This is a genomic window from Pseudomonas spirodelae, from assembly GCF_034653255.1.
Lineage (GTDB): Bacteria > Pseudomonadota > Gammaproteobacteria > Pseudomonadales > Pseudomonadaceae > Aquipseudomonas > Aquipseudomonas spirodelae.
Map to the genome: position 1 here is coordinate 1 of NZ_JAYEET010000048.1, position 115,343 is coordinate 115,343.

Here is a 115,343-nt window from a genome sequence, read left to right on the forward strand (position 1 = left end):
CMGCCAGAGCAAGCGTCCACTGGAAGAGCTGGATGGCTGGGTCAGGCACAAACGTCGCTGTGTCATCTGGCGGCAATGGAAGCAGCCCTCTACGAGGGCGCGCAACCTGATGCGCCTGGGATTGAGCGAGGAGCGTGCCTGCAAGTCGGCCTTCAATGGCCGAGGCCCGTGGTGGAACTCAGGAGCGCCGCATATGAATCAGGCGCTGCCGAAGAAGCTATGGGACAGACTTGGACTGGTCTCGATACTGGATACGATCAATCGGCTTAACCGCATGGCCTGAACCGCCGTGTACGGAACCGTACGCACGGTGGTGTGGGAGGACGGCGGCCGTGAGGCCGCCTCCTACCCGATCCTGCCCGCCGGGTGCACCGCGATGGTGCGCCGCAGCCCGGCGGAGCGCAATCCAGCCCCGGCGCGCGCCGTCGTCCCCCCACCTCGCCTGCGGGCTAAATGGGTCGAATAGTCTGCACGCCTGCAGGTGGCTCAGTACGGCCAAGGCTGGGGGCTGTGTGCGGTTTTATTGGGCGCTGAATACCTGCGAAACCCTGCGGCGTGGCGTTGTTTCTGAGTGGCTCCCAGGGGCTTGTGCTGGCTTTGGTTTCAGTTGCGCTATTGATTGGAGGTAATTTTGGTTAGTCGTGGTGATTTTGAATCTACACGCCCCGGATTTGCTGGCGTTGACTGATTACCTTTGCGGGTAAGTAAAGGTAAGGGTAAAGGTAATTTTTTTGTAAGTCCTTGATTTTAAAGGGCTGTAGCTTTTCACCGCCTAGCCTGCGTTTTAGGTAATTAGATAACCTAAGAATTACCATTTTATTACCTTTATGAATGGCTCCTAAGTTATTGATGTGCATGGATTTTGTCCGTTTACAAACAGCACCTAACCAAAATTACCCCAAAAAAGGGGGGCAACATAAAAACGGTTGACCCGCCTAGGAGAAGCTCTTAGAGTGCCGCGCCCCTTCATTCAGTGGGAATGACTTGGGAACAAATTTAGGTTCGTGCATAGCGCGCAAACCAGTAGCTATCAGCCGTCCAGACTGCTGGGGTTATCGTTGGTGAGTTCGAGTCTCTCCGTCCGCACCATCTTTTAGAGCTCCCTCCCGTTTGCCGCCTGCTTCTTAGGGTGACTTCTGCATATTGACCCTCTAGAATGCATGCCCTTGATTTGGGGCCGGTAAACGGCCGGCTTATGTCTGTGCAACGAGGAATATCAATGCAAGTTTCTGTTGAAAGTACTTCTGCTCTCGAGCGCCGCATGACTGTAGGCGTTTCCGTTGAGCGCATCGAGACTGAAGTCAACAAGCGTCTGCAGCAGACTGCCCGTCGCGCCAAAGTCCCTGGCTTCCGTCCTGGCAAAGTGCCGATGAGCGTGATTCGCCAGCGTTATGAAGACGCTGCGCGCCAAGAAGCGCTGGGTGACTTGATCCAATCGACTTTCTATGAGGCCGTTGTTGAGCAAAAGCTCAATCCAGCTGGCGCTCCGGCCGTTGAGCCGAAGTCGTTCGAGAAAGGCAAGGATCTGGAGTACGTGGCGACCTTCGAGGTGTTCCCGGAGTTCACCGTTGCTGGTTTCGAGTCTATCGCCATCGAACGCCTACAGGCTGACGTGACTGACGCTGACGTCGACAACATGCTGGAAATCCTGCGCAAGCAAAACACTCGCTTTGAAACTGTCGAGCGTGCTGCCGAGAATGGCGATCAGCTCAATATCGACTTCGTTGGCAAAATCGACGGCGAAGCCTTTGCCGGTGGTTCGGCGAAAGGTACGCAGTTGGTTCTTGGTTCTGGCCGCATGATCCCTGGCTTTGAAGATGCGCTGGTGGGCGCCAAAGCGGGCGAAGAGCGCGTAATCAACCCGACTTTCCCGGCTGATTACCAGAATCTGGATCTGGCGGGCAAAACCGCTGAGTTCACTGTGACCGTCAACAGCATTGCAGCGCCTCAGTTGCCTGAGCTGAATGATGAGTTCTTCGCCTTGTTCGGTGTGAAAGAAGGCGGTCTGGAAGGCTTCCGCGCTGAAGTTCGCAAGAACATGGAGCGCGAGCTGCGCCAGGCCATCAAGTCCAAGGTCAAAAATCAAGTCATGGACGGCCTGCTGGCTGCCAATGCAATCGAAGTGCCGAAGGCGTTGATTAGCAATGAAGTTGATCGTCTGCGCGTTCAGGCCGTACAGCAGTTTGGCGGCAACCTGAAGCCGGACCAGCTGCCAGCTGAGCTGTTCGAAGAACAAGCCAAACGCCGCGTTGCATTGGGCCTGGTTGTGGCTGAAGTGGTTAAGCAGTGTGAGCTGAAACCCGATGACGCTCGCGTTCGCGAAATGATTCAGGAAATGGCTTCGGCTTATCAAGAGCCTGAGCAGGTTGTGGCTTGGTACTACAAAAACGACCAGCAGATGAACGAAGTACGTTCGGTTGTACTGGAAGAGCAAGTTGTAGATACTGTTTTGCAGAAGGCCAACGTGACCGATAAAGCGGTCTCGTACGAAGAAGCTGTCAAGCCGGTAGAAGCACCACAAGCCGCCTGATTTCTTTACCTCGTTCGAATGCGTCATAAGCCAGCCATCGTGCTGGCTTATGCGTATTTGTGACATGACTATTTAGGGAGCGAGTGCACACATGTCCCGCAATCCTTTTATGCAGCAAATGCCTGATGTCCAAGCCGCTGGCGGCCTGGTTCCCATGGTTGTCGAGCAGTCGGCTCGCGGTGAGCGCGCCTACGACATTTATTCGCGCCTGCTCAAGGAGCGAGTGATCTTTCTAGTCGGCCCTGTAGAGGACTACATGGCTAACCTGATCTGTGCGCAACTGCTGTTCCTTGAAGCGGAAAATCCGGACAAGGACATCCATCTTTACATCAACTCCCCAGGCGGTTCGGTGACGGCGGGTATGTCGATCTACGACACCATGCAGTTCATCAAGCCCAATGTGTCGACCACATGTATTGGTCAGGCATGCAGCATGGGCGCATTCCTGCTGACGGCTGGCGCCGAGGGTAAGCGCTACTGCCTGCCGAACTCGCGCGTGATGATTCACCAGCCACTGGGCGGCTTCCAGGGTCAGGCGTCGGATATCGAAATTCACGCCAAGGAAATCCTCTTTATCCGTGAGCGCCTCAACACGCTGATGGCCAAACACAGCGGGCACACCTTGGAAGAGATTGAGCGCGATACCAATCGTGACAATTTCATGAGCGCTGAAGCTGCGCGTGAATACGGGTTGATCGACGCCGTGATCGAAAAGCGCCCCGCTTAATTAAGCAGCTCAAAAATAGGGCAGGTCGGCGTCTCCGGCCACCAGCGGGCTTGAAAAAGCCCGCATAAGCCTTCATCTTGTGTTGCAAGCCTATCGAATTTGGATCGAACGAATGACTGACACCCGCAACGGCGAGGACAACGGCAAGTTGCTTTATTGCTCCTTCTGCGGCAAAAGCCAGCATGAAGTGCGCAAATTAATTGCCGGCCCCTCGGTCTTCATCTGCGACGAGTGCGTCGACCTGTGCAATGACATCATCCGCGAGGAGGTGCAGGAAGCCCAGGCCGAGAGCAGCGCGCATAAATTGCCTGCACCCAAGGAAATCAGCGGCATTCTTGACCAGTATGTGATTGGTCAGGAGCGCGCGAAGAAAATCTTGGCTGTAGCGGTTTATAACCACTATAAGCGCCTCAACCAGCGCGACAAGAAAGACGACATTGAGCTAGGTAAGAGCAATATCCTGCTTATCGGTCCGACGGGCTCGGGTAAAACCCTGCTCGCTGAAACCCTGGCGCGCTTGCTCAATGTACCGTTTACCATCGCTGACGCCACCACCCTGACCGAAGCCGGTTATGTGGGTGAGGATGTCGAGAACATCATTCAGAAGCTGTTGCAGAAGTGCGACTACGATGTAGAAAAAGCCCAGATGGGTATCGTCTACATCGACGAAATCGACAAGATTTCGCGTAAGTCTGACAACCCATCGATCACCCGTGATGTATCGGGTGAGGGTGTGCAGCAAGCTCTGCTGAAACTGATTGAAGGGACTGTGGCATCTGTTCCGCCTCAAGGTGGCCGCAAGCATCCACAGCAAGAGTTCCTGCAGGTTGATACGCGCAACATCCTGTTTATATGTGGTGGTGCGTTCTCGGGCCTGGAAAAAGTTATTCAGGGTCGTTCGACCAAAGGCGGTATTGGTTTCAGTGCTGAGGTTCGCAGCAAGGAAGAAGGCAAGAAAGTGGGCGAGTCATTGCGCGCTGTTGAGCCCGATGACTTGGTCAAGTTTGGCCTGATTCCTGAGTTCGTTGGCCGCTTGCCGGTTATCGCAACCTTGGATGAGCTTGATGAAGCCGCTTTGGTGCAAATTCTGACCGAGCCGAAAAACGCTTTGACCAAGCAATATGGCAAGCTGTTTGAGATGGAAGGCGTTGAGCTGGAGTTCCGTCCCGATGCACTGAAGTCGGTTGCCCACAAGGCGCTTGAGCGTAAAACCGGTGCCCGTGGTCTGCGTTCGATTCTCGAAGGTATCCTGCTCGATACCATGTACGAGATTCCATCGCAGTCTGACGTCAGCAAGGTGGTGATCGATGAGAGTGTCATCGAAGGCACCTCCAAGCCGTTGCTCATCTATGAGAACAGCGAACTGCCAGCAAAGGCTGCGCCTGACGCGTAACAGCTTTGTAACATGTTGAAAGCAAGGGGCCTGCGGGCCCCTTTGCTTTTGCTGCTGCAATGCTTGTTTTTTGTTTGGGCTGCCCCCATCTTAGCTCCAAGGGTCATCCCATCTGTTTACGGCCGTATGGCCGCCGTAGAGCTGAAATCATGAAGACAACCATCGAATTGCCTCTCCTGCCGTTGCGCGATGTTGTGGTCTATCCGCACATGGTCATTCCGTTATTCGTCGGGCGTGAGAAATCCATTGAGGCCCTTGAGGCTGCAATGACGGGCGAGAAGCAAATTCTGCTCCTCGCACAAAAGAATCCTGCGGACGACGACCCTGATGAGGCCGGTCTTTATCGGGTCGGCACCGTAGCCACAGTCCTGCAGTTGCTGAAACTACCGGACGGCACGGTCAAGGTGCTGGTCGAGGGCGAGCAGCGCGGTGAAATTGAGCGCTTTATCGAGGTTGACGGCCATTGCCGTGCTGAAGTGCAACTAATTGACGAGGTGGATGCTGCCGAGCGTGAGTCTGAAGTTTTCACTCGCAGCCTGCTTAGCCAGTTCGAACAATACGTTCAGCTGGGCAAAAAGGTGCCAGCTGAGGTGCTAGCTTCGCTTAACGGTATTGATGACCCCGCTCGCTTGGTCGACACCATGGCTGCGCATATGGTCTTGAAGATCGAGCAGAAGCAGGAAATTCTGGAAATTACCGATCTAACTGCGCGCGTTGAGCATGTGCTTGCGTTGCTTGATGCCGAGATCGACCTGTTGCAGGTCGAGAAGCGCATCCGCGGCCGGGTCAAGAAGCAGATGGAGCGCAGTCAGCGTGAGTACTACCTGAATGAGCAGATGAAGGCCATTCAGAAGGAGCTTGGCGACAGCGAGGACGGCCATAATGAGCTCGATGAGCTGAGAAAGCGCATCGATAACGCTGGCCTGACGGCTGAAGCACTCACCAAAGCCAATGCCGAGTTGAATAAGCTCAAGCAGATGTCGCCTATGTCGGCTGAGGCCACAGTGGTGCGCTCCTACATTGATTGGCTGGTCAATGTGCCATGGAAAGCGCAGAGCAAGGTGCGCCTCGACCTGGCGCGTGCCGAGAGCATCCTTGACGCCGACCACTACGGTTTAGATGAGGTCAAGGAACGTATCCTTGAATACCTCGCCGTACAAAAGCGTGTGAAAAAAATCAAAGGCCCAGTGCTCTGTCTGGTTGGTCCGCCTGGCGTGGGCAAAACCTCGCTGGCCGAGTCGATTGCCACGGCCACTAACCGCAAGTTCGTGCGCATGGCTCTTGGTGGCGTGCGTGATGAAGCTGAAATTCGTGGTCATCGACGCACTTATATTGGCTCCATGCCGGGTCGCCTGATCCAGAAGATGACCAAGGTGGGGGTGCGCAATCCGCTGTTCCTGCTCGATGAAATCGACAAGATGGGCCAGGACATGCGCGGCGATCCGGCCTCTGCACTGCTTGAAGTGCTCGACCCTGAGCAGAACCACAATTTCAACGATCACTATCTGGAGGTCGATTACGACCTGTCCGATGTGATGTTCCTGTGTACCGCTAACTCGATGAACATCCCGGGTCCGTTGCTTGATCGTATGGAGGTGATTCGTCTACCGGGTTATACCGAAGCCGAGAAGATCAACATCGCGGTCAAGTACCTGGCGCCTAAGCAGGTGCAGGCCAATGGCCTGAAGAAGACTGAGCTGGTGTTTGAAGAAGCGGCGATCCGCGACATCATTCGCTATTACACCCGCGAAGCCGGTGTGCGTGGGTTGGAACGGCAGCTTGCCAAGGTGTGCCGCAAGGTGGTGAAGGAGCATTCCACCGAGAAGCGCTTCCAGGTTACCGCTACGGCTGATTCGTTAGAGCATTACCTTGGTGTGCGTAAGCATCGCTACGGTCTGGCTGAGCAACAGGATCAAATTGGTCAGGTGACGGGCCTTGCCTGGACTCAGGTCGGCGGTGAGTTATTGACCATTGAAGCGGTCGTGGTGCCTGGCAAAGGTCAGTTGATCAAAACCGGTTCGCTGGGTGATGTAATGCTTGAGTCGATCACCGCCGCACAAACCGTTGTGCGCAGCCGGGCCAAGAGCCTGGGCGTGCCTGAGGACTTCTACGAGAAGCAGGACATCCATATCCATATGCCTGAGGGGGCAACGCCCAAAGACGGCCCTAGCGCCGGCGTTGGCATGTGTACGGCGCTGGTCTCGGCGCTGACGCAGATCCCCGTACGGGCGGATGTGGCAATGACCGGTGAAATTACCTTGCGTGGCCAGGTATTGGCGATTGGTGGTTTGAAAGAAAAACTCCTGGCCGCTCATCGTGGTGGAATCAAAACCGTGATCATTCCGGAAGAGAATGTGCGCGATTTGAAAGAGATTCCGGAGAACATTAAGCAAGATCTGCAGATTAAACCGGTTAAATGGATTGACGAGGTCCTGCAAATTGCGCTGCAATACGCCCCGGAGCCCTTGCCTGATGCGGCTCCCATGGTTGCAAAGGATGAAAAACGCGAGACTGATTCCAAGGAGCGAATTAGCACGCATTAGCCGGAGGGGTTTCTTGACACATTTTTAGAGCCCTTGTTATAAAGCGGCTCTTATCGTGTCAGCAGGCGCTTCTGCACCAGCTTCGCTTACATTTAAAAGCAAGAAATAAACTCAACAGAAATTAAGGGGACTTAAGAGTGAACAAGTCGGAACTGATCGATGCCATTGCTGCATCTGCTGATATCCCAAAAGCTGTTGCTGGCCGCGCGCTGGACGCAGTAATTGAATCCGTTACTGGCGCTCTGAAGGCTGGTGATTCTGTAGTACTGGTTGGTTTCGGTACTTTTGCTGTTAAAGAGCGTGCTGCTCGCACTGGCCGCAACCCACAAACTGGTAACCCGATCAGCATCGCTGCTGCCAAGATTCCAGGCTTCAAAGCCGGTAAAGCACTGAAAGACGCTGTCAACTAAGTCTCTTTCGGGTTTTGCCCAGCAGACCAGTTGAATGGCTGGTCTGGCGCGGGGCGGGATGTTCATTCAGTCTTATCGGTCTGAGCACAACGAATCTGTTACTTGAGTTCGATCCGCTTCGCCAGTTACGAGAAGGCGCATCCACTGATGCGCCTTTCTTCTATCCGGATTTTACCCACACTGCACGGCTGCTTTTCTTACAGTCGTTCTGGGGGACGCATGCTGCAAAATATCAGGGACAATTCACAGGGTTGGATTGCCAAGACCATCATCGGCATCATTGTCGCGCTGCTTGCGCTGACGGGTGTTGACGCTATTTTTACCAGCACCAGTAATAGCCAGAATGCTGCTGAGGTGAATGGTGAGAAAATCACTTCAGCTGAGTTAAGCCAGGCTGTGGAGATGCAGCGGCGGCAATTGCTGCAGCAGTTGGGGCGCGATTTCGATGCCTCCCTGCTGGATGAAAAGCTGCTGCGTGAGGCTGCCCTGAATGGCCTGATCGAGCGAACTTTGCTGCTCGACAGCGCCAAAGACGCCAAATTTGCCTTTTCGCAACAAGCGCTGGATCAGTTAATCCTGAAAACCCCTGAGTTTCTGGTCGACGGCCAATTCAATGCTGAGCGTTTTGATCAGGTTATCCGTCAGCTCGGTTACAGCCGTTTGCAGTTCCGCCAGATGCTGGAGCAGGAAATGCTCATTGGCCAGTTGCGTGCCGGCGTGGCCAATAGTGGTTTTGTGACGGATGCTCAAGTGCAAGCGTTTGCCGCACTGGAAAAGCAGACCCGTGACTTCGCTACCCTGACCCTTCACGCTGACCTGGATGCGGTCATTCTTAGCGATGATGACATCAAGGCCTACTACAACGCTCAAGCCAGCCAGTTCATGACCCCTGAGCAGGTGGTGCTGGAGTATGTGGAGCTGAAGAAGGATGCCTTCTTTGACCAGGTCGAGGTCAGCGATGAAGCGCTGCAAAGCGCTTATCAGAGTGAAATTGCCAACCTCGCCGAACAGCGCCGCGCCGCGCACATTCTGGTTGAGGTAAACGACACGCTGAATGACGAGCAAGCCCAGGCCAAGCTCTCTGAGGTGCAGAAGCGCCTCGAGCAAGGTGAGGATTTCGCCGTATTGGCTAAAGAGTTCTCCGATGATTCGGGTTCGGCAAGCGAAGGCGGTGACCTGGGCTTTGCTGGCCCAGGCGTGTATGACCCAGCCTTTGAAGAGGCACTGTATGCGCTGAGCGAGAATGGCGTGTCGGCTCCCGTGCGCAGTGAATTCGGCTGGCACTTGATTAAGCTCTTGGGCGTTCAGTCACCTGAACTACCGAGCTTTGCCAGCCTGGAAGAAAAACTGCAGCGTGACCTTAAGGCGCGTCAGGTTGAACAGCGTTTTGTTGAGGTTTCCAAAGACCTTGAAGATGCCGCGTTTGAAGCCTCTGATCTGGCTCAGCCGGCTCAGGAGCTGGGCCTTGAGGTCAAGACCTCTGAAGCATTCGGTCGCCAGGGTGGCGTTGAGGGGCTAACGGCTAACCCTAAAGTGATTCAGGCTGCCTTTAGCGCTGAGGTGCTGGAAGACGGCAGCAACAGCAGCGTGATCGAACTCGACCCGAACACAGTGGTGGTGGTGCGCGTTAAACAGCACAACACGCCTGAACAGTTGCCGCTTGAGCAGGTGGCCGAGAGCATTCGTGCTCAGTTGACCAAGGTTCGTGCAAGCGAAGCGGTCAAGGCTAAAGCCGAAGAGCAGCTGGCCGCTTTGCGTACAGGTCAGACGCCGGTTGCCCAGGCAGATGCCAAGCAAGGCTGGAATGTTGTTGAGGCGGCCACACGCAGCCAGGAAGGCGTTGAGCCGGTCGTGCTGCAGGCGTTGTTCCGCATGCCCAAACCTGAAGCGGCGGATAAGCCGACTTTTGCCGGTGTCAGCTTGAGCAATGGTGATTTTGTGATCATCCGCCTCAATGGCGTGAGCCAGCCGGAGCAAGCACTGTCTGATGAGGATAAGGCCATGTACAGCCGCTTCCTCGCCTCGCGCGTCGGTCAGCAGGACTTCGCCGCGTTCCGTAAGCAGTTGGAAGATAAAGCGGATATCGAGCGCTTCTGATCGATACAGCTGAGTGCAAATGGCTGGGAGCCATTTGCACGTCCAGCGACGGCCCTCAGGGTAACTGCCATGGATGGCAACGCATAAAAAAGGCCGCTTAATTAAGCGGCCTTTTTTATTGCTGCGGTTTTAACCGCTTACTCTTCCATGGCGCCCATGGCGGTGGTGTTGAAGCCGCCATCGACGTACATGATCTCGCCACTGACGCCAGAGGCCAGGTCCGAGCAGAGGAAGGCGCCAGCGTTGCCGACTTCATCGATGGTCACGTTGCGGCGCAGCGGGGTCTGCTTCTCGTTGGCAGCGAGCATCTTGCGGAAGCTCTTGATGCCGGAAGCCGCCAGGGTGCGGATCGGGCCAGCGGAGATAGCGTTAACGCGCGTGCCTTCTGGACCGAGGCTGCCAGCCAGGTAACGTACACCGGCTTCCAGGCTGGCCTTGGCCATGCCCATGACGTTGTAGTTAGGCATGGTGCGCTCAGCACCCAGGTAGGAGAGGGTGAGCAGGCTGCCGTTGCGGCCTTTCATCATCTCGCGGCCGGCTTTGGCCAAAGCGACGAAGCTGTAGGCGCTGATGTCGTGAGCGATACGGAAGCCTTCGCGGGTGGTTACGTCGGTGAAGTCGCCGTCCAGTTGGTCGCCCGGGGCGAAACCAACAGAGTGAACGATGCAATCCAGGCCATCCCACTTTTTGCTCAGGGCTTCGAATACCGAGGCGATTTCTTCATCGTTGGCCACATCGCACGGGAAGCACAGGTCAGCGTTTGAGCCCCAATCAGCAGCAAAGCCTTCAACGCGGCCTTTGAGCTTTTCGTTCTGGTAGGTGAAGGCCAGTTCGGCGCCTTCACGGTGCATGGCTGCCGCGATGCCAGAGGCGATGGACAGTTTGCTGGCGACGCCAACGATCAGTACGCGCTTGCCGCTTAGAAAACCCATGGGTGTTGTTCCTCTTCCTGTCTACAAGGATTGGCAGGTAGTTGAACACTACCTGCTTGCCATCACTGCGTTAAAAACAGACGAAAAGTGCACACGTACAGCGCGCAAACTTAACTTCTCACCTGTTTTTGCCTTGCGCTGACTGCCTCGCCAACGCGTTTAATAGTCGGTTAATCAGCTGGGGCCATAAAGGCCGCTTCCAGCAACTGCTGTGTATAGATGTTCTGTGGCGCGGCAAAGACACGTGCCGCTGGGCCTTGTTCCACCACTTTTCCCTGTTTGACCACCATCACTTGGTGACTCAGAGCCCTGACCACCGCGAGATCGTGACTAATAAACAGATAAGTCAGGTTGTATTTGGCCTGCAGTGAACGCAGTAGTTCGACTACTTGGCGCTGTACGGTGCGGTCGAGGGCCGAGGTCGGTTCATCGAGCAGAATCAGCGCAGGTTTCAGCACCAAGGCGCGGGCAATGGCAATGCGCTGGCGTTGCCCGCCGGAAAACTCATGCGGGTAGCGATGGCGGGTTTCCGGGTCGAGGCCGACCTCAAGCAACGCATCAATGATTGCCTGTTCCTGCTCGGCTGCGTTGCCCATGCCATGGATCTGTAACCCCTCGCCGACAATCTGGCTGACCGACATGCGCGGACTGAGGCTGCCGAAAGGGTCTTGGAACACCACCTGCATCTGTCGGCGTAATGGCCGTACTTCTTCTTGTGACAGGTTATCGATCGCCTGGCCCTGGAAGTGGATAGCCCCCTCACTACCAAGCAGGCGCAGAATCGCCAGGCCCAGGGTGGACTTGCCCGAGCCGCTTTCACCGACGATGCCCAGGGTGTGCCCCTGCGGCACACTGAAATTGATGCCATCCACCGCTTTGACGTGGTCAACGGTACGGCGTAGCAGGCCCTTTTTGATTGGAAACCAGACGCGCAGGTTGTCGACTTCCAGCATGGGCTTGCCGGGCGGTTGATCGACCGGCCCACCGCTGGGTTCGGCGCCCAGCAGTTCACGGGTGTAGGGGTGCTGCGGGGCGTTAAACAAGGTTTCGCAGGCGGCCTGCTCGACAATATGCCCGTGCTGCATCACGCAGACGCGGTGTGCAATGCGCCGCACCAGGTTGAGGTCGTGGCTGATCAATAGAATTGCCATACCCAGGCGGGCCTGCAGGTCCTTGAGCAATTCAAGGATCTTCAGCTGCACGGTGACGTCCAGAGCGGTGGTCGGTTCGTCGGCGATCAGCAGTTCCGGCTCGTTGGCCAGGGCCATGGCGATCACTACGCGCTGGCGTTGGCCGCCTGACAGCTCGTGCGGATAAGCTTTCAGGCGTTTATGCGGTTCCGGGATGCCGACCAGGTCGAGCAGCTCCAGGGTGCGCGCAGTGGCGGCTTTGCCGGTTAGGCCCTTATGCAGGGCAAGTACTTCGTTGATCTGCTTTTCGATACTGTGCAGCGGGTTGAGCGAGGTCATGGGCTCCTGGAAGACCATGGCGATGCGGTTGCCACGAATGCCGCGCAGTTTGTTCTCGTTCAGTTTGAGCAGGTCTTGCCCGGCGTAGTGAATGCTGCCGCTGGGGTGCTGAGCCAGCGGGTAGGGCAGTAGGCGCAGAATCGAATGCGCGGTGACCGATTTACCCGAGCCGCTTTCGCCAACCAAGGCTAGGGTTTCACCACGTTTTATGTCGAAGCTAAGGCCTTCCAGCACGCGTTGTTTACGGCTGCCAGTGACGAATTCGACGGCCAGGTCACGGACTTCGATGAGGCTAGTTGAGTCGGTCATGTTATTTCCTCGGATCGAAGGCATCGCGTGCGGCTTCACCGATAAACACCAGCAAACTGAGCATCAGGGCGAGTACTGCAAAGGCGCTGATACCTAGCCACGGCGCTTGCAGGTTGGACTTGCCTTGCGCGACCAGTTCGCCCAGCGACGGCGCGCCAGGCGGCAGGCCGAAGCCGAGGAAATCCAGCGCAGTCAGGGTGCCGATCGCACCGGTGAGGATGAACGGCATAAAGGTCATGGTGGAAATCATCGCGTTGGGCAGGATATGGCGGAACATGATCGAGCCGTTCTGCATACCCAGGGCACGGGCCGCGCGCACATATTCCAGGTTGCGCCCACGCAGGAACTCGGCGCGCACCACATCGACCAGGCTCATCCAGGAGAACAGCAGCATGATGCCCAGCAGCCACCAGAAGTTCGGCTGCACGAAACTGGCCAGGATGATCAGCAAGTAGAGCACCGGCAGACCCGACCAGATTTCCAGAAAGCGCTGCCCGACCAAGTCGACCCAGCCGCCGTAGAAGCCTTGCAATGCGCCGGCAAATACGCCGATCACCGAGCTGGCCAGGGTCAGGATCAGGGCGAACAGCACCGAAATACGGAAGCCGTAGATCACCCGCGCCAATACATCGCGGCCCTGGTCATCGGTGCCGAGCAGGTTCTCCGTTGAGGGCGGCGCGGGGGCGGGCACCTGCAGGTCGTAGTTGATGCTGGAGTAGCTGTAACGAATCGGCGGCCAGATCATCCAGCCATCCTTTGCCTTGATCAGCTCTTGGATGTATGGGCTCTTGTAGTTGGCCTGCAGCGGAAACTCGCCGCCGAAGGTGGTTTCCGGGTAGCGCTTGAATACCGGGAAATACAATTCGCTGTCGTAGCTCACCACCAAGGGTTTGTCGTTGGCGATCAGCTCGGCGCCCAGGGTGACGAAGAACAGCACGAGGAATATCCACAGTGACCACCAGCCGCGTTTGTGCGCCTTGAACAGCTGGAAGCGGCGTTGATTGATTGGCGACAGTTTCATCTCAACCCTCCCTGCTTTCAAAGTCGATGCGTGGGTCGACGAGGGTGTAGGTAATGTCGCCGATCAATTTCACCACCAAACCGAGCAATGTGAAGATAAACAGGGTGCCGAATACCACCGGGTAATCGCGATTGATCGCGGCCTCGAAGCTCATCAAGCCGAGGCCGTCGAGGGAGAAAATCACCTCGATCAGCAAGGAGCCGGTAAAGAAAATGCCGATAAAGGCCGCTGGGAAGCCCGCGATGATGATCAGCATGGCGTTGCGGAATACATGGCCGTAGAGCACGCGGTTATTGCTCAGGCCCTTGGCGCGAGCAGTGACCACATATTGTTTGTTGATCTCATCGAGGAAGCTGTTTTTGGTCAGCAGCGTCAGGGTGGCGAAGTTACCGATTACCAGCGCGGTGACAGGCAGCGCCAGGTGCCAGAAGTAGTCGAGCAGTTTGCCGGTAAAGCTCAGCTCGTCGAAGTTGTTCGAGGTCAGCCCGCGTAGCGGGAACCAGTCCCAGTAGCTACCGCCGGCAAACAATACGATTAGCAGGATGGCGAAGAGGAAGGCGGGGATGGCGTAGCCGACGATGATTGCCGAGCTTGTCCAGACGTCGAAGGCGCTTCCGTGGCGGGTGGCTTTGGCGATACCCAGGGGGATCGACACCAGGTACATGATCAGCGTGCTCCACAGCCCCAGCGAGATCGATACCGGCATTTTCTCGATGATCAGGTCGATGACCTCGGCATCGCGAAAGAAGCTAGAGCCGAAGTCCAGTTGCGCGTAACTCTTGAGCATCAGCCAGAAGCGCTCAGGGGCGGATTTGTCGAAGCCATACATACGCTCAATTTCCGCCACCAAGTCGGGGTCAAGGCCCTGGGCACCGCGGTAGTTGGAGCCGGCTACCGCGACTTCAGCACCGCCGCCGGCAATTCGGCTGGTGGCGCCGTCAAAGCCTTCCAGCTTGGCGATCATCTGCTCGACGGGGCCACCGGGCGCGGCCTGAATGATGATGAAGTTGATCAGCAAAATGCCGAACAGCGTGGGAATGATCAGCAGCAGCCGACGAAAGATATACGCCAGCATCTTATTGCTCCACGTCTGCAGTGGCCTTGGCCTCCGCCGCTTCGGGTGATTGCGCGCGGGCCCACCAGGTATGTAAGCCAATGTCGTATTGCGGAGTGACTTTGGGGTGCTCGAAACGGTTCCAGTAAGCCACGCGCCAGGTCTTGATGTGCCAATTGGGCACCACGTAATGGCCCCACAACAGCACGCGGTCGAGGGCGCGCGTGTAGCTGATCAGGCTCTGCCGTGAGTCAGCATTGATCAGGCCTTCAACCAGGCTGTCCACGGCCGGGTCTTTGAGGCCGATAAAATTACGGCTGCCGGGGTTGTCGGCGCTGCTGGAGTGCCAGTATTCACGTTGCTCATTGCCGGGCGAGTTGGACTGGCCAAAGCCGCCCACGATCAAGTCGTAATCACGCGAGCGCAGGCGATTGATGTACTGGGATACATCAACGCGACGGATCACTAGCTCGATGCCGAGGTCGGCCAGGTTGCGTTTGAATGGCAGCAATACGCGTTCGAACTCGGTTTGCGCCAGCAGGAATTCGATGCTCACCGGTTTGCCCGTGCTGTCGAGCATCTGGTCGCCATCGACACGCCAGCCGGCTTCTTGCAAGAGCTGGTAGGCACGGCGCTGCTGCTCGCGAATGATGCCGCTGCCATCGGTAACCGAAGGCTGGTATTCGTCGGTAAACACCTGTGGCGGTACCTGTTCGCGCAAAGGTTCAAGCAGCTTCAGCTCGTCGGCCGAAGGCAGGCCGATTGACGCCAGTTCGGAGTTGTCGAAGTAGCTGCGGGTGCGGGTATAGGCGCCGTTAAACAGCTGGCGGTTGGTCCACTCATAATCAAACAGCAGGCCGAGTGCTTCGCGTACCCGACGGTCGCTGAAAAGCGGGCGGCGCGTGTTGAAGATAAACCCCTGCATGCCGGTGGGGTTGTGGTTGGCGATCTCTTCCTTGATCAGCTGGCCGTTGGCCACGGCTTCGGTGTTATAGGCGGTGGCCCAGTTTTTTGCGCTCATTTCCAGCCAGTAGTCGAATTGACCGGCTTTGAGCGCTTCCAGGGCGACGGTGTTATCGCGGTAGTAGTCGATTTGCAGGGTGTCGAAGTTGTAGAAACCGCGGTTGACCGGCAAGTCTTTCCCCCACCAGTCCTCGACCCGCTCATAGCGGATTGAGCGTCCGGCTTGTACATCCGCCACTTTGTAGGGGCCGCTGCCAAGTGGAATGTCCAGATTGCCTTTGCTGAAATCGCGCTCTGCCCACCAGTGTTTCGGTAATACCGGTAGCTGGCCGACGATCAGCGGCAGCTCACGATTGCCGGCATGCTTGAACACGAAGCGAACCCGCAGAGGGCTTTCGACCACGACCTTGTCGACATCCGCGTAATAGCCGCGGTACATCGGTGCGCCCTGGCTCATCAGGGTGTCGAAGGTGAATTTAACGTCTTCGGCGGTGACCGGCTGGCCGTCATGGAAGCGTGCTTCGGGGCGTAGGTAAAAGCGCACCCAGGCGTTGTCTGGGGCTTTCTCGATTTTTTCTGCGATCAGGCCATATTCGGTAAAAGGCTCATCCAGACTATGGCGGGTCAGGGTGTCGTAAATCAGGCCGATGTCATCGGCGGCCACGCCCTTGTTGATAAACGGATTGAGGCTGTCGAAGCCGCCAAACCCGGCCTGGCGCAAGGTGCCGCCTTTGGGCGCATCGGGGTTGACGTAGTCGAAGTGCTTGAAGTTGGCCGGGTATTTGGGCGGCTCGTCATACAGGGTTTGCGCGTGTTTGGGGCTGGCCAACGCCAGACCAGCAACGCCAAGCAGGGCAATGCCGCTGAAACGGATCAATAGGGTGCGCAATGCATGGGTCATTTAGCGTTCTCCATGGATTTCAGCCACCAAGTGCGCAGGCCCAAGGTGTAGGGCGGCGTGGTGACGAAGGCAAATCGGTTGCGGTAAGCCAGGCGGTGGTAGTCGATATACCAATTCGGAATGGTGTAGTGCTGCCATAACAGCACGCGGTCGAGGGCGCGAGTGGCCGCCACTTGCTCGGTTCGCGTTTGCGCCGTCAGCAACTTTTCAATCATGGCGTCGACCACTGGGTGATTAACCCCCGCGTAGTTGCGACCGCCTTTCGTGTTGGCCTGGGATGAATGGAAGTATTGGGATTGCTCAAGACCGGGGCTGAGGGTTTGCGGCAGGGTGAGCAGAATCATGTCGAAGTCGTATTGATCAAGGCGTTGCTTGTACTGGGCGCGGTCGACAGTACGCAGGTTGGCTTGGATGCCAATACTGGCGAGGTTCTCGGTAAAAGACTGGAGAATCCGCTCAAGGTTCGGGTTAACCAGCAGTATCTCAAGGCTCAGTGGCTGGCCTTGGCTATTGAGTAGGCGCTGGCCTGAAAGCTTCCAGCCGGCATCGGCCAGTAGACCGAGGGCGCGGCGCAAGGTTTCCCGTGGGATGCCCCGGCCATCGGTCTGCGGCATGCTAAATGGCTCGGTAAACAGGCGGGCCGGCAGCTGCTTGCGATAAGGCGACAGCAGCAGCCATTCGGCGCCTTCCGGTTTGCCGGTGGCTGAGAACTCACTGTTCGGGTAATAGCTTTTGGCGCGGGTGTAGGAGCTGTTGAATAGCGCGCGGTTGGCCCATTCAAAGTCAAACATCAGGCCCAGGGCTTCACGGACTTTGCGGTCGCTGAACATCGCGCGGCGGGTGTTCATAAACAGCGCCTGGGTCTGCGTCGGAATCTGGTGGGCAATTTCGGCACGAATGACTTCACCACGGCTTAGCGCCGGGAAGCGGTAGCCATTGGCCCAGTTCTTCGCTTGCTGCTCGATATAAATATCGAATTCGCCGGCCTTGAACGCTTCGAATGCGACATGGCTGTCGCGGTAGAACTCCACGTCGACCCGGTCGAAGTTGTACTTGCCGCGGTTAACTGGCAGATTCGCGCCCCACCAATCCTTGACCCGTTCAAAACGCAGGCTGCGCCCAGGGCTGACCTGGGTGATGCGATAAGGCCCGCTGCCCAGGGGCGGCTCATAGGTGGTGGCCTTGAAGTCGCGGCCTTTCCAGTAATGTTGCGGCAACACCGGCAACTCGCCCAGGCGCAGAATCAACAACGAACTGCCGGCGCGCTTAAGGACAAAACGGATGCTGTGGCGGTTGAGAATGTCGACCCGTTTCACTGTCTGCAGGTTGCTGCGGTACTGCGGGTGGCCTTCCTTGAGCAGCAAACGGTAGGAGAACGCTACGTCATAGGCGGTAATCGGCTTACCGTCATGAAAACGCGCTTCGGGGCGCAGGTTGAACACCACCCAGCTGCGGTCATCGCTGTATTCGACTGATTCGGCAATCAGGCCATAGCTGGATGCGGGTTCGTCACCCGAAGGGTCATAGGCACCGGTGCCGACCATCAGCGGCGCATTGAGCTCATTGACGCCGTATTGCAGAAAGTTGGCCGTGCTGATCGGGCTGCTGCCCTTGAGCGTGTAAGGGTTGAGCGTGTCGAAGGTGCCGTTGGCCATCATCCGCAGCGTGCCGCCCTTGGGCGCTTCCGGGTTGACCCAGGCAAAGTGGGTAAAGCTGGCGGGATACTTCAGCTCGCCAAACTGAGCGTAGCCATGGCTTGTATACAGGGTGGCCCAGGCAGGCGAATGAATGGCCAGGCAGAGGAACAGCGAGAGGAGGGGACGTATCAAGTGAAATATCCGATCCGTGGCGTCTTGGGGGCTGCTGGTCAGGCACATTAACAGCTTGTATCCGCTGGAAAAAGGGTAGGCTCGCAGGTAAGCAATAGTGGCAATTTAACTACACTGAAACGACTCATTACGAGGACACTGATTTGGCTACAAAATGCCATGGTTTGCAGTCATGGATTGATCGCTTTAATCAAGCCGAATTACCCGCCCTGGCCTCGGTGGTGCATGACCTGCATCGCCTGACGCTGGGCGATAAATCATCGGTTCAGCAATTAGCCGATGTGCTGTTGCGTGATGCCGCGCTGACCGCCAAGGTCCTGCGTATCGGCAACAGCGTCTATTACAACCCGTCCCAGGAAACCATTCGCACCATCTCTCGGGCCATTGTGCTGATCGGCTTCGATAACGTGCGGCAGATCGGCCTGTCCGTCAGCCTGATTGATGGGCTGTTGGCCCGCAGTTCGCGGGATCAGCTGGCCGAATTGCTGGCGCGTTCGTTCCATGCCGCCGTGCAGGCGCGCAATATTGCCGGCTACGTGCTAGCTAAAAACGATGAAGAGGTGTTTATCGCCGCGTTGCTGCATAACGTCGGTGAATTAGCATTCTGGGGCTGCGCGGCTGATGTTGCCGATGAGTTGGCCAGTGCCCTGGCGCAACCAGGGGCGGAAGAAGATGAGGTGGTGATGCAGGTGCTGGGCACCAGCTTTCGTCAGTTGAGCCAGGCCTTGGTGAAAAGCTGGAACCTGGGCGACACCGTCAGCCTGGCGCATCAGTCGACCAGCCAGCACGACCCTGCAGTCAAAGCGGTGACCTTGGGGGTGAAGATCAGCCAGGCGGCGCTGGACGGCTGGGATACGCCGGCGATGGACGCCTTGGTCGTGCAATTGGCTGGCTTTATTGGCGTGACCTCGGAGGAAGCCATGCAGCAAGTGCTGGCCAGTGCCGAGGAAACGGTGAAGATGGCTGCCACCTTCGGCGCTAGCCAACTGTGCAAGCTGATTCCTAATACCGACCCGGAACAAATTCTGCTGCAGCGCGAACAGCGCAAAGCACGGTTGCTACAGCCCAATTTGCTGGTTTTGCAGCAAGCGCTGCAGGACCTTGGGTTGATGGTGACGCGGCGTTCTGATCTGGGGCTGGTGCTCGATACCCTGTTTAAGGGGCTGCATCAGGGCGCGGGGCTGGAGCGCATCATGCTGGTGGTGCTGGCCGACGGGCAGAGCTGTTTTCGCGCCAAACGGGTGATCGGTGAGGGTACCGAGAGTTGGGCGCATGATTTCATCTTGCCCGTTTCCCAGCAGGAGCAGCCGCATATATTCAGTTATGCCCTGCGCAATAAAGAGGCGCTATGGATGGGGGTGCCGGCCAGCTACAACCTCAATGAGTTAGTCACCCAGCCGATTCGTCAGCGCCTGGGGCAGGGCATGTTCTTTGTTGCGCCGCTGTTGGCCGGTGCGCGGGAGATTGGCCTGCTGTACGCCGACGGCCGGGTGTCCGGGCGGGCGTTGAAGCATGAGCAATTTGTCGCCTTCCAACGCTTTACCCAGTTAACCGGGCGTTGCCTGGAGGCGATGAGCAAGAAGGCTTGATCAGTCGGCGCTATACAGCGTCAGGGTCTGGCCGGGCTTGATGGCTTTACCCGCCTTGGGGTTCCAGTTCTGCAGTGTCTTCATCGGCACCTTGAGGCGCTTGGCGATCAGGTAAAGCGAATCGCCCTGGCGGACCTTGTAATAGGTTGCGCTTTGCCTAGGGCTATTGGTTTTGCCCGCTTGTAGGGTCAGTACCTGGCCAACCTGCAGGCTATTGCCTGATAGCTTATTCCAGCGCCGCACATCTTTAACTGCGACCTGATGATGCTTGGCGATCTGCCAGAGGCTATCGCCACGTTTCACCCGGTAGGTGCGGTGTTGTGTGCGCTGTACTGTGGTCAGTGGGTGCAGCGTTTCGCGGGCGACTACCCTAGGCTGGCCAGGAATGCTGAGCATCTGGCCGATGCGTAAGTGACTGCCGGAGAGCTTATTGATGTCCTTCAGGGTGCTCACGGTGACTTGGTGGCGATTAGCAATGCTGTGCAGGCTGTCGCCCGAGCGCACGCGGTACTGCTGCCATTGCACCATCTCCTGGGGCTTCATTTGCGACAGGTTGGCAGTCAGTTGTTCGGCCTTATCGGTCGGCACCAGTAGATGCTGTGGGCCATCCAGGGTAATACCTTTTTTAAAGGCGGGGTTGAGCAGGTACAGCTCGTCTTCATCCAGGCCGGCTATGGCGGCTACACGGGCCAAGTCCATGTGCTGCTTGAACTCAACCTGTTCGAAGTAAGGTTCGTTTGCCACTGGGGCGAGGCTCACGCCATAGGCCTGCGGCGTCATCACGACCTGCGACAGGGCTAACAGCTTGGGCACGTAATTCTGCGTTTCAGTTGGCAGCGAAAGGTTCCAGTAATCGGTCGGCAGGCCGAGTTTCTGGTTGCGCTCAATCGCCCGGCTGACCCTGCCTTCACCAGCGTTATAGGCCGCCAGTGCGAGTAGCCAGTCACCGTTGAACATTTCTTTAAGGCGCGACAGGTAACTGATGGCGGCATCAGTCGAGGCCATCACATCGCGGCGGCCGTCGTACCAGTTGGTTTGGCGAAGGTTGAAGTAGCGCCCGGTGGACGGAATGAACTGCCAGAGCCCGGCGGCATGAGCATGGGAGTAGGCCTGGGGGTTGTAGGCACTTTCGATCATCGGCAGCAGTGCCAACTCCATCGGCATATTGCGCTCTTCCAGGCGCTCAACGATGAAGTGGATGTAGGGGTTGCTGCGTTCGCCGGCTTTTTCGATAAACGATGGATTGCTGACGAACCACAGCCGCTGTTGTTCGATGCGCGGGTTGAGGGTGATGGTCTCTTGCAACTGATAGCCGTTGCGTACCCGCTCCCAAATGTCTGTAGGCGCTTCGGGAACATCCTTGGCGCTGTCTTTCAGCCACTCCGGTTCCTGCTCAAGGCCGACTGTGCGGTCGGGGGCGAGGTGCTGCTGGTTGGTGCTCTGACAGCCCGCCACAGTTATGCATATGATCACCAGAAGCGCCTCGGCGCCGCGTGCTAATGCCTTTAAATTCAAGGTCTTGCGTGGTGATAAAGGCATTGGCGGCGATGTACTTCCCGGCGAAAAGGTCGGGCGATTCTAGAAACGAGCATCCCATTGGTCAAGTTTTAACCAGATTTTTTGTGGGGTTGTCGAGGTTTAGAAGTGATCTTTCCAGGCGCGCAGCGCGGCAAAAACCTCGACTGGCGAGCGGCTTGCGGGCCCTTCGCGCCCAGCGATGCAGGCGATGACTGAAGGTTCTGCGCTGCGTAGAAACGGATTGGTCGCACGCTCCAAACCTATGGATGACGGCAGACTGATCTGCCCGATTTCGCGCCACTGACTGACTTGTTCCACGCGCTGGCTGATTTCGGGGTTTTCAGGCTCAACAGCGGCGGCGAAGCGTAAGTTGCTCAGGGTGTACTCGTGGGTACAGAACACTTGCGTCTGCTCGGGCAGGGCGGCTAGGCGGCTGAGTGAGGCGTGCATTTGCTCGGGCGTGCCTTCGAATAACCGGCCACAACCACCGGCAAAGAGGGTGTCACCGCAAAACAGCCAATGCTGTTCAGGCTGGATATAAGCGATGTGCCCGAGGGTATGCCCTGGCACTTCGACGACGTCAAAACTGTACCCGAGGATCTCTACCAGGTCGCCGTCGCGCAGTGGTAGATCACGTGCGGGTATCTTCTCGTTGGCCGGGCCGAGCACCCGTGCGCCCGTCACGGCCTTGAGCCGTTCCACCCCACCTACATGGTCAAAGTGATGGTGAGTGATCAGGATATCGCTTAACTGCCAGCCAGGATTAGCCGCCAGCCAGGCCTCTACAGGTGCTGCGTCACCCGGGTCGACAACCGCGCAGCGGCGCTGTTCGGCGTCTTGTAGCAGCCAGATATAGTTGTCGGTGAATGCAGGCAGGGCGTCGATTTTTATCATCAGTAGGTCGCTAAGCAGGGCATAAAGGTTCATCTTAGGGCGCAACAGCGGTGCTGGCTACGTAGGTATTTGTTATGACCGATCATCCGTTTGTTCAGGCCGATAGCGAGTGGCTCGATCTCATAGGCGCGGCGCGCGGTTGGCTGGCCGGTCCGCTCGGGCAGTTATTGCTCGAGCAGGAACGGCCGTTATTAGAAGAAGAGCTGGCGCGTTTTTTTGGCGGTTATATGGTGCATTACGGCCCGGCTGCCGATACCCCGCCGGATGCCCAGCAGATTCAGCGCAGTGTGCGCGTGGGCGCGCCGTTCAAAGGCGTCGAGATTGTCTGCGAGGAACACGCCTGGCCGTTGACCGAACATGCCGCCGATGTGGTGGTATTGCAGCACGGTCTGGATTTCAGCCTGTCGCCTCACGGCCTGCTGCGTGAAGCCGCGCGCAGCGTGCGGCCCGGCGGTCATTTGCTGATTGTCGGTATTAACCCGATGAGCAGCTGGGGGATGCGCCATGTATTCACCCGCGATGCGCTGCGTCAGGCACGCTGCATTGCGCCCGGCCGGGTCAGTGACTGGTTGCACCTGCTGGGTTTCGCGCTGGAGAAACGCCGCTTCGGGTGCTATCGTCCGCCGCTTTCTTCGCTGGCCTGGCAGGCACGACTGGCACCGCTGGAGCGCGTGGGCGCCGCCTGGCAGTTGCCGGGTGGTGGTGTTTACGTGCTGGTCGCGCGCAAACTAGTGATTGGCCTGCGCCCACTGCGCCAGCCCAATCGTCAGCAGGTAGGGACGTTGCTGCCGATGCCTGTAGCCAAAGTCAGCCGTCGAGAAACACCGCAGAAATAGAGCCGGCCGATAAATTGAGCGAGAGATTGCAGATACATGAGTGAACAGGTCGAGATCTACACCGACGGCGCCTGCAAGGGTAATCCTGGCGTGGGTGGCTGGGGCGCATTGATGATTTTCAAAGGTGTGGAAAAAGAGTTGTGGGGCGGCGAGGCGGATACCACTAATAACCGCATGGAATTAACCGCCGCCATCCGCGCCCTGGCCGAGTTGAAGCGCTCGTGCGACGTACGCCTGGTGACCGATTCGCAGTATGTGATGCAGGGCATTCAAGACTGGATGCCGAACTGGAAGAAGCGTGGCTGGAAAACCGCCGCCAAGCAGCCGGTGAAAAATGCTGACCTTTGGCAGCAACTCGATGAGCAGGTCAACCGCCATACCGTGACCTGGCAGTGGGTGCGCGGCCATACAGGGCATCCCGGTAACGAGCGCGCCGACCAGTTGGCCAATCGTGGTGTTGATGACGTACGAGGTTTGAAGCATGCGTAGCGTGATTTTGGATACTGAAACCACCGGTATGCCGGTGGCTGACGGCCACCGGATCATCGAAATTGGTTGTGTTGAACTGATTGGCCGCCGGCTGACGGGGCGGCACTTCCACGTTTACCTGCAACCGGATCGTGAGAGCGATGAGGGTGCAATCGCGGTTCACGGTATTACCGATGAGTTCCTCAAGGACAAGCCGCGCTTTAAGGATGTCGCCGATGAGTTCTTTGAATTCATCAAGGGCGCGCAGCTGATCATTCATAACGCCGCGTTCGATATCGGCTTTATTGCCAACGAATTCAACCTGCTGGGGCAGACAGATCGCGCCGAGATCGGCGATTACTGCTCGGTCCTCGACACCCTGCTGATGGCCCGTGAGCGGCATCCGGGGCAACGTAACAACCTCGATGCGCTGTGTAAGCGTTACGGTGTCGATAACTCCGGCCGCGATCTGCACGGCGCCTTGCTTGACGCCGAGATTCTGGCCGACGTCTACCTGACCATGACTGGCGGGCAGACCAATCTGTCCCTGGCCGGTGATGGTTCTGAAGGTGACGGCAATGGCCGTCAGCAACCCACCGCGATTCGTCGTTTGCCTGCCGAGCGTGCCCGCACGCGGGTGATTCAGGCCACTGAAGCTGAGCTTGCTGAGCACAGGGCGCGCCTGGCGATTATCGAGAAGTCTGCCGGCGCCTTGCCGCTGTGGCTGCAAATGGAGCAGCCGCAAGCCGAGGCCTGAGCGGCGAGGGTGGTTGTCGCTTGAGTGAGTTGCAACGGCAGCCACTTCTCGCGAGTTATTCACTCGCGACCTTTTCGTACAGTGTCACGTAGAGGGGGGTTACGCCAGTCAGTGCGAGCCTCTAACCTGAAGCGATCGGCAGGCCCCGCACCTGCCATTCTTCAGGGACGCCACAATGTATAAAGACCTAAAGTTCCCCGTCCTGATTGTGCACCGTGACATCAAGGCCGATACCGTGGCCGGTGACCGGGTACGCGCCATCGCCCAAGAGCTGGAGCAGGACGGCTTCAGTATTCTTTCTACCGCCAGTTCCGCCGAAGGGCGGATTGTTGCTTCCACCCACCACGGCCTGGCCTGCATTCTGGTGGCTGCCGAGGGGGCGGGGGAGAACAACAACCTTTTGCAGGACATGCTTGAGCTGATCCGCATTGCCCGCCGCCGTGCGCCGCAACTGCCGATCTTTGCCATTGGCGAGCAAGTCACCATCGAAAACGCCCCGGCCGAGGCGATGATTGACCTCAATCAGTTGCGCGGCATTCTTTATTTGTTTGAAGACACCGTGCCATTCCTTGCGCGGCAGGTGGCACGCGCGGCGCGTAATTATCTGGATGGTCTGCTGCCGCCGTTCTTCAAGGCGCTGGTACAGCACACCGCGCAATCCAACTACTCCTGGCACACGCCCGGCCATGGTGGCGGAGTGGCGTATCGCAAGAGCCCGGTCGGGCAGGCCTTCCACCAGTTTTTTGGCGAGAATACCTTGCGTTCCGATTTATCTGTCTCGGTGCCGGAGTTGGGTTCGCTGCTTGACCACACCGGCCCGCTGGCCGAGGCGGAAGCCCGCGCGGCGCGTAACTTCGGCGCTGACCACACGTATTTCGTGATTAACGGCACCTCGACTGCGAACAAGATCGTCTGGCACAGCATGGTCGGCCGCGATGATTTGGTACTGGTGGATCGCAATTGCCATAAGTCGATCTTGCATTCGATCATCATGACCGGCGCGATCCCGCTGTACCTGTGCCCGGAGCGCAATGAGCTGGGCATTATCGGGCCGATCCCGCTGTCCGAATTCAGCCGCGAGTCGATTCAGGCGAAGATCGATGCCAGCCCGCTGGCGCGCGGTCGTGTGCCGAGCAGCAGTGGGGCGATGGTCAAGCTGGTGGTGGTGACCAACTCCACTTATGACGGCCTCTGTTACAACGCCGAACTGATCAAACAAACCCTGGGTAACAGCGTCGAGGTGCTGCACTTCGATGAGGCTTGGTACGCCTATGCGGCGTTTCACGAGTTCTATGCCGGGCGCTACGGCATGGGTACGGCGCGCACCGAAGCCGCGCCACTGGTGTTTACCACCCACTCGACGCACAAGCTGCTGGCGGCATTCAGCCAGGCCTCGATGATTCATGTGCAGGATGGCGGTGCGCGCCAACTGGATCGGGATCGCTTCAACGAAGCCTTTATGATGCACATCTCCACCTCGCCGCAGTACGGCATCATCGCCTCACTCGATGTAGCCTCGGCGATGATGGAAGGGCCGGCTGGGCGCTCGCTGATTCAGGAAACCTTCGATGAAGCCCTGAGTTTCCGCCGCGCGCTGGCCAATTTGCGGCAGAACCTCAGCGCTGATGACTGGTGGTTCAGCATCTGGCAGCCGGCCAAGGCCGAAGGCACAGATGATGTGGTGACTGCGGACTGGCTGTTGCAGCCGCAAGCCGATTGGCATGGCTTTGGTGATGTCGCCGAAGATTACGTGCTGCTCGATCCAATCAAAGTCACCTTAGTCACACCCGGGCTGACGGCCGATGGCACGTTGGATGGGCGAGGTATTCCTGCTGCGGTGGTCAGTAAATTCCTCTGGGAGCGTGGCCTGGTGGTGGAGAAAACCGGCCTGTATTCCTTCCTGGTGCTGTTCTCCATGGGCATTACCAAGGGTAAATGGAGCACGCTGCTGACCGAGCTGCTGGAGTTCAAACGCAGCTACGACGCCAACCTGCCGTTAAGCGATGTGCTGCCGTCGATTGCCCAGGCCGGTAAAACCTTCTATCAGGGCATGGGCTTGCGCGATCTGTGCGATGCCTTGCATGCCTGCTATCGAGAAAACGCCACGGCCAAGGCGCTCAAGCGTATGTACACGGTGCTGCCGGAAGTGGCGATCAAACCTGCCGATGCCTACAACCAGCTGGTGCGCGGCGAGGTTGAGGCTGTGCCGATCGAGCAACTGCAAGGGCGGATTGCTGCGGTGATGCTGGTGCCTTATCCGCCGGGTATTCCGCTGATCATGCCGGGCGAGCGCTTTACCGAGCAAACGCGCTCGATCATTGATTACCTGGCCTTTGCCCGCACCTTCGATCGCAGTTTCCCCGGCTTTGATGCCGATGTGCATGGCCTACAGCGTGAGGAGGGGATCTATACGGTCGATTGCATCAAGGCCTGAGGCGCGTCGGGTCGGGGCTTACCGCCCGGCCCGTCACAAGCAACCCCGCTCCGTTCAGGTTGCCTCGGTAGATCAAGCGCTTATCGCCGATAGGTGAATATTGAGCTTAAGGTTGATGGCGTGTTCTGCGTCACACTGGCCGGCATCGACATTTGTCGGTTGGTTGTTATAGTTGCTCGATTTTTAGCATAAGAAAAATCCATATCGTGCGCTTGCGCCCCAGCTGAGGATGACTGCCGTGTCCGACTACAAAGCCTTTAATGTCGTGTTGGCAGATAAGGTCGCCCACGTGGTGATCAATCGCCCAGAGAAAGTGAATGCGATGAACGCGGACTTCTGGCGCGAAATCATCGATATTTTCCGCTGGGTCGACGACACCGATGAGGTGCGCGCCGTGGTGATCTCGGGCGCGGGCAAGCATTTCTCCTCAGGCATCGACCTGATGATGCTGGCCTCTGTCGGCAGCCAGTTGGGCCCTGATGTCGGGCGCAACGCAGAAAAACTGCGGCGCAAAATTCTCGAACTGCAAGCCTCATTTAATGCCGTGGACAATTGCCGTAAGCCCGTACTGGCGGCCATTCAGGGCTATTGCCTGGGTGGCGCGATTGACCTGGTCTCGGCCTGCGACATGCGTTATTCGACGGTCGATGCGCAGTTCTCGATCAAGGAAATCGATATCGGCATGGCCGCGGACGTCGGCACCCTGCAGCGTCTGCCACGCATTATTGGCGACGGCATGATGCGCGAGCTGGCCTTTACCGGGCGCACCATCGACGGTGAAGAGGCCCGCAGCATTGGCTTGGTCAACCGTACTTATGCCGATGCCGATGCGTTGCTGGATAGCGTGATGGGCATTGCCCGCGAGATCGCCAGTAAGTCCCCAGTGGCGATTCGTGGCACTAAAGAGATGATTCGCTACATGCGCGATCACCGCGTTGATGACGGCCTGGAGTACATCGCCACCTGGAACGCCGCCATGCTGCAGTCGGTGGACCTGCGCGTGGCGATGACGGCGCACATGAGTAAGCAGAAGCCTGAGTTTGCTGACTGATGCAGTCCTTGCACTTGTACTTATCACTGACGCGGGAGGCGCAATAGCACATGGTTTCTGGAGCCACGTCGCTTAATCTGGTGCGCGATGAATTGTTCGCCACCATGGAAGAGGCCGAGTCGAGCCTTGAGCACTTTATTGCCGACCGCCACAACGGCAGCCTGCTGCAACAAGCCGTGGAAAACCTGCATCAGGTGCGCGGCACGCTGAACCTGATCGAGCTGACCGGCGCCGAATTGCTGGCGCAGGAAGTGCTGGATCAAGCGACCGATATCCCCGCAGGTGCCGGTGAAGAGCGCGATGTGCAGCTTTCAGCCTTGAGTAACGCCTTGCACGTACTGCGTCGTTACCTAGAGAACGTCGAAGCCAATCGCCAGGAAATGCCTGAACTATTGTTGCCAGCGATCAATGACCTGCGTCAGGCCGGCGGTCAGCCTGCCTTACCGGAAAGCTTCTTTTTTAGCGTGCGTCTTGACCACGCTCGCCCGCATACCGCGCCGCCTGCCATTGATGGCGCGGCGCGCGAAAGTGAAGGCCGACGCTTGCGGCACATGTACCAAGTGGGCTTGCTGGGCTTTATTCGTGAGCAGAACCCACAGGCCAGTCTCAAATTGATGGGGCGTGCACTGAGCCGTGTCGACGGCCTATTTGCCAATGAACCACGCGGGCGGCTGTGCTGGGTCGGTGCTGCGGCTGTCGAGGCGCAGGTTGACGGCCAGTTGCTGGCGCGTAAATCGCGCAAGCAGTTGTTCTCGCGCATTGATCGTGAACTTAAACAGACACTCGCTAATCCTCAGTACGAAGCGCCCCGTGGCCTGCTTAAAGAGCTGCTCTATCTGGTGGCTCTGGCCGGAACGCGCGGGCCACAAGTGACGGCCCTGAGTGAAGTGTTCGGTTTGGCGCCACTGCCGTTTACCGATCACTTGCTTGAAGAGGAATACCAGCGCCTGGCCGGTCCTGGTCAGGCGGTAATGCGTTCGCTGAGCTCGGCGATCCGTGAAGAACTCAATAGCCTGAAAGACATGCTCGATCTGATCGAGCGCGGCACATTGCAGAGCGACAGCCTCAATACCCTGCATGCCTTACTTGGCAAGTTGAGCAAGACCCTCGGCATGGTCGGGCTCAGCTCTGCCGGCAACTCGTTGAGTGCCCAGTTGCCCATTGTTGCCAGTTGGGGGGAGGCGAGTGCGCCGCAACTGCAGGCGCTGAACAAGCTGGCGGATGCAGTGCTCTACGTCGAAGGCATGGTCGCCAGCCTGGAGAGTGGTGAGCGCCGTGAAGTACGGTCTGCCCCGGCGCAATCTGGCAATGAGGCCGAATCGTTTGCCATGCATCAGCTCAATGAAGCACGCATTGTTGTGGTCGATGAAGCGCAGGCGGGTTTGGCGTTGGCCAAGCGCGCGATTACGGCGTACCTCGAGTCGGGCGGTGAGCGTATGCACCTGTCCAACGTACCGTTCAGCCTGCAGGCCGTGCGCGGTGGTTTGTGGTTTCTCGAGCAAAAGCGCGCCGCCGCGTTGGTCGGTGCCTGCGCCGATTACATCCAAAAGCAGATGTTTGATGCGCCGCAGATGCCTTCCGAACAGATGCTGGAAACGCTCGCTGATGCACTCAGTAGCCTTGAGTATTACCTGGAAGCCGGCGCAGTGATGCGTCCGGAAACTCAGCCAAGTGTGCTCGACCTCGCCGCTGAAAGCGTGCGGGCGTTGGGTATGCCGTTGGAGGCCTGAGTATGCAGCGCTGGCAAGCCACCTTTATCGACAGTCAGCAGCCTGGCGGCTGGGTTGTCGTGCATTTTAAGCAGCACTTTCTGGCCGATAGCAACGGCGTACTGTTCCCCCGTGAATGGTTAAAGAAGCAAGATTTACCGGTGCTCGCCGAGCATGGCTTGGGCCATTTTGATGGCGATGCGGTTTACCTGCTGGAGCTGGACCAGCCCTTCGAGATGCCAGGGTTTGTTTGGCAGAGCCTGCGCCAATTCATGCTGCAAGGCGATGCGGACACCTTCAAGTTGCTCAGCTACGCCACGCAGATCGGCACATGGGCCAGCCAGCATCGCTTCTGTGGCAGCTGTGGCGGGGCAATGCAGCATGTCCCTGGGCAGCGGGCCATGCATTGCCCGCGTTGTGAGTTGCAGCATTATCCGCGGCTTTCACCCAGCATGATTGTGCTGGTTACGCGCGGCGATGAGATCCTCCTGGCGCGTTCTCCACGCTTCGTTTCCGGTATTTACAGCACCCTGGCCGGCTTTGTCGAAGCCGGTGAGTCGGTGGAGCAGTGCGTAGCCCGTGAAGTGCGCGAAGAAGTGGGGGTCGAAATCAATAATGTGCAGTACCTGGGCAGCCAGGGCTGGCCTTTCCCGCACTCCCTGATGCTGGGCTTTCATGCCGAATACGCCTCGGGCGAGATCGTCATGCAGGTCGATGAGATTGAGGATGCGCAATGGTTCAGCGTGCACGATCTGCCGCCGTTACCGGCGGCACGCTCGATTGCGCGTTACCTGATTGATGCCTATGTCGCGCGCCGTTTAGGCCAGCCCGAACCAGTGCTGCCAGGCTAGACGCACGGTCAAGCCCAGCACCACGAGGATGAACACTGGGCGGATAAACTTTGAGCCGCCCTTGATCGCGGTGCGTGCGCCGAGAAACGCACCGACCATCAGCGCCAGACCCATGCACAGGCCGAGCAGCCAGGCCACTTGCCCGCTGAAGATAAACACGCTGAGTGCACAAATATTGCTGACAAAATTCATGCTGCGGGCTACGCCGCTGGCCTTAACCAGGTCAAGCGGGTAGAGCAGCAGGCTGCTGACCGTCCAGAACGCTCCCGTTCCCGGCCCGGCCACGCCGTCATAAAAACCCAGGCTCAGGCTCTGTGGCCACTGCCGGCCCTGGGCGATCGGTGCGTCGGCGAGCAGCGGCGCTGCTGGGGTTTTACCAAACAGCAGATACAAGCCGCAGGCAAATACCACCACAGGCAGCATCTGGTTCAACCACGCCGACGGTAACCATTGCGCCATCGCCGCGCCAAGCAGTGCACCCGCCGCTGTGCCGATCAACGCATTGCGCCATTGGCTGGGGTCAAACAATTTGCGCCGGTAGAAGGTGTAACTGGCAGCCGCCGCGCCAAAGGTCGAACTAAGCTTGTTGGTCCCCAGCGCCAGATGCGGCGGGAGGCCGGCAGTCAAAAGCGCGGGAATGGTCAGCAGGCCACCGCCGCCAGCAATGGCATCGATAAAGCCGGCAATAAACGCGACCAGAGCAAGGATGGCCAGCGTCGACAGGTCAACGCTGAGTTCAAATGGGAAGACCATGGAGATTTACCGGGAGTTTTTTAAAGGTCATGTAGCGATGGGCAGACGATAGCCACGAAAAACAACAGGCTATAAAACACGCCCTGTGTCTAATTGTGTTGCTCGCTTGCTGTTCGCCAGCCTGGCAGCTGCGCATAATGCCCGCAACTTCAACCATAAGGAATGCACAGCGATGCAATACGATGGACTCGCATGGGCAACGGCGCTGCTGGCGTTGCTGGCTGCTTTTGTAGCGGTTCGCATTCTGCTTAATCGGCAGTGGTTTCTCGGCTGGTTACGTGGCACTTGCGGCCTGGCATTTCTCGCGTTGGCAGTACTGATCGGCATATTGGCTGTCGATTTGCGCAGCTATGCACCGATTGCCGAAGACAAGCCGCTGGCGACCCTGAGCTTCAAAGCGGATGGCCCGTTGTATCGGGTCACGCTGCTGGAGGGTGGGCGTGAACGTACGCTGACGATGGAAGGTGATCTGTGGCAGTTGGATGCCCGCTTTCTACAGTGGAAGGGCCTGGCGGCATTGATCGGCTTGCAGCCGGGTTATCGTCTGGAAAAGCTCTCGGGGCGTTTTCTTTCGATCGAACAACAAAGCCAGGCCCTGCATACCCGCGTCGAACTGGCACACAGCCCATACGGCATCGACCTGTGGCGCTGGTTGCGGTTGGGTCAGCATGATTTGTTGGTCTTTGATCCTCAGGCGCGCCGAGTGACGTACCTGCCGCTTGCCGATGAAGCGGTTTACAGCATCAATCTGACGCCTGCCGGCTTGCTGGCCGAGCCGATGAACCCCGCAGCTAAACAGGCGCTCAAGGACTGGCAGTAAGGTTCAGCCAGTCAATAGGTTTAAGCACGCCAGCCATCACCTAGCGCCTCGCTAGGTCGATCAAGTGTGGTCGATCGAAAAGCAGCATACAGCCAGGTAACTCTCAGTCCCGTCTCTTTGCGTGCATGCATGTCAGGCTATTTGTCCCAGCTGCAGCGCAGTATTTGGCACAAAAGCCGCTAGCGTTTAAGCAAATTAGCTGAGCTTTCCCGCTCATGGCTGAATTGCATAAAGCGCCTCTGACTTTAGGGTCAAATATTTGTTGACCATAAAGTCAGAAAACTCTAGATTTGCCTCATGCCAAGCCGTGTGGAAACGCTGTGCTGCCCTGTGCAGTCGTTTCAGCAGTGCCTGATAAGAGAACAATAAAAGTGCCTGGAGGTCGTCCTTGATCCAGTTTTTACTCAACCGGGAGCTGCGTACTGAGCATGCCCTCGACCCAAACGTCACCGTGCTCAATTACCTGCGTGAGCATGTCGGCAAATCCGGAACCAAAGAAGGCTGCGCTTCTGGCGACTGTGGTGCCTGCACCGTTGTAGTCGGTGAGCTGGAGGGCGAGCGCGTGCGTTATCGCACCCTCAACTCCTGCCTGACCTTCGTTTCCTCGTTGCACGGCAAGCAACTGATCACGGTTGAAGACCTCAAGTACCAAGGCCAACTGCACAGCGTGCAGCAGGCCATGGTCGACTGCCACGGCTCGCAGTGCGGCTTCTGCACCCCAGGTTTTGTCATGTCGCTGTTCGCCCTGCAGAAAAATAGCAGCGGCTTCGACAAGGCCGACACCCTGGAAGCTCTGGCTGGCAACCTCTGCCGCTGCACCGGCTACCGCCCGATTATTGACGCCGCCGAACAAGCCTGCTGCCAGAAGCAGCCGGACCAGTTCGACGCTTTTGAGCCTCAGACCGTCGCCCAGCTGAAATCTATCGCGCCGCGTGAAACGGCCGAGCTCAACAGCGGCGATAAACGCTGCCTGTTGCCGCTGACCGTGGCCGACCTGGCTGACATCTACGCGGCCAACCCGGAAGCGCGTCTGCTCGCCGGTGGTACCGACCTGGCCCTGGAAGTCACCCAGTTCCACCGCGAACTGCCGGTGATGATTTACGTCGGCCATATCGAAGCGATGAAGCGCGTCGAAGTGACCGCTGACAGCATCGAAATAGGCGCCGCCACCGCGTTGTCCGATTGTTACGCCGCGCTGGCCCAGGACTACCCGGACTTTGGCGAATTGCTGCACCGCTTCGCTTCTTTGCAAATTCGCAACCAGGGCACCCTGGGCGGCAATATCGGTAACGCCTCGCCGATTGGCGACGCGCCGCCGCTGCTGATCGCGCTTGGTGCACAAATCGTCCTGCGTAGAGGCAGCGAAAGCCGCACCTTGCCGATCGAAGATTATTTCCTCGATTACAAAGTGACGGCGCGCCAGGAAGCCGAGTTTATCGAGAAGATCATCGTGCCGCGCTATCAGGGCAAACAGGCATTCCGTGCCTTCAAGGTGTCCAAGCGCCTGGACGATGACATCTCTGCCGTCTGTGCGGCCTTTAATCTGGTGGTCGAAGAGGGCGTGGTGCAAAGCGTGCGTATCGCCTTTGGCGGTATGGCGGCTATCCCGAAGCGTGCCGCTGCCTGTGAAGCGGCTTTGCTTGGCTCTGCCTGGGCCCAAGAAACTATCGAGCGGGCGTGTAATGCGCTGGCCGAGGATTTCACCCCGCTCAGCGACTTCCGCGCCAGCAAGGAATACCGCCTGCTTATTGCGCAGAACCTGCTGCGTAAATGCTTCCTTGAGCTACAAACTCCCGAAGTCGAAACACGGGTGACCGATTATGTCTAACCATCACGTAGCCAAAAGCCAGGCCGAATTGGCTGAACTGTTCCGCGCTGACATCACCACCGGCGTTGGCCGCAGCGTTAAACACGAAAGTGCTGATAAGCATGTATCCGGCGAAGCCATCTACGTCGATGACCGCCTGGAGTTCCCTAACCAGCTGCACGTCTATGCCCGTATGAGCGATCGCGCCCACGCGCGCATCATCAGCATCGACACCGCGCCCTGCTACGCGATTCCCGGTGTCGCCATTGCGATTACCAGCAAGGACGTACCCGGCCAGCTGGATATCGGCCCGGTGGTTGCGGGTGACCCGCTGCTAGCAGACGGAAAAGTTGAATACGTCGGCCAGGTGGTGATCGCCGTCGGCGCCGACAGTCTGGAAACCGCACGCAAGGCGGCTATGGCCGCAATTATCGAATACGAAGACCTTGAGCCGGTACTGGACGTGGTCGATGCGCTGCGCAAGAAACACTTCGTCCTCGATAGCCATCAGCACAAGATCGGCAACTCCGCCGCCGAATTGGCCACTGCACCGCGCCGCCTACAAGGCAGCCTGCATATCGGCGGCCAGGAACACTTCTACCTGGAAACCCAGATTTCCTCAGTAATGCCATCCGAAGACGGCGGCATGATCGTCTACACCTCGACGCAGAACGCCACCGAAGTGCAGAAGTTGGTAGCCGAAGTGCTCGGCGTACCGATGCACAAGATCGTCATTGACATGCGTCGCATGGGCGGCGGTTTCGGCGGCAAGGAAACCCAGGCCGCCGGCCCGGCGTGCCTGTGCGCAGTCATTGCGCACCTCACCGGTCGCCCGACCAAAATGCGCCTGCCGCGCGTCGAAGACATGCAGATCACCGGCAAGCGTCACCCGTTCTACGTCGAATACGACGTCGGCTTTGACGACAACGGCCTGCTGCACGGCATCGAAATCGAACTGGCCGGCAACTGCGGCTACTCGCCGGACCTGTCCGGCTCGATCGTCGACCGCGCGATGTTCCACTCGGACAACGCCTACTTCCTCGGCAACGCCACCATCAATGGTCACCGCTGCAAGACCAACACCGCCTCGAACACCGCCTACCGCGGCTTCGGCGGCCCGCAAGGCATGGTCGCCATCGAGGAGATCATGGATGCGGTCGCCCGCAGCCTGGGCAAAGACCCGCTGGAAGTGCGCAAGCTCAACTACTACGGCAAGACCGAGCGCAACGTCACCCACTATCACCAGACCGTCGAACACAACGTTATCCATGAGATGACCGCCGAACTGGAAGACAGCAGTGACTACGCCAAGCGCCGCGAAGAAATCCGCGCGTTCAACGCCAAAAGTCCGGTACTCAAGAAAGGCCTGGCGCTGACCCCGGTTAAGTTCGGCATCAGTTTTACCGCCACCTTCCTCAACCAGGCTGGCGCGCTAATCCACATCTACACAGACGGTTCAATTCACCTGAACCACGGTGGCACCGAGATGGGCCAGGGCCTCAACACCAAGGTCGCGCAGATCGTCGCTGAAGTGTTGCAGGTGGATATTTCGCGTATCCAGATCACCGCGACCAACACCGACAAGGTGCCAAATACCTCGCCGACTGCCGCCTCCAGCGGTGCTGACCTCAACGGCAAGGCTGCACAGAACGCCGCTGAAACCCTCAAGCAGCGTTTGGTTGATTTTCTGGTGCGCGAATACAAGGTCACTCCGGAAGACGTCGAGTTCCGCAACAGCCAGGTGCGCGTACGTGACCTGTTCCTGAGCTTCGAGGAAGTGATCCAGAAGGCTTATTTCGGCCAGGTATCGCTCTCCAGTACCGGTTTCTACCGCACGCCGAAGATCTTCTATGACCGTGACAAGGCCGCTGGCCGTCCTTTCTACTACTTCGCCTACGGCGCAGCCTGTTCGGAAGTGATCGTCGACACCCTGACCGGTGAGTACAAGATGCTGCGCACCGACATCCTGCATGACGTCGGCGCCTCGCTAAACCCGGCCATCGACATCGGTCAGGTCGAAGGCGCATTCGTGCAGGGCATGGGTTGGCTGACCATGGAAGAGCTGGTGTGGAACGGCAAAGGCAAGCTGATGACCAACGGCCCGGCCAGCTACAAGATCCCGGCCATCGCCGATATGCCGCTGGACCTGCGCGTCAACCTGGTGGAAAACCGCAAGAACCCGGAAGACACCGTATTCCACTCCAAGGCCGTCGGCGAGCCGCCGTTTATGCTCGGCATCGCCGTGTGGTGTGCAATCAAGGACGCCGTGGCAAGTCTGGCGGACTACCGCGTGCAGCCGAACATTGACGCCCCAGCCACGCCGGAACGCGTGCTCTGGGGGGTGGAGCAAATGAAGAAACTGCAGCAGAACGCCAAGGCAATAACCGCCGCAGCGGTTGAGCCGGCCTGAACCTTACGCCAGCATAAGACTGCTGTGGGAGGGGCTTTAGCCGCGACAATCGCCGCTGAAGCGCCTCCTACAGACAGAAGAATCACTACCGACGCCACAGGTGTCCAACAATGACAAAACACACCGAAGCGAAACCGCAAACACCGCCGCCGACGCAGGTACCGATACTGGACCCGTCGCCAAGCAACTGGCGCCTACCGCGCCCAGGACAATTGCCACCTACCTGGAGGCTGAGCAAATGAGCTGGATCAGCGCCCTCGCCGAACTGCAGCAGCAAGGTCAGCCTTGCGTGCTGGTGACCATCATCGAAGAACGCGGCTCAACCCCGCGCAATGCCGGCTCGAAAATGGTGGTCACCGCTGACCGCATCTTCGAGACCGTCGGTGGCGGTCATCTGGAATTCAAGGCGATGGAGCTGGCCCGCGAGATGCTGCAAAGCCGCAGCCAGGACACTCGCCTGGAGCGTTTCAGCCTGGGGGCCAGCCTCGGCCAATGCTGCGGCGGAGCCACTGTGCTGCTGTTCGAGCCGATGGGCCAGCCGCAGGCGCAGATCGCCGTATTCGGTGCCGGCCATGTCGGTCGCGCCCTGGTACCGCTGCTCGCCAGCCTGCCATGCAAGGTGCGCTGGATCGACTCGCGGGAAAACGAGTTTCCCGAGCAGATCCCGACCGGAGTCGACAAGGTGGTCAATGAGGAAGTGATCGACGAAATCGAACGCATGCCTGCCGGCAGCTACTTTATCGTCATGACCCACAACCACCAGCTCGACCTCGAGCTAACTGCAGAAATCCTCAAACGTAACGATTTTGCCTACTACGGCCTGATCGGCTCGCAGACCAAACGCGCCAAATTTGAACACCGCCTGCGTGATCGCGGCTTCAGTTCAGATGTGATGCAACGCATGCGCTGCCCCATGGGCCTGTCCGAAGTCAAAGGCAAGCTGCCGGTTGAGATCGCCGTGTCCATCGCCGGCGAAGTGATTGCCACCTACAACGCGACCTTTGGCCAGGACGTAAAAAAAGGTGAAACCAGCGTCGCCAAATTACTGCCGACCTCGCGCCGAAACCAGGCCTGAATATCCGCCCAGGCGCCCGCGCGTCTGAGTGATCAAATCCATAGATTGAGATAAGCGTTACATGACTAGCCCAGTGAAAGCCTACCGCGCCGCCATCCTGCACAGCATTGACGACCCGGCCGTGGTGGGCGTTGAGCAATCCTATGAGTACTTTGAAGACGGCCTGCTGGTCATCAACAACGGCCTGGTGGCCAAAGTCGGCCATGCCGCTGATCTGTTACCCACGCTCAAGGGCGTTGAGATCACCGAATACCGCGATGCGCTAATTACTCCTGGCTTTATCGACACCCACATCCACTACCCGCAAACCGGGATGATCGCCTCCTACGGCGAGCAACTGTTGGATTGGCTGAACACCTACACCTTCCCCACTGAACAGCAGTTCGCCGATAAGGCCCATGCGGCGGAGGTGGCGGGCATCTTCCTCAAGGAACTGCTGCGCAACGGCACCACCACCGCCCTGGTATTCGGGAGCGTGCACAAGCAATCGGTAGACGCCTTCTTCGAAGCTGCCGAAGCGCTGAACCTGCGCATGATCGCCGGCAAGGTGCTGATGGATCGCAACGCCCCGGACTACCTGACCGACACCCCGGAATCCGGCTACGCCGACAGCAAGGAGCTGATCGAGCGCTGGCACGGCAAGGGCCGCCTACATTACGCGGTAACCCCACGCTTCGCCCCAACCAGCACTCCAGAGCAACTGACCCTGGCCGGCAAACTGCTGGGCGAATACCCACACCTGTATATGCACACCCACCTGTCCGAGAACCGCAAGGAAATCGAATGGGTAAAAGCGCTGTTCCCCGAGCGCAAGAGCTACCTGGATGTGTACGACCATTACAAGCTGATCGGCGCCCGCTCGGTATTCGCCCACGGCGTGCACCTGTGCGACGGCGAGTGTAAGCGCCTGGCCGAAACCGGCTCGGCCGTGGCCTTTTGCCCAACCTCGAATCTGTTTCTCGGCAGCGGCTTGTTCGATCTGAATAAACTCGAAGAACACGGCGTACGCGTCGGCCTGGGCACCGACGTCGGCGCGGGCACCAGCTTCAGCCAACTACAATCGCTGAACGAGGCGTACAAGGTCATGCAACTGCAAGGCAAAAAGCTTGACCCGTTCAAGTCGCTGTACCTGGCGACTCTGGGCGGCGCTAACGCGCTGTACCTAGACGATAAACTGGGCAACTTCCTGCCTGGAAAAGACGCCGACTTCGTGGTGCTCGATTACAACGCCACGCCGCTGATCAGCTACCGTATGCAGCAAGCCAAGACGCTCGAAGAGCGGTTATTCGCCCTGACCATGCTCGGTGATGACCGCGCTATCAAGCAAACTTTCGCCGCCGGTCAGTCGGTGCATTGCCGCGATTGAGCCGTAGGCGGGGCCGCGGTTTCTATAAACACGAGCAATAAAAAACCGGAGCCAAGGCTCCGGTTTTTTATTGCTGAGTTGCTGCTTAAACCGGGAACAGCTCGCCCAGTTTCATGGCCAGCATCATGTCGCCTTCGGCGCGCAGTTTGCCGGACATAAAGGCTTGCATGCCGTCGGTTTCGCCGCTAGTGATGCCTTTCAGGGTTTCGGTGTCCATGATCAGGGTCACGCTGGCGTTAGGGTTGTCGCCTTGCTCAACGGCACAGGTGCCGTCTTTGACGATCAGGGCGTAGTTTTCGCCATCTTCGATGTTGAATTGGAACACCAGGTCCAGGCCTGCAGCGGCACCGGCGTTGAATTTGGACTGCATGGTATTGACGATGTCTGCAACGCTCATGGTTTATTCCTTTTTCTCAGGTTTTTCTAGCGCCCTTAATGGGTGCAGTGGGCCGCAGCTCAACGATAAGTGATGAGCTCCGGCGCCTTCAACAGCTGTAAATGCACATGACTGTTGAAGGAAGCCAGGGTCACTTGGCTGCCGCGAAATTTCAGGCAGCTGAGTGAGGTATTAACAATTTGCCAGTTCAGCTCAAATGCTTGAGCAGGCGGTATACCGGTGATCAAGTGCAGCAGGGCGGTGATGGTGCCGCCAGAGGTGAACACGGCGATATTCTGTTTGCTGTCTGCTTGTTCCAACAGGCGGCTAAGACCACCTTGCACCTGCTCGACGAACGCTTGCCAGCTTTGCAGCTCTGGCTTGTCGTGCTCGCCCGAAATCCAGCGTCCAATCAGCTCAGCGAACAGGCGCTGAAACTCAGCGCGGTTATTCGCGCCATTGCGCAGGATATGCAGGGCTTCTGGTTCTTCGCCGAGTATGTCCGGGAGCAGGGTGCGGATTACCGCGTCGGCATCGAACTCATTAAATGCCGGATCGGTTTCCAGCGGCGGTACATCAATCCCAACCGCCCGCAACTGCTGCAGCGCGCTGTCGGCCGTATGCTGCTGGCGACGCAGGCTGCCACTGACGCTGCGATCAAGGTGCGTGCCGAGTTGCGCGAGGTGAGCACCCAGCACTTCGGCCTGACGAATACCAATGGGCGATAGCACATCGTAATCGTCTGCACCGAAGGAGGCTTGGCCATGTCGTATCAGGTAGATGCTGCCCACGTCCGTTGGTTTCCGGTACGGTGAAAGTTTCGCGAGGGTATGGGGAAGCTCAAGGACTGTCAACGTAAAAACATACGCTTGTTTGAATTGCATCGGCGCGCTGAATGTCCCAGGCCTTGCTTGCTGGTCGCCAACCGATGGCCTCGGTATGCTTGCGGACAATCAGCGTTAACGATTTACGGGCGCTGCCATCGGGGTAAGGGGGAATTCGTGGAGTTTTTTGCAGAGTACATTGGCTTTCTGGCTAAGACAGTGACCTTGGTTGTGGCCATTCTCGTCGTGCTGGTGACGATTGCTGCACTACGCAGCAAGGGCCGTCAGCGCACGGGCGAACTGCAGGTGAACAAGCTCAATGACTTCTTCAAGCAGTTGCAGCAGCGCATGGAGCACGCGGTGCTCGATAAAGATCAGCTAAAGGCCGTCAGCAAAGCTGAAGCCAAAGCTGCAAAGCAGGAAAAAAAGGCCGCTGTGCACAAACCGCGCGTCTATGTGCTGGATTTTGATGGCGATATCAAAGCCTCGGCCACCGACAGCCTGCGTCACGAGATTACCGCCTTGCTGAGTATGGCCACGCCGCAGGATGAAGTGGTACTGCGCCTGGAAAGCGGCGGTGGCATGGTGCACAGCTATGGTTTGGCCTCTTCGCAGCTGGCGCGCATTCGCCAGGCGGGCGTGCCGCTGACCATCTGCATTGACAAGGTCGCGGCCAGTGGCGGCTACATGATGGCCTGTATCGGTGAGAAGATTATTTCTGCACCATTTGCCATCCTCGGCTCGATTGGTGTGGTGGCGCAGTTGCCTAACGTGCACCGCCTGCTGAAAAAACATGACATCGATTTTGAGGTACTGACCGCCGGCGAATATAAGCGCACCCTGACGGTATTTGGTGAGAACACAGAGAAGGGGCGGGAGAAATTTCAGGAAGACCTGGAGGCCACCCATGAGTTGTTCAAAGGCTTCGTTGCGCGCTACCGGCCGCAGCTGGATATCGATCAAATTGCCACCGGTGAAGTCTGGCTTGGCTTAACAGCGCTGGAAAAGCAGCTGGTCGATGAACTGAAGACCAGTGACGAATACCTGGCAGAGCGGGCGAAGAGCGCCGAACTGTTCCATTTGCACTATGCCGAGAAGAAATCCCTGCAGGAGCGCGTTGGGCTGGCGGGAAGCATTGCGCTAGACCGTTTCGTCCTGAGCTGGCTGAGCCGGTTGAATCAACAGCGTTTCTGGTAATCGATCCGTCATACAGAGGAAGAGTATGAGCAAGTTCAGTGCATTGCAGGCCCGTGAAAGTGCAGCGGGTGGTTTCGAACAGGTGATTGTGCAGGGTGAGATCGACGACTTGCCGGCTGGTGAGCTGCTGATTCGGGTCAAGTATTCGTCGCTCAATTACAAGGATGCCTTGTCTGCCACTGGCAACCGCGGCGTCACCAAAAGCTTCCCGCATACCCCGGGCATTGATGCTGCTGGTGTGGTGGAGGTTTCTAACGTGGCTGAGTTCAGTGCTGGCGATGAGGTGATCGTCACCGGTTATGACTTGGGCATGAACACCTCGGGTGGTTTTGCCCAATACATCCGTATTCCCGCTAGCTGGGCGCTGAAACGGCCAAAGGGCTTGTCGCTGCGTGAGGCCATGGTGCTCGGCACGGCTGGGCTGACCGCAGCGCTGTGTGTAGACAAGCTAGAACAAAGCGGGCTGACGCCTGATGCGGGCACCGTACTGGTGACCGGTGCCACCGGTGGCGTTGGCAGTGTCGCGGTAGCGTTGCTGACCACTCTGGGTTATCGGGTGGCGGCATCGACCGGTAAAACGGAGCAGGGCGATTACCTCAAGGCGCTGGGCGCGCAGCAGATTGTCCTGCGTTCCGAACTGCTGGAGGGCGCCGATAAGCCAATGCTCAAGGAACAGTGGGCCGGTGCGGTGGATTGCGTAGGCGGAGATCTTCTGTTTAACGTGGTCAAATCGCTGCGCTATGGTGCCAGCGCTGCCTGTTGCGGGCTGACGGCTGGCGTGGGCTTCAAGGGCAGTGTGCTGCCGTTTATCTTGCGTGGGGTGAATCTGCTGGGGGTCGACTCGGTCGAGCTGCCACTGGTGGTCAAGGCGTCGATGTGGGACAAGCTGTCGCTGCAGTGGAAGGTCAATCTGGATGCGCTGGTCAGCGAAGTGACGCTTGAGCAGTTACCGGCAGCTATTGCGCAGGTGCTGGCGGGTAAACAAGTGGGGCGTGTGCTGGTCAATTTGGGCTAACTAACGCAGATATGAAAAGGCCCGGATTACCGGGCCTTTTGCGTTACAGCGCTGACTTAGGCGCGGCGGCGGAACAGCGGCAGCGGCTGATCCGCGGAGGCCTGGTAGACCTCGCTGAACTCCTCGAAGGCTTTCAGCGCGTCCAGCGGGTCTTTGTCTTCACGCAGGGCGAAGGCATCGAAGCCCACGCGCAGGTAGGAGAACAGCTGATCGCGCAGCACGTCGCCGATGGCACGCACTTCACCGGTGTAACCGTAGCGATTGCGCAACAGGTAGGCGGTGGAGCAATGACGGCCATCGGTAAAGGCCGGGAAATTCAGCGCGATAACTTGGAAGTTATCCAGCTGGTCGGCGATTTCTTCGATTTCCTCACCCGCATCCAGCCATACGCCCAGGCCGCCGTCGCGGGCCTTGAGCGCCGTACTGTGCTCAACCCAAAGAGCCAGTGGCACGATCAGATCGTCGCAGTTGGAAATACCGTCCAACGTGGCGTCTTTGGGCAGTAGGTGCCAGCTTTCATCGACCAGCTGGCCGTTCTTAATGATTCGCTGCATATACGCGCTCCTTGAACGGTGCAACACCAATACGGCGGAAGGTGTCGAGGAAGCTCTCTTCGGCAGTACGACGCTCGACATAGACCTTGACGATTTTGTCGATCACGTCCGCCATGTCCGCTTCGGCGAAGGATGGACCGAGGATCTGCGCCAGGCTGGCATCACGGCCAGCGCTGCCGCCGAGCGACACCTGATAGAACTCCTGGCCTTTCTTGTCCACCCCGAGAATGCCGATATGGCCGACGTGGTGGTGACCACAGGCGTTCATGCAGCCGGAGATGTTCAGGTCGATTTCGCCGATGTCGAACAGGTAATCCAGGTCATCAAAGCGGCGCTGAATGGCTTCGGCAATCGGGATCGACTTGGCGTTGGCCAGCGAGCAGAAGTCGCCACCTGGGCAGCAGATGATGTCGGTCAGCAGGCCCACGTTTGGCGTTGCGAAACCATGTTCGCGCAGCTCGCCCCAGAGGGTAAACAGCTGGGCTTGTTCGACGTCGGCCAGAATGATGTTCTGGTTATGGCTGTTGCGCACTTCACTGAAGCTGTAGCGATCGGCCAAGTCGGCAATCGCATCAAACTGCTTGTCGGTGACATCGCCCGGTGCGACGCCAGTCGGCTTGAGCGACAGGGTGACGGCGACATAGCCGGGTTTCTTGTGGGCAAAGGTGTTGCGCTGACGCCAGCGGGCAAAGCCTGGGTGTTCGGCATCCAGGGCTACCAGCGCGGCATCCTGATCGTCGAGAGCTTTATAGCTGGGGTCGATAAAGTGCGCGGCAACGCGCGCCACTTCAGCTTCGGTCAGGGTGGTCGGGCCATCTTTCAGGTGGGCCCATTCAGCATTCACACGCTCGGCGAACACTTCAGGGGTCAACGCCTTCACCAGAATCTTGATCCGCGCCTTGTACTTGTTATCACGACGGCCATAGCGGTTGTACACACGCAGGATGGCGTCGAGGTAACTGATCAGGTGCTGCCACGGCAGGAATTCGTTGATAAAGCTGCCGACAATCGGCGTACGGCCCAGGCCGCCACCGACGGAAACCCGGAAGCCCAGCTCGCCGGCAGCGTTCTGTACCGCTTCCAGGCCGATGTCGTGCACTTCTACTGCGGCGCGATCGCTGACTGCACCGTTCACAGCAATCTTGAACTTGCGCGGCAGGTGGGTGAACTCAGGGTGGAAGGTCGACCACTGACGGATGATCTCGCACCATGGACGCGGGTCGATGAGTTCATCCTTGGCCACACCGGCAAACTGGTCGGTGGTGGTGTTGCGGATGCAGTTGCCGCTGGTCTGAATCGCGTGCATCTGCACGGTGGCCAGTTCAGCAAGAATATCGGGCACATCTTCCAGGTCCGGCCAGTTGAACTGCACGTTCTGGCGGGTACTGATGTGCGCATAGCCCTTGTCGTAGTCGCGGGCAATCTTGGCCAGCATGCGCACTTGTGCAGACGACATCAGGCCGTATGGCACGGCAACCCGCAACATGGGCGCAAAGCGTTGAATGTACAGGCCATTCTGCAGGCGCAGCGGGCGGAATTCTTCGCCGCTCAGTTCGCCAGCCAGGTAACGGCGGGTTTGATCGCGGTACTGCTTAACGCGGTCTTCGACGATTTTTTGGTCGTACTGGTCGTATACGTACATGGAGTGTCCTGTTATCAGGCTTTTTACAGCTAATCAGCGCGCACGGCCGCGCAGTCCTGGCGGAGGCCGAGGAAGATACCAGCTCGGAGTTATGCGCAAAAGTGATGTTTGAGTATATGGAAAGAACTTAATGAGATAAGCACGTCGCTGAACATCGCTGCCCGGCTTGAGCAAGCGACTGCGCTGGTCTTAACTGCAGTAGGCGATTGACCTAAAAACATAACAAGAGGGGTAGTCCATGACCGAACATAGCGAGCCGGACAGTGCTGACAGCGCAGTCGATGCCAAGGCTATTTTTGCCTTGATTGTAATCTTCGTCGTCAGCGCAGTATTTTGGGTCAGCCAGCAGTAGCGGTTGCTGCTCCGAATTTTTGCGATAAATAACAAAACGGGCCCTCGGTAACGAGGGCCCGTTTTTGTATGGGCTAGACCCGCGGGTTGTATTAGCAGCTGAGGCTGTCGGCCTGGCGATAGAGCATAAGAAGCTTGCGGGTAATAGTCTGCTGAATATCCTCACGCTCAAAGGTCGACAGCCGAGTCAGGCGACTGACTTGTAAGCGGTGCAGGTGGATGTAGGGCATTTGCTGATTAAACTCACGCAAATCGCCTTTGATCATGATCGGCAGGAAGATATCACCGGCTTTTTTCTGGTTGCTGATGATTTGCGCCAAGGCCGGTTTGAATTGCATCGTCTTTGGTGCCGGGCCGCCTTCCTTGATCATGGTCGTCAGCAGCAGCCCTGGCTTTTTCAATACCACGCCGGGCAGCACGCACAGCCCCGTCTTGCGTATCGCCTGGGCTTCAATGCCGTGCAGGGTGTCGTGGAACGCGTACGGGTTGGGCAGTACCACCATCTTGCGGCCTAGGTCGCTGGGGAAGTGCAGGTCGTAGTTGGTATACAGCTGGCGCGTCGACTCCGAGTAAACGCACAGGCGGTTCTCGAACAGCTTGATAAAACGTTCGGCCAGCTCTCGCCGGGCGATGTTGTCCAAGTCCCAGATCAAATCTGGGTTCTGTGGTTTGCTCAGGTCAACTTCCTGGTGCTCCATGCTGCTCATGTCTTCCTTATACCCGGAACTGACTCAGCAGCCGGTTTAGCTGCTCGGCCAACTGGCCCAGGTGTTGCCCTGCATCGCTGGATTGCTGCGCGGCCAATGCATTGTTATGCGCCAGGCTGGCGGCTTGGGTGACGTTCTGGTTGATGTCTTCGACCACATGCGATTGTTGCAGCGTGGCGCTGGCGATGGAAGCGTTCAAGCCGCTGAGGTTACGCAGCCCGCTGGCGATCTGTGTGAGGCTGGCACCTGCCAGGCTGGCCTGCTCGATGGTCAATTGGGAGGCTTTGCTGCTGTCATGGATGACCTTGACCGCCGCTTCCGAGTTGCCTTGCAGGCGTTCGATCATCACCTGGATTTCCGCCGTGGATTTTTGCGTGCGTTGTGCCAGTAGGCGCACCTCGTCGGCCACTACGGCAAAGCCGCGACCTTGCTCGCCGGCACGGGCCGCTTCAATTGCGGCGTTGAGTGCCAGCAGGTTGGTCTGTTCGGCAATCGAGCGAATCACCTCCAATACGCTGCCAATCTGCGTGCTTTCTTGGGCTAACGCCTGAATCACGGCTACGGCTTGGTCAATCGTGCCGGACAGCTCGTTAATTTGCCGCAGGCTGGCTTCAATATTTTGCTGGCCCTGAGTGGCCTGGTCTTCGGCGGCGTGCACTTCGCTGGAGGCGTGCTCGGCATTTTTCGCCACATCCTGCACACCATAGGTCACCTCGTTAATCGCTGTGGCAACCAGTTCCATCTGTTGCGATTGCTGTTCGCTGTGCTGTTGTGACTGGCCAGATATCTGTCCCAGTTCTTTGGCCGCGACATCAAGCTGGCTGGCGGATTCAAGAGACTGTTTGATCACCAGGCGCAGTTTGTCGGTAAAAGCATTGAAGTGACGGGACAGGGCGGTCAGTTCATCGTTACCGTGGGTGTCGAGGTTGCGCGTCAGATCGCCATCGCCACTGGCGATATTGGCCATCGCGCTGACGGCTTGCTGCAGCGGTTGGGTGATACTGCGCACAATCAGCACCACCAGTAAGATCAGCAACACAGCAATCGCCAGCCCAATCGCGATGGTATTGAGCGCCTGGGTTTTAAACTCAGTCTGCACATCATCTACATAGACGCCGGACCCGATGATCCAGCCCCAGGGCTGAAACAGCTGTACGTAGGAGATCTTGGGTACTGGCTCGCTCGCCCCGGGCTTGGGCCAGCGGTAATCAACCTGTCCCGCGCCCTGGCTCTTGCTGATAGCCACCATCTCATTGAATAGCGCTTTGCCATCTGGGTCTTTGAATCCAGAGAGGTTCTGGCCTTCCAGTTTGGGGTTGGTCGGGTGCATGACCATTACCGGTGTCTGGTCATTGATCCAGAAGTATTCCTGGCCGGCATAGCGCAGGCCGCGGATCGTTTCCATTGCCTGTTTCTGCGCGTCATCGCGGGGCAGGCTGCCTGCCGCTTCCAAACTTTGATAATGCTGTAAAATGCCTGCCGCGCTCTGCACCACGTGCTGGGTCTTTTCTGCTTTGGCGGCGTAAAGATCGGTGCGAATCTGCTTGAGCAATAAGGCGCCTTGAATAACCAGCATGGCGATAGCCACCACCAGAATTAGCCATAAACGGCGGTTTATCGGCAGGCTGCGCAGGCTATTCATAGCGTTTTTCTTCCTTTTTGAGATTCGGCATTTGCTCGCTTCTTATAGGTTAAGAGCATTGTTTTTCTACCTTAGACCTTAGGCTAATAGTCGGGTAGTTAAGGTGCAGTATTTGCTAATGCCTAAAGCTTTACGTGGCCGTAAAGCATCCGAGTGCGGTGCGTGTGTGGGTTCTCTGTTAGGATTTTCGCCGCTACTGGTTAAGTATGTGATTTGCCTGTTTTTTCTGTTCGCCCGGAACCCTATTTAAGGCGGGCAGTCCGACAGCCCTTGCGTATACATCGTCATAATTTGTTGTTCGTGCTGAATAAGGCACGCTTTTAGGAGTGGGGATGGATCTTTGGGTTGCTGTTCAGGCACTGATTCTGGGCATCGTGGAAGGCATTACCGAGTTTTTGCCAATTTCCAGTACTGGGCACCAGATCATCGTGGCCGACCTGATCGGCTTTGGCGGTGAGCGGGCGATGGCCTTCAATATCATTATTCAGCTTGGGGCGATTCTCGCGGTGGTGTGGGAGTACCGCCGCAAAATTATTGGCATTGTTGTTGGGTTGCCGAAAGAGCCTCAAGCACAACGCTTTACTGCCAACCTGCTGATCGCCTTTCTGCCGGCCGTGGCGCTGGGTGTGCTGTTTGCTGATCTTATCCATCATTACTTATTCAACCCCATCACTGTGGCCCTAGCACTGGCGGTGGGCGGGGTGATCATGCTGTGGGCTGAGCGGCGTACCCATTTGGTGCACGCCGAAAGCGTAGATGAGATGACCTGGAAAGATGCGTTGAAAATTGGCTTTGCCCAATGCCTGGCGATGATTCCAGGGACTTCACGCTCTGGCGCGACCATTATTGGCGGCCTGTTGTTCGGTCTTTCGCGCAAAGCGGCCACCGAATTCTCGTTCTTTCTGGCTATGCCGACGATGGTGGGCGCCGCTGTTTACTCCGGCTACAAGTACCGCGACATGTTTCAGGCCAGCGACTTTCCGGTATTTGCCATTGGCTTTGTCACCTCGTTTATCTTCGCCATGATTGCGGTGCGGGCGCTGCTCAAGTTTATCGGTAACCACAGCTACGCAGCCTTCGCCTGGTATCGCATTGGCTTTGGTTTGTTGATTTTGGCGACCTGGCAGTTGCAGTGGATTGACTGGAGTACTGCGCAAGGCTGATTGCTGCAGGCGTATTCGGCGGGTGAATAAGGGCGCATCTTCGGATGCGCCTTTGTCATAGTGGCCGCAGATAACGGAGACGCATATGGATCAGCTTGAGCACCACATACTTCAGGTCAACGGGATCGACCTGAGCCTTTACAGTGCCGGCCCTAAAATAGGTCGATGGGTCTGGCTGCTGCACGGTTTTCCTGAGTGCTGGCATTCTTGGCGACAGCAGATTGCGCCTTTGGCAGCGGCGGGTTATCGCGTCCTCATCCCGGAAATGCGCGGCTATGGCCAGAGCAGTGCGCCGCGCGATCCTGCCGCCTATGACGTGATGACCATTTGCGCTGACATCCAGGCCACCATGGACCAGCTCGGTCAGCAGCAGGTGTGTGTGGTGGGGCACGACTGGGGCGCGCCTATTGCCTGGCACTTGGCTTTGCTTGAGCCCGATCGGGTTAAGGCGGTGGTTGGGATGGCAGTGCCGTTTGGCGGTCGGCCGAAGCAGCCGGCCATCGACATTATGCGCCAGCTGTATGCCGAGCGCTTTCATTACATCCTGCACTTCCAAGAGCCTGGCATCGCCGAGGCGGAAATGGATGCCGACATACCGCGCACCCTGCGCATGATGATGTACAACACCTCTGCCGCCGCGCCTAAGGATCACTTCCTGCAGGAAAAGCCCGCAGGGGCAGGGCTGTTTGATGGCATGCATGATCCCGCCACCTTGCCTGCTTGGTGCGACAACGCGGCATTCGAGCACTACCTGAGTGCTTTTGAGGGGCGCGGCTTTTACGGCGCGCTCAATTGGTACCGCAACTTCGAGCGTAACTGGCAGCGTACCGAGGCCCTGGCTGATCGGCAGATCGAACAACCGGCGCTGTTTTTGCTCGGGGATAAGGATCCAGTCGGCACACTCGAAGCCTACACGCTGAAGCAGATGCCCAAGCGCATCACTCAGCTTGAACAGCATGTGCTGAAAGATTGCGGCCACTGGATCCAGAACGAGCAGGCTGAGCAGGTGAATAAGCTGCTCGTGGACTTTCTTCGTCGCCACTACGCTTAAGTCAGGCGTACGCAAAAAAGCCCCGCTCACAGGTTCTGCGAACGGGGCTTTTTCTTCGCCGTTTAGCCGGCGTCTGGCAAGGTGTTCGCCAACTCTTAGACGATCACGCCCTGGCTGCGCAGGTAGTCGTCGTAAGTGCCGCTGAAGTCCGTGATGCCATTGGCCGACAGCTCGATGATGCGCGTGGCCAGGGAACCGACGAACTCACGGTCGTGGCTGACGAAGATCAGCGTGCCGGGGTAATTTTCCAGCGCCAGGTTGAGTGCTTCGATGGATTCCATGTCCAGGTGGTTGGTTGGTTCGTCCATCACCAGCACGTTAGGCTTTTGCAGGATCAGCTTACCGAACAACATGCGACCTTGCTCACCGCCTGAGATGACTTTTACCGACTTGAGGATGTCATCGTTGCTGAACAGCATGCGCCCAAGGGTGCCGCGGATCATCTGCTCGCCGGTGGTCCACTGGCCCATCCAATCGAACAGGGTGTCGTCGCGTTCGAAGTCGTGGGCGTGATCCTGGGCGTAGTAGCCCAGCTCCGCGCTATCGGTCCATTTCACGCTACCGGCATCCGGGGTCAGTTCGCCGACTAGGGTGCGCAGCAGGGTGGTTTTACCGATACCGTTCGGGCCGATAATCGCCACGCGCTCGCCGGCTTCAACCTGGAAGCTGAAGTTCTTGAACAGCGCTTTGCCGTCAAAGCCCTTGGCCATTTTGTCGATGATCACTGCCTGGCGATGCAGCTTCTTGTTCTGCTCGAAACGAATGAACGGGCTGACGCGGCTGGACGGCTTGACCTCGGCCAGCTGGATCTTGTCGATCTGCTTGGCGCGCGACGATGCCTGCTTGGATTTCGAGGCGTTGGCCGAGAAGCGGCTAACAAAGCTTTGCAGCTCGTTGATTTGCGCCTTCTTCTTGGCGTTGTCCGACAGCAACTGCTCGCGAGACAGGGTCGCAGCGGTCATGTACTCATCGTAGTTGCCCGGGAACAGGCGCAGCTCGCCGTAATCCAGGTCAGCCATGTGGGTGCACACGCTGTTGAGGAAGTGACGGTCGTGAGAAATGATGATCATGGTGCTGTTACGCTGGGTGAGGATGTTTTCCAGCCAGCGGATGGTGTTGATGTCCAGGTGGTTGGTTGGCTCATCGAGCAGCAACACTTCTGGATCGGAGAACAGTGCCTGCGCCAGCAATACGCGCAGTTTCCAGCCCGGCGCGACTTCGCTCATCGGGCCAAAATGCTGCTCCAACGGAATACCCAGGCCGAGCAGCAACTCGCCAGCGCGGGACTCGGCGGTGTAGCCGTCCATTTCGGCGAACTCACCTTCGAGCTCGCCGACCTTCATTCCGTCTTCTTCGCTCATTTCCGCCAGCGAATAGATGCGATCGCGCTCGGCTTTGACCGCCCACAGCTCTTCGTGACCCATGATCACGGTGTCGATCACCGTAAATTCTTCGTAGGCAAACTGGTCCTGGCGCAGCTTACCCAGGCGAACATTCGGCTCCAGCATCACCTGGCCACTGGATGGCTCCAGATCATCACCGAGAATTTTCATAAAGGTCGACTTGCCACAGCCGTTGGCCCCGATCAGGCCATAGCGATTGCCACCGCCAAATTTGACGGACACGTTCTCGAAAAGTGGCTTGGCGCCGAATTGCATGGTGATGTTAGCGGTGGAGATCAAAAGTCTTACCTATCAATGACTTGCGGCTTGCTGAATGGTGTTGATAGCGATTGGATACCAATATTCAGCTGTTCCAGTTTGCTCCAGATGGAGCTTGAGTTGATCCAGCGGGCGCACATCGACACCAACATCAGAGCGTTACGGCCCAATGGCTGAGTGATCAATGCGGGGTTCATACCGGATATTCCGCGTATTGTCGCATAGGTATGACGGCAGTTATATGGCAGCGCTTTGCGCGGGCTCGCCGAAATACCACGCGCTTACAGCGCGAGCCTAGGTCTTAGCCCCTGCCGCTCAGGCGGACAAACCAACTGTCCGACAAGCTGACTTTGTTTAGGTGAGGCCCTTTGTCCTGCAGCCGAACCGTGTAGAATCCGCGCCCCCAAAAATGCAGGAGACAACACGTTGGCAATTCATTACTCCACGCTTCAGGACAATGTTGCATGCGGGCGAACAGGATTGAGCCTAAAAAGTACTCAGGATGTTACTCAGGTTTCATGCAAGCTTTGCCTGCGCACCGTTGAAAAGGGCGCCGCAGAGCCAGTACGTAAAACACCCACCCTCGCCGAACTGCGCGCGGCGGCCAAAGCCGCGAAAGCTGCCCAGTTAGCGGCTGAAACAGCGAAGCCGAAATCCACCTTGAGCCCTCGCGCTGCTTGGTTGCAACGGCTGCAACAACTGCCGGGTACAAACCGCATGCCGCGCGGCGTCGCTAAACAGGCATTTATCTAAGCGCGGCGACTCTAAATAGAAGCGCTAGAACTGCCGCAGCGGGCGATGCAGGGGTAGGCTCTGACTACATCTAAAGAACAATTGTGCTGCGCTGTCAGGCAGTCGATCCTCGTTCTTTCATGTTTGCTACGGCTTTGTCCGTCATGCTCAATCTGCCTGCTTGCACCTCTGACCAGCGCATGGAACCGGTGAGCCGCCATCTGGATAACGGCTTGCCGGTCATGCTGCTCAGCCAGCCTTGGTTAAGCCATGCAGCGTTGTGTCTGCGGGTCAATGCCGGCAGTCATGACGAGCCACTGGCTTATCCCGGATTAGCTCACTTTCTCGAGCACTTGCTGTTTCTTGGCGGTGAAGGATTCACCGCTGAGCAGCGCTTGATGCCGTTTGTGCAAGCCTGTGGCGGGCACGTGAATGCGACCACGCAGGCGCGTTACAGCGAATATTTCTGTGAAGTACCTGCGGCGTCTCTGGACGGCGCGCTGGCACGGCTGCTGGATATGGTTGCCCAGCCGATTTTGGCGGAGGTTGACCAGGTCCGCGAGCGTGAAGTGGTGCATGCGGAATTTATGGCCCGTGGTCAGGATGCCGATACCTTGCTCAGTGCCGCGTTGGGGCAGGTGTTGGCGGATGGGCATCGAAGTGCGGTGTTTCAAGCGGGTAATCGCGACAGCCTGCCGGTGGCCGAGGTGGCCTTCCAGCAGGCGTTGCGGGCTTTTCATCGGGCGTTCTATCACGCCGGTAATTGCCAACTGAGTATCGTTGCGCCGCAGCCGATTGAGCAGCTTTACGCCTTGGCGCAACGTCATGGGCGGGTTGTGGCCGATGCGATGGCGACGCCACGTGTGTTGCCGCTGCCGATGTTGCCATGGCGTACTGAGCATTTGCGCCTGAACCTGCCTGGTGCAATGGACAGCCTGTATCTTGGCTTTGCCTTGGATTTACCTGAGGCCTCAGCAGTTGAAACCTTGGCTTGGCTGCAAAGCTGGTTATTGGATGAAAGCTCTGGGGGGCTGGTTGCGGGCTTGCGCGAGCGTGGTTTGGCACAGGGCCTGCAAGTACAGGTGCCTTACTGCCATGGCGGTCAGGCTTTACTGCTGGTGAGTGTGTGTGGCGCGGCATCAGCGCCTGACTGCCTTGCCTTGCTGTTGGACTGGCTGGCTTTTGTTAATACACATGCTGACCCTGCGCGTTGCCTCGAAAGTTATCTGCAGATTCAGTCGCATCGCCTGCATGGCATGACGCCACTGGCCTTGGCGCGTTACTGGCAAGAGTCGTCGCACGCTGACACTGAAACGCTGAGCATACTCTTGCAGCAACTGCAGGAGCCGCTGCGCCGCTGCACAGTGACGGCGGATAACGACGTATTGCCTGGCTGGCCCGGTGCGGGTTTTCCCTTGCGTATGGCGTGTGCTCCCGCATTGTCATTACCAGCCCTGCGTGGTTACTGGCAGTTGCCTGGGCTCAACCCCTTATTGCTACCGGCGCAGCAGCTGGGCGCGGTGCTGAAGGTTTCAGCTGGTTTCGCCTGGCTACCCGCGCCCAAGGCCGTTACTGGCCAGCCTGTTCCTATGGCCGTATGGCACGCTCGCTGCTGCTTTACCGAGCCACTTGAGGCTGAGCTGTTGCTTGGGCTGGCGCAGGTTAGCTTGCGTGAGGTTCGCCAACACCTGGCTCAGCTTGGCATTAACCTGACTCTGGATGCCGAGGCCGCTAGTTTGAGTGTGTGTTTGCAGGGCAGTGCCAGCCTGTTGCCACGTGCGATAGCACTGCTCATGCCGGCACTGCTGCACGCCGATGCTGCACACTGGCGCTCAGCGGTTGAAAGTGCCGCGCTTGAGCGCCAGGCCATGCCAATCCGTCAGCTCTTGGCGAATTGCAGCGAATTATTCCGTCGGCAGCCTATTGATAACGTCCGGCTTGATCTGGCAACGCTGCAGCAGCGCTATCGTCAGGTACACGTCGAAGCGCTTGGTGTGGGGCTGGATGCGTGCGAGCAACAGCAGGTTGAAGCGCTGTTTAGCGCAGCGCACCCATTGCCGGTGTCAGCCGGTTTGCCCTTAGTTGCCTCTGGGCAGCATTGGCGGACCTTGGCGGCAGAGGGCGAGTCGGCGCTGTTGCTGTTTTGCCCGCAGCCCGATGACTCGGCGTTGACCGAGGCTTGCTGGCGCGTGCTTGGGCATCTGCATCAGGGCGCGTTCTATCAGCGCCTGCGCAGTGAGCTGCAGCTGGGGTATGCGGTGTTTTGCAGCTACCGGCAGATCCAGGGCCGGCGTGGGTTGCTGTTTGGCGTGCAGTCACCGAGCTGCAATGGCGCGGCGATTGTTGAGCATATTCAGGCATTTTTGCAGGCGCGTAACACTTGCCTGCTTGAGCTGAATCACCCTGCATTGGCCTGCGCCACTGATGCCCTGAGTCGTCAGTGGCAAGTGCAATCGCACAGCTGCGAAGGGCTGGCTGAGCACGCCTGGCAGGCGCATCTGGCGGGCTTGTCCGCAGAGCATGGCGACACTGTGCAATTGGCGCTGCAGCAGCTAGATCCGGACGCCGTACTGCAAGCGCAGCAGGCGCTGAGTCATGCCGTTGGTGGCTGGTATGTGCTGAGTAACCAAGCACCGTCCCGCTAAATCTGCCGCAAACCCACACCCAGTAATGCCCAGGCGCCGTTGCGCGCCACATCCTGAACCTATGGATTTTTATGCGCTATTTAAGGCGGGCGTTGTGCTGCCGGTAAATTAGTCCCTCTACGACCTTGGGTGGTCATCCTTGTGGCTTGGCTCGATTGGCCTGTTAGTCCTACATCGTTTCGCTGCACACCCTAGGCCGCTCCAAAGCAGCAAGCAAACAGCGCTATTGCAGCGTATGGCGGCTGTCTGGGCTTTTCGATAATCGCCTCCGACCTGACTGACCATTGCCGGTCGTCCCTTCCAGCGGAGAGTGTTATGAACAACAAGAAGATCGCCAGCACCCGATTCCTGCCCCTGACCTTGGCTGCCGCCGTTGCCTTGGTCACCGCTCAACAGGCTGCCGCCGAAATTGTCCTGTATGACCAGGACGACACCACCTTTTCCACTGATGGCTACATCAATGCCTTTTATGTGACCAGCGATGTTGACCGCGAGGGCGAGCAATTCGACCGCCGTCAATCGCGGGTGAAAATGGGCTTTTTGCCGAACTGGATCGGTTTTAACTTCGGCAAACAGATCGATGGCCTGCAGCTCGGCGGACGTTCGTCGTTCTGGGTCACCATTAACGACAGTGAAACCAACGGCACCGATACCGCCATCGATGTGCGTCAGTTCTACGGCACTGTGGCCTCGCCAGAGTGGGGTGAAGTGCTGGTCGGTAAGGACTTCGGGCTGTTCTCGCGCTCGAACATCTTCCTCGATGAGTTGCTGGCCGGCTACGGCAACGTCAGCGATACCCTGGGCCTGGTCGATGGCACGGGCGTCTCGTTCGGCAATATCGGCACCGGCTACCCGTACCCGTTCCCGACCTCGCAGATCACTTACCGCAACAACAACCTGGCAGAAGGCCTGCGCGTGGCGGTGGGCATCATGGACCCAGTGGACACCAACGATGACAGCGCCGTGGGCAAGTCCTACCAGGAAGAGCCGCGCTTCGAGTCCGAGGTCAGCTACCAGTTCGATGTGGGCGACGCGACCATCTACTCCTGGCTCAACGGCGCCTACCAAACCTCCGATAACACCGACAAGGCCGTCGACAGCGTAACCTCGCAAGGCCTGGGTTACGGCGTGCAGGCGAAGATGGCCGGCTTCTCGGTCACCGCGTCGGGCTTCCAGGCTGAAGGGATCAACCCGTTCTTCACCAACAACGCCGGTGAAGCCACGCTGCGCGAGATCGACAGCGAAGGCTACCTGCTCCAGGGCTCCTACACCTTCGGCAAAAACCGCGTGGCGCTGTCCTATGGCAAAACCGAGGATGACGGCAACGGCCTGCTGGGTACGGCCGCCGACTACGAGACTCGCGGCATTGCCTACTTCCGCACCATCAACGACAACCTCAAGCTGGTGGCCGAGTACAACCAGTACGAGATCGATGCCGCCGAGGGCAGCGGTCTGGGTGAGGACACCAACACCTTCGCGGTGGGTGCCGTTCTCAGCTGGTAAGCAGGCCGTTCAGGCCGGGCAGAAGTTGCCCGGCTTTAGCTGGAGGTTGCCATGCACCTGGATGTACTGCTGATTCTGCTGCCCTGCAGTGGCGTATTACTGGCGCTGCCCATTGTGTTAATGCGCTGTCTGTAATTCCCCAAAGTTACTTTCAAGGACGACCCGATGCTTGGTTTATGGAGTGCTTACGCCTCGCAGTACCTGTTGATTCTGGCGCTGGCGACCACCCTGGTGTTTGCCTTGCCGATTTTCTGTATCCCGCTGATTTGGGCCCGCTTGATGGGCTGGAAGATTCCGACCCATACCGATCTGGCCGTTTACTTCGGCCGCTGTCTGGGTGCCTTTATTCTGATTCTCGAAGCCATGATGCTGCGCGCCGCGCTGACCGGCGAGGCCATTGATATGGTCTTCGAGATGCTCGCGGCAGTCGCCGTGATGATGGTCATCGTCCATGTCTATGGCGCCCTGCGGCGTATTCAGCCGCTCAGCGAAACCCTGGAGATCGGCTTCTATAGCGCCATGCTGGTGCTGACGCTGCTGTTCTGGCCCGCTACTTAGGGATTAGTCCTGCGCTACTCAAGTGGCATGGGGCGGCGCTGGCTAGCTTCGTAGAATGTCCCCATGAATTAAAGTGTTTTGCATTAGGGGCCGCTATGCCGCATACGCTTACTGAAGGTGTGGTGACCGCCACCTCTAACGCCACGGATGTCGAGCTGGTGGCCCAGGAATTAGCCCGCCAGTTGATTCATCCGCATCTGGGCTTCGTGCTGTTTTTCTGCTCGGCCGAATATGACCTGCATAGGCTTGGTGAGTCACTGGATCAGTACTTTGGCGGGATCAAACTGGTGGGCTGTACCAGTGCCGGTGAGATCACCGCCGAGGGCTATGACCGTGGTTGCGTCAGTGCCATCGGTTTTGATCACCGCAGTTTCTCGATTGCCAGCGCGCTGATCGACGAAATGGAGCGCTTCAGCCTGATTGATGCGCAGCAACTGGTCGAGCGCCTGGTCAGTGATTGCCGCAACAACGAGCTGGCCAGCATCAAGGGGCACAGCTTTGCCCTGACCCTGCTTGACGGTTTGTCCAGCCGTGAGGAAGTGGTGCTGGGGGCACTCAGTGCGGCGTTAGGCAGCATTCCGCATTTTGGCGGCTCGGCCGGTGACGACAACCACCTGACCCACACCCACGTTTACTACAACGGTGAATTCCACACCGGCGCGGCGGTGGTGGTGCTGTTCAATACCTGGCTGGATTTCGAGGTGTTCAGTACCCACCACATTTTGCCGCGCACCGAGAAATTGGTGGTGACCCGCGCCGACAGCACCAGTCGCACTGTTTATGAGCTCAATGCCGCCCCGGCAGCGCAGGAGTATGCGCAGTTGATTGGCGTGCCGCTGAGTGAGCTGAATCACCGCCTGTTTGCCGCCCATCCACTGGCCGTGCGCATCGGTGGGCAGTACTACGTGCGCTCGATTCAGCGGGTCAATGATGACCTCAGTTTGACCTTCTACTGCGCGGTGGAGAACGGCATCGTGCTGACTGCCATGCAGCCAGGGCCGCTGCTGCCAGACCTGCAGAGCGTGTTTGACGGGTTGCGCGAGCGCCTCGGGCCGTTACTGCTGACCATTGGCTGTGACTGTTTTTTACGTCGTATGGAAATCGAAGGGCGCGATGGTGTTGACGCTATTTCGGCTTTTTTGCGCAGCCAGAAGGTGATTGGGTTCAACACCTACGGAGAGCAGTTCAATGGCATGCATATCAACCAGACCTTCACCGGAGTTGCCATTGGTCGCCCCACTTAAGGCTGATACAGCTGAGCTGCAGGCACGCTGCAGTGAGCTGGAGCGGCAGAACGATAAGCTGCGGCAGATCAACAGCGCGTTGATTGAGCGGGTCGAGTCGGCCCATTCTCGCGGTGACGACGCCTATGCGGCGTTCCAGCATTCGGTGGTGCTGGCCGAGCAGGTGCGTGAGCGCACCGATGCGCTGAACCAGGCCATGGCCGAACTGAAATCCAGTAACCAGTTGCTCAGCGATGCACGCCTGCGGGCGGAAACCGCACACCATCACCTGATTGATGCGATCGAGAGCATTTCCGATGCCTTTGTCTTGTTCGACCGTGAGCAGCGCATTGTGCTGTTCAACAGCCGCTTCAAATCATTCTGGGCCGGCAGCCGGGCACGTATCTCCGCTGGCACACGTCTGGCGGAGATCAAACGCTTAAGCAAAAGCACGGGTCTGGTGGTCGAGGAGCAGCGCAGCAACCGCGATGACAACATGCTCTACCGGCTGCAGGACGGACGCTGGGTGCAGGTCAGCGAACGGCCGACCCGCGAAGGCGGGCTGGTGATCCTTTACACCGATATCACTGAGGTCAAACTCAACGAAACCATGCGCCGCGAACAGGCTCTGGCGCAAAAGTCGCGGCTGTTGCAGCGGGCCATGGACAACCTGTCTCAGGGCATGGCGATGGTCAACGCCGAGGGCCAGTTGGAGTTGTGGAACCACCGTTTTCTCGACCTCTGTGGCCTGGCGCCGATCAATGCCCATCGGCCGTTTGCCGAGGTCATGGCCGACAGTGAGCTGGCGCTGCTGACGCCCGCCAGTCGCGACGCCAACGGCAAGCAGATCGAGGAAATGGAGCTGTGCCTGTTTGATGGGCGCATGCTCGAAGTGCGTACCCATCCGCTGCCCACCGGCGGCTTCGTCAATACCTTCACCGACATCACCGAGCGCCACCGCCACGCCAAGGCGCTAAGCGAGAGCGAGCGCTGGATTCGCCTGATCACCGACCACGTGCCGGCGCTGATTGCCTACCTCACGGCGGACCTGACCTATCAGTTCACCAACAAAGTGTACGAGGAATGGTACTGCTGGCCGCGTGGCGCAATGCTCGGGCAGAGCCTGCGTGTGGTGCATCCTGAGGAGCACTGCCGACGCCTGGAACCGTTTATTGAGCGTGCGCTGTCTGGCGAGAGCGTGACCTTCGAGTTTGCCGAAACTAACCACAACGGCCAGGAGCGTTACATGCTGCGCTCCTATGTGCCCAATCGGTTGGCCTGCGGCGAGGTGGTGGGGATCTTTGTGCTGATCCGCGACATCACTGAGCGTCGGCGTACCGCCGAAGCGCTGCATCAGGCCTACCAACACTTGGAGCAACGGGTGCGTGAGCGCACCGCTGAGCTGACTGACCTGAACAACCAGCTGCGCCGCGAGATTGATGAACGTACGCAGATGGAAGCGCGCCTGCGTGAAGCCAAAGGCGAGGCGGAGCAGGCCAACCTGTCGAAAACCAAGTTCCTCGCCGCCGTTAGTCATGATTTGCTGCAACCACTCAACGCGGCGCGGCTGTTCACCAGCGCGCTGATGGAGAAACGTGAGCTGGTGGAGAGCGCCAGCCTGGTGCGCAATGTCAGCAACTCGCTGGAGGATGTGGAAAGCCTGCTGGGTACCCTGGTCGACATTTCCAAACTGGATGCAGGGGTGATCAAAGCCGACATTGCGCCTTTTGCGGTCAGCGAGTTGTTGGAGAATCTGGCCGCCGAATATCACCAGATCGCCGGCAGTGAAGGCCTGCAACTGGACTTTGTGCCCAGCTCGGCGGTGGTGCACAGCGACATTCAGCTGCTGGCGCGGATTCTGCGCAACCTGCTCAGCAATGCCATCCGTTACACCAGCAGTGGGCGTATTTTGCTGGGTTGCCGGCGGCGTCGGCAAAGCGTGTCGATTGAAGTGTGGGACACCGGCATGGGCATCGCCGAAGACAAACTGGAGGAGATCTTCCAGGAGTTCAAACGCGGCGACGTGGCGCATTTGAAGCAGGACCGCGGGCTTGGCCTCGGGCTGGCCATCGTCGATAAGATTGCCCGTATCCTGGGCCACCGTATCCGTGTGGCGTCATGTCAGGGCAAGGGCTCAGTGTTTGCCATTGAGGTGCCGCTGAGCACACGTGCGCCGCGCGCGCGCGCGGTGCATGACACCCCAGACCTGCTGCTGGAGCGCCTCAGCGGATCACGAATCTGGGTGCTGGATAACGATGCGGCAATCTGCGCCGGCATGCGCACCTTGCTGGAAGCCTGGGGCTGTCAGGTGGTGACCGCTTTATCTGAAGAGGACTTGGCGCGTCAGGTGGATAATTACCATGCTGATGCCGACCTGCTGATCGCCGACTATCACCTTGATGATGACCATAACGGGGTGGATGCCGTGGCCCAAATCAATGCCCGGCGCAGCTCACCCTTGCCGGCACTGATGATCACCGCCAACTACAGCAACGAGCTCAAGCAGCAGATGCGTGAGTTGGGTCATACCCTGATGCACAAACCGGTGCGACCGATGAAGCTGAAAACCGCTATCAGCCATCTACTGGACCGCAGCGTAGCGGGTTAGCCACACCTTTAGCGCGCCGGCTTCTTTACCGGGCTGCGCTAAAGGGGGGGCCTTTACGACAGCTCGCTTAGCAGTGTTTCGGTGCTCACCACATTGGCATAGGCAAACGCCAGTGCGGCCATGTACGCCGCATGAACCTGGCTGGCGGGCACGCTCACCCCGTTGAACTCTAGGGCCAGGGTAGCGCAAGCGTCGTGCGCCACCGCGCAGCTGTAACCGAAATCGTGAGCGGCACGGGTTACCGCGTCGATGCACATATGGCTCATGGCGCCGCAAATAAGCACTTGGCTAACCCCGGCCTGATCCAGCACCTGTTTGAGCTCGGTATCGCGAAAGCTGTTGATCTGCTGCTTGATCAACACCGCTTCGCCAGGGCGCTCAGCGACCAGCGGATGCACCTCAGCACCCGACGAACCTGGGGCGAAAAAGGGCGCGTCGGTGTTGGCAAATACGTGGCGTACATGCACCACCGGAAAACCTTGGGCGCGAAATGCCTCAAGCAGGCGAGCGGCGTTGGCGGCTGCGGCTTCGGTGCCTTCGAGCTGCCACTTACCACCTTGGAAGTAGTCTTTTTGCAGGTCGACGATGATCAATGCTGTTTTAGACATGCGGTTAACCTTTTATTTGGGGAGGGTAGTGCGCGAGGAGGGTGCTAGCGGGCCCATCCGTGGGCGTACTGGCGCAATAGCTGCGGGGATTAGCGACGCAGGTAGGCCGCGAAATCAATGTCGCCAGCTGAAAGAATCGCCTGCACCCGGTTATGTACATTGAGCTTGCGCAAAATGGCCGAGACATGGGCTTTGACCGTGGTTTCGGCGATGTCCAGGCTGTAGGCGATCTGCTTGTTGGACTCGCCCTTGGTCATGCGTTCGAGTACCAGCAGTTGTTTGCGGGTCAGCGCTTGCAGCAATTCAGGCGGGAAGCTGTGGTGGTCGTGATGGCTGCGCTGCGAACCGCTTTTCTGGGCGCGGATGATGTCCGGCGGTAGATACACGTTGCCGTTAAGAATTTGCTGGATGGCATCAGTCATCTGCACCCGTGGCGATGACTTGGTAATAAAGCCGACCGCACCGTAGGTGATGGCCTGCAGGACGATCTGCTTGTCCTGCTCAGCGGAGACAATCACCACTGGAATAGTCGGCGCTTCGTTACGCAGGTTGATCAGGCCATTGAGGCCGTGCATGCCGGGCATGTTCAGATCGAGCAGGATCAGGTCGAGGTCATCGTGCTCCTGGGTCATTGCCAGGGCGCTGTCGAGGTCGGCGGTTTCCATGATGCTGCTGCCAGGGAAGCCGTCACTGATGACGTTATGGATGGCCTCGCGAAACAGCGGGTGGTCATCGGCAATTAAAATTTTGTACATGGCCTTATCACCTCGTTGTTTTGATTATGGTGGGGTTGAGCCGTAACACTGGGGTTAACGTAGCAAGGGCAAAGGTTGTGCGGGTATCAGGGGCAGGCCTGCTTGTTGCCAGGCATCAATGCCGTCACGGTACCAGTAGAGGTTGCGGTAACCCAGATGATGGGCGCGTTTAATTGCGTTCCAGCCCAGCCAACAATCAGAGCGGCAATAAAACACCAAGGGCCATGCCGTGTTGCCCTGGCTGGCTTGGCGTAGGTGTTCGCGCAAGTAGCGCTGCCACTGCGGCGTCAGCTGACCGTCGCCGGTGTTGGCCAGCCACAGGCTGTTTGGCAGGTTGGCGTGCAGCTCATCCTCGATGAACTGGCCATGCAGCCATTGCCGGCGGTAGACATCAATCAGGCGGGTTTGGGGTTGTTCACGCAGCAGCTGCTGCAGCGCCGCGGTATCCAGCGTGCGGGCATTGTCGTGGCTAATGGGTGTGGGGCTGCGGTAATGGCTTAGGCGGTAGCCTTCGGCTGAAAACAGCGGGGCTTCGGCCAGTGCAGCGCTGGTCAGCAACAAACTAGCCATCAGTATCAGGAGCTTTGGCAGCGCCAGGCAGTGTTTCATCGCCTTAGTTCTCGGTTCTTTTTATCGTTCTATTACAGGGCAATGTTGCTGCTTTGGGAATTCTACGTTGGAGATGAAAACCAGTACCAAAGTACTAGAGCGCAGGCCTGCTGGCTGTGCTGGCGCCCCTTAGGCATTGCCCTTGCGCAGCGCCGCATGCTGCGGGTTGAAGGTCAGCACGGCGAGTACGGCGAACAGTAGCGTCAGGCCCAGACACAGAGCCAGCGCCAAAGGGCTGAAGCGTTGATAGAGGGCAAAACGCACCAGCTCCACCGCATGGGTAAATGGGTTGAGGGCGCACAACCAGTAGAGCCATTCATTGGCCTCACGCATCTTCCACAGCGGGTAGAGCGCTGAGGAGAGGAAGAACAACGGGAAGATGACGAAATTCATCACCCCGGCGAAGTTCTCCAACTGGCGAATGCCGTTGGACAGCAGCAAACCAAGCGCGCTGAGCATGAGTGCCACCAGCAGTAGCGCCGGCAGTGCGCTGAGCAATCCCCAAGCGGGCGGTTGCACGCCGTAGACCCAGGCAATGGCGAGAAAGGCATACACCTGCAGCAGCGAGATCAGGGCGATGGCCAGCAGCTTGGCGGCCAGCAAAAAGGCGCGTGGCAGTGGGCTGGTCAGCAGAATACGCATGCTGCCCATTTCACGGTCATAGACCATCGACAGCGAGCCCTGCATGCCGTTGAACAGCAAGATCATGCAGGCCAGCCCCGGCACGATGTAGGTCTCGTAAGTGATGTAAGTGTCGTACGGCGCGATGATGGCGATGCCCAGCGCGGCGCGAAAACCGGCGGCGAACACCAGCAGCCACAGCAGCGGCCGCACCAGGGCGCTGAAGAAGCGGCTGCGCTGCAGGACAAAGCGCAACCACTCGCGCTGAACGATGCCCTGCAGGCAATACCAATAGGCGCTCATGGGCGAGGCTCCAAGTGAAAGAAGGCCGTTGATAGGGCTGTCATGGATGATGCTCGCTCCCTGTGAGGCGGGCGAAGGTGGCGGCCAGGTTGGCGTCAGCGCGGCTGATTTGAGCAACGCCACCCTGGGCGACCAGACGGCTGCGATTGAGGATCAGCAGCTCATCGTGGTGCTCAACTTCATCGAGCAAATGGGTGGTCCACAGCACCGCGAGCGCATGCTCAGCGCACAGCTGGCGCACATGCTGGTTCAGCGCCAGGCGGCTGGCCGGGTCGAGACCAGCGCTGGCCTCATCGAGCAACAGCAGGCGTGGGCGATGCAGCAGGGCGCGGGCAATTTCCACGCGGCGACGGTGGCCACCATTCAGTGCACGCACTTTCTCATGGCGGCGTTCATCGAGTTGCTGGCGCGCCAGTTCCTCGTCGATGCGCGCCAGTGCCTCGCGCTTGCTTAAACCATGCAGGGCCGCGTGATAGGCGAGGTTCTGCTGCACCGACAGGTCCAGATCCAGGGTGCTTTGTTGAAACACCACACCCAGTTGCCGCAGCGCCTGGCGCGGGGCGCTGCGTAGGCTGTGGCCGAAGATGTGGATATCGCCCTGTTGCAGGTCGTAGAGCCGGGTGAGCAGGGCGATCAGGGTGGATTTACCTGCGCCATTCGGCCCCAGCAGCGCGCTAAAACTCCCCGCCGTAACGCTGAAACTAACGTTCTGCAGAGCGTGGCGCTGGCCGTAGGCAAAGCTCACGCCCTCTACCTGAAGTGCGCTCATGGGGTGACGACCACGCCCCAAGGGTAGCGGCCGACCTTGATCGATTTGCTGACCTTGAGCGAGTCGACATCAATCACCGAGACATCGCCGCTGACCCCGTTGGTGGTCAGCAATTGCTTCTGGTCGGGGGTAAAGGCCAAGTGCCAGACGCGGCGGCCAACCAACAGGTAATCGAGGATCTCGTAGCTCTTGGCGTCGAGCACCGCCACGTGGTTAGCCGGGCCGAGGGCGACAAAGGCGTACTTGCCGTCGTCACTCAGCTTTACCCCCACCGGTTGCACTTTGTCCGGGTGTACGCCCTTGATCTGGAAGGTCAGGACTTTTTCGATCTGCTTACTGGCCACATCAATCACGCTGACCGTGCCACCAATCTCGGCCGAGGCCCACAGGCGCTTGCCGTCCTTGTCGAACTCGACATGGCGGGGGCGCTGGTCGACCAGGGTGTTGTCCACCAGTTGCTGGGTACTGGTATCGATCCAGTGCAGCATATTGGTGGTTTCGCTGGTGTTCACTGCCCACTTGCCATCCGGGCTGACGGCCATGCCTTCGGGCTCAACGCCGACATCAATCTGCCCGAGCACCTCGTCGCTCTGGGTGTCGACCACCGTGACCAGGGCATCGTCCTCGTTGGAGATGTACAGCCAGCGGTCGTTGGGATGCAGGGCGAACTGCTCGGGGTCGGCGCCGGAGGGCAGTTCCTTGATGATTTTGCGCGTGGCCAGGTCCATCACTTGCACGCGGTCCGAGTCGCTGGCGCAGATGTACAGCAGCTTGTTGTCACTGGAGAGCAGCAAGCCGCGGGGGCGTTGCCCGACCTCCAGGGTGGCGGTGACCTGCAGGCTGTCGAGGTCGATCACGCTGATGCTGTCGTCTTTTTCGTTGGACACATAAGCCGTGGCCGCCAGGGCGCTGTGGCAACTGAGGCTAACGGCGATGGCGCAGGCAAGGCGAGTAAGACGCATGGGGTTGATCCTCTTGTTATAGGTTGGCAGCCAGATCGCAGCTCACTTCCGGGCGGTCGTAACCGAGGCTGTCGAGTTCAGTGTTGGGGTGTAGAAAGCCTTCTTGTGGCGAATTGCTGACCAGGGCGCGGGGCTGCACCAGGGGGATGGGTTGGCGCAGCTGGCCGTTCCAGCTGCGAAAGCTCAGCTTGCGACCCTTGAAACCGTCGAGTGGCAGTTGGTCACTCAGGGCCAGGCTGCGGATGGCCTGGGCGTCGTTTCGGCGCAGTTTGCTGACGGCGCTGGCGATGCTGCGTACGGCGATCCAGGCGGCGAAGTCACGGTCATTCATCCAGCGTTGCGCATGGGCCTCAAAGCGCTTCTGCAGTTGCGCAGCACCGTAGGTTTCCACCGTCTTGTGCCAAGCCGTCGAGGTCAGGCCCTGGGTACCAGCCACAGGGCGCGGGTACCAGGTCTGGTAGGGCAAGTATTCGCCGAAGTCACCGCGTTCATCGGCCACCAAGACCACGTCGTATTCCGCCGTTTGGGTGAACAGCGGCATCTCGGCCTGGGCGCTGCGGCGCTGGTCGTTATCAAAACTCCAGGCTTTTTCCGCGACGATGCGCAAGCCAAAGCGTTTGGCCGCGCGTTTGAGTGCTGCGGCATAGGCTTGATCGTCCGCAGTCGGGCCGCTGATCAGCAGGCCACGCGTCCATTTGCGTACAACCAAAAACTGCGCCAAGGCATCGGCGAGCATGGCGCGGCTGGGCAGGGTGTGCAGCACATTACTCAGGCACTGGCTTTGCCGCAGGCTGTCGTCGGCGCTGCCTGCGTTAAGCAGCAAGCTGTCGGGCAGCGCCTGGCTGAGCTGGCGCAGGGTGGCGGCAGGGGCGTTGACCACAAACAGGCGCACACCTTGTGTATGCAACTCGCTCGCGGCGGCCAGCAGGCTGTCACTGTCGCTGCGCTCGGCCACGTCCAGCTGGTAGCGGTGCTTGAGAAAACGCCCGGTGCTGTTGCTGTCGATAATCGCCAGCTCAGCGCCACGGCGCCCGGCATCCTCGGGTTCGGGAATCACGTTAGACAGCAGCGGGCCGGTCTCGGGGGTGTAGCCCAGGTAGGCGATGCGGATCTCTAGCTCAGCCGTACCTGGGTTAGCCAGACACGGCGTGGCCAGGCTGCACAGGGCAATGGCGCAGAGCATGAGGGATTGGCTGATCCGGCGCATGGGCAACTCCTGAATAGGTGCTGCCAGCATAGGAACAGCCGGGCGTGCGGGAAATATGCCCAAAGTACCACTACGCCTGTACCAAGGTAGTAAGTCAGTTGCTGCGCCCGGGTTTTACGATGGGGTTATTAACTAAAACAACAAAAGGTATCCGTCATGACCACGCTCAAAACCCTGACGCTGGGGCTTATTGTGTTAAGCGGCCTGATCGGCTTCGACAACATCTACGCCGCTGGCGACCTGACTCGACGTTCACAGGCGCTCCCGGATCTAGTGCTGGGTAACGAGGCCAGCGACTACAGCATGTCGCAAATGGAATACCAGTTGGAAACGGGCAAAGCCTACCAACTGAAGATCATCGCCAGCGGGCAGAAGGAATACGCTTTTCAGGCCCCCGAGTTCGCCACCTCAATCTTCCTGCGCAAGGTCGAAGCCGGCGGTGTGGAGATCAAGGCCATCACCCTGACTGAGCTTGAGTTTGAAGATGCCGGCGAGGCGGAGATCTTCTTCGTGCCAATCAAACCGGGCAAATTCCGCTTCTATGCCAAGGGCCTAGAAGGCAAGGGTATGCTGGGTCATTTCGTGGTCAAGTAAGGTGTCCGTTCTATGGCGCACTTACCTGCTGGTGACGCTTTTTTTCGCCCTGGTCACCGTGCTCGGCCTGGCCCTACTAGTGCGCCAAGCCAGCGAGGATGTGCAGCGCGAGGTGCAGGCCGCCGAAGCGGTGGTCGAGTATCTGTACGAAGCCGCGCAACGCGACCCCGCCAGCCTGCAAAATGGCCTGGCCGATAATTTGCGTCATGTACGGCTGCAGTGGTTGCCGCTAGCGACTGACCCGGCGGCGCAGTCATTTGAGCAGTGGTTGGGGCAGCATCTGTTTGCGTTGCAACCCACGCCACGTGTGGCCATGTTGGCGGACGGTCGACAATTGCAGATCAGCGTCGATCCCAGCGATGAGATCGACGAAGTCTGGGATTCGTTGTTGCAGTTGCTGCTGCTCTGCCTGCTGGCGCTGCTGATCAGCCTGGTGGCGATTCGCTGGGCCGTACACCGTGGCCTGCGCGTGCTGGATGAACTATTGGCGGGCCTGCAGCAGGTGACCCAGGGCCAGCTGGATGCCCGCTTGCCAGCGCGCAGTTTGCCCGAGGCGCGGCAACTGGCCGGCTATTTCAATGCCATGGCCACCACCTTGCAGCAGGTCCAGGCTGATAACACCGAGTTGACCCAGGCCCTGATGGCCCTGCAAGAGCGTGAGCGCGCGCGCCTGGGACAGACTCTGCATGACGATCTTGGCCAGTACCTCAGTGGTATTCGTGCGCAAGCCTGTTTGTTGCAGGCCGTGGCGCAACAACCCGAGCAGGTACTGGTGACCGCGCAGCAGCTGGATGCCAATTGCCAGCGCCTGCAAGAGGGCTTTCGCGCGTTAATTCGCGACCTGTATCCCGTGGTGCTGGAGCATTTACAACTGGATGAAGCGCTGCACTTACTCGCGAGCAACTGGCAGACGGCGCAGCGCGTGCAATGCCACGTAACCGTCAGCGGCACGCTGCCGAACCTGCCGTTGCCGACCAAGGCACACCTGTACCGCTTGGTGCAGGAAGCCCTGACCAATGTGGCCAAGCATGCCCAGGCCAGTGAAGTGCGCGTGCGCCTGCACTATCAGGGGCGGCGCTTGCGTTTGTTTATTCGGGACAATGGCCGTGGCGCGCAGTTGCCGCAGCGCCCTGGCATTGGCCTGCGTTCAATCCACGAGCGTGCGCGCAGCCTGGGCGCCGTGCTGCGCGTGCACAGTCGTCCTCAAGCCGGGTGGGCTTTGTGCTTGACCCTGGCACTGCCGGAGCAGGAAACATGAAAATACTGCTGGTCGATGATCACGCGGTTGTCCGCCAAGGCTATGCCAGCTTGCTGCGCGCCTTACTGCCGGACGTACAGGTGCGCGAGGCCTGCGATGGTGAGCAGGCGTTTCAGATGGTCCACGAGGAGATTCCCAACCTGGTCATCATGGATATCGGCCTGCCCGGCATCAGCGGCCTGGAAGTGACCCGACGCCTGCGTCAGCGCCTGCCGCAGTTGCGCGTGTTGTTTTTCAGCATGCACGACGAGTTACCTCTGGTGCGTCAGGCATTGGATGCCGGCGCGCTGGGTTACTTGACCAAAACCTCATCGCCAGAGGTGCTGGTCGAGGCCGTCAAACGTACCCTGGCCGGGCATGCGTACATCGAGCAAGGCCTGGCCACTCATCTGGCCTGTAACCCGATGGGCGAGGGCAGCAGCGACCCACGCCTGCGCGGCATGACCCAGCGTGAATTCGAGATTTTCGTGATGCTGGCCAAAGGCATGCCCAGCCGCCAGATCGCCGAGCACTTGTGCATCAGCAGCAAAACCGTGTCCAACTACCTGACCCTGCTCAAGAGCAAACTGCAGGTCAGCTCCCAGGCAGAGTTGGTGCACCTGGCGATTGATACCGGGGTTATTCGGCTGGGGCTGGAAAGCGCTTAAAGCTATTAGTTTGGATGCCTATAGCCCATGACTTTAAGCCGCCTCTCCAGGCTACTGACCATACAGCGGCGATCGACGGTCGTAGGGTGGACAACGCGAAGCTTGTCCACCTTTGCAAGCGGAAATTCCAAGCCTAATCAGCCTACTCGCAACAGGCCGATCTAATCCCTGCCTTGTATTACCCTTCAATCCCATCCCTTGGGGCATTCCACACAACCTTGCATATTGGCGCCCTGGAAGTTGCCGTAGTGGGTGCGCGTGCCGCTTAGGTCGGCGTCGGCGAGGTTGGAGCCTGAGAGTTTGACCTCTTGCAGGTTGGCGTCCTTGAGGTTGGCGCCCTTGAGGTCAGCCTTGCTTAGCCAGGTCATTTCCAGATTGGCCGCTTGCAGGTTGGCATTGTGCAGTTTGGCGGCAGACAGGCGGGCGAATTCCAGGTTGGCAGCGCGCATATCGGCTGCGTTGAATTTTGCCGCCTGGGCATACATGGCCCAGCCGTTGATGGCTACCAGGGTGCTGTTGCTGAAGTCGGCCAGGCGCAGCTGACTTTGTTGCAGGCTGGCACGGGTCAGGTCGGCACCTTGCAGTTGTGCTTTTTCCAGGTTGGCCAGATCCAGGCGGCTATGGCGTAAATCGGCACCACGCAGGTCGGCACCTTCCAGGTTCATACGGCGCATGTCCTGGTTGCTCAGGTTGGCACCTTGCAGGTTGGCTTTGGGGCATTGGCTGTCGGCTTCGATGCGGCAGCCGTTGACGGTGAGCACCTCATCGGCGTTGACCAGTTCGGTACCCAGCACCAGCAGTACGATGGGCAGAAGCAGAGGCAGGTAATTCATGGCGAGTCCTCGGGTAGGGTGCGCCGTGCGCACCACGGGGGCAACGCAGGTGGTTGCTTGGAAGCGCGAAAGTGGATGCGCATGACGCACCCTAGGGTGCGTCATGCGAGTTGCGATCAGCGTTGTGCGGTCTTGTTATCCCAGCTTGGCAGCTTGAATACCCAGAACGAGCCGCCTTGCGCGACCGGTTTGGTCAGCTCGGCCATGTCGCCGCCCCACAGCGGTACTGCTCCGCCGTAACCGGTGGTTACGCCGATGTACTGCTCGCCATCCTGTTCCCAGGTGATGGGCGGGGAGATGATTCCGGTGCCGGTCTGGAACTTCCACAGCTCCTTGCCGTTCTTCGCGTCGAAGGCCTTGAAGTAGCCGTCGCCAGTGCCGGTGAACACCAGATTGCCCTTGGTGGCCAGTACGCCGGCCCACAGTGGCAATTTTTCCTTGTGCTCCCAGACGACCTTGCCGGTGGTCGGGTTCATTGCCCGCAGGATGCCGACGTGGTCTTCGAACAGGCGTTTGATGCGGAAGCCCATGCCCAGGTAAGCGGAGCCCGCCTTGTAGTTGGCTTCCTCGGCCCAGTAGTCCTCTTTCCAGTGGTTGGCCGGCACGTAGAACAGGCCGGTGTCCTGGCTGTAGGCCATCGGGTTCCAGTTTTTGCCACCGAGGAAAGGCGGCGACACTTCTACCGATTTGCCTTTGGCTTCACCCGGCTCCGGTTTTGGTGGGCGTTGACCTTCGTTTTCCACCGGGCGACCGGTTTTCAGGTCGATATGGCTGGCCCAGGTGATCTTGTCGACGAAGGGGAAGGCGTTTTGCAGCTTGCCGTTGGCGCGGTCGACTACATAGAAGAAACCGTTGCGGTCGGCGTGGGCGGTAGCCTTGACGGTTTTACCGGCCTTGTCCTTGTAGTCGAACAGCACCAGTTCGTTGTTGCCGGAGAAGTCCCAGGCATCGTTCGGGGTGTGCTGGTAGAACCACTTCACTTCGCCGGTGGACGGGTCTACGCCAACCTGGCCTGAGGTGTAGAGGCTGTCGTAGTCCTTCGGATCGCCACCGTCGGCGGTACGCGCCCAGCCGTTCCAAGGGGCCGGGTTGCCGGCACCGATGATGATGGTGTTGGTTTCCGCATCGAAGCTGGCGCTCTGCCACGGTGCGCCACCGCCCTGGCTCCAGGCGGCCTTCTTGCCGGTTGGGTGGCTGGGATCATCCGGCCAGGAAGGGGCTTTGACGTCGCCGGTTGGCGTGCTGTCTTTGCCATTCAGGCGACCCATGTGGCCTTCGACAAATGGACGCATCCAGACTTCTTCACCGGTTTCCGGGTCGCGGGCGAACAGCTTGCCGACCACGCCGAACTCATCGCCAGAACTGCCGTGAATCAGCAGGGTCTTGCCCGATACCTTGTCCTTCACCAGGGTCGGCGCGCCGGTCATGGTGTAGCCCACTGCGTGGTCACCAAACTTCTTGTTCCACAGCACTTTTCCGGTGTCTTTATTCAAGGCAACGACACGGGCGTCTAGGGTGCCGAAGTAGACCTTGTCGCCATAAATTGCGACGCCGCGGTTGACCACGTCACAGCATGGACGAATGTTGTCCGGCAAGCGGTGGTTGTAGGTCCAGAGGCGCTTTCCAGTCTTCGCGTCGAGAGCAAAGACTCGTGAATAGGAACCGGTGACGTAGATCACGCCATCGTGCACCACACCTTGGGATTCCTGGCCGCGCTGCTTTTCATCACCGAAGGAGAACGACCAGGCGGGAGTCAGTTTGTACACGTTGTCGGCGTTCACTTGAGCCAGCGGACTCCAGCGCTGGGCGTTGGTGCCCATGCCGTACTGCAGCACATTATTGGTGCTCAAGTGGTCGTTGGCGATGTCGTCCCAAGTGACGTTTTTGGCCAGCGCACTGCCACTCAAGGCCAGGCCGCCGGCCAGTAATAGGCTGTGGATGGCGAGCGCCATGGGACGTGGCGAGCTGGGTAACGATCTTGTTGTCATGGTTGTGGTTTCCCATCGTGGTGGTGAAGGTTGCAGGTACTGCCCTGTTGGCGACCTGGCGAACCGATAGTGGAACCACGCGGATTACGCCGAAACGGAAAAACTCCCGGCTAGGCCGGGAAGAATGCCCAAACCGGACATGACTTAGCCTTGCTGCTAAAGCCACCTGTTACACGGCCACAAGCCCTACTACCAAGGGATTAGTCGCGGGCCACCAAAGCAGCATTCGGTGCGCGCGGCGCTGTTTCTAAGATGCTCACAAGCAAGCTCCATGAGCTGTTGTGCGTGCATTTGATGAGGCCTTGAACATGACAATTAAAAAGAACACCGGTTATGCATTTCTGCTGTTGGCCTTTTCCGCCAACCTCTGGGCCCATGGCGACGTGGTGCCCCAAGCCGTTAAGACCGAGGGGCTGGAGCCACTGGGCGAAGAGTGGCTGGATGAAAACCCCTACCGGGGTAATGCCCGGGCCATCGAAATCGGCTCTTCGGCGTACAACCAGAACTGCGCGGCGTGCCATGGCCTGGAAGCCAAATCCGGTGGCATTGCCCCGGACCTGCGCCTGCTCGAAGCCGGCATCAGCGGCGATGAGTGGTTCAAGGAGCGGGTGATCAATGGCGCCGTGCGTGATGGTCGGGTGTATATGCCGAAAATGGCCGACTACCTCAGCCAGGAAGCGCTGTGGGCCGTGCGCAGTTACCTGGAGAGCGTGGCCATCGAGGAGTAATCGGCATGGCTCGGCGACTGGTGTGGCTGGGGCTGTGGTGTTCTGCACTGCTGGCGGTCTGTACGCCGCTGCAGGCGCAGGTGCGCAGCTATGACTCGATTGTCGAGTCCGGTGTGCTCAAGGTGGCGCTGTATCAGGATTTCGCGCCTTACAGCTTTCAGCAGGACGGGAAATCCCGTGGCGTCGACTATGAGGTCGCCGAGGCTTTGGCCGCAGGTCTGGGGCTCAGGCTTGAAGTGATCTGGGCACCGCCGGGCGAGAAGCTCGATGATGACCTGCGTGATTACATCTGGCGCGGGCATTACCTGCGTCCGCACGAACTGGCCGATGTGATGCTGCGCGTTCCTTATGACCGCGAGTTTTCCTACAAGAGCAACGAGTTCGGCGAGCTGGTCAACGAACTGGTGGTGATGTTCGGCCCGTATCAGCGTGAGCGCTGGCAGGTGGCATTCGACCGCCGCCGGCTGGACGCGGTGCCCAGTGTGGCGGTGTTTCAGCGCCACCCCATTGGTGTCGAGGTGGAAAGCGTGCCGTCCTTTTATCTGTCATCGGTGAAAGACGGCATGCTCAGCCAGCAGACCCATCACTACAGCAATGTTCAGCAAGCGTTCGCGGCGATGAAAGCCGGTGAAGTGGATGCGGTGATGGCGCTGCGCGGCGAGGTCGACTGGCAGCTCAAACTGGCGGCTGACGAGCAACTGGCGCTGGCCGAGAACGCTTACCCGGACATGGGCAAGCAGGTCTGGGACATCGGCATGGCGGTGCATGAAAGCAATCGGCAATTGGCCTATGCCCTGGAAGAAAAGCTCGAAGAGCTGATTCTCGCCGGGGAGCTCAAGCGTATCTATGGCCACTACGGTCTGCGTTATGAGTTGCCGGGGTTGTACCAGGAGGTTGAGTAGGGCTGCAGGTCAACGGCACCGGGAGGTGTGGGATGGAACTGGATTGGCGTTCATTTCTACTGCTGGCGCTGTTTGCCGTGCCCTGGGACAGCTGGGGCAGCCAGCGCGACCCGGTCACATCGGTGATGTGGGACTACTACCACGAGCGTCTGCTGGGCGGCGAAGCCTTTGTTTTCGATGAGCGGGTCAAGCTCAGCGCGCCGCCGTTTGCCGAGGACGCGCGGCAGGTGCCGATTCAGATCGACGCCAGTGCCTTCGACGGTCAGGTGGTGCGCATGCTGGCCTGGGCCGAACTCAATCCGATTCCACAGATCTTCGATTTCCAGCCGGGTGAGCAGGTGCTGCCACGGCTGGCCATCCGCATTCGGGTCGAGCAGGCCACGCCGCTGCGGGTGGCGGTACTGACCCGTGACGGGCTCTGGCATGTCGGTTCGACGCAAATCGATGCTGCCGGTGGCGGCTGCACAGCCCCCAGTGTGGTGCGCGCCCAGGCCGGTTGGGAGGAGCATCTGGGTGAAGTGCTCGGCAAGCGCTTTGTCCTGGCTGATGCCAACCGCCTTCGCGTGCAGGTGGCGCACCCCATGGACAACGGCCTGGTCGGCGGTATTCCGGAATTTTTTCTCAACCAGGCGCAGTTGCGTGATCGCAGCGGCAACACCCTGGCCAGCCTCGAACTGTTTCCCGCCGTCAGCGAAAACCCGACCATCAGCCTGGATGTAAAGGGCAACGTCGAGACCGAGCTATGGTTGCGTGACAACAACGGCAATGAATTCAAAGCCGAACTCTGAAAGCCACAAGGACCTGCCATGATCAAAGTCAGCGTGCTGTACCCCAATACTCCCGGTGTGCGTTTCGACATGACCTATTACTGCGAGCAGCATATGGCGATCGTGCGCGAATGCCTGGGCAGCGCGTGCCAAGGCATTGCCGTGGACGCTGGCCTGGCCAGCGCCACGCCCGGTGAGGCCGCGCCCTATATCGCCATGGGGCATCTGTATTTCGACAGCGTGGCGGTGTTCGAGCAGAGCTTTGCCCCGCACGCGGCACGGATCATGGGCGATCTGCCGAACTTTACCGACAGCCAGCCGCTGGTGCAGATCAGCGAGGTCCGCCTCGCGCCCTAAATGGCGGTTCTGCCCTGGGCAGCCCAGCACGGCGCTGCCCGTCTTATCGCGAGGTGCTTATGCGCTGGATACTCATACTGGCGGCGCTGGCCAGCGCCTGCGTGCACGCCAATCCGCTCGCCTACGACCTACAGCCCCGGCAGATTGCCGATGGCGTGTGGCTGTTTGAAGGCAGCACGGACAACTTCTCCCAGGCCAATGGCGGCAATATCGTCAACACCGGGTTTATCGTCACCGATAAAGGCGTTGTGGTGATCGACAGCGGGCCGTCGCGGCGTTACGGCGAGGTGATGCGCCAAGCGATTGCCCGCGTCACTGACAAGCCGCTGCTCAAGGTCATGCTGACCCATCATCATCCCGACCATGTGCTGGGCAATCAGGCCTTCAGCGATGTGCCGATTGCCGCCTTGCCCGGCACCACCGCGTTGCTGGTAGAGCAGGGCGATACCATGGCGGAGAACATGTACCGCCTGGTGGGCGACTGGATGCGCGGCACCGAAGTGCTGCTGCCCACTGAGAGCCTTGAGCCGGGAATGCTTGAGGTAGGCGGGCGGACGCTGCAACTGCTGGCCCTGAGCGGCCACACCGGGGCTGATCTGGCGATTCTCGATGTGCAGAGCGGCGTGCTGTTTGCCGGTGATCTGGTGTTTTATCAACGTGCCCTGACCACACCCGGCACACCGAGCCTGGCCACCTGGCTGGCGGATCTCGACCAGCTGCAGCACCTGCCCTGGAAGCAGATCGTGCCCGGCCATGGCCCGCTGGCCAGCGATGCTGCGCCCTTTGCCCAGATGCGTGATTACCTCGGCTGGCTGGACGGCGTCATGCGCAGCGGTGCCGAGCAGGGCGCGGAAATGAATGAACTGATCCGCACCGCCATCCCGGAACGCTTTGCCGGCGTAAACCTCAGCCGTTATGAGCTGATCCGCAGCGTCAGTCATCTCTACCCGCGTTATGAGCAGGCCGCGATGCAGCGGGTGGATCGCTAAGAAAAACTGCGATACCCAGATGCGGTGGCTCTGTACCACGAGTGTGGTACGTCTGTATTTATCGACACAGACGTGAGGTGCTCTTGCTTCGTAGGGTGCGCCGTGCGCACAAGTCATTACTCGTCTAATTGGGGGTATGTCCGCGCAGACGTTGAATCCCGGTGCGCGCAGCGCACCCTACGGGTTGTCCCTGGCAACACATGATTGGCTTAGCGCAGCTGCAATTCCTCGCCGCGCTCCTGCTGCCACTCATCCTGGCTCGGCGCGGCCTGGTCGCCGTCCATATGGTGGATGATGTCGAAGTAGTGCTGCTTGAACGGGTCGAGCATCACGTCGTCACGCTTGCGTACCCGTACCGCATAGATGCTCTGCACGTTCTGATGGTCGAAGGCGCGCCACTGCTGCTGCCCCTTGAGCAACTGGTAACTGTGGTCTTCCAGGGTGCTGATCAGCCGTTCGCTGTCCAGGCTTTGCGTGCGCTGCACGGCATCGGCCCATTGCTTGACGATGGAGTAGGCGGAGGCGCTGGTGCTGCCGGGGTACTCCTGATAATCGCTGATATAGCGCTCAACGAATTGCTGGCCCTGGGCGATGTTGTCCTGGCTGGGCAGGTTCCAGGTCCAGGCTTCGGTGCCGATCACGCCCTCCATCACCAGCGGCCCGGCCTGCTGCACCACGCTCTTGGTCAGGTTGGGCACGATGATCTGCGTACGTTGCTTGAGGCCCATGTTGTGCACCATGCGCATGCTGCGCTGCAGGTTCTCGCCGAGCAGCACCAGCACGAGGATATCCGCCTCGCTGCGGGCCGCTTTATTGAGCGCCGCCAGGTACTGCTCACGGCGCACCAGACCACTGGGTAGCGCAGTACGGCCATGGCGTGCGCGGTCGGTGCTGTTGGTGGCCAGGCGCAGGGCGTTTTCCATGCTGCGGCCCCAGGCGTCATCGACAATGATGTAGTGGTAGCGCTGGCGTGGCATATGCCAGGACAGGTATTCGCCGAGCACCCGTGCACTCATCCAGGCGCTGTTGGACTCCCGGAACAGATAGCGATGGCCGGCCAGGCCGGTCACTTCATTGGCATAGCTCAGGGTGGCGAAGTACAGCAGGCCGCGCTCGCGGGCGCGTCGCCCGGCGGCTATCGCCTCTTCACTGGTGGCGCCGCCAAACACCATGCGTGCGTCCTGGTTGGCGAAGTAATCGACATTGCTGACGGCCTTGTCGGCCTGCGAGCTGGTGTTCTTGCTGAGCAGCTCCAGCGGTTTGCCGAGCACGCCACCTGCTTGGTTGATTTCGTCCACGGCCAGCAGTGCACCACGGCGCAGCTCGAGACCTTCATCCTTGTAATTGCCGGTACGTGGGTAGTTGAGGCCGATCTTGATGGGCTCGGCCTGGGCAAGGTTGCCCAGGTCTACCAGCAGCAGGCAGCTCAACAACAGGTGGCTGAGTGGGGTGGTGCGGCCCATATGGCTTGCTCCTTAGCGTGGGGGAGTAGCTTTCTAACGGCTGGGCCGGGGGCTGGGTATGCTCTTTTCAGGGGGCTGGGCTAGCACTTAAGTCGGCCAGGCCATGTGCCGGTACGGTGTGGGTGCACATCCGGGCGGGAAAATTGCCTGCGTGGCAGGTGCGTCAGGCAGCGATAAAACGGGCGGTATTGCTACCAAGGGAGTAGCTAAATCGGTACTGCGTTCAATTGTTGGGGGAGGCTGGGCAGCCAAGAATCTGTGGCAGATCGGGAAAAATTCCCGGTGATAACAATGAACCCGCAGAGGTAGCCGCAATGAAACACTCCGGTTTTCGCCAATCCTTCGTTCTCAGTGCCTTGTGTAGCGCAATGCTCGTGGCCGCCGCTCCAGCCTGGGCGGTGACTGATCAGGAAATCCTTAACGATGTGAACACCACCGATGAGATCGTCACCAATGGTATGGGCCTGCAGGGTCAGCGCTACAGCACGTTGACGACCCTGAACACGGATAACATCAAGGACCTGCGTCCGGTCTGGACCCTGTCCTTCGGTGGCGAAAAACAACGCGGCCAGCAAGCCCAGCCGATGATCAAGGACGGCGTGATGTACGTGACCGCCTCCTACTCGCGGGTATATGCCGTGGACGCCCGCACCGGCAAAGAACTGTGGCAGTACGATGCGCGCCTGCCGGATGACATTCGCCCATGCTGCGACGTGATCAACCGCGGGGTGGCGCTGTATGGCGACTTGGTGATTTTCGGCACCCTCGACGCCAAGTTGGTGGCCCTGAATAAGGACACCGGTAAGGTGGTCTGGCGCAAGAACGTGGCGGATCACAAGGCCGGTTACTCAATCACTGCTGCGCCGCTGGTGGTCAATGGCAAGCTGATTACCGGGGTTTCCGGTGGCGAGTTTGGTGTGGTCGGCAAGATCGAAGCCTACGACCCGAAGAATGGTGAGCTGCTGTGGAGCCGACCAACTGTTGAAGGCCACATGGGCTATGTCTACAAAGACGGCAAGGCCATTGAGAACGGCATCAGCGGTGGCGAGGCCGGTAAAACCTGGCCGGGCGATCTGTGGAAAACCGGCGGTGCCGCACCGTGGTTGGGCGGCTACTACGACCCGGAAACCAACCTGCTGCTGTTCGGTACCGGTAACCCGGCGCCGTGGAACTCGCACCTGCGCCCTGGCGATAACCTCTATTCCTCCTCGCGTCTGGCCCTGAATCCGGATGATGGCACCATCACCTGGCACTTCCAGACCACCCCGCATGACGGCTGGGACTTTGACGGGGTCAACGAACTGATCTCCTTCAACTACGAGGAAGGCGGTAAGACCATCAAAGCCGCCGCCACCGCTGACCGTAACGGCTTCTTCTACGTACTCGACCGCACCAACGGCAAGTTCATTCGTGGCTTCCCGTTTGTCGACAAGATCACCTGGGCTAAAGGCCTGGATAAGAACGGCCGGCCGATCTACGACGACAGCAACCGTCCAGGCTCGCCGAATGCGGCGAAGAAGGGCACCAGCGTGTTCTCTGCGCCGGCCTTCCTTGGCGCGAAAAACTGGATGCCCATGGCCTACAGCCAGGACACCGGCCTGTTCTATGTGCCATCCAACGAGTGGGGCATGGACATCTGGAACGAAGACATCGCCTACAAAAAAGGCGCGGCCTACCTGGGGGCTGGTTTCACCATCAGGCCACTGAACGAGGAATACATCGGTGTGCTGCGCGCCATCGACCCGAAAACCGGCAAGGAAGTCTGGCGGCAGAAGAACTACGCGCCGCTGTGGGGTGGGGTAATGACCACTAAGGGCAACCTGGTGTTCACCGGTAACCCGGAAGGTTTCCTGCAGGCCTTTAACGCCAAGACCGGCGAGAAAGTCTGGGAATTCCAAACTGGCTCCGGCGTACTCGGCTCGCCGGTTACCTGGGAAATGGACGGCGAGCAGTATGTCTCGGTGCTCTCCGGCTGGGGTGGCGCGGTACCGTTGTGGGGCGGCGAAGTGGCCAAACGGGTGAAGAACTACAACCAGGGCGGCATGCTCTGGACCTTCAAACTGCCCAAGGAGCTGGTCGCCAAGCGTTAATTAGCCTGTAGCGTATGAGATGGCCGGTCTAGACCGGCCATCTGCGTTTTAGGCGTTAGTACTAAGGATTCTCGACTAAAGCGGCATGGCCGAATGCACGGCCATGCCTCAGCGTGGCGCTCTATCGCCTGGCTATGGGGGACGTATGCAGGATCTTACCCGTCGTCAAATGCTCGCCGGCCTGGCCGCAATGCCTTGGTTGTTACCCAGTGGGTTAAATGCCAGCGTGAGTCGCGCGCGGGTCTTGGTAGTCGGTGGTGGTTTTGCCGGTGCCACTGCCGCGCGTTACCTCAAACGCCAGGCACCGGCGCTTGAAGTGGTGCTTATTGAGCCCAAGTCGGCGTTCTATACCTGCCCCTTCAGCAACAATGTGCTGGCGGGTATGGCTGAGCTCGATAGCCTGCGCCAGGATTACCGCGCCTTGCAGCGCCAGCAGGTGCTGCACGTGCGTGAGCGTGCGCGGGAAATTGACCTGCAGGCCCGCCAAGTGGTGCTGCAAGACGGCCAGCGTTTGCGCTACGACCGGGTGTTTCTGGCGCCCGGCATCGACATGGATTGGCAGGCCATTGAAGGCTACGACCGTAACGCCTCGATGCACCTTCCGCATGCCTGGCAGGCCGGTGCGCAGACCAGTCTGTTGCGCAGGCAGTTGCAGGCCATGAACGACGGCGGCCTGGTGATTATCAGCGTGCCGGACAACCCCTATCGTTGCCCGCCGGGCCCCTACGAGCGCGCGAGCCTGATTGCCCATTACCTGAGCCAGGCCAAGCCACGCAGCAAGCTGCTGATTCTCGACAGCAAGGACAGCTTCTCCAAGCAGGCGCTGTTTCAACAGGGCTGGCAGACGCTCTACGGTGAGCGTATCGAATGGGTCGGCCGGGCCGGCGATGGTCGTGTGGTGCGTGCCGATGCCATACGCCGCGAGTTGGTTTGCGAGTTTGGCCAGCGGCATCGCGCCGCCGTGATCAACCTGATCCCACCACAGAAGGCGGCCGAGGTGGCCCAGCGTAGTGGCCTGGTGGACGCCAGCGGCTGGGTGCCGATTCGCCCGGCGACGTTTCAGGCCCGTGAGGCCAGCGACATCTACGTGGCCGGGGACGCCTGTATCGCTGCACCGATGCCCAAGTCAGCCTACAGCGCCAATGCCCAAGCCAAGGTTGCGGTGGCGGCGTTACTCGCTGATTTGGCTGGACAGGCGCCGCCGCCAGCGGTGTGGCGTAACACCTGCTACAGCTTGCTGGCACCGGGTCAGGCGGTGTCGATTGCCGCGGATTACGGCGTGCAGGCGCAACGTCTGGTCGAGTTACCAGGCAGTCTGGCGCTCAGCCCGTTGCAGGCGCCTCTCGGTCTGCGCGCTCAGGAGGCGGCGCTGGCCGAGGCCTGGTATCAAAGCATCTGTGCCGATGCCTGGGGGCAGTTGCTATGAGCCTGCGCGCAGTGCTGTTGATGCTGATGCTGGCGGGGCCGGCTGCGGCGCAACCCTGGGGGCAGGCCCAGGAAGCGGTGGAGCAGTGGTTGCAGGGTGCTCAAGCGCAGACACAGGGACTGACTGTCGAGGTGCCAAGCTGGGTCGAGGACGGTGCGTTCGTTGCCGTCGACCTGACCCTGCACGGTGCTCAGCCGCCGTTATCCCTCAGCCTGTTGCGCAGCGGCGAGGAGGACCCTCGCATTGCTACGGTGCAGCTGCAGGCCTGGGAAGCGCCGCTGCGCCTGTCGACCCGCGTGCGCTTACCGCGCAGCCAGCAGCTGATTGTGTTGGCACGTGACGGCCGCGGACGGATTTGGCAGGCCGCGCAGTCAGTCGAGGTGCTGGCCAGCAGCTGCCTGTCACCCAGCCTGGGCAATAGCGCCGCCACGCTGGGCCAGTTGCAGGGCTGGCTGGAGGCGGGCGAGCACGGCCTGGAGTTGCGCAGCTTATTGCGTCATCCGATGGAAACCGGGCGGCGTCCCGGCGCGGACGGTCAGCTGCTGGCGCGGCACTTGCCGACACGCTTTGAAATCAATGGAACGCACGGCAACTTGCTGCGCGTCGAACCTTTTGAGGGTTTGGCGGCCAACCCTTACTGGCGGTTGTGGCTGCCGACTGGACATACGCCACTGCTGCTACGCTGGGTGGACGCCGATGGCCGCGAGTTCCGTCGGCAGTTGCCCTGACGTGTGCGAGTACGAGGCTCTGGGTCGCGGTTTGCGGCTCTACTACCAAATGACGAGAGGTTTTGTGCCATGGGCGCATACCGGTCGAGCAAGGCGCTTCCTAAGATCGAACCATGACCTGCTCCACGTCCCAGGGGGCAGGCTCCGCCAACAAGAGAGGTTAATCCCATGCTTTACGCCAAACCCGGTACGCCAGGCGCTGTCATCACCCTCAAACCGCGCTACGGCAACTACATCAATGGTGAGTTTGTCGCCCCGCTGAGTGGTCAGTACTTCACTAACACCAGCCCGGTGGATGGTTCGGTGATCGGTGAGTTCCCCCGTTCCGACGCCGCCGATATCAACAAGGCGCTGGATGCTGCTCACGCCGCTGCCGATGCCTGGGGCAAGACCTCGGTGCAGGAGCGTTCGCACATTCTGCTGAAGATTGCCGACCGCATCGAAGCCAACCTTGAACTGCTGGCTGTGGCCGAGACCTGGGATAACGGCAAGGCCGTGCGCGAAACCCTCAACGCCGACGTGCCGCTGGCTGCTGACCACTTCCGCTACTACGCCGGGTGCATCCGCGCGCAGGAAGGCAGCACCGCCGAGATCAATGAAGGCACCGTGGCCTACCACTTCCATGAACCGCTGGGCGTGGTCGGGCAGATCATCCCGTGGAACTTCCCGCTGCTGATGGGGGCCTGGAAACTCGCACCGGCTCTGGCCGCTGGCAACGCCATCGTGCTCAAACCGGCCGAGCAGACGCCGCTGTCGATCACCGTGCTGATGGAGCTGATTGGCGACCTGCTGCCGCCGGGTGTGCTCAACGTCGTCCAGGGCTTCGGCCGTGAAGCCGGTGAAGCACTGGCCACCAGTAAACGCATTGCCAAGATTGCCTTCACCGGATCGACTCCAGTGGGCTCGCATATCCTCAAGTGTGCCGCCGAAAACATCATCCCGAGCACCGTCGAACTGGGCGGCAAATCGCCGAACATTTTCTTCGCCGACATCATGAATGCCGAGCCGGCGTTTATCGAGAAGGCCGCTGAAGGCCTGGTGCTGGGCTTCTTCAACCAGGGCGAGGTGTGCACCTGTCCGGCGCGTGCGCTGGTGCAGGAATCGATCTATGAGTCGTTCATGGTCGAGGTCATGAAAAAGATCAAGCAGATCAAGCGTGGTGATCCGCTGGACACCGACACCATGGTCGGCGCCCAGGCCTCGCAGCAGCAGTTCGACAAGATCCTCAGTTACCTGGAGATCGCCCAGCAGGAAGGCGCCCAGGTGCTCACCGGTGGCGGCGTGGAGAAACTCGAAGGCAACCTGGCCAACGGTTACTACATCCAGCCGACCCTGCTCAAGGGCACCAACCAGATGCGCGTGTTCCAGGAAGAAATCTTTGGCCCGGTGATCGGCGTGACCACCTTCAAGGACGAAGCCGAAGCGCTGGCGATTGCCAACGACACCGAGTTCGGCCTGGGCGCAGGCGTGTGGAGCCGCGACATCAACGTCGCCTACCGCATGGGTCGGGCAATCAAGGCCGGTCGCGTATGGACCAACTGCTACCACCTGTACCCGGCGCACGCCGCGTTCGGTGGCTACAAGAAGTCTGGCGTTGGCCGCGAAACCCACAAGATGATGCTCGACCACTATCAGCAGACCAAGAACCTCTTGATCAGCTACGACATCAACCCGCTGGGCCTCTTCTAACTCGTGTAACCCCGGCGTATCCGCTCCAGTGCGCCGGGCTCCTTCCTGCGATTCGCCGGTCGGCGAGATCTGTTTGTGGTCTGGGCAGATAACTGCTGCAGCAGGTCACTATCGCAACGCGGCTTCGGCCGCGTTTTTTATTGGCTGCTGTCAGCGGCAGCGTGTTGCATCTGTTGCTGCATAGTCAGCGTGAGGCTGCCGGACAAAGCAGGTGGTGTCGCGCGCACCCTGCAAACACTACCAATGCCAGCAGAAATTCATCCCAAAGTACCATTTGGCTGCTGTCGGTCGGGGCGCTTAATGAAGGGGCCGGAATTCGCCGGCGTCGATAAGAAGAGGACCGCGCCATGTGGACTAAACCCGCCTACACCGACCTGCGTATTGGTTTCGAAGTGACCATGTACTTCGCCAATCGTTGAGCCGTTTTTGCCCCGGCATTGCCGGGGCATCCCAATAGGCATGCCCATTGGCATCGCAATCGGAAGCGTCCATGTATATCCAGATTCTTGGCTCCGCCGCTGGCGGTGGTTTCCCCCAGTGGAACTGCAACTGCCGTAACTGCCGTGGCATGCGCACGGGCAGCGTGCGGGCGCAGCCGCGTACACAGTCTTCGATTGCCCTGAGTGACAATGGCCAGGACTGGATCCTGTGCAACGCCTCACCGGACATTCGCGTACAGATCGAAGCCTTTCCTGCGCTCAACCCGGCACGTCGGCTGCGCGACAGCGCCATCGCCGGGATCATCCTGCTTGACAGCCAGATTGACCACACCACCGGCCTGCTGACCCTGCGCGAAGGCTGTCCGCACCAAGTCTGGTGCAGCGAGATGGTGCATCAGGACCTGACCAGCGGCTTTCCCCTGTTCAACATGCTCAGCCACTGGAATGGCGGCTTGCAGCACAACCTGATTGCCCTCGATGGTGAGCCGTTCAGCATTGCGGCCTGTGTCAACTTGTCGATCACGGCCGTGCCGTTGCGCAGCAGCGCACCGCCGTATTCACCGCACCGTGGCAACCCGCATCCGGGCGACAACATTGGTTTGTTTGTCGAGGATAGCCGCACCGGCGGCACGCTGTTCTATGCCCCCGGTCTGGGTCAGGTCGATGAACCATTGCTGGCCTGGATGCGCCGCGCCGACTGCCTGCTGGTGGACGGCACACTGTGGCGCGATGACGAAATGCGCGTGTGCGAAGTGGGCGACAAGCTCGGCAGCGAGATGGGCCACCTGTGCCAGAGCGGTCCGGGCGGCATGATCGAGGTGCTCGATGGCCTGCCATCTGCACGCAAGATCCTTATTCATATCAACAACACCAATCCGATTCTCGACCTGGATTCGCCTGAGCGCGCCGAACTTGACGCGCACGGTATCGAGGTCGCGTTCGATGGCATGAGCATCGTTTTGTAGCGCGCCCAGGCCATGCACACCTCAAAGAATACTGGTGCGCACGGCACACCCTACGGCAACGCGTATTGGAGATACTGATGAGCCAACCCGCCATGAGCCCTGCCGAGTTCGAGCAGGCCTTGCGCGCCAAGGGCGCGTACTACCACATTCACCACCCGTTTCATCAGGCGATGTATGCCGGCCACGCCAGCCGTGAGCAGATTCAAGGGTGGGTGGCCAATCGCTTCTACTATCAACTGAACATCCCGCTCAAGGATGCGGCGATCCTGGCCAACTGCGCCGATCGCGACACGCGCCGTGAATGGCTGCAACGCATTCTTGACCACGACGGTGCGCAGGGCGAGGAGGGTGGTATCGAAGCCTGGCTGCGCCTGGCCGAAGCCGTGGGCCTTGAGCGCGAGCAGGTGCTGTCGCAAGAGCTGGTGCTGCCCGGCGTACGCTTTGCTGTGGATGCCTACGTCAATTTCGCCCGCCGCGCGTCCTGGCAGGAAGCCGCCAGCAGCTCGCTGACCGAACTGTTCGCTCCGCAAATCCACCAGTCACGCCTGGACAGCTGGCCGCAGCATTACCCTTGGATCGATGCCGAGGGTTACCGCTATTTCCGCACGCGGCTGCAGCAGGCACGTCGCGATGTCGAGCATGGCCTGCGGATCACCCTGGAGCACTACCGCACCCGTGAAGCGCAGGAGCGCATGCTGGAAATTCTGCAATTCAAGCTGGATGTGCTGTGGAGCATGCTCGACGCCATGAGCATGGCCTATCAGCTGGAACGTCCGCCGTACCACAGCGTGACCCGTGAGCGCGTCTGGCACCGAGGACTTGCCCTATGAACCCGTTGACTATCGACCAGGTGCCGAAGCTGCGCCGCGGTTTCCGCCTGCAGTGGGAACCTGCTCAGGATTGCCATGTGCTGCTCTACCCGGAAGGCATGATCAAGCTCAATGACAGCGCCGGGGCCATCCTCAAACAGGTCAATGGCGACCACAGTGTGGGGCAGATTATTGCCAGCCTGAGCGCGCAATTTCCCGATGTGCCGGGCCTCGACGAAGACATCCTCGCCTTTATGGAGGTCGCCAATGCTCAGTTCTGGATTGAGCTTCGCTAAGCCGGGGCACGAGGCTGGACCACCGTTGTGGTTATTGGCCGAGCTGACCTACCGTTGCCCACTGCAGTGCCCGTACTGCTCCAACCCGCTGGACTTCGCCCAGCAGGGTGCCGAGTTGAGTACCGCCGAGTGGATCGAGGTATTTCGCCAGGCCCGCGAGCTGGGCGCGGCGCAACTGGGGTTTTCTGGCGGTGAGCCACTGGTGCGCCAAGACCTGGCCGAGCTGATTAAGGCGGCGCGTGACCTGGGCTATTACACCAACCTGATCACCTCCGGCATCGGTTTGACCGAAGAACGTATCGCCAGCTTCAGCGAGGCGGGGCTGGACCATATTCAGATCAGCTTTCAGGCCGCCGATGAAGAGGTGAACAACCTGCTGGCGGGTTCGAAAAAGGCCTTCGCCCATAAACTGGCCATGGCACGCGCGGTCAAGGCGCATGGCTACCCGATGGTGCTGAACTTCGTCACCCATCGGCACAATATCGACAACATCGAGCGGATCATCGAGCTGTGTCTGGAGCTGGAAGCGGACTTCGTCGAGTTGGCCACCTGCCAGTTCTACGGCTGGGCTGAGCTGAATCGCGCCGGGTTGCTACCGACCCGTGCGCAGCTTGAACGCGCCGAACGCATCACCCAGCAGTGGCGCGACAAACTGGCGGCCGAGAATCACCCCTGCAAACTGATTTTCGTCACCCCGGACTATTACGAAGAGCGGCCCAAGGGCTGCATGAATGGTTGGGGCAACCTGTTCCTCGACATCACCCCGGATGGCACCGCCTTGCCGTGCCACAGCGCGCGGCAACTGCCGGTGCAGTTTCCCAATGTACGCGAGCAGAGCATTGAACAGATCTGGCGTCACTCCTTCGGCTTCAACCGTTTTCGCGGTGATGACTGGATGCCTGAACCCTGCCGCTCCTGCGATGAGAAGCACAAGGACTTTGGCGGCTGTCGTTGCCAAGCCTTTATGCTCACCGGCGATGCCAGTAATGCCGACCCTGTGTGTAGCAAATCGGCCCATCACGGCATCATCCTCGCGGCGCGGGCAGAGGCCGAGCAGGCACCCGGTGCGTTGGAAAACCTGCAGTTTCGCAACGAAAAGGCCTCCAAGCTGATCTGTAAGGTGTGACGCGCCGATGACGCCACGCACCGCCGACTATGGCCAATGGTCCAGCGCCTGGGGCAGCGCCCAGGCCGCCAGTGCCAGCCGCGATTTTGCCGAACTGCGCACGGGGCTGGGCGGCGTGGTGTGGTCCGAGTTCGATCCGGCGGATGCCTGCACCCGCTTGTGGCACTGGATGCCCAGCGGCTTGCGCTGCCTGACGGTCACGGGCTGGTCCGTGCGTAGCCGGGTGTACGAGTACGGCGGCGGCGCCTTCTGCCTCGGTGAAGATGGCCTGGCATGGGTTTGCGAGGCGGACCAGCAACTCTACTGGCAAGACCTGCACGGGCAGCCGCAGGCACTCACCGCACGCAGCGACTGCCGCTACGGCGACCTGTGTTATGACCCTGTACTCTTCGCCGTGCTCGCCGTGGAGGAGCAGCACACGGCATCAGGCGTGGTGCACCGCCTGGTGGCGATCGGTCGCGATGATGGCGTGCGTCAGGTGATCAGTGAAGGTTGTGATTTCTACGCGGCGCCCACGCTCAGCAACGATGCTCAGCGTCTGGCCTGGATCGAATGGGACCGGCCGCAGCAGCCTTGGCTGGCCACGCGTTTGTGCGTGAGCCAGCGCACCGCGCAGGGCGGCTGGTCGCCAAGGCAGGTGGTGGTTGGGCAGGGGGTGGATGAGTCGATCCAGCAACCGAGCTTTGATCAGCACAACCGTTTGCTGGCCTTGAGTGATCGCCATGGTTACTGGCAACCTTGGCGTGAAGGCGAGGGCGGCATGCAGCCACTCAACTGCCGCGCGGCGGATCATGCCGCTGCGCCCTGGCAGCTGGGGGCGCGCAATTACCTGACGCTGTCGGGGGAGCGTTTATTGCTCAGCGGCTTTGATCGTGGGTTTGCCTGGCTGGCTGAGCGTGACCCCGTCAGCGGCCATGAGCAGCGCCTGGCGCCCGACTACAGCCGCTTTCGTCAGTTGGCGGCGGATCAGCAGTATTTCTACGTGATCGCCGCTGCACCGCAGCACGGCAGTGTGGTGCTGGCCATTGATCGGATCAGTCATGCCTGTCAGGTGCTGGCGGGAAGCCCGTGCGCTTTGCCGGCCGAGGCGGTTTCCTTGCCGCAGCGCTTGTTGTTTCTCAGCGGTGCGGGGGAAAGCTGCCACGGTTTTTTCTACCCGCCGCATAACCCGGCGTTTCAGGCACCGGATGGACAGAAGCCGCCGCTGCTGGTGTTTCTGCACGGTGGGCCCACGTCGGCCTGTTATCCGGTGTTTGATCCGCGCATCCAGTTCTGGACCCAACGCGGCTTTGCCGTGGTCGACCTCAACTACCGCGGCAGCAGTGGCTATGGCCGCGCCTATCGCGTTCGCTTGCAGGGCGGTTGGGGTGAGGTCGAAGTCGAGGACGCCGTGGCAGCCGTGCAGCACCTGGTTGAGCGAGGGCTGGTTGATGCTGGCCGGGTGTTTATTCGCGGGGCCAGCGCCGGTGGTTATACCGCGCTGTGTGCGTTGGCTTTTACCCAGGTGTTTCGCGCGGGTGCGAGCCTGTATGGCGTCAGCGATCCGCTGGCGCTGCGGCGTGTCACCCACAAGTTTGAGGCCGACTACCTGGACTGGCTGATTGGTGATCCGCAACGCGATGCCGCACGTTATCAAGCGCGCACGCCGCTGCTGCATGCCGAACGCATCCAGGCGCCGCTGATTTTCTTTCAGGGCGTGCTGGATAACGTCGTGGTACCCGAGCAGACCGCGCAAATGGTCGCCGCCTTGCAGCGCCGTGGCGTTGAGGTGGAGTGTCGCGTTTATGCAAACGAGCGTCATGGTTTTCGCCAGGCGGAAAATCTGGCCGATGCGCTAGACGCTGAGCTGGCTTTCTATCGTCGCCTGCTGTGAGTGGCGCCTGCTGCCATGGTGCAATTGCATAAAGCCGGGAATGCAGTAGGCTGGCGGACGATTTTTGATAACAACAAGAACAGGCCGTTGTATGAGCTACACCCTCAGTCAGTTACGTAAATTCGTTTCACCAGAAATCATTTTTGGTGCGGGCTGCCGCCACAATGTTGGCAACTACGCCAGTACCTTTGGCGCCCGCAAAGTGCTGGTAGTGTCCGACCCCGGCGTGGTTGCCGCTGGTTGGGTTGCCGATGTTGAAGCCAGCCTGCAGGCGCAGAACATCGACTACTGCCTCTACACCCAGGTTTCGCCCAACCCACGGGTGGAAGAGGTGATGCACGGCGCGGAAATCTACCGCGCCAACAACTGCAACGTAATCGTTGCCATCGGTGGCGGCAGCCCGATGGATTGCGCTAAGGGCATCGGCATCGTGGTCGCCCACGGGCGCAGCATTATCGAGTTCGAGGGCGTGGACACCATTCGCGTGCCGAGCCCGCCGCTGATCCTGATCCCGACCACCGCCGGTACTTCAGCGGATGTTTCGCAGTTTGTGATCATCTCCAACCAGACCGAGCGGATGAAGTTCTCCATCGTCAGCAAGGCTGTGGTGCCGGATGTATCCCTGATCGACCCGGAAACCACCCTGAGCATGGATCCGTTCCTGTCGGCCTGTACCGGCATTGATGCGCTGGTGCATGCCATCGAGGCTTTTGTCTCCACTGGCAGCGGCCCGCTGACGGATACCCATGCCCTTGAGGCGATGCGCCTGATCAACGGCAACCTGGTGCAGATGATTGCCACACCACATGACATCGCCCTGCGCGAGAAAATCATGCTGGGCAGCATGCAGGCTGGGTTGGCGTTCTCCAATGCGATTCTCGGTGCGGTGCATGCCATGAGCCACAGCCTGGGCGGGTTTCTCGACTTGCCCCATGGGATGTGCAATGCGGCGCTGGTCGAGCACGTGGTGGCGTTCAACTACAACTCGGCCCCTGAGCGCTTTCGCATGGTGGCCGAGACCCTGGGCATTGATGCGCGCGGCCTCAACCATAATCAGGTGCGCCAGCGCTTGGTGGAGCATTTGGTTACCTTCAAGAAGTCGGTCGGCTTCCACGACACCCTCAAGTTGCATGGGGTGAGCGTCTCAGACATTCCCTTTCTCTCGCAGCATGCCATGGAGGACCCGTGCATTCTGACCAACCCTCGCGAGTCCAGTCAGCGTGATGTCGAGGTCGTCTATGCCGAGGCGCTCTGACCCGTCGCAGAGCCAGAGTGAGGCCCTCGCCGGGCTGCTGGGGCTGGGCAGTCACTCCGCCCGCAAGAGCCACTACCCAGAGCTGTTGGCGCGGCTGGAGGAGTTGGAAACCGAGCGCAATCGCTACAAATGGTTGTTTGAGCATGCGGTACACGGGATTTTCCAAGCCAGCCTGCAGGACGGCCTGCTGGCTGCTAACCCGGCGCTGGCGCGCATGCTCGGTTATGACGACCCGGAGCAGGTGCTGTGGTCGCTGACTGGCTTGGCCAACTACCTGTTCGTGGGAGGTGCCACTGAACTGGAGCATATCCGTGATGTGCTGGCCCTTGAGCCCGGCTTGTTTGGCTACGAAACACAATTGCGTCGACGCGACGGCAAGGTCATCGATGTGTTGATGAACCTGCTGCTCAAGCCTGATGAAAATGGCCTGTTCGAAGGCTTTGTGGCCGATATCACCGAGCGCAAGCAAGCCCAGAAACGCCTGCAGCAGCTCAATGATCAACTGGAACAGCGGGTGAGTGCGCGCACCGGCGAACTGCAAGAAGCCAACCGCAACCTGTTGCAACAGATCGGTGAGCGCAAACGCATCGAGACGGCCCTGCGTGATGCACGCGATGCCGCCGAAGAGGCCAATCGCAGTAAGGATAAGTACCTGGCTACTGCCAGCCATGACCTGTTGCAACCCCTGAACGCTGCGCGTTTATTGATCTCGACCTTGCGCGAGCGCCGCTTGCCGGCCAGCGAGCAGAATCTGGTGGAGCGTACCCACCAGGCCCTCGAAGGGGCGGAAGATCTGCTGACCGATTTGCTGGATATCGCGCGGCTGGATCAGGCCGCGATCAAGCCCGACCTGGAGGTTTACAGCCTGGATGAGCTGCTCGCTCCGCTGGCCTCGGAGTTTCAGCCGGTCGCCGCCGTTGCGGGGTTGGCGCTGCGGGTGCGCATCAGTGGCTATCAGGTAAATACCGATTTACGCCTGCTCACGCGCATTTTGCGCAATTTTCTCAGCAACGCCTGCCGCTATACCGAGCAGGGCGGAATTTTCCTGGGGGCGCGCAAGCGTGGCGCGTTTGTCGAGTTGCAGGTGTGGGACAGCGGCAGCGGGATTGCTGATGACCAGCTCGACAGCATCTTTCTTGAGTTCAATCAGTTGAATGTCGGGCGAGCGCAAGAGCGCAAAGGCGTAGGTTTGGGCCTGGCGATTGTTGAGCGGATTGCACGCATCCTCGGCTATCCGATCAAGGTACGTTCGCAGCCAGGGCGTGGTTCGGTATTCAGCATCCGCGTACCGCTGGCTAGCACCGCGCAACAACGCACGGCCGTGCTGCCGACATTGTCACGGCCGCGGCTGGGGGATCCACTGCCGGGGCGGCGTTTGCTGGTACTGGATAACGAACTGAGCATTCTGCACAGCATGTCGGCGCTGCTTGAACAGTGGGGCTGTGAAGTACTGACTGCCACTGACCAGGCTGGCGCGCTGCAGGTGCTGGGCGCGCATGCACCGGAGCTGATCTTAGCCGACTTCCACCTCGATCACGGTGTCGTAGGTAGTCAGGTGGTTCAGCACATGCGCGAGTACTTTGGCTTGAATATTCCGGCAGTGATCATCACCGCCGATCGCAGCGATCAGTGCCGCCGCGAGTTGCAGGCCATGGGCGTGCCACTGCTGAATAAGCCGGTCAAACCCGGCAAGCTGCGTGCGGTGTTAAGCCAGATTCTGCAGGACGCGCCCACTCCTATTGCTTAGGCGTTGCTGGAGAGGGGGCTGCGAAATGCAGGCTAAAGCAGAAGACCCAGCTGCAAACGCTTGGGCAATTTTGCCACCACCAGTTGATGGGAGCGTGTCAGCAACGCGTGCAGCTCACCCTCACTCAGCGGGTAGGGCGCAGCCATGCTGATCCAGTGTGCGCGGGCCAGATAGGGCGCAGGGCGAAAGCCCGGGCGGTCGCAGTAACCGAGGAACAGGTCGTCATCCACTTTGCAGGCCAGGCCAGCGTGCCCGCCTAGGTGAAACAGGGCGAACATTTTGCTCTCAGCCACCGAAAATACCCGCACGCCACCCCATTTGATGTCCTCACTGGCACCGGGCAGGCTCAGGCAAAATGCGGCGATCTGTTCGGCAGTCATGTGGCTCACTCGCGGTAGAAAACCTGCACCAGATGATAGCCAAACTGGCTTTTCACCGGGCCGTGTACTTCACGCACTGGCTTTTTGAAGATCACCTGATCGATGGCGCGCACCATCTGCCCGGGGCGCACTTCACCCAGGTCGCCGCCTTTCTTGCCGGAAGGGCAGGTTGAGTATTTGCGCGCCAGCACATCGAACGCTTCGCCAGCGGCTATGCGTTTTTTCAGTGCGGCAGCTTCTGCTTCGGTTTTCACCAGAATGTGGCGGGCCATTGCCTTTGCCATGACGGGCTCCTCATTTTTAAGTGGGCGTATTGTGCCAGTATTTCAACCGCTTAGCGCTTGGGCCGGGCAGGTGCGGATAATTCCCGGAGCGCTGCACAGTCTTGGCCTAACGTAATACCTCTCACCTTCGGAATAAGTCGCTATGGACCTCAATGCAATGCTCAAAGTCCTGTCCAGCCAGGACGGGTCCGACCTTTACCTTTCTACCGGGGCACCGCCCTGTGCCAAGTTCAACGGCGTGCTCAAGGCGCTCAGTGCCGAGCCGCTAAAGGCCGGTGAGGTGGCTGACATCGCCGCCTCGGTGATGGATAGCGCGCAGCGCGAGGAGTTCGAGCGTGAGCTGGAAATGAACCTGGCCATCTCGATTGCCAGCGTCGGGCGCTTTCGCATCAATATCTTCAAGCAGCGTAACGAAGTGTCGATTGTCGCGCGCAATATCAAGATGGATATCCCGCGCTTTGAAGGCCTCAAACTGCCGGAAGTGCTGCTCAAGACCGTGATGGAAAAACGCGGGCTGGTGTTGTTTGTCGGTGGCACCGGCTCGGGCAAGTCGACCTCCCTGGCGGCGCTGATTGACTACCGCAACCGCAATAGCGGCGGCCATATCATCACCATCGAAGACCCAGTGGAGTACGTGCACAAGCACAAGAAATCGATCATCAATCAGCGTGAGGTGGGGGTGGATACCCGCAGCTTCCATGCCGCGCTGAAAAATACCCTGCGTCAGGCGCCGGACGTGATTCTGATCGGTGAGATTCGTGACCGCGAGACCATGGAGCATGCGCTGGCCTTTGCCGACACCGGCCACTTGGCGATCTCGACCTTGCACGCCAACAACGCCAACCAGGCGCTGGACCGCATCATCAACTTCTTCCCCGAAGACCGCCGGCCGCAGTTGCTCAACGACCTGGGCAATAACCTCAAGGCCTTCGTTTCCCAGCGTCTGGTGAAAACCACCGATGGCAAACGCCGCGCTGCGGTCGAGGTGCTGCTCGGCACGCCGACCATCCGCGACCTGATCAAACGCAACGAGTTTTCCGAAATCAAGGAGATCATGGAGAAGTCGAAGAACCTCGGCATGCAGACCTTCGATCAGGCGCTGATCGATTTGGTCAATGACGGCTCCATCGACGAAGAAGAAGCCGTGAAAAACGCCGATTCGGCGAACAACGTACGGCTCAAGCTCAAACTCTATCGCGACAATCCATCCACGCCGACTCCAGTACCGGCGGCACCCGCTGCCGTTGTGACCGCGCCGGCCAAGGTCGCCGCCACCGGCGATTGGGGCTTGGAACTGAAGCTCGAAGAGCTGGAGACAGACGAGCAGGCGGAAGACCCGGGCCGCCAAGGAATTTGAGCGAAGGCCAGGCCCGGATCAGCGCAAGGCAATCCGGGCTAGCGCTTGGCCACAGCCTTATATGCCCTTACAGGACGCTTTTCGCGCCCGCTGTCATCACATCAAAAGAAACCGAAGAGCTGCCTTTGAGCGCAGGTAGTCCGCGACAACGAACTGGATTCCATTGCATACCGATGTTGCTCCGCGGGGGCAGGTCTAGCCCATCATCCACATCGCCGCAGGTGGCCGCTAGCCCCAGGCGAGCGCGGCGGTTCATTCGCCCTGGCGGCGTATGTCCAGGCGCAAGCTGTGGATCAGTGCTTTGCCTGCGACGAGCTGCAATGTGGCGTTTTCATGGATTTCCAATACCTGGGTAGCGCCGGGTGCTTGCAGGTGCTCGGTGATGGTCGAGAAGGCCATGATGCGCCCTTCGGCCGTCAACAGCTCCGGCTCCGAGCGCTGAGACTCGTAGCCTTCTACGCGGTCGAAGGTGGCCTGCCAGAGCGCCGCCAGTTGCGCTTTGCTGAGGCTGTCCCAGGCGCCGCCGGGCAGGCGCACGCGGATCTGCGCCTGGGGGCTGAGCCCGCTGACGATGCCCTGGGCATCTCGTCGTTGTGCGGCGCTGTCGGCAGCCGCCAGGGTGTCGAGTACGGCGGCGCGTTGTGCCGCGCTGGGTGTCGTGCCGCCTGGGTTGTGGCCTTCGATGCGGCTGAGAAACTGCGTGGCGGCCGGATTATCGCCTTGCCGGGCGGCGGTGCGAATCCAGCTCAGGCCGGCCAGCCGGTTGCCTTGCGCGTAGAGGTTTTTACCCAGCGCCCATTGTGCGGAGCTGTTATCCAATTCGGCCGCGCGCTGGTACCACTCGGCAGCCTTGGCCGCATCCGGCGGGACGCCCAAGCCTTCGGCATAGGCCCGGCCGACCTCGTACATGCCGATGGCATCGCCTGTATCCGCCGCGCGTCGATACCAGCGCAACGCCGTCTCATGGTTTTGTGGCACCGCCAGGCCCGCCGCGTGCATATTGCCGACATTCAGCATGCCTTGCCGGTTGCCGGCTTCGGCCAGCGTCAGGTAACGGCTGTAGGCTTCGTCGAAGTCCCCCATTTTGTATACCGCATAGGCTTCCAGCACCTGGATCATTTCGCGGGCGATTTGCTCTTGCGGGGCCCCTGCGGCGGGGTTCGAGCAGCACAGCGCGATGGCCAGGCCAGCCGCATATTGACGGTAAGAAGCGGGGGCGTGAAGCATGGTCGGTTACCTTCTGTGGTGTCTACGCGTGGTGGCGCAGTAGAGAATCCACGCTAGCAACGGCTTGTCGGCGCGTCTGTGCTGCAAAGGTGCCGAGTCAGTACGACCAAGGTTTTAGGGCGCTTTGGCGAGCGCGACCTTTATGCGCTCGCCAAGCAGGTCTGCGTGGGGGGGCGAAGGTCAACGCGTCGACAGTGATGTCTGCGAGGTCCGTCGGGGGCGTTGTTGAGCCGAATACGCGGTTTATTCGGCTCAGCTCAACGTGTGCTCAGTTGCTGGCTAGGCTTTGAGCTGTGGCAGGTCGCGGTACAACTCCAGCGCCAGTGGGTTGGCCAGGGCGTCGGTGTTTTTCACCGGTTTGCCGTGCACCACATTGCGCACCGCCAGCTCGACTATCTTGCCGCTGATGGTGCGCGGGATGTCGGCCACGGCGATGATCTTCGCTGGCACATGGCGCGGTGTGGTGTTGGCGCGGATTACCTGGCGAATCTGCGCTTGCAGGGCATCGTCAAGTTGTACGCCTTCACGCAGACGGACAAACAGCACCACGCGCACGTCGTCGTCCCACTCCTGGCCGATGGCGATGGATTCCAGCACGGCTTCGACCTTTTCCACCTGGCGGTAGATCTCGGCGGTGCCGATCCGCACGCCACCGGGATTCAGCACTGCATCGGAGCGGCCATGGATCACCAGCCCGCCGTGCTCGGTAATCTCGGCGTAGTCGCCGTGGGCCCAGATACCGGGGAAGGTGTCGAAGTAGGCCGCCTGGAACTTGCTGCCATCGGCGTCCTTCCAGAAGCCAATCGGCATGCACGGGAAGTGCTGCGCGCAAGCCAGCTCGCCTTTTTCGCCTGTCACCGGCTGGCCGGCGTCATTCCACACTTGCACGTCCATGCCTAAACCCTTGCACTGCAATTCGCCGCGCCACACCGGCAGCACCGGGTTGCCCAGGGCAAAGCAGGAGACGATATCGGTGCCGCCGGAGATCGAGGACAGGCAGATATCGGCTTTGATCTCGCGGTAGACGTACTCGAAGCTCTCATGGGACAGCGGCGAGCCGGTCGAGAGAATCGCCTTAAGCCGTTGCAGTCTGTGCGTGCTGCCCGGCTTGGCACCGGCTTTTTCCAGGGCGGCGAGGAACTTGGCGCTGGTGCCGAAGAGGCTGATGTTTTCCGCATCGATCAGGTCGATCAGACGCTCGGCTCCAGGGTGGAACGGTGAGCCGTCGAACAGCACCAGGGTCGCACCCAAGGCCAGGCCCGAGACCAGCCAGTTCCACATCATCCAGCCGCAGGTGGTGTAGTAGAACAGCGTGTCATCGGCCTGCAGATCGGTGTGCAAGCCGAGTTCCTTGACGTGCTGCAGCAGGGTGCCGCCGGCGCCATGCACGATGCACTTGGGCACGCCGGTGGTGCCGCTGGAGTAGAGGATATACAGCGGGTGATCGAACGGAACCTGGGTGAATTCGGGTTCGCCGCCGGCCTGGTAGAAGTCCTGCCACAGCGCCACCTTGGCCGCCGAGTGGAAGTCGGCGGCTTTGGCCTGGGTATTGGAGTAGGGCACTACAATCAGCTGCTCAAGCGAAGGCAGGCGTTCGAGGATTTCATTGAGCTTGGCGGTCAGATCGAGATTTTTGCCGGCGTAGCGGTATCCGGCTGCGGCGATCAGCACTTTGGGCTCGATCTGGCCGAAACGGTCGATGACACCCTGGGTGCCGAAGTCCGGCGAGCAACTCGACCAGGTGGCGCCCAGGCTGGTGCAGGCGAGCATGCCGACCAGGGTTTGCCAGGTGTTAGGCATAAAGGCGGCCACCCGGTCGCCGATCCCCACGCCAGCTTCACGCAGGCTGCGCTGCAAGCCGGCAACATGGGCGGCCAGCTCGGCATAGCTCAGTTGCTCGCGCAAGCCGTATTCGCCAATGGCGATCAGGGCTGGGTGATTATCACGGCGGCGCAGCAGGTGTTCGGCAAAATTCAGCGTTGCGCCAGGGAACCAGTGCGCACTGGGCATGGCCCGGCCTTCTTGCAGTACAGCCTGCGGCTCGGCGCTAAAACGGATATCGAAGAACTTGACCACTGCCTGCCAGAAGGCTTCACGCTGCGCCACGCTCCAGGCGTGCAGGGCGGGGTAGTCGGCCAGTTGCAGGCTGTGACGCTGATTGACGAAGCGGCGAAAGCTGTCCATTCGTGTCGCCGCAATACGTTCGGCAGAAGGCGTCCACAGGGGCTGTTGCATCGTGCTTCCTCATCATTCTTGTTATGCCGACAATGATGCTCGGCTGGTGCGGCAAGCCTACTGACTGATGGCGGGCTTGCGTCGAGCAGTTGCGGCGCCGTTTTGATCAGTCTCAGCTGTAGCTGTAGTCACTTTGCACCGCCCTCAGGCAAAAGGCCGTTAGCCTGAGGCGTGTGCTTTACAGTGCGTAAACAAAACCTTACGCACGGCCTGCCGCTAGGCATTGGCCAGCTTGGCCCGTGCCACCCGCGAGCCGTTGGGCTTGTCCAGCACTGCGCAAATACGCTGGCCGGCGGCGATCAGTCGGCCCATGTCGATGCCGGTTTCAATACCCAAGCCCTGGAGCAGGTACAGCACGTCTTCGGTCGCGACATTGCCGGTGGCGCCTTTGGCGTACGGGCAACCGCCGAGACCCGCGACCGAGCTGTCGAACACGCTGATGCCTTCCAGCAGGCTGGCGTAGATATTCGCCAGCGCCTGGCCGTAGGTGTCGTGGAAGTGCCCGGCTAATTTGTCTCTGGGAATATCGCGACCAACGACCTCGAACAGCTTGCGGGTGTCGCCAGCAGTGCCTGCCCCGATGGTGTCACCCAGGGAAACCTCATAGCAGCCCATGGCGTACAGCTCACGGGCCACGCTGGCGACCTGCTCGGGCGGTACAAAGCCGTCATACGGGCAGCCCAACACGCAGGACACATAACCGCGCACGCGGATGCCATGCTGTTTGGCGGCGTCCATTACCGGCACGAAACGCTCCAGGCTCTCGTTGACTGAGCAGTTGATATTCTTCTGCGAGAAGGCTTCCGAGGCTGCGGCAAATACTGCGACTTCGCGTACACCCGCTTGCAGCGCACCTTCAAAGCCCTTCAGATTGGGGGCAAGGGCGGCGTAGGTGATGCCCGGCAGTTGCTGAATCTGCGCAAATACCTCGGCGCTGCCGGCCATCTGTGGCACCCACTTGGGCGAAACGAAGCTGCCCACCTCGATATAGCTGAGGCCTGCGGCCGACAAGTCATCGACCAGGCGCACCTTGTCGGCCACGCTGATCGGCTGTTTTTCATTCTGCAAACCGTCGCGCGGGCCGACTTCGACCAGGCGCACCTGTTTGGGTAGGTTCATGCATCTTCTCCGTAGGGTGGATGGCGCTTTTCCATCCACCATGACCCTTCGCCGTGTATTTTCAGGTGGACATAAACAGCGATGTCCGCCCTACATGCCATGCTCTGTAGGGTGGATGGCGCTTTTTCCATTCACCCATTTGGATGAACACGCTGCGGGGGTTTCAACCCTACGCGTTGGCTTCTTCCAGTTCCACCAACACGGTGCCTTCACTCACCATCTCACCCTCGCCGCAATACAGTGCCTTGACCGTACCGGCATGCGCTGCGCGGATGCTGTGTTCCATTTTCATTGCCTCCAGCACCACCAGGGCAGTGCCGGCCTCGACCCGCTGGCCGGCCTCAACCAGCACGCGCACGATGCTGCCGTTCATCGGTGCCGTCAGGGCGCCGTGATGCTGATGGCTGGCTTCGACTTCGGCAATCGGGTCGACACGCTGGATGCTGCGCAGCTCGCCGGCATAGTGCAGGTAGAGGGTATCGCTGCGGCGAATCGCCAGATGTTGTTGGCGCAGGCCGTCGCGCTCTACCGACAACGTTTCGCCTTGCAACTGTAGGGTGGACGTCGCTGTGTGGCGCAGACGGATTACCTGGCACTCGCTCTGGCAGGCCAAGTGCACGTCAGCTTCGGCCGGTAAACCCAGGCGCAAGCCATGAGTGCGTGACCAGGGGGAGTGGTAGTCGTCGTGGCGCTGCTGCGGCGCTTCGCTCTGCACAAAGGCTTCGGCGGCTAGTTGCCAGAACTCAGCCGGTAATTCGCTTGCCGGTGGTAGGAGCTGTGCTTCATGGCGCGGAATAAAGCCGGTATCCAGCTCGGCATTGGCAAAGGCCGGATGGGCCAGCACACGTTGCAGGAACGCCAGGTTGGTTCTGACGCCGCCCACGCAGGTTTCCTTGAGCATGGCCAGCAGGCGCAGGCGCGCCTCTTCGCGGTTCTCGCCCCAGGCAATCAGCTTGCCGAGCATGGGGTCATAGAAGGGTGAGACTTCATCGCCTTCGCTGACCCCGCTATCAACACGGCGGCCTGGGCCCGCGGCGGCTTCGCGGTACAGCGCCAGGGTGCCGGTGGCAGGCAAGAAGTCGTTGTCCGGGTCTTCCGCGTACAGCCGCACTTCGATGGCGTGACCAATCAGTGGCACCTGTTCCTGAGTAATCGGCAGCGCTTCACCACGGGCCACGCGGATCTGCCAGGCCACTAGGTCCAGGCCGGTAATCAGCTCGGTGACCGGATGCTCGACCTGCAGGCGGGTGTTCATCTCCATAAAGAAGAAGTCGCCGCGCTCATCCAGCAGAAACTCCACGGTACCAGCGCCGACATAGCCGATGGCTTGGGCCGCCTTGACTGCAGCCTCACCCATGGCGCGGCGCAGTTCTGTTGACAGCCCAGGCGCAGGAGCTTCTTCGACGACCTTCTGGTGGCGACGCTGGATCGAGCAGTCGCGCTCATTCAGGTACAGGCAGTTGCCGTGTTGGTCGGCGAACACCTGGATTTCCACATGGCGTGGCTTGAGGACGTATTTCTCCACCAACATGCGCGAGTCGCCGAACGACGATTGCGCTTCGCGCTGGGCGCTGGCCAGGGCTTCGGCCAGTTCGCTTTCACGCTCGACCACTTTCATGCCCTTGCCACCGCCGCCTGCCGCGGCCTTGAGCAGCACTGGGTAGCCGATTGCGTTCGAGGCGGTGCGGAAGGTTTCCACATCCTGCGCTTCGCCGTGATAACCCGGCACCAGCGGCACGCCGGCGGCTTCCATCAGCGCCTTGGCGGCGGACTTGCTGCCCATGGCGTCGATGGCCGAGGCGGGCGGGCCGAGAAAGATCAAGCCAGCGGCTTCGATGGCGCGGGCAAAGCCGGCGTTTTCCGAGAGAAAGCCATAGCCCGGGTGAATCGCCTGAGCGCCGCTGGCCTTGGCCGCCGCAATGATCTTGTCGATCAGCAGGTAGCTGTCCGCCGGCTTGGCACCGCCGAGATTGACCGCCAGATCGGCTTCGCGCACATGCCGCGCGTTGGCGTCGATGGTGCTGTGCACTGCCACGGTCTGGATGCCCATGGCTTTGGCTGTGCGCATTACTCGGCAGGCGATCTCGCCACGGTTTGCCACCAGCAAAGTGTCGATAGGCTTAAGGCTCATGCTTGTGGCTCCTGCCAGGCGGGCTTGCGTTTATCCAGAAAGGCACGCAAACCTTCCTGGCCTTCGGGGCTGACGCGAATACGGGCGATGGCGTTTTCGGTATAGCGGCGCAGGGCCGGAGTCAGCACGCCGCTGCCGACTTCGCGCAGCAGGTCTTTGCTGGCCTGCATGGCCTGTGGACTGTTGAACAGCAGGGTGTTGATCCAGTTTTCTACCTGAGCGTCGAGTTCGGCAACTGGATAGCTCTCGGCAAACAAGCCCAGCTCCTGCGCGCGTTCCCCACTAAAGCGCTCGGCGGTCAGTGCATAGCGCCGCGCCGCACGCTCACCAATCGCCTGCACCACGAAGGGGCTGATGACTGCGGGTGCTAGACCGATGCGAACTTCCGACAGACACAGCTGCGCGTCGCTGGCGCCGATGGTCATGTCGCAACAGCTGATCAAACCCAGCGCTCCGCCAAAAGCCGCACCTTGCACCACGGCCAGGGTCGGGATTTTCAGCTGGTAGAGGTTGTGCATCAGCTCGGCCAACTCGCGCGAGTCGGCCAGGTTGGCGGTGTAGTCCAGGGTCGCCGCGTGCTGCATCCAGGCCAGATCCGCACCGGCGCTGAAGTGCTTGCCGCGTCCGCGCAGCAGCAGAAAGCGCAGGCTTTTATCGGCCATCACCGCGTCGAGGGCGAGGATCAGCTCGCGGATCATCTCGGCGTTAAAGGCGTTGTTCTTATCGGCGCGATTGAGCCAAAGCGTGGCAAAACCACGTGGGTCGGTTTCAAGCTGGATGGTGTTGAAGTCGGTCATCAATCTACCCTCATGTAGGGAGGAAGACGCTTTTTCTTCCACCATCGCCGGTGGATGGGTGAAGCGTCATCCACCCTACGGTCACATACGGAATATGCCGAACTGAGTCGGCTCAATTGGCGCGTTAAGACTGGCGGACAGCGCCAGGCCCAGTACATCGCGGGTTTGCGCCGGGTCGATCACGCCGTCATCCCACAAGCGAGCACTCGAGTAGTAGGGGTGCCCTTGACGCTCGTACTGTTCGAGGATGGGCTGCTTAAGCGCCGCTTCATCCTCGGCGGAGAAACTCTGCCCGGCGCGGGCGGCCTGTTCGTGCTTAACCTGCACCAGCACACCGGCGGCCTGTTCGGCGCCCATCACGCCAATCCGCGCGTTCGGCCACATCCACAGGAAGCGCGGCTCAAAGGCACGGCCACACATGCCGTAGTTGCCGGCGCCGAAGCTACCGCCGATGATCACGGTGAACTTCGGCACCTTGGCGCAGGCCACAGCGTTGACCAACTTGGCGCCATGTTTGGCGATGCCGCCGGCTTCGTACTTCTTCCCGACCATAAAACCCGTGATGTTCTGCAGAAACAGCAGCGGAATACCGCGCTGGCAGGCCAGTTCGATAAAGTGCGCGCCTTTTTGCGCCGACTCGGCAAACAGGATGCCGTTATTGGCGAGGATCGCTACCGGGTAGCCGTGAATATGCGCAAAGCCGCACACCAGCGTCGCGCCAAATAGCGCTTTGAATTCATCAAATACGCTGCCATCGACGGTGCGGGCAATCACTTCACGCACATCGAAGGGTTGTTTGGCGTCCGCCGGAATCACCCCGTATAACTCTTCGCTGCTGTACAGCGGATTGATTGGCGCACGGTTATTCAGCACGCCGAGCTTGCGCCAATTTAGATTGGCAATTGAGCGGCGGGCCAGGGCCAGGGCGTGCTCATCGTTATCGGCGTAATGGTCAGCCACACCACTGGTTTTGCAGTGCACATCGGCGCCGCCAAGGTCTTCAGCACTGACCACCTCACCGGTGGCGGCTTTAACCAGCGGCGGGCCGGCGAGGAAGATGGTCGCCTGGTTGCGCACCATGATCGCTTCGTCAGCCATGGCAGGCACGTAGGCACCGCCGGCGGTGCAGGAGCCCATGACCACGGCGATTTGCGGGATGCCCATGGCCGACATATTGGCCTGGTTGAAGAAGATCCGGCCGAAGTGCTCACGATCCGGGAACACCTCATCCTGACGCGGCAAGTTGGCCCCGCCGGAGTCCACCAGGTAGATGCAGGGCAGGCGGTTCTGTTGGGCGATGGTTTGCGCGCGCAGGTGCTTTTTTACGGTCAGCGGGTAGTAGCTGCCGCCTTTTACCGTGGCGTCGTTGGCCACGATCATGCACTCAACACCTTCGATCCGGCCGATGCCAGCCACCACGCCAGCCGCCGGTACATCTTCACCGTAGACCTCATAGGCAGCCAGCTGGCCGATTTCGAGGAACGGCGAGCCGATATCCAGCAAGCGGTTAATGCGTTCGCGTGGCAGCAACTTGCCGCGCGAGGTGTGACGCTCCTGCGCCTTGGCGCCGCCGCCTTCGTGAATACGGGCGAGCAGGGCGCGCAGGTCGTTTACCTGGGTAAGCATTGCCGCACTATTGGCGGCGAACTCCGGTGAACGGGTGTTGATCTGGGTGTGCAGGATGGCCATTGAGTTGGCTCCGGTGTGCTGGCTAGCGCTTGATGGGTATCGCTCTGCTCAACCCATCCTACGGTTTGGCTTATTTGGTTTCGTTGAATAGCTCGCGGCCGATCAGCATGCGGCGGATCTCGCTGGTGCCCGCGCCGATTTCATACAGCTTGGCGTCACGCAGCAAACGGCCGGTGGGGTATTCGTTGATATAGCCGTTGCCGCCGAGAATCTGGATGGCGTCGAGGGCCATCTGGGTGGCGCGCTCGGCGCTGTAAAGGATGACCCCGGCGGCGTCCTTGCGCGTGGTTTCGCCACGGTCGCAGGCCTGGGCCACGGCATACAGGTAGGCGCGGCTGGCGTTGAGCTGGGTGTACATATCGGCCACCTTGCCCTGGATCAGCTGGAATTCGCCGATGCTCTGGCCGAACTGTTTGCGGTCATGGATGTACGGCACGATCACGTCCATGCAGGCCTGCATGATCCCGGTTGGGCCGCCGGAGAGCACCACACGTTCGTAATCTAGGCCACTCATTAATACGCGCACGCCGCCATTGAGCTGGCCGAGGACGTTTTCTTCCGGCACTTCGACATTGTCAAAAAACAGTTCGCAGGTGTTGGAGCCGCGCATGCCGAGTTTGTCGAACTTGCTACCACGGCTGAAACCCTTCCAGTCGCGCTCGACGATAAAGGCGCTGATGCCGTGCGCGCCCTTGTCCAGGTCGGTTTTGGCGTAAATCACGTAGGTGTTGGCGTCGGGGCCGTTGGTGATCCAGGTCTTGCTGCCGTTGAGCACGTAACGATCGCCTTGCTTATCGGCGCGCAGCTTCATGCTGACTACGTCGGAACCGGCATTCGGCTCGCTCATCGCCAACGCGCCGATGTGCTCGCCAGACACCAGCTTGGGCAGGTACTTAGCCTTCTGCTCAGGTGTGCCATTGCGTTTTATCTGGTTGACGCACAGGTTGGAGTGCGCGCCGTAGGAGAGGGCGACCGAGGCCGAGCCACGGCTGATCTCTTCCATGGCGATGACGTGGGCCAGGTAGCCCAGGCCGGAGCCGCCGTATTCTTCCTCAACGGTGATTCCAAGCAGGCCCATGTCGCCGAACTTCTTCCACATATCCGCCGGGAACTGATTGTCGCTGTCGATGGCCGCCGCGCGCGGTGCCAGCTCGGCCGCGACAAAGGCCTGGGTCTGCTCGCGCAACATGTCGATGGTACCGCCGAGGGCGAAGTTGAGGGACGGGTAGCTCATGGTTCCACCTATAAGATTTGTTATTAGGTTTAGGAGGTAATCGATTGTTTTTTATCAGTTTCAGCCAAAGCAGCTAGGCAGCGTTCTTCGGCGGTATCCAGCTCTAGCTGCATCTGCTCAATGTCCAGCAGCTGTTGCTCGAGCTGGGCGCGGCGCTCGGCAATCTTGGCCATAAAGGTGTGCAACTGTTTGTGATTGCCATGTACGGGGTCGTACAGCTCGATCAGCTCCCTGCACTCGGCCAGGGAGAAACCGATGCGCTTGCCGCGCAGAATGAGCTTGAGGGCGACTTTGTCTTTGGCGCTGTAAATGCGCTCCTGGCCACGGCGTTCGGGGCTGAGCATCTGCTGCTCTTCATAAAAACGAATGGCGCGGGTGGTGATATCCAGCTCGCGGGCCAGTTCTGAAATGGAGTAGGTGACGACGGACATAGGCGATGGCTCTTGCTTACCTTTACGTTAACGTAAGCCTGGCTGGCGCTGTAGTCAACTGGCGCCCAGGCAATGCCGACTAGGCCGCAACGAGCGATAACTGAGTTGGTATTTTTTATAGCTTAAAAGTCGTTGGCTGACAGTGCTTTACGGTGTTTATCTAGAAAAGTTAGGAGGTATGGATTACCGCAGCCATTGCAGCTGCGCTCATTCATAAACACGCACAACCCCGGCCAATTGGCGCAAACCAGTTTGGCTGTGGGGTTGGCTAACGGTCTTGGGCGCAAATAAACAGAGCCTGGAGTGGCAAGCGCTCTTTATCCGAAGGCGTCAGGCCTGGGCCTTCTCGTTTTTCTTTTCCAGGGCTACGGCCTGCTGGGATATCTCGATGATCTGCTCGCGCATCCAGCGGTTGGCCGGGTCTTGGTCGGTGCTTTCGTGCCAGTACAGGTGGGTTTCCAGCGGCGTCATGTCTTTGATTGGCAACTCGACAAAGTGCAGGTCGTTACGGCGGGCGAAGCGTTCTGGCACGGTCATGGCCATGTCGGTGCCTTGCAGCACAGTGGTGGCCATCAGGTAATGCTGTGAGCGCAGGGCGATCTTGCGCTGGATGCCCAGGCGGCCCAACGCCAGGTCGACGTGGCCCAGGCCGCTGCGGCGGCTGGAGATATGGATATGGGTCAGGCCCATGTACTCATCAAGGCTGATTTTCTCCTTGGCCATGGGATGACCACGGCGCATGGCACAGACGTAGCGGTCTTCCATCAGCTTGACGTGGCGCACCTGAGGGTCGGTGTTGAGTGGTGCATCCACTGCGAAATCCAGACGGCCAGCGGCCAATTCCTTGGTGGTTTCACGGCGACGCGCGAGCATGCTCTCGATATTCACATTCGGCGCCATACGCCGCAGACGCTGGAACAACGGCGGCAGGATGATGGCCTCAGTGAGGTCGGTCATGCTGATGCGGAAGGTTTTGTTGGCCTGGGCCGGATTGAAAATGCGGCTTTCCTGCACGGAAATGCGCAGCTGCTGCAGCGCGTTGCGCACTGGACCAATAATGTTCTGCGCCATCGGCGTAGGCACCATGCCCTGCGCGGTACGCACGAACAGCGGGTCGTTAAAGGTTTCACGCAGACGCGCTAGGGCATTCGACACGGCGGGCTGGGTAATGCCGACAATCTGCCCGGCGCGGGTCAGGTTGGCTTCGGTATAGATGGCATCGAAGACGACAAAGAGGTTGAGGTCGACCTTGTTGAGATTCATGACGCGCGCGCTCCGCAGGTTGTTGTTATGGGTGGATCATATATCGGTGATGAATGTTTATACACGCTGAGAATAGATTAGATAAATCTTAATCCCTGCTCTAGCATCATTTCCACCTCACCTCATTCCCTAAAAATCAGCGTCAGAAGGTAGCCATCATGGATTTCGCCTACTCCCCAAAGGTTCAGCAACTGCGTGAACGCGTCACCGCGTTTATGGAGAGCCATGTCTATCCAGCAGAAGCCGTGTTTGAGCAGCAGGTCAATCAAGGCGACCGCTGGCAGCCCACCGCGATCATGGAAGAGCTCAAGGCCAAAGCCAAAGCCGAAGGGTTGTGGAACCTGTTTCTACCGGACTCTGAGCTGGGTGCAGGGCTGACCAATACCGAATATGCGCCCCTGGCCGAGATCATGGGTAGTTCGTTGATTGGTCCTGAGCCGTTCAACTGCGCCGCGCCGGACACCGGCAATATGGAAGTTTTGGTGCGCTACGCCAATGAAGCGCAGAAGGAGCAGTGGCTCAAGCCGCTGCTGGACGGCACCATCCGTTCGGCTTTCGCCATGACCGAGCCGGGCGTGGCCTCATCCGATGCCACCAATATGCAAGCCAGTGCGGTGCGCCAGGGCGATGAGTGGGTGATCAACGGCCGCAAGTGGTGGACATCCGGTGCGTGCGATCCGCGCTGCAAAATCATGATCTTTATGGGCCTGACCAACCCGGATGGCCCGCGCCATGCGCAGCACTCGATGATTCTGGTGCCCATGGATGCGCCGGGGGTGAAAGTGCTGCGCCCGCTGCCAGTATTCGGCTATGACGATGCACCGCACGGCCACGCTGAAGTGTTGTTCGAAAACGTCCGCGTGCCTTATGAGAACGTTCTGCTCGGTGAGGGGCGCGGTTTCGAGATCGCCCAGGGTCGCCTTGGCCCGGGCCGCATTCACCACTGCATGCGCTCCATTGGCATGGCCGAGCGCGCGCTGAAACTGATGTGTGAGCGCTCGATCAGCCGTACTGCCTTCGGCAAACCGCTGGCGCGTTTGGGTGGCAATATCGATCACATCGCCGACTCGCGCATGGAGATCAACATGGCCCGCCTGTTGACGCTGAACGCGGCGTACATGATGGACACCGTGGGCAACAAGATTGCCGCCAGTGAAATCGCCCAGATCAAGGTGGTGGCGCCCAACGTCGCGCTTAAGGTGATCGACCGCGCGATCCAGATGCACGGCGGTGCTGGGGTGTCTAATGACTTCCCACTGGCTTACTGGTACGCCATGCAGCGCACCCTGCGCCTGGCCGACGGCCCGGACGAAGTGCACCGTGCGGCCATTGGCAAGTTTGAGATCGGTAAGTACGTGTCCAAGGATGTGATGAAAGCCAGCCGTTAAGGCGCTTCAGCAACACAGCACAAGGCCCGCAATTGCGGGCCTTGTGCGTTGTGGGTTTACGCTGGCCTAAACCAGTCAGCTAGCTCTCAGTAGACCCAGACTTCTACCCGGCGATTCTTTATTCGGCCTTCGTCCACGCTGTTGGCGGCCACTGGCAGCTCATCACCGAGGCCGATGATGTCGCGGAATACGACTCCGCCTTTGCTTAGCTCACGGCGTACCGCCATGGCGCGTAACTTTGACAGCAACTCGGCGCGGGCCGGGTCAGCTTTGGCGTCACCGAAACCCACCAGTACCACGTTGCCCTTGAGCTTGTTTTGCGCCTGCAGGTAAGCCAGTAGCCGGTTCAGATCGCGCCGTGCCTTGTTGTCCAGGCTGGCGCTGCCTTCCTGAAAGCGAAAATTCACCGATAGGCGTTGGGCGTTTTGCGCCAGGTCCAGATAGCTGGCGGGCATATGCGCATGCGCGGGGATGTTCACCGCCTGTACGGTCTGCGCGATAAACCCACTCTGCTCGACAATCGCCTGGCCGCGCGGGCTATGGGCAAACTGCACCAAGGCACGGGCCCAGGGGTTGTTAAGCGCGGGCTGGTTATACAGAAACAGCCGGCGCGACAGCGGGTAATCCTCGGTGGCAATCAAGGTCAGGCTGGGCAGCATGGGTTGCGAGTCGCCGGCCGCGATGGCCAGGGCCTTGGCCTGGCGAATATAAGGCAGGCCGATAAAGCCGATACCGTTACGGTCTTGGCTGACCGCATCGGAGAGTTTCTCGCTGGATTCAAAACGCTTGGCGTTACTGGCCAAGGCTTTGCCATTGGCGCTCAGCACCAGCTCTTTAAAGGTGTCATAGGTGCCGGATTTGTCATCGCGCGCATAAATATTGATTTCGCCTGCGGGTGCACCGAACTGCGCCCAGTTGGTGATTTCACCTGCAAAAATCTGTGCCAGCTGCAAGGTGTTTAACGCGGACAGCGGGTTGCCCGGGTGCAGGATGATGGCCAGGCCATCGAGCGCGATGATCTGTTCAGCACCGGCGCTTTTAAGGTCGCCAAGGGCAAGCAGGCTGGTGGCTTCGCTGTCCTTGATGGGCCGTGATGAGGCCGCCAGCTCAGCACTTCCATCGGCCAATGCAGTGAAGCCGGTGCCCGAGCCATGGGCTGCGACCTCAATGCTGATGCTACGGCCATCGGGATGTGTGCCAGTGATGCGCTGCTCATTCTCCGCCGCGCCGGCTTCAATGCGAATGGCGCTTAACCCTTGCTCTTCAAACAGGCCTTTGACCAGCGCCGGGCCGAGCTTGGCGCCAATGGTGTTGGAACCCTGAATGCGCAACACGCTGTTGTTATCAGCGGCAATGGGCAGGGCGGCGAATACCGACCAGGGCAGGGCGTAGCAGATTGAGCCGAGTAACAGGAAACTGATGGTGCGAATCCAGGTTTCACGATCAGAAGCGGAATGGGTGCGCGGCATGCGACAAACACCTTGTATGGGTGAGTGAAAGTGCCGCGACGATAAGACAAATACGTGACTGCAATATGACAGTCACTTTTCGATATGAGCGCTCTAGCGCCGGGTTTATTCGCTCAATTCGAGCCAGATTGGAGCGTGATCCGAGGGTTTCTCCATGCCGCGCAGGTCGTAGTCGACACCGGCATCCTTAATTCGCCCCTGCAAACCCGTTGAGGCGAGAATCACGTCGATACGCAGGCCGCGCTTGGGCTCGTCCTCAAAGCCGCGGCTGCGGTAATCGAACCAGCTGAAACGGTCATTCACCGCCGGGTTGAGATGACGGAAGCTATCCACCAGGCCCCAGTTCTTCAAGGTGGCTAGCCATTCACGCTCTTCCGGGAGGAAGCTGCACTTGCCGCTTTTCAGCCAGCGCAGACGGTTTGGCTCACCGATGCCGATGTCGCAGTCTTCTGGCGAGATATTGATATCGCCCATCACCACCAGGGCTTGCTGCGGATTGAACTGGCTCACCAGCAAGTTCTGCAAATCCGCATAGAAGCGCTGCTTAGCCGGGAATTTGGTTGGGTGGTTACGGCTTTCACCCTGCGGGAAGTAGCCATTCATCACCGTGACCGGGTTGCCCTGGGCGTCGGCAAAGGTGCCATAGATGAAGCGTCGTTGGGCGTCTTCGGGATCACCGGGAAAGCCTTTGTGCAGGCTCAGCGGCGCCTGGCGCGACAGCAGGGCAACGCCGTAATGGCCTTTCTGGCCGTGGTAGTGCACGTGGTAACCCAGCTTACGGATCTCGGCTTCTGGGAACTGCTCATCCGCCACCTTGGTTTCCTGCAGGCCAATGACATCTGGCTGGTGCTTGTCGATCAGCGCGGCCAGTTGATGTGGGCGGGCACGCAGGCCGTTGATATTGAAAGAGACGATCTTCACGGGCGACTGTCCTGGGTGGCGTTCTGGAAAAAACGCGATGCTAGCCCATTGCGCGCGCCAGCGGCCAGCCTGTGGCGGTGGCTGATGCACGGTGCTAACGTGGCTGCAGGCCGAACACACTAAGAACAGCAGAGGTCAAGCAGATGCCCAACAGTCTCGCCGAAGTTCGCATGCTCGATAGTGGCTATGCCCGTGAAGCGCGCTCGCTGCTTTATCACGCCTACCGCCATGACCCCACGTTCGCTTACCTGTTTGAAGCCGAGCGCCCTGGTTATGATCAGCGTGTGCGCGCCACGGTGCGCGAGTTGGTGCAGCAACATTTTGCCGAAGAGCTGCCGGCCATCGGCCTGCTGATCGACGACCGACTGATTGGCATGGCGCTGATCGCACCGCCGCAGCGGCGTATGGACATTACCGAGAGTTGGGGCTGGCGCATGCGCATGCTGCTGACGGCCGGGTTTCGTTGCACCAAGCGCTACCTTGAATACCATGACGCGGTGATTGCCTGCCTGCCGCCCGGCCCGTATCACGTGCTGCCGTTGCTGGGGGTTCACCCGCAATACCAGGGCAAGCACCTTGGTGAGCAACTGCTCGAGGCGCTGCACAACTGGTGCGCTGAAGATGCCAGTTCACAGGGGGTGGTCCTCGACACTGGCAATGGCCACTACCTGGATTTCTACAAGCGCCAGGGCTATGAAGAGGTCGGTGAAGTTGCCATTGGCCCAGTCATTGAGCACGTGTTCTTCCACCCGAGCCCACAATTGGCCGTCAAAGCCAGTGCTTGAGGGTATGCCGGCACGGTGCAAAGATGCCGTGCCGCGCCACTAAAGCGCAGCCAGATGCTCTAAATCGGCCTCTGGCTCGTGCTAGCATCGCCTCCATGGCTGTTTTTTCTAACTTCTTTGCTGGGTTTTTCCTTCTCTTGCTGAGTGCTACGGCCCTGGCCGAAGCACAGCTGCGCGTGCGCGTTGAACCGGCCAATAGTGCGCTGAAAAGCAATATTGAAGGCTATATCGGTAGCCTCGGTGAGCGTCATGCCGAGGCCCTGCAGCGTTATCGTCGGGTGGCCGAGGGCCAGGCGGAAAAAGCCGCCCAGGCCTTGGGCTACTACCAGACGCAGATCACCACAGAGGTCAGCGACGGTGCCACGCCGCGGCTGACCGTGCGGGTTCAGCCTGGTGCGCCGGTGTTGCTGCGTGACGTGGTGGTGCGTGTTGATGGCCCTGCGGCGCAGTTGCGTGCCTTCCGCACCCCCGATGACCCGCAACTGCGCAGCGGCGCGCAGCTTAATCATGGGCGTTACGATGCGGCCAAGCGGGACATCCAGAACCAAGCCTCACGCTATGGTTTTTTTGCCGGGCGTTTCACTCAACAACGTCTGACCATCGACCCGGATGCCGGGGTTGCCGATATCGAGCTGGTCTATGACAGTGGCCCGCGCTACCAGCTCGGTGCCGTGCGTTTTCTTGGTGACGCGCCCTTCGATGAGAAACTGTTGCAACGCATGGTGCCGTTCCCGGCTAATTGCCCCTATGACTCTGCGCTGATTGCCAAGTTGTATCAGGCGCTGCGCTCCAGTGGTTATTTTGAGTCGGTGCAGGTGGATGCCAACCCGAGCAGCGCGGCGGCCGAGCAGATTCCGGTCGAGGTTCAGCTGCAGGTGCGTAAACCCCGCAGCATGGGGCTGGGTGTGGGGTTTTCCACTGATGTCGGCCCGCGCGGCAAAGGTAACTGGACCCGGCACTGGGCCAACCCGCAGGGGCACAGTTATGGCGCGGAGTTCGAACTGTCGGCCCCGCGGCAGAATGTCGGTCTGTGGTACGACATACCGCTGGACCCACCGCTGACCGATAAATTGCGCGTGGCCGGTGGCTATCAGGCAGAAGATTTAGCCGATACCGACAGCAGCAGCCGCCTGTTGACCTTCGGCCCGGAATGGCACAGCAAACTCGATAGCGGTTGGCAGCGGGTGGTGTCGCTTATGTGGCGGCACGAACAATACGATCTGGGTGACGACGCCGGTACCAGCACACTGTTAATGCCCGGCATCAGCTACTCCTACCTGCAGAGTGACAATCAGATCGACCCCAATCACGGTTACCGCCTGCAGCTGGATCTGGCTGGGGCTGCTAAAGGGTTGCTGTCCGACGCCAATGTGCTGCACGGCAATGTTCAGCTCAAAGGGCTGACCACCGTATTCAAACGTCACCGCTTGCTGGGCCGGGTGCAAGTGGGCGGTACGGAGTCCAATGGCTTTGCTCGGGTGCCACCGTCGCTGCGTTTCTTCGCCGGTGGTGACCAGAGCGTGCGCGGTTATGACTACCAGAGCCTGTCACCGGAAAATAGCCAAGGGGACAAGGTGGGCGGCCGCTATCTGTTTACCAGCAGCGTGGAATACCAATACAGCCTGACCGAGCGCTGGCGCTTGGCGAGTTTTGTCGACCAGGGTAATACCTTCGATTCGTTACAGCTCCCGTCGCTGAAAAGCGCTGTGGGCGTTGGCGTGCGTTGGGTCTCGCCACTCGGTCCGTTGCGTCTCGACTTGGCGCACCCGCTGGATGATCAGGGCGGCATCCGCCTGCACTTTTCCATGGGCCCGGAACTGTGACGCGCCGGCTGCGCTATGGCCTTTACGGCTTACTCGGGGGGCTGCTTGTTGTGTGCAGCGGCCTGAGCCTGCTGCTGGGTACGCAGGGCGGCAGCCGCTGGTTACTGGAGCAGGTGCCGGGCTTACAGGTCGAGGGCTTTAACGGCCGCTTGGCCGGGCGCTGGAGCGCGGCAAACTTGCGCTGGCAGCAGGGGCAAAACAGCGCGCAGCTGATCTCGCCGAGCCTGGCCTGGTCGCCTGCCTGCTTGCTGCGCCTGACGCTGTGCATCGGACAGCTGCACAGCGGGCCGATCACCTTGGAGTTACCAGCAGATGAGCAGGCCAGCAACGAGCCATTCAGTCTGCCAGACCTGAGCCTGCCCCTGGCGTTGCAACTGGGTGATGTGCAGATCTACAGCCTGCAGCTCAACGGCGTCGAACAGCTACGGGCCTTGCAGTTGGCTGCACGCTGGACGGCGCAAGGTATCCAGCTCGATAACCTCAGCCTGCACGCCGCTGACCTCGACCTGGCTCTGCAAGGGCAGGTGCACACCACGGGTAACTGGCCCTTGCAGCTCAGCGGGCAACTGCAATTACCGGCGCCTGAGCAGCAAGCCTGGCCTGTAACGCTTGAGCTCAGCGGCGAGTTACGTGAGCGGCTGCAACTAAGGGCGAGCAGCAGCGGTTACCTGCAGGGCGAATTAAGCGGCTGGCTGCAGCCTTTGGTAGAAGACCTGCCTGCGCAACTGCGCTTGCAGGTCGCAGCCTTTAAGGCCAGCGCTGAACTGCCGGACAGCCTGACTCTTGAGCAGCTTGAGTTGACGGCCCAGGGCGATTTGCAGGCGGGTTATCAGGTTATCGGCAGTGCCAGTTTGCCGGCCGTCGAAGGGCCTGTGGCTTTGGCGCTGGCGGGTGTGGTCAAGGCTGACGGTGCGGATGTCAGTAACCTCAGCCTGACTGCCAGCCCTGAGCAGCAGGTAGAGCTCAGCGGCGAGCTGAACTGGCAGCAGGGCCTGAGCCTGGACAGCCGCTTCACATGGCAGAACTTCCCCTGGCAGCGCCTTTACCCACTGAGCGAGGCGCCGCCCGTGGCGCTGCGTACGTTAAAAGGTGAGTTGGCCTATCAGGCTGGCAATTATCTGGGGCATTTCGCCGCCGAGTTGGATGGCCCAGCAGGCGCGTTTAGCCTGCAAAGCCCGCTGAGTGGAGATCTGCAGCATCTGTACCTGCCCGAGCTGCGCCTGCAGGCCGGGCAGGGCCGCGCCGAAGGTCAGGTCAGCCTGGGTTTTGCCGAGCAACTGAGCTGGGATGTACGTTTGCTGTTGAGCGAGCTTGACCCGGCCTATTGGCTGGCCGAGCTGCCGGGCAACCTGGCCGGCCCTGTGAACAGCTCCGGGAGCCTGCTTGATGGGCAGCCCACACTCAGCGCCGATATCGACCTCAAGGGGCGCCTGCGCGGGCAGCCGGCCACGTTGCTGGCAAAATTTGCCGGCGGTTTGCAGCAGGGCGAGCTGAGTGCGTTGGACGTGCGCCTGGGTGATAACCGTATCAGCGGTAAAGCGGCCTTGCAGGAGCAGCTAAGCGGCCAATTGTTGTTGGCGATGCCGCGCCTGGGGCAACTCTGGCCTGGTTTGCAGGGCCAGCTCAGCGGCCAGCTGGACCTGGCCGGCAACCTGCAAGCGCCTCAAGGCCAATTGCAGCTGCAAGGTCAGCGTTTGGCCTATGCCGACCAGCGTCTGCAACAGCTCAGCCTCGATGCGCGCCTGAACCGTGTCCAGCGCGGCCAGTTAACCCTGCAGGCCCTGGGCATCCAGCTTGGCGAGACTGATCTGGGCCGCCTCGATGTCACAGCCAATGGCGATCAGCACCAGCAAAGCCTTGAGTTGCAACTGCAAGGCCCCTTAGTGCAAAGCCAGCTGGCGTTGGCTGGCAAACTGGATAAAGGCAACTGGCGCGGCAGTCTCAGTCGCGGCCAGGTGCAAAGTGGTGGTCAGGACTGGCGCCTGCAACAGCCGGCTTCACTGGTGCGCCTGGCCAGCGGCCAGCTTAGCCTCGGCGCGCATTGCTGGCGTTCGGGCAACGCCAGCCTGTGCGGCGGTGAGCAGCGCCTGTTGCCGGAGCCTAAGTTAAGCGTTCAGCTCAGTAATTTGCCGATGGATAGCCTGGCGCCGTGGTTACCCAAGGATTTCACCTGGCAAGGGCAACTCAATGGTCAACTGCAGCTTGAACTGCCAGCCAGCGGCCCGAATGGTCGCCTGCAGCTGGATGCTGGCAGCGGCATCTGGCGTGTCCGCGATCAGCAACAGTGGCTGGAGTTCGCCTATGACAGCCTGCGCCTGAATACCCAAATTCGTCCGCAACGCATCGACAGTTCACTGCTGTTGCGTGGCCCAGCTATTGGCGAGCTGGCCCTGGACGCCACGCTTGATCCGCGTCCGGCGAGCAAACCGCTGTCTGGCAGTTTCCGTCTCAACGGCCTGGACCTGGCACTGGTTCGGCCCTTTGTGCCGATGGTTGAGCGTATCGCCGGGCAGCTCAATGGTGCGGGCACGCTGTCGGGTGGGCTTTTAGCGCCGCAGATCAACGGCAACCTGCGCGTCAGCAATGGCGAAATCGCTGGCGGCGAATTGCCCATGAACATCGAACAGCTACAACTCCAGGCCCGTATTGAGGGCGAACGATTACTGCTGGACGGTGATTGGCGCAGTAGCGAACAGGGCCAGGGCAGCCTTAACGGCGAGCTGAACTGGGCCGCTGGTTTAACCGCAGACATGCAATTGCGGGGTAGCCGGCTGCCGGTGGCGGTGGAACCTTATGCGGCGCTGGAGGTTGAGCCAGACTTGCGTTTGAGCTTGCGCGATGAGCAGTTGTCGGTGGCGGGCAAGGTGCTGATTCCCAGCGGCAAGATTGAGATCCGCGAGCTGCCGCCCTCAACCGTGCAGATTTCCAGCGATGCGCATGTGCTGGGGCGTGACCGTGCGCAGCAGCAGCCCACGGCGATTGCCATGGACATTGATGTCGAGGTTGGTCAGGAACGCCTGACCTTCAGTGGTTTTGGCTTGAATGCCGAGCTGAAAGGCCGTGTGCACATCAGCAATGACCTGGACACGCGCGGTGAGTTGAGCCTGAATAAAGGACGTTTCCGCGCCTATGGTCAGCGCCTGAATGTGCGCCGCGCGCGCTTGCTGTTCGCCGGCCCCATCGACCAGCCGTTTCTCGATATTGAGGCCATCCGCCAGGTTGATGATGTCACCGCGGGTCTGCGCCTCAGCGGTAATGCCGCGCAACCGACCACTGTGGTGTTTTCCGAGCCGGCGATGAGCCAGGAGCAGGCGCTGTCCTATTTGGTCATGGGTCGTCCGCTGGGGCAGGGCGGTGGTGACAACAATATGCTCGCCCAGGCCGCACTGGCCCTTGGCATGGCCGGCAGCGCGCCGCTGATCAACAACCTGGCGCAAGGTTTGGGGATCAGCGATTTCCAGCTGGATACCGAGGGTTCCGGGGTGACCACCAGTGTGGTCGCCAGCGGTAACTTGTCTGAGCGCCTGAGCCTGCGCTATGGCGTGGGGGTGTTTGAGCCGGCTAACACCATTGCCTTGCGCTATGAACTGAGCCGCAAGCTCTATCTCGAGGCTGCCAGCGGCCTTGCCAGTTCCCTGGATTTATTCTATCGACGGGATTTTTAGCCGCTGTTTGTGCGGACAAACGCTGGATTAAGCCAGTTAATTCGCGTTTAAATTGCGCACCGCGCTCAAAACGTCTGAGCGTTGAAATCTAAACGGTGAAAATCACTATCACAGTCTCCCTATACTGGCTGCCGCTGAGCACTGGGCAGCCGTTGCGCTGACTGGTATAGCCCGATTCGCTGTTTGCCCGCGCACCAACCCGGCTCGCGTTTGCCTAACAGCGTTGCCTACCCGGCAATCGGATAAGCGATGGGTACCCACCTCGCGTTCACTAAAACAATAAGGAAATGAGCATGGAATTCGTCAACACCCTGGTTAATCAACTCAATGGCGTGGTCTGGGGGCCACCCATGCTGGTGCTGATTCTCGGCAC

At 59.6% G+C, this 115,343-nt stretch carries 95 protein-coding genes and 2 pseudogenes (1 of these 97 running past the window's edge); 56 read left to right on the top strand and 41 right to left on the bottom strand.

Annotated elements, in window-relative coordinates; translation table 11 throughout:
- The 7 genes from SOP97_RS15760 to SOP97_RS15790 form a co-directional block, all read left to right on the top strand.
- A partial coding sequence (locus SOP97_RS15760) for a group II intron maturase-specific domain-containing protein (protein ID WP_322950074.1) occupies nucleotides 1-283 on the top strand: 283 nt, incomplete at its 5' end.
- 936 nt (nucleotides 284-1,219) lie between these two features.
- Complete coding sequence (tig, locus tag SOP97_RS15765) at nucleotides 1,220-2,530, top strand: trigger factor (protein ID WP_274086676.1); 1,311 nt, start codon at nucleotides 1,220-1,222, stop codon at nucleotides 2,528-2,530.
- A 91-nt stretch (nucleotides 2,531-2,621) separates the two neighbouring features.
- Nucleotides 2,622-3,257 (top strand): ATP-dependent Clp endopeptidase proteolytic subunit ClpP, encoded by a 636-nt coding sequence (gene clpP, locus SOP97_RS15770; protein WP_274086675.1) that lies wholly within the window; start codon nucleotides 2,622-2,624, stop codon nucleotides 3,255-3,257.
- A gap of 112 nt (nucleotides 3,258-3,369) precedes the next feature.
- Entirely contained in the window at nucleotides 3,370-4,650 is a 1,281-nt protein-coding gene (gene clpX / locus SOP97_RS15775; RefSeq protein ID WP_274086674.1) for an ATP-dependent Clp protease ATP-binding subunit ClpX, read from the top strand.
- A 149-nt stretch (nucleotides 4,651-4,799) separates the two neighbouring features.
- Entirely contained in the window at nucleotides 4,800-7,193 is a 2,394-nt protein-coding gene (gene lon, locus SOP97_RS15780) for an endopeptidase La (RefSeq protein WP_322950075.1), read from the top strand.
- A gap of 137 nt (nucleotides 7,194-7,330) precedes the next feature.
- Entirely contained in the window at nucleotides 7,331-7,603 is a 273-nt protein-coding gene (hupB, locus tag SOP97_RS15785) for a nucleoid-associated protein HU-beta (RefSeq protein WP_010490206.1), read from the top strand.
- A 219-nt stretch (nucleotides 7,604-7,822) separates the two neighbouring features.
- A complete protein-coding gene (locus SOP97_RS15790) occupies nucleotides 7,823-9,700 on the top strand; it encodes a SurA N-terminal domain-containing protein (protein WP_274086672.1) in 1,878 nt (625 codons plus the stop codon).
- Nucleotides 9,701-9,837: 137 nt separating this feature from the next.
- On the opposite strand, the gene fabI is transcribed toward SOP97_RS15790, so the two are convergent.
- From fabI to SOP97_RS15820, 6 genes are all read right to left on the bottom strand, one after another.
- Complete coding sequence (gene fabI, locus SOP97_RS15795) at nucleotides 9,838-10,632, bottom strand: enoyl-ACP reductase FabI (RefSeq protein WP_274086671.1); 795 nt, start codon at nucleotides 10,630-10,632, stop codon at nucleotides 9,838-9,840.
- A gap of 170 nt (nucleotides 10,633-10,802) precedes the next feature.
- Nucleotides 10,803-12,410 (bottom strand): ABC transporter ATP-binding protein, encoded by a 1,608-nt coding sequence (locus SOP97_RS15800; protein ID WP_274086670.1) that lies wholly within the window; start codon nucleotides 12,408-12,410, stop codon nucleotides 10,803-10,805.
- A gap of 1 nt (nucleotide 12,411) precedes the next feature.
- On the bottom strand, nucleotides 12,412-13,431 hold the full coding sequence (locus tag SOP97_RS15805) for an ABC transporter permease (protein WP_274086669.1): 1,020 nt from the start codon (nucleotides 13,429-13,431) through the stop codon (nucleotides 12,412-12,414).
- Nucleotide 13,432: 1 nt separating this feature from the next.
- Complete coding sequence (locus SOP97_RS15810; protein WP_274086668.1) at nucleotides 13,433-14,506, bottom strand: microcin C ABC transporter permease YejB; 1,074 nt, start codon at nucleotides 14,504-14,506, stop codon at nucleotides 13,433-13,435.
- Between the two features lies 1 nt (nucleotide 14,507).
- Complete coding sequence (locus tag SOP97_RS15815) at nucleotides 14,508-16,349, bottom strand: extracellular solute-binding protein (RefSeq protein WP_274086667.1); 1,842 nt, start codon at nucleotides 16,347-16,349, stop codon at nucleotides 14,508-14,510.
- Entirely contained in the window at nucleotides 16,346-18,175 is a 1,830-nt protein-coding gene (locus SOP97_RS15820) for an extracellular solute-binding protein (protein ID WP_274086736.1), read from the bottom strand. The genes SOP97_RS15815 and SOP97_RS15820 overlap by 4 nt, the downstream gene beginning before the upstream one ends.
- 146 nt (nucleotides 18,176-18,321) lie before the next feature.
- Between SOP97_RS15820 and SOP97_RS15825 the strand changes: the two genes are divergently transcribed.
- On the top strand, nucleotides 18,322-19,767 hold the full coding sequence (locus tag SOP97_RS15825; RefSeq protein WP_274086666.1) for an HDOD domain-containing protein: 1,446 nt from the start codon (nucleotides 18,322-18,324) through the stop codon (nucleotides 19,765-19,767).
- Here the strand turns inward: SOP97_RS15825 and SOP97_RS15830 are convergent, their stop codons facing one another.
- Nucleotides 19,768-21,306, bottom strand: coding sequence for a LysM peptidoglycan-binding domain-containing protein (locus tag SOP97_RS15830; RefSeq protein ID WP_274086665.1), 1,539 nt, complete (start codon nucleotides 21,304-21,306; stop codon nucleotides 19,768-19,770).
- 99 nt (nucleotides 21,307-21,405) lie between these two features.
- The gene (gene gloB, locus SOP97_RS15835; protein WP_274086735.1) at nucleotides 21,406-22,179 is read right to left on the bottom strand and encodes a hydroxyacylglutathione hydrolase; all 774 of its coding nucleotides are present in this window, start codon (nucleotides 22,177-22,179) and stop codon (nucleotides 21,406-21,408) included.
- A gap of 74 nt (nucleotides 22,180-22,253) precedes the next feature.
- Here gloB and SOP97_RS15840 point away from each other — a divergent pair, with 74 nt between their 5' ends.
- From SOP97_RS15840 to nudC, 7 genes are all read left to right on the top strand, one after another.
- Nucleotides 22,254-23,015 (top strand): class I SAM-dependent methyltransferase, encoded by a 762-nt coding sequence (locus SOP97_RS15840; RefSeq protein ID WP_274086664.1) that lies wholly within the window; start codon nucleotides 22,254-22,256, stop codon nucleotides 23,013-23,015.
- A gap of 36 nt (nucleotides 23,016-23,051) precedes the next feature.
- Complete coding sequence (gene rnhA, locus SOP97_RS15845) at nucleotides 23,052-23,504, top strand: ribonuclease HI (RefSeq protein ID WP_274086663.1); 453 nt, start codon at nucleotides 23,052-23,054, stop codon at nucleotides 23,502-23,504.
- A complete protein-coding gene (gene dnaQ, locus SOP97_RS15850) occupies nucleotides 23,497-24,240 on the top strand; it encodes a DNA polymerase III subunit epsilon (protein ID WP_274086662.1) in 744 nt (247 codons plus the stop codon). The genes rnhA and dnaQ overlap by 8 nt, the downstream gene beginning before the upstream one ends.
- Nucleotides 24,241-24,415: 175 nt before the next feature.
- Nucleotides 24,416-26,674, top strand: coding sequence for an Orn/Lys/Arg family decarboxylase (locus SOP97_RS15855; RefSeq protein WP_274086661.1), 2,259 nt, complete (start codon nucleotides 24,416-24,418; stop codon nucleotides 26,672-26,674).
- A gap of 238 nt (nucleotides 26,675-26,912) precedes the next feature.
- The gene (locus SOP97_RS15860) at nucleotides 26,913-27,725 is read left to right on the top strand and encodes a crotonase/enoyl-CoA hydratase family protein (protein ID WP_274086660.1); all 813 of its coding nucleotides are present in this window, start codon (nucleotides 26,913-26,915) and stop codon (nucleotides 27,723-27,725) included.
- Nucleotides 27,726-27,775: 50 nt separating this feature from the next.
- Complete coding sequence (locus SOP97_RS15865) at nucleotides 27,776-29,455, top strand: ferrous iron transporter B (protein ID WP_322950078.1); 1,680 nt, start codon at nucleotides 27,776-27,778, stop codon at nucleotides 29,453-29,455.
- Nucleotides 29,456-29,457: 2 nt separating this feature from the next.
- The gene (gene nudC, locus SOP97_RS15870; protein WP_411912075.1) at nucleotides 29,458-30,285 is read left to right on the top strand and encodes an NAD(+) diphosphatase; all 828 of its coding nucleotides are present in this window, start codon (nucleotides 29,458-29,460) and stop codon (nucleotides 30,283-30,285) included.
- Here nudC and SOP97_RS15875 read toward each other — a convergent pair.
- The gene (locus SOP97_RS15875; protein ID WP_274086658.1) at nucleotides 30,253-31,038 is read right to left on the bottom strand and encodes a TSUP family transporter; all 786 of its coding nucleotides are present in this window, start codon (nucleotides 31,036-31,038) and stop codon (nucleotides 30,253-30,255) included. The two genes, nudC and SOP97_RS15875, sit on opposite strands and share 33 nt — an antisense overlap.
- 172 nt (nucleotides 31,039-31,210) lie before the next feature.
- Here SOP97_RS15875 and SOP97_RS15880 point away from each other — a divergent pair, with 172 nt between their 5' ends.
- The 5 genes from SOP97_RS15880 to guaD all read left to right on the top strand — a co-directional run bounded on the left by SOP97_RS15880 (nucleotide 31,211) and on the right by guaD (nucleotide 38,516).
- On the top strand, nucleotides 31,211-31,858 hold the full coding sequence (locus tag SOP97_RS15880; protein WP_274086657.1) for a hypothetical protein: 648 nt from the start codon (nucleotides 31,211-31,213) through the stop codon (nucleotides 31,856-31,858).
- Between the two features lie 388 nt (nucleotides 31,859-32,246).
- Nucleotides 32,247-33,686, top strand: a complete 1,440-nt coding sequence (gene xdhA / locus SOP97_RS15885) for a xanthine dehydrogenase small subunit (protein WP_274086656.1) — start codon at nucleotides 32,247-32,249, stop codon at nucleotides 33,684-33,686.
- Nucleotides 33,679-36,075: a xanthine dehydrogenase molybdopterin binding subunit gene (gene xdhB / locus SOP97_RS15890; RefSeq protein WP_274086655.1), complete on the top strand. Its 2,397-nt coding sequence runs from the start codon at nucleotides 33,679-33,681 to the stop codon at nucleotides 36,073-36,075. Before xdhA ends, xdhB begins: the two co-directional genes overlap by 8 nt.
- A gap of 238 nt (nucleotides 36,076-36,313) precedes the next feature.
- Nucleotides 36,314-37,150: a xanthine dehydrogenase accessory protein XdhC gene (xdhC, locus tag SOP97_RS15895; RefSeq protein WP_274086654.1), complete on the top strand. Its 837-nt coding sequence runs from the start codon at nucleotides 36,314-36,316 to the stop codon at nucleotides 37,148-37,150.
- Nucleotides 37,151-37,211: 61 nt separating this feature from the next.
- Nucleotides 37,212-38,516, top strand: a complete 1,305-nt coding sequence (guaD, locus tag SOP97_RS15900) for a guanine deaminase (RefSeq protein ID WP_274086653.1) — start codon at nucleotides 37,212-37,214, stop codon at nucleotides 38,514-38,516.
- Between the two features lie 85 nt (nucleotides 38,517-38,601).
- Here guaD and SOP97_RS15905 read toward each other — a convergent pair whose 3' ends face one another.
- Together SOP97_RS15905 and SOP97_RS15910 are read right to left on the bottom strand one after the other, a co-directional pair.
- Nucleotides 38,602-38,913, bottom strand: coding sequence for an SCP2 sterol-binding domain-containing protein (locus tag SOP97_RS15905; RefSeq protein WP_274086652.1), 312 nt, complete (start codon nucleotides 38,911-38,913; stop codon nucleotides 38,602-38,604).
- A gap of 59 nt (nucleotides 38,914-38,972) precedes the next feature.
- The gene (locus SOP97_RS15910; protein WP_274086651.1) at nucleotides 38,973-39,683 is read right to left on the bottom strand and encodes a histidine phosphatase family protein; all 711 of its coding nucleotides are present in this window, start codon (nucleotides 39,681-39,683) and stop codon (nucleotides 38,973-38,975) included.
- 210 nt (nucleotides 39,684-39,893) lie between these two features.
- On the opposite strand from SOP97_RS15910, the gene sohB reads away from it, so the two are divergent.
- Together sohB and SOP97_RS15920 are read left to right on the top strand one after the other, a co-directional pair.
- Nucleotides 39,894-40,913: a protease SohB gene (gene sohB / locus SOP97_RS15915; RefSeq protein WP_274086650.1), complete on the top strand. Its 1,020-nt coding sequence runs from the start codon at nucleotides 39,894-39,896 to the stop codon at nucleotides 40,911-40,913.
- A 25-nt stretch (nucleotides 40,914-40,938) separates the two neighbouring features.
- Nucleotides 40,939-41,928: a YhdH/YhfP family quinone oxidoreductase gene (locus SOP97_RS15920; RefSeq protein ID WP_274086649.1), complete on the top strand. Its 990-nt coding sequence runs from the start codon at nucleotides 40,939-40,941 to the stop codon at nucleotides 41,926-41,928.
- A 56-nt stretch (nucleotides 41,929-41,984) separates the two neighbouring features.
- Here the strand turns inward: SOP97_RS15920 and SOP97_RS15925 are convergent, their stop codons facing one another.
- The 5 genes and pseudogenes from SOP97_RS15925 to SOP97_RS20465 form a co-directional block, all read right to left on the bottom strand.
- Nucleotides 41,985-42,482 carry a DUF934 domain-containing protein gene (locus SOP97_RS15925; RefSeq protein ID WP_274086648.1) on the bottom strand — a complete coding sequence of 166 codons (498 nt, stop codon included), beginning with the start codon at nucleotides 42,480-42,482 and terminating at the stop codon, nucleotides 41,985-41,987.
- On the bottom strand, nucleotides 42,466-44,124 hold the full coding sequence (locus SOP97_RS15930) for a nitrite/sulfite reductase (RefSeq protein ID WP_274086647.1): 1,659 nt from the start codon (nucleotides 44,122-44,124) through the stop codon (nucleotides 42,466-42,468). Before SOP97_RS15930 ends, SOP97_RS15925 begins: the two co-directional genes overlap by 17 nt.
- A 443-nt stretch (nucleotides 44,125-44,567) precedes the next feature.
- Nucleotides 44,568-45,182 (bottom strand): hypothetical protein, encoded by a 615-nt coding sequence (locus SOP97_RS15935; protein WP_274086646.1) that lies wholly within the window; start codon nucleotides 45,180-45,182, stop codon nucleotides 44,568-44,570.
- A gap of 7 nt (nucleotides 45,183-45,189) precedes the next feature.
- Nucleotides 45,190-45,954, bottom strand: a pseudogene (locus tag SOP97_RS20460) (methyl-accepting chemotaxis protein); the annotation flags it as partial.
- A 141-nt stretch (nucleotides 45,955-46,095) separates the two neighbouring features.
- Nucleotides 46,096-46,824 (bottom strand): annotated as a pseudogene (locus SOP97_RS20465) (cache domain-containing protein); the annotation flags it as partial.
- Nucleotides 46,825-47,156: 332 nt separating this feature from the next.
- Here SOP97_RS20465 and SOP97_RS15945 point away from each other — a divergent pair.
- Together SOP97_RS15945 and SOP97_RS15950 are read left to right on the top strand one after the other, a co-directional pair.
- Nucleotides 47,157-47,987, top strand: coding sequence for an undecaprenyl-diphosphate phosphatase (locus SOP97_RS15945; RefSeq protein ID WP_274086644.1), 831 nt, complete (start codon nucleotides 47,157-47,159; stop codon nucleotides 47,985-47,987).
- A gap of 85 nt (nucleotides 47,988-48,072) precedes the next feature.
- Nucleotides 48,073-49,038: an alpha/beta fold hydrolase gene (locus SOP97_RS15950; protein WP_274086643.1), complete on the top strand. Its 966-nt coding sequence runs from the start codon at nucleotides 48,073-48,075 to the stop codon at nucleotides 49,036-49,038.
- A gap of 95 nt (nucleotides 49,039-49,133) precedes the next feature.
- On the opposite strand, the gene SOP97_RS15955 is transcribed toward SOP97_RS15950, so the two are convergent.
- A complete protein-coding gene (locus SOP97_RS15955) occupies nucleotides 49,134-50,720 on the bottom strand; it encodes an ABC-F family ATPase (protein WP_274086642.1) in 1,587 nt (528 codons plus the stop codon).
- A gap of 5 nt (nucleotides 50,721-50,725) precedes the next feature.
- Nucleotides 50,726-50,896: an integrase gene (locus SOP97_RS15960; RefSeq protein ID WP_322950088.1), complete on the bottom strand. Its 171-nt coding sequence runs from the start codon at nucleotides 50,894-50,896 to the stop codon at nucleotides 50,726-50,728.
- 229 nt (nucleotides 50,897-51,125) lie between these two features.
- On the opposite strand from SOP97_RS15960, the gene SOP97_RS15965 reads away from it, so the two are divergent.
- From SOP97_RS15965 to nahK, 6 genes are all read left to right on the top strand, one after another.
- Nucleotides 51,126-51,452 (top strand): hypothetical protein, encoded by a 327-nt coding sequence (locus SOP97_RS15965; protein ID WP_274086641.1) that lies wholly within the window; start codon nucleotides 51,126-51,128, stop codon nucleotides 51,450-51,452.
- A gap of 143 nt (nucleotides 51,453-51,595) precedes the next feature.
- On the top strand, nucleotides 51,596-54,076 hold the full coding sequence (gene pqqF, locus SOP97_RS15970) for a pyrroloquinoline quinone biosynthesis protein PqqF (protein ID WP_322950090.1): 2,481 nt from the start codon (nucleotides 51,596-51,598) through the stop codon (nucleotides 54,074-54,076).
- Between the two features lie 315 nt (nucleotides 54,077-54,391).
- Entirely contained in the window at nucleotides 54,392-55,579 is a 1,188-nt protein-coding gene (locus SOP97_RS15975; protein ID WP_322950092.1) for a porin, read from the top strand.
- Between the two features lie 165 nt (nucleotides 55,580-55,744).
- Entirely contained in the window at nucleotides 55,745-56,137 is a 393-nt protein-coding gene (locus tag SOP97_RS15980) for a hypothetical protein (RefSeq protein ID WP_322950094.1), read from the top strand.
- A gap of 95 nt (nucleotides 56,138-56,232) precedes the next feature.
- The gene (gene nosP, locus SOP97_RS15985; RefSeq protein ID WP_322950096.1) at nucleotides 56,233-57,381 is read left to right on the top strand and encodes a nitric oxide-sensing protein NosP; all 1,149 of its coding nucleotides are present in this window, start codon (nucleotides 56,233-56,235) and stop codon (nucleotides 57,379-57,381) included.
- Nucleotides 57,326-59,968 (top strand): hybrid sensor histidine kinase/response regulator NahK/ErcS', encoded by a 2,643-nt coding sequence (nahK, locus tag SOP97_RS15990; RefSeq protein ID WP_411912076.1) that lies wholly within the window; start codon nucleotides 57,326-57,328, stop codon nucleotides 59,966-59,968. The genes nosP and nahK overlap by 56 nt, the downstream gene beginning before the upstream one ends.
- A 53-nt stretch (nucleotides 59,969-60,021) precedes the next feature.
- Here the strand turns inward: nahK and SOP97_RS15995 are convergent, their stop codons facing one another.
- The 7 genes from SOP97_RS15995 to SOP97_RS16025 form a co-directional block, all read right to left on the bottom strand.
- Nucleotides 60,022-60,576 (bottom strand): cysteine hydrolase family protein, encoded by a 555-nt coding sequence (locus SOP97_RS15995; RefSeq protein ID WP_322950098.1) that lies wholly within the window; start codon nucleotides 60,574-60,576, stop codon nucleotides 60,022-60,024.
- Nucleotides 60,577-60,665: 89 nt separating this feature from the next.
- Entirely contained in the window at nucleotides 60,666-61,331 is a 666-nt protein-coding gene (locus tag SOP97_RS16000; RefSeq protein WP_274086634.1) for a response regulator transcription factor, read from the bottom strand.
- A 54-nt stretch (nucleotides 61,332-61,385) separates the two neighbouring features.
- The gene (locus tag SOP97_RS16005) at nucleotides 61,386-61,940 is read right to left on the bottom strand and encodes a PQQ-dependent catabolism-associated CXXCW motif protein (protein WP_411912077.1); all 555 of its coding nucleotides are present in this window, start codon (nucleotides 61,938-61,940) and stop codon (nucleotides 61,386-61,388) included.
- Nucleotides 61,941-62,069: 129 nt separating this feature from the next.
- Nucleotides 62,070-62,864, bottom strand: a complete 795-nt coding sequence (locus tag SOP97_RS16010) for an ABC transporter permease (RefSeq protein ID WP_322950103.1) — start codon at nucleotides 62,862-62,864, stop codon at nucleotides 62,070-62,072.
- Nucleotides 62,865-62,904: 40 nt separating this feature from the next.
- Nucleotides 62,905-63,633, bottom strand: coding sequence for an ABC transporter ATP-binding protein (locus SOP97_RS16015; RefSeq protein ID WP_322950105.1), 729 nt, complete (start codon nucleotides 63,631-63,633; stop codon nucleotides 62,905-62,907).
- Nucleotides 63,630-64,595: a YVTN family beta-propeller repeat protein gene (locus SOP97_RS16020; RefSeq protein ID WP_322950107.1), complete on the bottom strand. Its 966-nt coding sequence runs from the start codon at nucleotides 64,593-64,595 to the stop codon at nucleotides 63,630-63,632. The genes SOP97_RS16015 and SOP97_RS16020 overlap by 4 nt, the downstream gene beginning before the upstream one ends.
- Nucleotides 64,596-64,611: 16 nt before the next feature.
- Nucleotides 64,612-65,802 carry an ABC transporter substrate-binding protein gene (locus SOP97_RS16025; RefSeq protein ID WP_322950109.1) on the bottom strand — a complete coding sequence of 397 codons (1,191 nt, stop codon included), beginning with the start codon at nucleotides 65,800-65,802 and terminating at the stop codon, nucleotides 64,612-64,614.
- 156 nt (nucleotides 65,803-65,958) lie between these two features.
- Here SOP97_RS16025 and SOP97_RS16030 point away from each other — a divergent pair, with 156 nt between their 5' ends.
- Genes SOP97_RS16030 through SOP97_RS16040 form a run of 3 tightly spaced genes read left to right on the top strand, consistent with a single transcriptional unit; the run spans nucleotide 65,959 to nucleotide 68,301 of the window.
- Complete coding sequence (locus SOP97_RS16030; RefSeq protein WP_322950111.1) at nucleotides 65,959-66,396, top strand: cupredoxin domain-containing protein; 438 nt, start codon at nucleotides 65,959-65,961, stop codon at nucleotides 66,394-66,396.
- A 1-nt stretch (nucleotide 66,397) separates the two neighbouring features.
- Nucleotides 66,398-67,654: a HAMP domain-containing sensor histidine kinase gene (locus SOP97_RS16035; RefSeq protein ID WP_322950113.1), complete on the top strand. Its 1,257-nt coding sequence runs from the start codon at nucleotides 66,398-66,400 to the stop codon at nucleotides 67,652-67,654.
- Entirely contained in the window at nucleotides 67,651-68,301 is a 651-nt protein-coding gene (locus tag SOP97_RS16040) for a response regulator transcription factor (RefSeq protein ID WP_322950115.1), read from the top strand. Before SOP97_RS16035 ends, SOP97_RS16040 begins: the two co-directional genes overlap by 4 nt.
- Before the next feature lie 185 nt (nucleotides 68,302-68,486).
- On the opposite strand, the gene SOP97_RS16045 is transcribed toward SOP97_RS16040, so the two are convergent.
- Together SOP97_RS16045 and exaA are read right to left on the bottom strand one after the other, a co-directional pair.
- Nucleotides 68,487-69,134 (bottom strand): pentapeptide repeat-containing protein, encoded by a 648-nt coding sequence (locus SOP97_RS16045; protein WP_322950117.1) that lies wholly within the window; start codon nucleotides 69,132-69,134, stop codon nucleotides 68,487-68,489.
- 116 nt (nucleotides 69,135-69,250) lie between these two features.
- Nucleotides 69,251-71,122 carry a quinoprotein ethanol dehydrogenase gene (exaA, locus tag SOP97_RS16050; protein WP_322950118.1) on the bottom strand — a complete coding sequence of 624 codons (1,872 nt, stop codon included), beginning with the start codon at nucleotides 71,120-71,122 and terminating at the stop codon, nucleotides 69,251-69,253.
- A gap of 308 nt (nucleotides 71,123-71,430) precedes the next feature.
- Between exaA and pedF the strand changes: the two genes are divergently transcribed.
- From pedF to SOP97_RS16075, 5 genes are read left to right on the top strand one after another with little or no spacing between them, the layout of a single operon-like run.
- Nucleotides 71,431-71,850 (top strand): cytochrome c-550 PedF, encoded by a 420-nt coding sequence (gene pedF, locus SOP97_RS16055; protein WP_274086624.1) that lies wholly within the window; start codon nucleotides 71,431-71,433, stop codon nucleotides 71,848-71,850.
- 5 nt (nucleotides 71,851-71,855) lie between these two features.
- Nucleotides 71,856-72,752 (top strand): substrate-binding periplasmic protein, encoded by an 897-nt coding sequence (locus SOP97_RS16060; protein WP_090252812.1) that lies wholly within the window; start codon nucleotides 71,856-71,858, stop codon nucleotides 72,750-72,752.
- Between the two features lie 38 nt (nucleotides 72,753-72,790).
- Nucleotides 72,791-73,540: a quinoprotein dehydrogenase-associated SoxYZ-like carrier gene (locus SOP97_RS16065; protein ID WP_090254090.1), complete on the top strand. Its 750-nt coding sequence runs from the start codon at nucleotides 72,791-72,793 to the stop codon at nucleotides 73,538-73,540.
- A gap of 18 nt (nucleotides 73,541-73,558) precedes the next feature.
- Nucleotides 73,559-73,876 (top strand): EthD family reductase, encoded by a 318-nt coding sequence (locus SOP97_RS16070; protein ID WP_090252814.1) that lies wholly within the window; start codon nucleotides 73,559-73,561, stop codon nucleotides 73,874-73,876.
- A 59-nt stretch (nucleotides 73,877-73,935) separates the two neighbouring features.
- Nucleotides 73,936-74,865: a quinoprotein relay system zinc metallohydrolase 1 gene (locus SOP97_RS16075; RefSeq protein WP_090252817.1), complete on the top strand. Its 930-nt coding sequence runs from the start codon at nucleotides 73,936-73,938 to the stop codon at nucleotides 74,863-74,865.
- A gap of 209 nt (nucleotides 74,866-75,074) precedes the next feature.
- On the opposite strand, the gene SOP97_RS16080 is transcribed toward SOP97_RS16075, so the two are convergent.
- A complete protein-coding gene (locus SOP97_RS16080; RefSeq protein ID WP_322950122.1) occupies nucleotides 75,075-76,328 on the bottom strand; it encodes an ABC transporter substrate-binding protein in 1,254 nt (417 codons plus the stop codon).
- Between the two features lie 314 nt (nucleotides 76,329-76,642).
- On the opposite strand from SOP97_RS16080, the gene SOP97_RS16085 reads away from it, so the two are divergent.
- The 12 genes from SOP97_RS16085 (at nucleotide 76,643) to SOP97_RS16140 (ending at nucleotide 90,772) form a co-directional block, all read left to right on the top strand.
- On the top strand, nucleotides 76,643-78,418 hold the full coding sequence (locus SOP97_RS16085) for a methanol/ethanol family PQQ-dependent dehydrogenase (RefSeq protein WP_322950124.1): 1,776 nt from the start codon (nucleotides 76,643-76,645) through the stop codon (nucleotides 78,416-78,418).
- A 145-nt stretch (nucleotides 78,419-78,563) separates the two neighbouring features.
- On the top strand, nucleotides 78,564-79,844 hold the full coding sequence (locus tag SOP97_RS16090; protein ID WP_274086621.1) for an NAD(P)/FAD-dependent oxidoreductase: 1,281 nt from the start codon (nucleotides 78,564-78,566) through the stop codon (nucleotides 79,842-79,844).
- A complete protein-coding gene (locus SOP97_RS16095; protein WP_274086620.1) occupies nucleotides 79,841-80,572 on the top strand; it encodes a thiosulfate oxidation carrier protein SoxY in 732 nt (243 codons plus the stop codon). The genes SOP97_RS16090 and SOP97_RS16095 overlap by 4 nt, the downstream gene beginning before the upstream one ends.
- A 168-nt stretch (nucleotides 80,573-80,740) precedes the next feature.
- Complete coding sequence (exaC, locus tag SOP97_RS16100) at nucleotides 80,741-82,261, top strand: acetaldehyde dehydrogenase ExaC (protein WP_274086619.1); 1,521 nt, start codon at nucleotides 80,741-80,743, stop codon at nucleotides 82,259-82,261.
- A gap of 347 nt (nucleotides 82,262-82,608) precedes the next feature.
- Nucleotides 82,609-82,680 (top strand): pyrroloquinoline quinone precursor peptide PqqA, encoded by a 72-nt coding sequence (gene pqqA / locus SOP97_RS16105; RefSeq protein ID WP_003243383.1) that lies wholly within the window; start codon nucleotides 82,609-82,611, stop codon nucleotides 82,678-82,680.
- A 71-nt stretch (nucleotides 82,681-82,751) separates the two neighbouring features.
- Nucleotides 82,752-83,666 carry a pyrroloquinoline quinone biosynthesis protein PqqB gene (gene pqqB, locus SOP97_RS16110; protein WP_322950127.1) on the top strand — a complete coding sequence of 305 codons (915 nt, stop codon included), beginning with the start codon at nucleotides 82,752-82,754 and terminating at the stop codon, nucleotides 83,664-83,666.
- 77 nt (nucleotides 83,667-83,743) lie between these two features.
- A complete protein-coding gene (pqqC, locus tag SOP97_RS16115) occupies nucleotides 83,744-84,496 on the top strand; it encodes a pyrroloquinoline-quinone synthase PqqC (RefSeq protein ID WP_322950128.1) in 753 nt (250 codons plus the stop codon).
- Nucleotides 84,493-84,771 carry a pyrroloquinoline quinone biosynthesis peptide chaperone PqqD gene (gene pqqD / locus SOP97_RS16120; protein ID WP_274086616.1) on the top strand — a complete coding sequence of 93 codons (279 nt, stop codon included), beginning with the start codon at nucleotides 84,493-84,495 and terminating at the stop codon, nucleotides 84,769-84,771. Before pqqC ends, pqqD begins: the two co-directional genes overlap by 4 nt.
- The gene (gene pqqE, locus SOP97_RS16125; protein ID WP_322950130.1) at nucleotides 84,743-85,897 is read left to right on the top strand and encodes a pyrroloquinoline quinone biosynthesis protein PqqE; all 1,155 of its coding nucleotides are present in this window, start codon (nucleotides 84,743-84,745) and stop codon (nucleotides 85,895-85,897) included. Before pqqD ends, pqqE begins: the two co-directional genes overlap by 29 nt.
- 7 nt (nucleotides 85,898-85,904) lie before the next feature.
- Nucleotides 85,905-87,770, top strand: a complete 1,866-nt coding sequence (locus SOP97_RS16130; protein WP_322950132.1) for an alpha/beta hydrolase family protein — start codon at nucleotides 85,905-85,907, stop codon at nucleotides 87,768-87,770.
- 91 nt (nucleotides 87,771-87,861) lie between these two features.
- Nucleotides 87,862-89,025 (top strand): alcohol dehydrogenase-like regulatory protein ErcA, encoded by a 1,164-nt coding sequence (gene ercA, locus SOP97_RS16135; RefSeq protein ID WP_274086613.1) that lies wholly within the window; start codon nucleotides 87,862-87,864, stop codon nucleotides 89,023-89,025.
- Entirely contained in the window at nucleotides 89,009-90,772 is a 1,764-nt protein-coding gene (locus SOP97_RS16140; protein WP_322950134.1) for a PAS domain-containing hybrid sensor histidine kinase/response regulator, read from the top strand. The genes ercA and SOP97_RS16140 overlap by 17 nt, the downstream gene beginning before the upstream one ends.
- A gap of 32 nt (nucleotides 90,773-90,804) precedes the next feature.
- Here the strand turns inward: SOP97_RS16140 and SOP97_RS16145 are convergent, their stop codons facing one another.
- Both SOP97_RS16145 and SOP97_RS16150 read right to left on the bottom strand, forming a co-directional pair.
- Nucleotides 90,805-91,152, bottom strand: coding sequence for an MmcQ/YjbR family DNA-binding protein (locus tag SOP97_RS16145; protein WP_274086611.1), 348 nt, complete (start codon nucleotides 91,150-91,152; stop codon nucleotides 90,805-90,807).
- A 5-nt stretch (nucleotides 91,153-91,157) separates the two neighbouring features.
- A complete protein-coding gene (locus SOP97_RS16150) occupies nucleotides 91,158-91,436 on the bottom strand; it encodes a peptidylprolyl isomerase (protein WP_090253882.1) in 279 nt (92 codons plus the stop codon).
- Nucleotides 91,437-91,578: 142 nt separating this feature from the next.
- On the opposite strand from SOP97_RS16150, the gene SOP97_RS16155 reads away from it, so the two are divergent.
- Entirely contained in the window at nucleotides 91,579-92,793 is a 1,215-nt protein-coding gene (locus SOP97_RS16155; protein ID WP_322950137.1) for a PilT/PilU family type 4a pilus ATPase, read from the top strand.
- A gap of 252 nt (nucleotides 92,794-93,045) precedes the next feature.
- On the opposite strand, the gene SOP97_RS16160 is transcribed toward SOP97_RS16155, so the two are convergent.
- From SOP97_RS16160 to SOP97_RS16200, 9 genes are all read right to left on the bottom strand, one after another.
- On the bottom strand, nucleotides 93,046-94,020 hold the full coding sequence (locus tag SOP97_RS16160) for a tetratricopeptide repeat protein (RefSeq protein ID WP_274086609.1): 975 nt from the start codon (nucleotides 94,018-94,020) through the stop codon (nucleotides 93,046-93,048).
- A gap of 279 nt (nucleotides 94,021-94,299) precedes the next feature.
- The gene (locus tag SOP97_RS16165) at nucleotides 94,300-96,255 is read right to left on the bottom strand and encodes an acetoacetate--CoA ligase (RefSeq protein ID WP_274086608.1); all 1,956 of its coding nucleotides are present in this window, start codon (nucleotides 96,253-96,255) and stop codon (nucleotides 94,300-94,302) included.
- Nucleotides 96,256-96,471: 216 nt separating this feature from the next.
- Nucleotides 96,472-97,374 (bottom strand): hydroxymethylglutaryl-CoA lyase, encoded by a 903-nt coding sequence (locus SOP97_RS16170; RefSeq protein ID WP_274086607.1) that lies wholly within the window; start codon nucleotides 97,372-97,374, stop codon nucleotides 96,472-96,474.
- 169 nt (nucleotides 97,375-97,543) lie between these two features.
- Entirely contained in the window at nucleotides 97,544-99,505 is a 1,962-nt protein-coding gene (locus tag SOP97_RS16175; protein ID WP_274086606.1) for an acetyl/propionyl/methylcrotonyl-CoA carboxylase subunit alpha, read from the bottom strand.
- The gene (locus SOP97_RS16180; protein ID WP_274086605.1) at nucleotides 99,502-100,302 is read right to left on the bottom strand and encodes a gamma-carboxygeranoyl-CoA hydratase; all 801 of its coding nucleotides are present in this window, start codon (nucleotides 100,300-100,302) and stop codon (nucleotides 99,502-99,504) included. The genes SOP97_RS16175 and SOP97_RS16180 overlap by 4 nt, the downstream gene beginning before the upstream one ends.
- An 81-nt stretch (nucleotides 100,303-100,383) precedes the next feature.
- Entirely contained in the window at nucleotides 100,384-101,991 is a 1,608-nt protein-coding gene (locus tag SOP97_RS16185) for a carboxyl transferase domain-containing protein (protein ID WP_274086604.1), read from the bottom strand.
- A 70-nt stretch (nucleotides 101,992-102,061) separates the two neighbouring features.
- Nucleotides 102,062-103,225: an isovaleryl-CoA dehydrogenase gene (locus SOP97_RS16190; RefSeq protein WP_274086603.1), complete on the bottom strand. Its 1,164-nt coding sequence runs from the start codon at nucleotides 103,223-103,225 to the stop codon at nucleotides 102,062-102,064.
- Between the two features lie 29 nt (nucleotides 103,226-103,254).
- Nucleotides 103,255-103,656, bottom strand: coding sequence for a MerR family transcriptional regulator (locus tag SOP97_RS16195; RefSeq protein ID WP_274086602.1), 402 nt, complete (start codon nucleotides 103,654-103,656; stop codon nucleotides 103,255-103,257).
- A gap of 330 nt (nucleotides 103,657-103,986) precedes the next feature.
- The gene (locus SOP97_RS16200; RefSeq protein WP_274086601.1) at nucleotides 103,987-104,919 is read right to left on the bottom strand and encodes a LysR family transcriptional regulator; all 933 of its coding nucleotides are present in this window, start codon (nucleotides 104,917-104,919) and stop codon (nucleotides 103,987-103,989) included.
- A gap of 158 nt (nucleotides 104,920-105,077) precedes the next feature.
- On the opposite strand from SOP97_RS16200, the gene SOP97_RS16205 reads away from it, so the two are divergent.
- Nucleotides 105,078-106,307, top strand: coding sequence for an acyl-CoA dehydrogenase (locus SOP97_RS16205; RefSeq protein WP_274086600.1), 1,230 nt, complete (start codon nucleotides 105,078-105,080; stop codon nucleotides 106,305-106,307).
- A gap of 86 nt (nucleotides 106,308-106,393) precedes the next feature.
- Here SOP97_RS16205 and SOP97_RS16210 read toward each other — a convergent pair whose 3' ends face one another.
- Nucleotides 106,394-107,776, bottom strand: a complete 1,383-nt coding sequence (locus SOP97_RS16210) for a phosphate ABC transporter substrate-binding/OmpA family protein (RefSeq protein ID WP_274086599.1) — start codon at nucleotides 107,774-107,776, stop codon at nucleotides 106,394-106,396.
- A 105-nt stretch (nucleotides 107,777-107,881) separates the two neighbouring features.
- Entirely contained in the window at nucleotides 107,882-108,697 is an 816-nt protein-coding gene (xthA, locus tag SOP97_RS16215) for an exodeoxyribonuclease III (RefSeq protein ID WP_274086598.1), read from the bottom strand.
- A 143-nt stretch (nucleotides 108,698-108,840) separates the two neighbouring features.
- On the opposite strand from xthA, the gene SOP97_RS16220 reads away from it, so the two are divergent.
- The 4 genes from SOP97_RS16220 to SOP97_RS16235 form a co-directional block, all read left to right on the top strand.
- The gene (locus tag SOP97_RS16220; RefSeq protein ID WP_274086597.1) at nucleotides 108,841-109,482 is read left to right on the top strand and encodes a GNAT family N-acetyltransferase; all 642 of its coding nucleotides are present in this window, start codon (nucleotides 108,841-108,843) and stop codon (nucleotides 109,480-109,482) included.
- Between the two features lie 95 nt (nucleotides 109,483-109,577).
- Nucleotides 109,578-111,305 carry an autotransporter assembly complex protein TamA gene (locus SOP97_RS16225; protein WP_322950143.1) on the top strand — a complete coding sequence of 576 codons (1,728 nt, stop codon included), beginning with the start codon at nucleotides 109,578-109,580 and terminating at the stop codon, nucleotides 111,303-111,305.
- The gene (locus SOP97_RS16230) at nucleotides 111,302-114,970 is read left to right on the top strand and encodes a translocation/assembly module TamB domain-containing protein (RefSeq protein ID WP_322950144.1); all 3,669 of its coding nucleotides are present in this window, start codon (nucleotides 111,302-111,304) and stop codon (nucleotides 114,968-114,970) included. Before SOP97_RS16225 ends, SOP97_RS16230 begins: the two co-directional genes overlap by 4 nt.
- 293 nt (nucleotides 114,971-115,263) lie before the next feature.
- Nucleotides 115,264-115,343, top strand: partial view of an alanine/glycine:cation symporter family protein gene (locus SOP97_RS16235; protein WP_274086594.1) — the beginning only. Its footprint extends 1,264 nt past the window's final position; only the first 80 of its 1,344 coding nucleotides appear in the window; the start codon lies at nucleotides 115,264-115,266; the stop codon falls past the right edge of the window.

What these genes read in the sequence shown, in the direction of transcription:
- tig (WP_274086676.1), top strand. Translation starts at nt 1,220, where the DNA reads ATGCAAGTTTCTGTTGAAAGTACTTCTGCTCTCGAGCGCCGCATGACT.
- clpP (WP_274086675.1), top strand. Translation starts at nt 2,622, where the DNA reads ATGTCCCGCAATCCTTTTATGCAGCAAATGCCTGATGTCCAAGCCGCT.
- clpX (WP_274086674.1), top strand. Translation starts at nt 3,370, where the DNA reads ATGACTGACACCCGCAACGGCGAGGACAACGGCAAGTTGCTTTATTGC.
- lon (WP_322950075.1), top strand. Translation starts at nt 4,800, where the DNA reads ATGAAGACAACCATCGAATTGCCTCTCCTGCCGTTGCGCGATGTTGTG.
- SOP97_RS15790 (WP_274086672.1), top strand. Translation starts at nt 7,823, where the DNA reads ATGCTGCAAAATATCAGGGACAATTCACAGGGTTGGATTGCCAAGACC.
- fabI (WP_274086671.1), bottom strand. Translation starts at nt 10,632, where the DNA reads ATGGGTTTTCTAAGCGGCAAGCGCGTACTGATCGTTGGCGTCGCCAGC.
- SOP97_RS15800 (WP_274086670.1), bottom strand. Translation starts at nt 12,410, where the DNA reads ATGACCGACTCAACTAGCCTCATCGAAGTCCGTGACCTGGCCGTCGAA.
- SOP97_RS15805 (WP_274086669.1), bottom strand. Translation starts at nt 13,431, where the DNA reads ATGAAACTGTCGCCAATCAATCAACGCCGCTTCCAGCTGTTCAAGGCG.
- SOP97_RS15810 (WP_274086668.1), bottom strand. Translation starts at nt 14,506, where the DNA reads ATGCTGGCGTATATCTTTCGTCGGCTGCTGCTGATCATTCCCACGCTG.
- SOP97_RS15815 (WP_274086667.1), bottom strand. Translation starts at nt 16,349, where the DNA reads ATGACCCATGCATTGCGCACCCTATTGATCCGTTTCAGCGGCATTGCC.
- SOP97_RS15830 (WP_274086665.1), bottom strand. Translation starts at nt 21,306, where the DNA reads ATGCCTTTATCACCACGCAAGACCTTGAATTTAAAGGCATTAGCACGC.
- gloB (WP_274086735.1), bottom strand. Translation starts at nt 22,179, where the DNA reads ATGATAAAAATCGACGCCCTGCCTGCATTCACCGACAACTATATCTGG.
- SOP97_RS15840 (WP_274086664.1), top strand. Translation starts at nt 22,254, where the DNA reads ATGACCGATCATCCGTTTGTTCAGGCCGATAGCGAGTGGCTCGATCTC.
- rnhA (WP_274086663.1), top strand. Translation starts at nt 23,052, where the DNA reads ATGAGTGAACAGGTCGAGATCTACACCGACGGCGCCTGCAAGGGTAAT.
- dnaQ (WP_274086662.1), top strand. Translation starts at nt 23,497, where the DNA reads ATGCGTAGCGTGATTTTGGATACTGAAACCACCGGTATGCCGGTGGCT.
- SOP97_RS15855 (WP_274086661.1), top strand. Translation starts at nt 24,416, where the DNA reads ATGTATAAAGACCTAAAGTTCCCCGTCCTGATTGTGCACCGTGACATC.
- SOP97_RS15865 (WP_322950078.1), top strand. Translation starts at nt 27,776, where the DNA reads ATGGTTTCTGGAGCCACGTCGCTTAATCTGGTGCGCGATGAATTGTTC.
- nudC (WP_411912075.1), top strand. Translation starts at nt 29,458, where the DNA reads ATGCAGCGCTGGCAAGCCACCTTTATCGACAGTCAGCAGCCTGGCGGC.
- SOP97_RS15875 (WP_274086658.1), bottom strand. Translation starts at nt 31,038, where the DNA reads ATGGTCTTCCCATTTGAACTCAGCGTTGACCTGTCGACGCTGGCCATC.
- SOP97_RS15880 (WP_274086657.1), top strand. Translation starts at nt 31,211, where the DNA reads ATGCAATACGATGGACTCGCATGGGCAACGGCGCTGCTGGCGTTGCTG.
- xdhB (WP_274086655.1), top strand. Translation starts at nt 33,679, where the DNA reads ATGTCTAACCATCACGTAGCCAAAAGCCAGGCCGAATTGGCTGAACTG.
- xdhC (WP_274086654.1), top strand. Translation starts at nt 36,314, where the DNA reads ATGAGCTGGATCAGCGCCCTCGCCGAACTGCAGCAGCAAGGTCAGCCT.
- guaD (WP_274086653.1), top strand. Translation starts at nt 37,212, where the DNA reads ATGACTAGCCCAGTGAAAGCCTACCGCGCCGCCATCCTGCACAGCATT.
- SOP97_RS15905 (WP_274086652.1), bottom strand. Translation starts at nt 38,913, where the DNA reads ATGAGCGTTGCAGACATCGTCAATACCATGCAGTCCAAATTCAACGCC.
- SOP97_RS15920 (WP_274086649.1), top strand. Translation starts at nt 40,939, where the DNA reads ATGAGCAAGTTCAGTGCATTGCAGGCCCGTGAAAGTGCAGCGGGTGGT.
- SOP97_RS15925 (WP_274086648.1), bottom strand. Translation starts at nt 42,482, where the DNA reads ATGCAGCGAATCATTAAGAACGGCCAGCTGGTCGATGAAAGCTGGCAC.
- SOP97_RS15930 (WP_274086647.1), bottom strand. Translation starts at nt 44,124, where the DNA reads ATGTACGTATACGACCAGTACGACCAAAAAATCGTCGAAGACCGCGTT.
- SOP97_RS15935 (WP_274086646.1), bottom strand. Translation starts at nt 45,182, where the DNA reads ATGAGCAGCATGGAGCACCAGGAAGTTGACCTGAGCAAACCACAGAAC.
- SOP97_RS15945 (WP_274086644.1), top strand. Translation starts at nt 47,157, where the DNA reads ATGGATCTTTGGGTTGCTGTTCAGGCACTGATTCTGGGCATCGTGGAA.
- SOP97_RS15950 (WP_274086643.1), top strand. Translation starts at nt 48,073, where the DNA reads ATGGATCAGCTTGAGCACCACATACTTCAGGTCAACGGGATCGACCTG.
- SOP97_RS15960 (WP_322950088.1), bottom strand. Translation starts at nt 50,896, where the DNA reads ATGAACCCCGCATTGATCACTCAGCCATTGGGCCGTAACGCTCTGATG.
- pqqF (WP_322950090.1), top strand. Translation starts at nt 51,596, where the DNA reads ATGCTCAATCTGCCTGCTTGCACCTCTGACCAGCGCATGGAACCGGTG.
- SOP97_RS15975 (WP_322950092.1), top strand. Translation starts at nt 54,392, where the DNA reads ATGAACAACAAGAAGATCGCCAGCACCCGATTCCTGCCCCTGACCTTG.
- SOP97_RS15980 (WP_322950094.1), top strand. Translation starts at nt 55,745, where the DNA reads ATGCTTGGTTTATGGAGTGCTTACGCCTCGCAGTACCTGTTGATTCTG.
- nosP (WP_322950096.1), top strand. Translation starts at nt 56,233, where the DNA reads ATGCCGCATACGCTTACTGAAGGTGTGGTGACCGCCACCTCTAACGCC.
- nahK (WP_411912076.1), top strand. Translation starts at nt 57,326, where the DNA reads ATGGCATGCATATCAACCAGACCTTCACCGGAGTTGCCATTGGTCGCC.
- SOP97_RS15995 (WP_322950098.1), bottom strand. Translation starts at nt 60,576, where the DNA reads ATGTCTAAAACAGCATTGATCATCGTCGACCTGCAAAAAGACTACTTC.
- SOP97_RS16000 (WP_274086634.1), bottom strand. Translation starts at nt 61,331, where the DNA reads ATGTACAAAATTTTAATTGCCGATGACCACCCGCTGTTTCGCGAGGCC.
- SOP97_RS16005 (WP_411912077.1), bottom strand. Translation starts at nt 61,940, where the DNA reads ATGAAACACTGCCTGGCGCTGCCAAAGCTCCTGATACTGATGGCTAGT.
- SOP97_RS16010 (WP_322950103.1), bottom strand. Translation starts at nt 62,864, where the DNA reads ATGAGCGCCTATTGGTATTGCCTGCAGGGCATCGTTCAGCGCGAGTGG.
- SOP97_RS16015 (WP_322950105.1), bottom strand. Translation starts at nt 63,633, where the DNA reads ATGAGCGCACTTCAGGTAGAGGGCGTGAGCTTTGCCTACGGCCAGCGC.
- SOP97_RS16020 (WP_322950107.1), bottom strand. Translation starts at nt 64,595, where the DNA reads ATGCGTCTTACTCGCCTTGCCTGCGCCATCGCCGTTAGCCTCAGTTGC.
- SOP97_RS16025 (WP_322950109.1), bottom strand. Translation starts at nt 65,802, where the DNA reads ATGCGCCGGATCAGCCAATCCCTCATGCTCTGCGCCATTGCCCTGTGC.
- SOP97_RS16030 (WP_322950111.1), top strand. Translation starts at nt 65,959, where the DNA reads ATGACCACGCTCAAAACCCTGACGCTGGGGCTTATTGTGTTAAGCGGC.
- SOP97_RS16040 (WP_322950115.1), top strand. Translation starts at nt 67,651, where the DNA reads ATGAAAATACTGCTGGTCGATGATCACGCGGTTGTCCGCCAAGGCTAT.
- SOP97_RS16045 (WP_322950117.1), bottom strand. Translation starts at nt 69,134, where the DNA reads ATGAATTACCTGCCTCTGCTTCTGCCCATCGTACTGCTGGTGCTGGGT.
- exaA (WP_322950118.1), bottom strand. Translation starts at nt 71,122, where the DNA reads ATGACAACAAGATCGTTACCCAGCTCGCCACGTCCCATGGCGCTCGCC.
- pedF (WP_274086624.1), top strand. Translation starts at nt 71,431, where the DNA reads ATGACAATTAAAAAGAACACCGGTTATGCATTTCTGCTGTTGGCCTTT.
- SOP97_RS16060 (WP_090252812.1), top strand. Translation starts at nt 71,856, where the DNA reads ATGGCTCGGCGACTGGTGTGGCTGGGGCTGTGGTGTTCTGCACTGCTG.
- SOP97_RS16070 (WP_090252814.1), top strand. Translation starts at nt 73,559, where the DNA reads ATGATCAAAGTCAGCGTGCTGTACCCCAATACTCCCGGTGTGCGTTTC.
- SOP97_RS16075 (WP_090252817.1), top strand. Translation starts at nt 73,936, where the DNA reads ATGCGCTGGATACTCATACTGGCGGCGCTGGCCAGCGCCTGCGTGCAC.
- SOP97_RS16080 (WP_322950122.1), bottom strand. Translation starts at nt 76,328, where the DNA reads ATGGGCCGCACCACCCCACTCAGCCACCTGTTGTTGAGCTGCCTGCTG.
- SOP97_RS16085 (WP_322950124.1), top strand. Translation starts at nt 76,643, where the DNA reads ATGAAACACTCCGGTTTTCGCCAATCCTTCGTTCTCAGTGCCTTGTGT.
- SOP97_RS16090 (WP_274086621.1), top strand. Translation starts at nt 78,564, where the DNA reads ATGCAGGATCTTACCCGTCGTCAAATGCTCGCCGGCCTGGCCGCAATG.
- SOP97_RS16095 (WP_274086620.1), top strand. Translation starts at nt 79,841, where the DNA reads ATGAGCCTGCGCGCAGTGCTGTTGATGCTGATGCTGGCGGGGCCGGCT.
- exaC (WP_274086619.1), top strand. Translation starts at nt 80,741, where the DNA reads ATGCTTTACGCCAAACCCGGTACGCCAGGCGCTGTCATCACCCTCAAA.
- pqqB (WP_322950127.1), top strand. Translation starts at nt 82,752, where the DNA reads ATGTATATCCAGATTCTTGGCTCCGCCGCTGGCGGTGGTTTCCCCCAG.
- pqqC (WP_322950128.1), top strand. Translation starts at nt 83,744, where the DNA reads ATGAGCCAACCCGCCATGAGCCCTGCCGAGTTCGAGCAGGCCTTGCGC.
- pqqD (WP_274086616.1), top strand. Translation starts at nt 84,493, where the DNA reads ATGAACCCGTTGACTATCGACCAGGTGCCGAAGCTGCGCCGCGGTTTC.
- pqqE (WP_322950130.1), top strand. Translation starts at nt 84,743, where the DNA reads ATGCTCAGTTCTGGATTGAGCTTCGCTAAGCCGGGGCACGAGGCTGGA.
- SOP97_RS16130 (WP_322950132.1), top strand. Translation starts at nt 85,905, where the DNA reads ATGACGCCACGCACCGCCGACTATGGCCAATGGTCCAGCGCCTGGGGC.
- ercA (WP_274086613.1), top strand. Translation starts at nt 87,862, where the DNA reads ATGAGCTACACCCTCAGTCAGTTACGTAAATTCGTTTCACCAGAAATC.
- SOP97_RS16140 (WP_322950134.1), top strand. Translation starts at nt 89,009, where the DNA reads ATGCCGAGGCGCTCTGACCCGTCGCAGAGCCAGAGTGAGGCCCTCGCC.
- SOP97_RS16145 (WP_274086611.1), bottom strand. Translation starts at nt 91,152, where the DNA reads ATGACTGCCGAACAGATCGCCGCATTTTGCCTGAGCCTGCCCGGTGCC.
- SOP97_RS16150 (WP_090253882.1), bottom strand. Translation starts at nt 91,436, where the DNA reads ATGGCAAAGGCAATGGCCCGCCACATTCTGGTGAAAACCGAAGCAGAA.
- SOP97_RS16155 (WP_322950137.1), top strand. Translation starts at nt 91,579, where the DNA reads ATGGACCTCAATGCAATGCTCAAAGTCCTGTCCAGCCAGGACGGGTCC.
- SOP97_RS16160 (WP_274086609.1), bottom strand. Translation starts at nt 94,020, where the DNA reads ATGCTTCACGCCCCCGCTTCTTACCGTCAATATGCGGCTGGCCTGGCC.
- SOP97_RS16165 (WP_274086608.1), bottom strand. Translation starts at nt 96,255, where the DNA reads ATGCAACAGCCCCTGTGGACGCCTTCTGCCGAACGTATTGCGGCGACA.
- SOP97_RS16170 (WP_274086607.1), bottom strand. Translation starts at nt 97,374, where the DNA reads ATGAACCTACCCAAACAGGTGCGCCTGGTCGAAGTCGGCCCGCGCGAC.
- SOP97_RS16175 (WP_274086606.1), bottom strand. Translation starts at nt 99,505, where the DNA reads ATGAGCCTTAAGCCTATCGACACTTTGCTGGTGGCAAACCGTGGCGAG.
- SOP97_RS16180 (WP_274086605.1), bottom strand. Translation starts at nt 100,302, where the DNA reads ATGACCGACTTCAACACCATCCAGCTTGAAACCGACCCACGTGGTTTT.
- SOP97_RS16185 (WP_274086604.1), bottom strand. Translation starts at nt 101,991, where the DNA reads ATGGCCATCCTGCACACCCAGATCAACACCCGTTCACCGGAGTTCGCC.
- SOP97_RS16190 (WP_274086603.1), bottom strand. Translation starts at nt 103,225, where the DNA reads ATGAGCTACCCGTCCCTCAACTTCGCCCTCGGCGGTACCATCGACATG.
- SOP97_RS16195 (WP_274086602.1), bottom strand. Translation starts at nt 103,656, where the DNA reads ATGTCCGTCGTCACCTACTCCATTTCAGAACTGGCCCGCGAGCTGGAT.
- SOP97_RS16200 (WP_274086601.1), bottom strand. Translation starts at nt 104,919, where the DNA reads ATGAATCTCAACAAGGTCGACCTCAACCTCTTTGTCGTCTTCGATGCC.
- SOP97_RS16205 (WP_274086600.1), top strand. Translation starts at nt 105,078, where the DNA reads ATGGATTTCGCCTACTCCCCAAAGGTTCAGCAACTGCGTGAACGCGTC.
- SOP97_RS16210 (WP_274086599.1), bottom strand. Translation starts at nt 107,776, where the DNA reads ATGCCGCGCACCCATTCCGCTTCTGATCGTGAAACCTGGATTCGCACC.
- SOP97_RS16220 (WP_274086597.1), top strand. Translation starts at nt 108,841, where the DNA reads ATGCCCAACAGTCTCGCCGAAGTTCGCATGCTCGATAGTGGCTATGCC.
- SOP97_RS16225 (WP_322950143.1), top strand. Translation starts at nt 109,578, where the DNA reads ATGGCTGTTTTTTCTAACTTCTTTGCTGGGTTTTTCCTTCTCTTGCTG.